The organism is Panacibacter microcysteis (genome assembly GCF_015831355.1).
GTDB lineage: Bacteria > Bacteroidota > Bacteroidia > Chitinophagales > Chitinophagaceae > Panacibacter > Panacibacter microcysteis.
Genome location: NZ_JADWYR010000001.1, coordinates 519,043 through 634,385, shown reverse-complemented (window position 1 = coordinate 634,385; position 115,343 = coordinate 519,043). Strand labels below are relative to the sequence as shown.

The window sequence follows — 115,343 nt, the reverse complement described above, 5'->3', positions numbered from 1 at the left end:
ACTCTTCATGCCTGTACCCTCCAGGTGCGGAAGTTTTGCGGCTTTTTCGGGGTCGTTGCCGGTAAGTACGCCGGCCAGCCCAAGTGTAATGGCAGAAAAGCAACCAGCCGTAACCACAGCAGACTGCGCTTTGGTAAGCGCCGCTATCTTTTCGCCTGCTTTGTCCTGTAGCTCGTCCAGCAGGCAGAATTGCCTGGAAGTGGCCTGTATGGCTTCCACCACTTCATCCTGCATAAGCGAGCCGGTCATAAAAGTGTAGGTACCTGCGGCATTAATAAAAGTGCGAACGCCCAGCTCTTTAAAAAGATCCCGTTTAGGTGCAGGCGGTGTAGCTGCAGCGGCTTCAGTGGATGATAAACCCAATGCAAGCCCGCTGCCTATCGGAATTAAAGAAAGGTTCTTCAATGCATCTCTTCTCTTCATCGTTAAGCAGTTAAAAGTTGGAGGAAATATGCTGACATATTATGGAGGCAGTACTGCTTACAGGTAAGCAATACAATCTATCTCTACCAAAGAATCCCCGGGAACACCGCCTTTGGCAACTGCTACCGTAGTACGTACCGGTGGTTTGGAACCAAACCTGCCTTTGTACACCTCGTTCATGTCTTTGTAATCTTTTATATCATCCAGGTACACATTTACTTTCAATACTTTCTCCATTGAGGTACCTGCTGCAATCAGTTCCTTTTCCAGTTCTTTCAACACATGGTCTGTATGGGCTTTTATGTCGCCGGGAAAATGTGCGCCTTTACCAGCTATGAATACAAGATTGCCCATGATGGTGTGGCCCGAGAATAAAGGAACATCCTGGTCATATGTAACGTTGCCTGCCTGTTTTTCATCACTGGTATTGGTGCTTACAGCGGCAGCTTTGGCTGCAACACCAAAACCTGCTGTAGCCAGGACAGAGCCGAATAATTTTTTGAGCACAGATCTGCGTTTTTCCTGCATGGTTAAAGATTTGGAGGATGAATAAATAAGAGCGTTCAAATTAGTTGATAATGTTGAAGCAACCAACGATTATGCAAGCGTTTGCATAGAAATGCAAATTATGAAGCAGTGCATGTTGATTTAGTTGTAATACCACTACTAGTGCACGTTGATTGTTTTCCCGGCCTTTTTCGTTTGCCGTTTTCTTTTGCTATATTCAGCATTCCAAAACTACCAATTATGAAACCTCTTCACAAGATTGCGCTGCCTGCAATGGCAATTGTATTTGCTGCCGTAGCCTGCAATGATTCCACGGAACAAAAAGCTGACGAAACTGCTGACAAGTCGATAAACTCTACCGTATTATTTGGTGGCTTTGAAAGCCAGGTTAAATGGGGCGAACACCTGGTGCAGATTGGCGGTTGTAATGATTGCCATACACCAAAAAAGATGGGGCCTAACGGTATGGAGCCTGATATGAGCCTGATGCTTTCGGGGCACCCGGCAAAAATGCCACCGCCGCCATTTGACCAGAAAGAAGCTGCCGCGAAAGGGCTTGCTGTATCCCAGACATTAACTGCCTGGGTAGGGCCATGGGGCATCTCTTACGCGGCCAATATTACGTCTGACTCTACGGGTATTGGCAACTGGAAAGAAGACCAGTTTATGAATGCGCTGAGAAAAGGCAAGTACAAAGGGTTAGATGCTGAAAGAGGATTATTGCCGCCGATGCCGTGGCAGTCTTCACAATTTATGAGTGATGATGAGATAAAAGCCATTTTTGCTTACCTGAAATCTACACCTGCCATCAACAATGTAGTGCCAATGGCTGTAATTGCGCCACCGCCAACTGCTTCAGCAGGCCGCTAACAATACAGATTTATGTAACAGTATTATTCGGTGAACTGCATTGCTACTATGAAGCTTTGGTTGTGTCACTCACTTGTACTGCAACAAAATATTTCGGCAGGTTGCGAGCCCGCCATGTTTTGTGGAACGTGTTGTATAAGATGTTTTGTTCAATGTTTTCTATATAATGCTTTGGTGCACTTTTGTGGTTATGAATATGTACTGCATGCATCGAACCTGAACGCTATAGTCGCCATGAAAACGGAACGGTGCAGTGAGTGACACAACAGGCGATGCCACAAAGAACAACTGCTGACAACATACTTAAAAAAGAGAAGGCGCCTGAAAAGGCGCCCTCGTTTTATTAAACTGCTACTTGCCTAAAAACCTTTGTTTTGTGTTAAGTTGGTATTGTTATCAATTTCTCTTTGAGGAATCGGGAACAATAACTGGTTTTCTGTAAATGTTTTACCCCACACGGTTGTATGGCCAATAAAATCATCAAAATTTTTGGTGATGTCGTTTCTCACTTTCCTGGTACGCAACATATCAAACCACATCTTGCCTTCGTAACATAGTTCGAGGTATCGCTGTGTCCATACTTCTTTTTCAAAATCATCGCGGCTCATGCTCATAATATCGGGTAACTGTGCCCTGCGCCTGATGGCATTTACATACGCAATGGCATCGCCGTTTGGTGCACCTTCTGCACGGTTGGATGCTTCGGCATACATAAGCATAACATCTGCCAGGCGATAGATGGTATAGTTAAGATCTGAATTGGCCGTGCTGTTTACGGCAACAGAATCGAACCATTTATAGATATAATAACCGCCAAGATTTACACTGTCTAAGCGCGGATCGCCTGCCGGAAAATTTTTCGGGTTACCGGGGTACCAGGTATAGAAGAACTGCCTTTCATCTGTGCGGTGGTCACCATCAGGATAGCTTTCTACAAACTGGCGTGTTGGAACAAGCCCGCCAAACTCATCTGAGTAAACAGAAACGCGTTTGTACAGTGCCAGTGTTTTGGCCGTAAGATCGTTATTGCTGATACCTGCTGCAAACTGTACCTGCCAGATGAATTCTACCTTGTTTTTATTGGCAGGGTCTGTCATGTCATGATAATCTGCGAACAGGCTGAAGCCGCCATTGTCGATTACTTCTTTAGAGCGTTTGGCAGATTCGGCATAGTACTGATCTCCACCGGATATGGGGTAGCCGGCGTAGGTAAGGTATACATCTGCCAGCAGTGATTTTACTGCACTCCTGGAAACACGCCCTGTATTATCCTGCCATGCGAGTGAAGACGCTTCTGCCTTTAACAGGTCGGGAATAATTACATCATCATAAATACTTTTTGCCGGGTCTCTTGCAGGCCTTGCATTGTTTAAATCGCTTACCACTTCTGTGATCTTTGGGACATCACCAAACATACGTACCAGGTAGAAATAGTATAATGCACGCAGCGTGTACACTTCTGCCAGCATGTTTGTTTTGGTGGTTTCATCAAGCGCAATTTCTTCGATCTTTTGTAAAGCGAGGTTGCAGTTGGAAATACCATAGTACATGCCCTGCCACCAGTCGCTGATGTAAAAAGATTGCGCATCGTAAGTAAGGTTATAAAAACGGAAGCCTTCTGTTTGAGCGTTGCCGTCTGCTTTTCCGGTCATAAACTCCATAAGTTCTGCGGTATTACCACCGTAGCCACCGGCGCCCCTGTCGAGCGTTGATAATTGTATGTAAGCAGAGTTGGCAAAAGCCCTGGCAATTTCGGCGCTTGTTACGTCTGAATCGGGTGTAAGCGAACCGGTAGGGTTTTCTTCCAGGAACTTGCTACAGGAAGCAATGCCTAAAACCAGCAACGCTAAAAATATTTTTGTTATGTTTTTCATTTTCGAATTCATTTAGGCAATTAGAAATTCAGGTTTAGACCAAGGTTTACCACACGTGGACGAGGATAAGGAAAGAAGTCCTGGTTTTGTGTGAGCTGACCATCAAATGTTAGCACTTCGGGGTCGTAACCTGTATAATCTGACACCAGGAACAGGTTTTGCGCACTTACATAAAAACGCAGGCGGTTGATGTTCCATTTGTCAACCAGCTTTGCAGGAAGAGAATAACCCAGTACAAAGTTCTGACCACGTATAAACGAGCCATCTTCTACCCACCAGCTATCAATATGTGTTTGGTAGAAAGAACCGTAGTAACGTATTTCAGCAATGTTGCTGTTCTGGTTTTCGGGGGTCCATGCACCAAGCACAGTTTTTAAACTGTTGGCAATAGCCTGCCTGTCTTCTGTAGAGTGCTTAAAGTTTGCAACGGTATTTACACCGCCTACAATCCTTATATCGAAAGTAAAGTCGAAATCTTTGTAGTTGAATGTGTTGCCAATGTTCAATGTGTATTTAGGGTAAGCCTGGCCCAGCCTTACATTGTCAGCATCATCTATTTTACCATCGTTGTTCTGGTCTTTCCATTTGATGTCGCCCGGTTTCAGGTTGTAAGCCGCTGCTTCCGCTGCTTCTTTTGTGCTCCATGTACCCAGTCTTTCATAACCCCAGAATGTGCCGATTGGCCAGCCCACGCGTAAGATATTTGTCTGGCCAAGGAACCACGGGCCAGGGTAGATATCGTCATTGCTGGAGCCAAGCTGCAGTATTTTGTTTTTGTTCAGCGCAAGGTTGATGTCTGAACTCCAGGTGAAATCGCGGCCTTTGATGTTTACGGTATTCAAAGCAAACTCAAAACCTGTATTTCTTACAGAGCCGATGTTTTCATAAACAGAAGACAAACCAGTACTCCATGGAATAGGTGCATTCAGCAACAGGTCTTTGGTTGTGCGGTTGTAATAATCTGCCACAAGGTTGATCCTGTTTTTCAGGAGGCTTAGTTCAAAGCCTACATCAAACTGGTTTACCTTTTCCCACCTGAGGTCGGGATTGCCAAAGCTGTTTCTTGTAATGGTGGGCTGGCGCTCGCCATTAAAGATGGTGGTGCCGGAACCCAGTAACTGTATTGAATTATAGGTACCTATTTCCTGGTTACCTGTTACACCGTAGCTGGCGCGTATCTTAAGATCGCTGATGAGGTTGCTGTTTTTAAGAAACTCTTCCTGCGAAACCCTCCATGCCAAACCTGCAGATGGGAAGAAGGCGTATTTATTATTTACCCCAAATTTTGATGACCCGTCATACCTGCCGGTTAATGTAAGGAGGTATTTGTTTTCGAGGCTGTAGGTAAAACGAGCAAAATAAGAGTTCATCGTCCACTGGTCGTCATTAGATGCCGGTGGGTTATAAATTGTTCCTGCACTCAGGTTGTGCCAGCCCCAGAAATCGTCTATAAAGCCGGTTGCTGTACTGCTGGAATATTCCTGGTAGTTCTTTTGCCATGACAAACCTACCAAGGCAGTAAGGTTATCATTTGACCGCAGCTTTTTATTGTAGGTAAGGTAGTTCTCACTCTGCCAGTAAGAACGCATCCAGTTGCTGATAGAGGCCACACCTTTCTGGTCAGCAGAAAGAGAGCTAAGTCCCCTGCCCGAGTAAAAATTATTTTTCTGGCTGTTGAGGTTGAAGCCAAAGTCAGATTTAAAATCAAGGCCATCTGCCAGGTGGAAAGTGGCATACGCATCACCTACGGTTTGCAATATGTTTACGAGTGTATAACGGTTTTTGGCAATGTTCACCGGGTTGCTGCCGCCTTCCATACCCGGAAAGTCTGAGTTGCCGCCCCATGTGCCATCGGGATATTTGATCGGGATAATCGGCAATGCTTCGATCACCATTCTCGATACGTTCAGCCCGCCGTTTGCATCAGATACCACACGCTGGTTACTTTTTACAAAAGACATACTACCACCTATTTTCAGCCATTTGTTTACCTGGTTATCAAGGGTAAACCTTGCAGAATAACGCTTAAACCAGGACTCGATCATGAGGCCATTCTGGTCAAAATAACCAAGCGATAAACTATACAGTGTTTTGTCATTACCACCCTGTACTGAAAGCTGGTGGTTATGGCTGAGTGATGGCTTGTACACTTCAGACTCCCAGTTGGTATTGTATAACGGATTACCATTTGCGTCGAACAGTTTGGGAAAGTCTGCAGGATTGTTTGGTATGTATTTACCCTGGGCAAAACCCAGTGAGTCGTATTTGGCTGCATTGGCATAAGCCAGGTTGTACACCTGCATAAACTCATTTGCATCAAGTGCTTCCAGGTGCCGTTGCAGGCTGTTGTGCGAGATGTATGCATCGTAAGACACACGCGGTGTACCTTTTACACCTCTTTTTGTCGTGATCAATATAACACCATTGGCGCCGCGTGCACCATAAATGGCTGTTGCACTCGCATCTTTCAGCACTTCCACAGATGCTATATCGTTAGGGTTTAAAAGATTGGCGTTTACCCCAATCACACCGTCCACTACATACAACGGATCGAGGCTCGAGTTGATAGAGCTGATACCTCTTATCCTCACTTTGGCCGCCTCACCAGGCGCACTGGTATTAATGCTTACATCAACACCCGGCACACGCCCCTGTAATGCCTGCGATACGTTTGCTACAGGCCGGTCAAGCAATTTTTCAGATTTTACAGTGGCAACAGAACCGGTAAGGTCAGATTTCCTGGCTGTACCATAACCGATCACCACTACTTCATTAAGGTTGCCTGCTACACCTTTTAACTGCACAGCAATCGTTGTTTGTTCACCTACCACTACCTCCTGCGTTTCCATACCGGTATAGCTAAAAACCAGTACAGATGCGGTAGACGGAACATTTAAAGAGAAATTTCCGGTGGCGTCTGTTACTGTACCACTACCACCGCCTTTTACCTGCACCGATACATTGCTCAGTGGTGCATTGGCAGTGTCAGTAACTTTTCCCGAAACAGTTTTGGATTGCGAAAAGGCAGCAATGCTGCTCATGAAAAGCATCAGCAACAGGAGCCAGCTTTTCCTTCGCGTAAGGTTGGTCGCTTCTTTCATAGACAAGTTTTTATAGTGATTAATAAAACACAAAAACTGCCTCCGTAAAGGAGGTTAGCAATCTTGCAAAAACCACCAAGGCACAGGCATAGCAATACCGTTAGCATAATTGCCTGGAACACTATAAGTGGTTTGTAAATGGTGTTTAAACGGGGTGGATGTTGTTAGCTGTTAACCGAAAACCATATGATGATTTTTTTTGATGGATTTTCCAGTTAGTCAATTGATAATCAATATTACAACCTGCGAACTTATTACAACCAGCACAGGCAATATTTTATGTAAACGTGCAAAGAATTTCCAGTTATAATTTTTTTGTCCATACGTTCACGCCTTTGTGCACCGCCTGTTGTGTCACTCACTTGTACGGCAACAATGCTATTCAGCAAAGTGCGAACCCGCTCACAGGTGGTAACATCAAAACTGCAGTTGGTGCATGCTATGTCACGTTTCATACACAATACCGCTATCGCCGCACAAAATCACTGCTACTTTGCAATGCCTTTTAAACAATACACTAAAACATAACGCTAACATGAAAAGAATGATCACAATGCTGTTTGCAGGTACGGCATCGCTTTCAATACTATTAACTGCCTGTGGAGAGCAACCCGCAGCGGCTGCCGGCGCAGAGGCACCGGAAACCGCGAAAGCACCTGCATACGGCGGTTTTGAAAACCAGGTAAAATGGGGAGAACACCTGGTGCTCATCAGCGGGTGTAATGACTGCCATACACCAAAGAAAATGGGGCCAAACGGCATGGAGCCGGATATGAGTTTAATGCTGTCCGGCCACCCGGCCAACATGCCGCCACCGCCGCTCGATCTTAAAGAGGCGGCGGCCAAAGGCCTGGCCGCTTCGCAAACGCTTACCGGCTGGGTAGGGCCATGGGGCATTTCTTACGCTGCCAATATTACTTCAGACTCTACCGGTATTGGTGCATGGACTGAAGCGCAGTTTATGAAAGCCGTAAAGGAAGGAAAGTATAGAGGACTCGACAATACCAGGCCATTGCTGCCACCAATGCCATGGCAGAATTTCGCCTTCTTCAGCGATGATGAAATTAAAGCAATGTTTGCCTATCTAAAGTCTACACCGCCCGTACATAATGTTGTACCCGAAGCAGTGCTGAACATGCCACCGGCTGCTGCAAAATAAATAGCAGGTATAATAACCTAAAAAAGAGGCAGCAATGCCTCTTTTTTATTGCCAACCTGTCAGACCCGGGCGCTTTGGTATTTTGTTTGTTTTGTGCTGTTGGCTTTTATAGCGGGGTTGCCATTGCTGCCATTTGTGCTTACAGTACAAGAGTGCGACGCAACAGGTGATGCCATAAAAAACAAAAGCCGGGTACATAAAAAACTTTTTACTATGCAAAAAGGACAGATAAGGGTACAAACGGAAAACATCTTCCCGATCATTAAGAAATTTCTTTACAGCGAACATGAAATTTTCCTGCGTGAGCTGATCTCCAACGCAACAGACGCCACACAAAAGCTGAAAACACTTTCTTCTATCGGAGAAGCCAAAGGTGATCTTGGCGAACTGCGTATAGACATTGCCATTGATGCTGCTGAAAAAACACTGACGATTACAGACCGCGGTGTAGGTATGACGTCAGAAGAGGTGGACAAATACATTAACCAGGTTGCATTCAGCGGTGCCGAGGAGTTTTTGAATAAATACAAAGACGCCAATATTATCGGCCACTTTGGTTTAGGTTTCTACAGTGCTTTTATGGTGAGTGAAAAAGTAGAAATTTTTACGAAAAGTTTTCGTGAAGATACCAAAGGTGTATACTGGAGTTGCGATGGCAGCCCTGAGTACGAACTGTATGAAATAGACAAGGATGACCGCGGTACAAAGATTGTATTGCATATAAATGAAGAAAGCAAAGAATTTTTGGAAGCAGACCGTGTACGCGGTATACTCGAACGCTTTTGCCGTTTCCAGGCTGTACCCATCTTTTTTGAAGATAAACAGATCAACAATACCAACCCGATCTGGGTTAGAAAACCATCTGAACTAACAACAGAAGATTACCAGAATTTTTATAAAGAACTTTACCCTTACGGCGAAACACCATTGTTCTGGATACACCTGAATGTTGATTATCCATTCAACTTAACAGGTGTGTTGTATTTCCCTAAGATCAAACAGAGCTACGAGATACAGAAAGATAAAATTCAATTGTACAGCAACCAGGTGTTTGTAACCGATGAGGTAAAAGATATTGTTCCGGAATTCCTGATGTTGCTGCACGGCGTTATAGACAGCCCGGATATTCCGCTGAATGTTAGCCGTAGCTACCTGCAGGGTGACCCGAATGTAAAAAAGATCAATGCGCACATTACCAAGAAAGTGGCAGATAAGCTGGATGAGATCTTCCGTAATAACAGGACAGAATTTGAAGAGAAGTGGGATAGCCTTGGTTTGTTTGTGAAGTACGGCATGATGACCGACGAAAAATTCCTGGATAAAGCCAATAAGTTCCTGGTAATGCAGGATGCCAGAGAGGGCAAGTTCTATACCCTTGAGGAATACAAAATGGCAACAGAAACGTTGCAGAAAAACAAAGATGGCAAACAGGTAATCATTTATACTACAGACCCTGTGCAGCAGGATGCTTATATACAGGCGTGCAATGCAAAAGGCTATATTGTTGTAAAGCTGGAAACCATTGTGGATGCGGCTTTCATCAACAATATGGAAATGAAATGGGAGGGTGTACATTTTGTGCGTGTAGACAGTGATATTGTTGACAACATCATAGACAAACAGGAAGGCAATGAAAGCGTGCTGAGCAAGGAAGAAACCGAGCAGTTGAAAACAATGTTTACCAAAGATGTACATAACCTGCATGTAACAGTTGAAGTAAAAGGTTTAAGTCCTGAAACCGCGCCTGTCATTGCAACGCGCCCTGAATTTATGCGCCGTATGAAAGACATGGGTGCTGTGGGTGGCGGTATGGCATCGTTCTATGCAACCATGCCAGATGAGGTAACGCTTACGGTGAATGGTAATCACCCGATCTATCAATCACTGTTGAAAGAAAGTGATAAGAGCAAGCAGGAGAAGCAGATCAATAACCTGGCAGATCTTGCATTGCTGTCACAGGGACTATTGAAAGGAAATGATCTTACGAATTTTATCAACAGGAGTGTAGAGTTGATGCAGGGAGAGAAGCAAAGTTTGATTGTGGAAGCGTAGATATAGTTTCATAAATAACAGAAAACCTCGTTTGTAAGGAACGGGGTTTTTTATTTATGTACTAAGCTGGAGAATATGAATTAGGCTGTTGTTGCGTCGCATGCTTGGCAGCAAAATATTGTCAAAACTAATACTCACTGCCTTCGGTAGCGATATCTTTACTTTGTCCGATCAAAGAAGCAATTATTCTTTGAGTATTTTCATTATTAAATATCAGCTTTAATCTTTCTATTAATTGATCCTCACTACCTATTTGCATAATTTGAGATTGAAAACTTATTTCGCATGGGTAATAGAAAATGTCATGACTAAGTGTAAATAATCTGTAAGTATAATTTTTAAGCAATGGAGCTATAATAATGAACCTGTAATAGATTCTGCCTTCTTTTGTATTGCCACCGCCAACTTCAGCACTCAAAAGATTTTTTGTCTTTTCAGCTAAGAAACTTGCTTGCTCAATTAAAATTGATCTTGGACTTGTAATTTTTGGGATGTTTTCAAAATCTGGCCACAAATTTTTGTTATCCATAATTAAAAAGTTAGTTTAAAAGTGATAGGTAAATGGTCTGAATATAGTTTCCTGTTGGGGACACCCCCTTTATTTAGTAATTTTTTTATTCCATCGTGTGTAACTATTTTCAATGAAGATTTATCAAGATTGTTGATAAGCAAGGGTCTTAATAAAACTTGATCAAATATATTCCATTGGTAATTTACAAGCTCAGCTCTTCTGTAATAATAACTGCCAGAAACTTCATTTTGTAAATCGCCAAATAGACTCCACATCGGATTATAAAAGTATTCATATGTCTTACTTTGTACTTGTCGGGATGTTTGCTTTGCTATTTTATGCGACATGACAGCATGCAAGCCATTAGCTTTAACCAAGCCTGTCTCAAATGGATTCATATTGAAATCGCCAATTATCATAGTGCGACTGTGTTTTTGTTTTTTTTCCACCGAGTTTATCAACGACCTCAGTTCCGATGCCATTTCAGATTGACTTTCGGAAGAGAAGTTTCCCTTGTCGCCAAAATGAAGTCCAATTAGATTTAAGTTGTTAAGTATCGGCAATTCTAAATTACGAACTGTTATTCTTGCGGATTCTTCGATAGGAGTAATGTAGTTATAATGGAATTTAGAATAGATTTTTATTTTTTCACAAAATGAAAAAGGGTGAGGAGGGAAAAATAGAGTAGTTACACTGTTCAATTTAAGTATAATATCGGAGGGGCTGGCGCTATTTTCAGCAAGTATTAATACATCAATATTATATTTATCTACCAAATTATATATTTCATCGATACATTTTTTACCTCCTGTATTCCAAAATAAGAATGATAATTCCATTATTCAATATAGGTATATTTAGTAAATTTTTCATCATGTTTAAACAACGCCCCAAACATTGTATCCGCTTTTTTATCATAACCAATCAGCACTTCTTTTTTTATTAACTGCAGCTTTGAATTGGCAAGAATAAAATCAACCACTTCTTCATTTTCTTTTGTGAAAACAGAACAGGTGATGTACAAAAAATAACCACCTTGTTTTACATGGGGTAAAACATTTTGTAGTATTTGCTTTTGCAGGTTGCTGTAGTAATCAATTTTTTCTGCTGTAAAGAAATGCAATTGTTCAGGTGTTCTGCCCCAGGTACCGCTACCGCTGCAGGGCACATCGCAGATAATAATGTCTGGTACAAGGAATTTGATATTAGCTGTTGATGAAGTTAAATCTGCAACAAATGAATGATACTTTGTTATTCCTGCTGCTGTAAAGCGTTGCTTTAAATTATGAATGATAGAAGAGCGAACATCAGAAACAGTTAGATCAATATTTCCTAAGACATCTTTTGCTAAAATAGATTTTCCGCCACTTGCTGCGCAACAATCCCATACGCTGATTTGAGATTTCGGATTTGAGATTTCGGATTTTATAGTTTGTAAAAATCCTGTAATGCGCTGCGAAGAATAATCCTGTACAACAGCTTCTTTATTCAATTCAATAACTGTATCAATCTTTGTGTTATTGGCAATGGCTATACAATCCTGCATTGGCTGAGTATATGAAATTCCTGCTGCATCTAATTTTTTTATGACCTGTTCTTTTTTGCCCGGCCGTATTCTTAGAAACAGGTCTGGCTGTATTAAGTGAGATTCCGCAAATGCAGTAGCGTCAATGCCTTCACTTATTTCATCCTGCCAGGGAAAAATATTTTGTATGGAAAAGGGATAACCGATCAATGCTAATTTTTCCGTTATAGAAGCTGTGATGTTTTCTTTCCATGCAGGCCTTAGTTCTGAAATAATTTCATGTGGATCATTTGAACAGAGAAATAATGCAAGCAGTATCCTTTCTGTGGTATCTAAACCCAATTCTGCAAAACCTAAACGGTAATAGCAATAGCAGAGATTGGTTATTTGCCTGCGGTCTCTCGATCCAAACTTTTTATGTAATGCAAAATATTTTTTCAGGAAATCATTGAGCGGTGTGGCACCATCATAGTGCTGTATTATAGTTGCCGCTGTTGCTACATAACCTGTATAAAGATGCGTTTTTGCCATGGCAGCCGTAAAGATAAACCGGTTCGGTTTCTAAAAACGTTTATCTGTACACTGATCGCCAAAGCTGCCATAAAAAAGGAACGCACAAGTGAGTGACACAACAGGCGATGCCACGAAGTACAAAAGCCTGTAACAAAAATTTTTTACCACATATCCATCGGGTTTTCGCAAATGCGGAAGCCTTCGTTAAAGCCATCTATTACAGCTATATCTTCTTTGGTAAGCGTAAAATCGAATATGTTGAAGTTCTCCTGTATGCGTGCAGGATTGGCAGATTTTGGTATGGTAGATACACCATGTTCAATGTTCCACCGGAGTATGATCTGTGCAGGTGTTTTATTGTACTTTTTGCAAAGGCTTTGCAAGCGCTCATCATCAAACTTTTTACCACGTGTAATGGGAGAATAAGACTGCAACTGAATGTTTTTGTCTTTACAAAAATCGAGGGCATCCTTTACAAACAACCATGGTGTAAATTCTATTTGGTTTACAACAGGCTGAATGTTTGCATAGGTTTCGAGTTCATACAGAAAAGGCACGAGGTAGTTTGCCACGCCAATGCATTTAACCCTTTTTTCTTTGTACAATGTTTCCAGTGCCTTCCAGGTTTCTTTGCGTTTGCCTTTTACCGGCCAGTGCACCAGGTAAAGGTCGATGTAACCGATGTTCAGTTTTTTCATGCTTGTATCAAAAGCACGCATGGTATTGTCGTAACCCTGGTCTGGGTTGGCCACTTTGGTTGTTACAAAAACCTCGTGCCTGGCAATACCGCTTTCTCTTATGGCGCTGCCTATTTCGGGTTCGTTATTGTAAGCAGCGGCAGTATCAATTAAACGGTAACCTGTTTCCAAAGCCTTTATAACCGCGGCTTTTGCTTCAGCTTCGTACATGTCGTACACGCCAAGGCCAAGCAATGGCATCTTAGTGCCGTTATTCAGTGTTGTATATGGTTGTTGTACTGCATTCATTGTATAAATATGATTGTTGAAGGAGCCATGAAAATACCAAAGAGCCTTTGTTTACACAAAATAAACAACAATGCAAAAACGCAAAGAACAAGTCTTTGCGTCTTGTACCTGTTTGCGTTTTTGCGTTGGCTGTTATGCACACAATTACTTTACCAGTTTTTCAATCCCAGTAATTTTTCGCCCAGTTCACTCAGCACGGCGGTGTCATATTTTGTCTGTTCCCAGTTGCGTGGGTCTCCCGGAAAAGCGTAGCCCTGCGGCGCAATGCGCTGCTTCCACGAGTTGATGCGCCATTCTTTCAATGCTTCATTGTCTTCTTCTGCAGGCATCATGGAAATATATTGTGCTATACGCACTTTATTGTCGCTCATGTTTGGTCTTATGCCATGTGGCTGCAGGCTGTTGAAGATCAGCAGATCGCCTGCTTCCATTTTTACTTTATCAAAAGTAAAACCGGTTGTGTCTGGTTGAAAATGGTTGCGGTCTTCCGGCTGCGTAAGCTTCCAGGTGTCGTAAGTTCTGAAGAGTTCAGGAATGCATTGAAAGCCGCCCATGTTTTCATCTGTCTGGTCTGCCAGTGCAAGCACGCCCTGCACGTTTACAGGTTTTGTTTCCGGGTCATAATCCCAGTGTATAAAACCTTTGTATTCAAAACCGGGGCGTATGGGAAAATTAAGGTTTGCACGGTCAATCGTTACCCACAGTTTTTCTGTGCCCCAGATGTCTACAAAAGCATCGTACACTTTTTGCATTTGCCGGTTGTTCCAGAGGTGCTGGTTATTGTACACTTCTACCATGCCGGTATTGGTAAGTTCTTTCATTTTCATTTCTGCACGCGGTGCCGTATACCAGGTAGACGGGTCGTTCGGGTCTTTCTCTTCAAACTCCCACAAAAAATCTGCTGTAGCTTTTGCCTGTTCCTTTGGCACGGCATTTTTCACCACGATGTATCCGTTGTTTATCCAGAATTGCCAGTCCGCTTCGCTTAACACACGTAATGGTTTGCCATTACTCCTGTCATTGAGTTTCGTGGTACTGCTTTTTGCGGTAGACGGGTTGCCGGGAATGTCTTTGTGCGCATTGTTTGGTATCATGGTGGGCGCCATCGTGGCTGCCATGGTTTGTTGTTCCATATAGCGTTTTTTTATTTGTTGATGGATAAATTGAGCAGCACACACGGCCTGTGGCTTTTGTTGCAAAACCCGGTTGTAGTGCGGTGCTTGCAAACCTTTACAGGGGTGGTTTTCTGCATCACTTCCGTATTGGTAAGTGCAGCATTTTTCTGTAACAGTTCGCGGAGGTTTGTGGAAAGCTTGTTCATACGGCTGTTGTTGGTTATTCAAAAGTACTGTTGTCAACGGGCTGTTTTCTACACTTGTAATGGCCTGTTTTTGTGCGCTATTGATATTTTACCCGTTTTTTCATTATGCTTATGTCATTTGTGTACAGTTTTTTCTTTTTTAGGTGCCCGGCAGTATTGCTGCTATGTGGCTTCCGTTGCGTCGCACACTTGTACGGTAAGATCGCTTTTCGGCATGGTGCGGCCGGGTGTTGGTTTCAACAGCCTGTACCGGTAGCGCAGGTAAAAAATGTCAGCCGCATGGCATTACACTGCTTTACCTGGCTGCATGTAACCATCACCGGAGCGGCGTGTATACAACACAGGCTGCATTAAACCTTTAAAACGCAATATCTTTGCGCCTTTTATGGCAGCACTAACGTTTACACTGGAACATACTGATAACAGCAGCAAAGCAAGAGCCGGCACCATTACCACCGATCACGGGCAGATAGCCACACCTATTTTTATGCCCGTAGGTACCATTGGCAGCGTAAAAGCCGTAACGCAACAACAGTTAAAAGATGAGATAGGCGCACAGATCATTCTTGGAAATACTTATCACTTATACCTGCGCCCCACCACTGCCGTTATTGAAGCAGCGGGTGGTTTGCACCGGTTCAATGGCTGGCATAAACCAATACTTACAGACAGTGGGGGGTACCAGGTTTTTTCCCTTGCCGAAAACCGTAAGCTTACAGAAGAAGGCGCATTGTTCCAGTCGCACATAGACGGCAGCAGGCACCTGTTTACACCCGAAAATGTAATGGATATACAGCGCAGTATTGGTGCAGATATCGTAATGGCATTTGATGAATGCCCTCCTTATCCCAGCGACTATACATATGCCAAAAAAAGCATGGACCTTACACACCGCTGGCTCGACAGGTGTTTCACGCGTTTTAACAGTACGGAAGATAAATATGGCTATACGCAAAATCTTTTCCCCATCGTGCAAGGCAGTACTTATGAAGACCTCCGGGTTGCCTCCTGCAAATACATTGCCTCGAAAGAGGCAGCAGGTAATGCCATTGGCGGCCTAAGCGTAGGAGAACCCGAAGCAATGATGTACGACCTTACACAACGCTGCACCGAAAACCTGCCTTACGATAAACCGCGTTACCTCATGGGCGTAGGCACACCCTGGAACATCCTGGAGTGCATTAGCCTGGGGGTAGATATGTTTGACTGTGTAATGCCCACACGCAACGGCAGAAATGGTATGTTGTTTACTACCAAAGGTGTCATCAACATCCGCAATAAAAAATGGGCTACAGATTTTTCAGTAATAGACGACGGGCTACAATGCGAAACCAGCAACTATTACAGCAAAGCCTACCTGCGCCACCTGTTTGTGGCCGATGAAATACTGGGGTTACAGATTGCCAGCATACACAACCTGGCATTCTACCTGTGGCTGGTGGGTGAAGCAAGAAAACACATTACAGCCGGAGATTTTCAGGCATGGAAAACTTCCACCATAGAAGTACTTAAACAGCGTTTATAACAACTTTGCAACACGTTTTCCTATACATTTGGCGGTAATTGCCATAAAGCAGGCAGCTTCATGAAAAAACTCGACTGGTACATACTCAAAAAGTTTTTTACTACTTTCTTTTTTTCCATCTTTCTCTTTACGGTAATCGCCGTGGCAGTAGACATCAGCGAGAAGACCGATGATTTTGTTGCCTCTAAGCTCGGTGCCACAGATATTATCATGAAGTATTACCTGGGCTTTGTACCATACATCATTGCATTGCTTTTTCCATTGTTTGTATTTATAGCCGTTATCTTTTTTACTTCCAAACTGGCGCTTAAAAGTGAGCTGATTGCCATATTGGCCAGCGGTACCAGCTTCAACAGAATGATGCGCCCTTATTGGGTTGGGGGCATTACGCTTGGCATTTTACTGGCAGTTGGCGCTAACTTTTACCTGCCTGTGGCCAATACCATCAGAACAACATTCGAGGCAAAATATGTAAACGTAAACTCCAGCTACGACCCGCTGGTGCGCAGCAGCCGCAGCATTTATTTCAGGATAGACTCTTTTACATACGCAGGCATCCGTAATTACGATACTGCTGCAAAAGCCGGCGGTCCATTCTTTATGCACCGCATAAAAAATGATGAACTGGTATATAACCTGCGTGCCGAAAATATAAAGTGGGATACGGCCATTAAAAACTGGCGCCTGCAAACGGTGATTGAGCGTAACATCAATGGCATGAAGGAAAAAGTGGCGTTTATGCAAAAGAAAGATATGCAGTTCAACTTTAAACCTTTCGATCTAAGCCGTGATGAATACGCCAAAGATAAACTGACCACACCCGAGCTAAAAGAGTTTATGGCACTGGAAAGGCTGCGTGGCTCAGAAGGGCTGAATGCACTGGAGATCGAACAATATAAGCGGCTTACCACGCCGCTTGCGGTAATCATTCTCACCATTATTGGTGCGGCTATTGCCAGCCGGAAAGTGCGTGGCGGCAGCGGTGCGCATATTGCGTTGGGCATTGTACTGGCTGTAACTTTTATATTAATGGACCGCTTTTCAACCATCTTTTCTACCAAGGGCAACCTGCCGCCTGTTATAGCAGCGTGGATACCTGATGTAACGTTTACATTTATTGCCGTTTATATTTACCGCAAAGCGCCTAAGTAATGGTTTTAACCAACAATTGCATAAATACTGCTGTTATTAGAATGCAGTTAGAAAGTAAATTTCAATGCTGCAATGCAGGCTGGTAAAGCCTTTGAGGCGTGTATGGCAGCTTTTGTTTTAGTGGTGTTGTACCGCATAAAATGCGGCTGTGTTTTTTTGATAACATTATTATATTTCTTTTGTAATTCAAAGGCAAGTTGTTTTACCTTTACCGCAATCGCACCGTGATGAGTAACGATCTGAAGTACAAGAGTGCGACGCAACAGGCGATGCCATAGAATGCCAAAGCCCGGTCCCAAAAATTATTTTTACCCGTATTAATTTCCCGGAATATATCACCAACTAAAATATATACACGGCAATGGATATTTTAAAGGAGCGTTTCAAAGCAAAAGCAGATGCAGCAGCAGCAGAGATCAAGGACTTGCTGAAAGAACATGGCAATAAAAAAGTAGGAGAGGTTACATTATCACAGGTTTACCAGGGCATGCGCGGCATTACCGGTCTTGTAACAGAGACCAGCCTTTTGGATGCGCAGGAAGGTATTCGTTTTCGCGGCTATTCCATTCCGGAACTGCAGGAGAAACTGCCAAAAGCAAAAGACGGCAGCGAACCTTTGCCCGAAGGCCTTTTCTTCCTGATGTTACTGGGAGAACTGCCTTCTGAAGAAGATACCAATAAAATAACTTCCATTTTACAGCGCCGCAGCCATGTGCCTGCACACGTGTTCGATGCTATTGATGCGCTGCCTATAACCACGCACCCGATGACGATGTATGTTGTGGGTGTAATGGCACTGCAGACAGAAAGTGTGTTTGCAAAAAAATATGCAGAAGGCCTTAATAAAAAGGACTACTGGGATGCTACTTTTGATGATGCACTTACATTGATTGCCCGCCTGCCACGCATTGCAGCATATATCTATCGCCGTAAGTATAAAAACAGTGAACATATACAGCCCAATGGCCTGCTCGACTGGTCTGGCAATCTTGCCCACATGATGGGTTTTAACGATGAGCGGTTTCATGAACTCATGCGTTTGTACATGACCATACATGCAGACCATGAAGGTGGCAACGTATCTGCACATACTACGCACCTGGTAGGTTCTGCATTAAGCGACAGCTATCTTTCTTATGCTGCCGGTATGAACGGGCTTGCCGGTCCGCTGCATGGCCTGGCCAACCAGGAAGTGATCAAATGGATATTCGAAATGCAGGCAGAAATTGGCTCGGACGACCCTACACCGGAGCAGATAGCCGACTATGTACAGCAAACACTAAAATCCGGCAAAGTAGTGCCCGGTTACGGCCACGCTGTATTGCGCAAAACAGATCCCCGCTTTACTGCGCAAATGGAGTTTGGTAAAAAACATATGCCCGATGATAAACTGGTAAAAACTGTTTGGAAAATATACGAAACAGTGCCGCCAATCTTACAGTCACTTGGCAAAATTAAAAACCCATGGCCAAATGTAGATGCCCACAGCGGTGCGCTGCTCGTGCATTTCGGCTTAAAAGAATACGAGTTTTATACTGTATTGTTTGCCGTTAGCCGTGCGTTGGGTGTATTGGCAAGTCTTATCTGGGACAGGGCCTTGGGTTTCCCGCTCGAAAGGCCAAAAAGCGTTACAACAAATGCCGTAAAAATGTGGCTCGAGGGCAAAGAAGAAATCTGGGATTAATCCATAAAAACATTTCGTTATACAAGCCTTGCAGCAATGCAGGGCTTTTTTTATTGGTGGCAGGCAGTAGTTTTCATGGCATCGGCGGTTGTGTCACTCACTTGTGCGTTCCGTTTGTATGGCGGCTGCAGCGCTCCGGGCCTGTCACCGCTATATTACAGGTGCATGTTAACTGTTGAAAAGCCGGTGACATCTTTCAATTGTTCCACCACGTTAAAAATAATCGGGCAGCGCTGGTAATGCATAAAAATGGCAAACAGCCTTTTGGTAAAGCCCGCATGGTGCAGGCCGGGAAATTCGCGGCACTCAGCAGGCCTTGCTTCGTACACAGTACATTTGTTATCTGCCAGAAAGTGGCAGGGAATGTTGTTCATAACGGCCAGCGTGCCCTGCGATGAGCGCTCTACATAACGTTCATAAAAATCGTCTGTGTGCATATGAAGGTGCCGGGCCAGGCGCTCTGCATCCTGCCCGTCTACATTGATCATAAGACTGCGGCAGCAGTTGCCACACGCCGTACAATCTATTTGTGGAGTAATTTCTTTATCAAGTGCAAAAACGGCTGCATCTATTGCAGCAACATCCTGTTCCTGTAAAAACTGTTTGAAAAGATCGTTTTCTGTTTCTTTTTCAGCCGCTGTAAGTGCAAGTACTGCAAGGTCTGTAACTGGCATGTGGCGTGCAAGGTAGTATAATATTTCAGGGAAAGTTGATCACCAGCCTTACATTGTCATTCATGTATGGCCCGCCGGGGTAGTGTGCCGTGTAGTCGAGGTTAAGCCAGTATTCACCATCATTTTCGTGGTAATAAATGCGGTTGATTTTATCGTACTCGAAAAACTGTATAATGGCGGCCTGGGCTATTTCGAAATCATTCTTATCACCGATATACATTTCCGGGTACATGTGGCCATCTACAATAACCAGCCTGCATGTGGCGCCAATGCTCATGAGGCAGGCGGCCATGAGTATACTGTGGTCGTCACAGTCTCCGCCAAGACCATTCAGGATTGTTTCCCGGGGTGTGGCGTAATATTCATCCCGCTGAAAGTCTGACACATATTTAAAACTAAGGTTAATGTATTTAAACAAGGAAAAATAACGGGTAAGTGCCCGGTATTTGTAATTGTATTCATCAAAATAATCGAGCGAATGAGTAACCGAAAAATTACGTACAAGAGAATCCTGGTATTGCACTTTTGCTTTAACCAGCCTGATCACTTTTTGCTCGCTGTTTTCAAATAAGTGAGGGTTAAAGCTTAATTCATCTACCTGTTTTTTTTCGCGTATGCTCCAGTTTTGGTTAACGAGGGTTTTGTAACCGCTGGCTATGTTTGTAAAAGTGTAATTACTGTTGAACTGGTTATAGACCAGTATGCCCAAAACTACCAGGAATGCAGGTATTACCAGTGGTTTTACCAGCCATTGCATTAGACGGATGATGATGATGGAAACTACCAGGGCAATAATCAGGTCTACATTCCAGTCGCCGATAAAAACCGGCGGAATAAACCTGCACAGAAACGGAGCCAGGGGTATAATACACAATATACCGGCAATGTTTATTAAAATTTGCTGTGTTGTTGTATAATGCTTTTTTACTGCTTCAGGACTCATTAGGCTTTTTACGATCTGTTTTCTTTTGACGTTATACTTTACAAATTTAAAACCAGCCGCCTGCGAACCGGTTTTTGTACGCATGTAAATACGTTAAAATTCACGTGTGTATTATGTTACAGCCGAAAAATGTTTTATCCACAGCCATGGCGGTTTTGTAGAAAAGTAAACCTGAAAAACTAACTTGTACGGCTAAATTTGCACGAAATAGCTGCCACGGTGCATTACCTGTACGGTGTTGGAAATATACCTCTGGCGTTTGCAGGCCTCCGGGTTTACCACTTTGCAGTTAAATGTGCTTCATTCAGTAAAGCGGGTTGCACCATGCTGCGTAATGTTTTTACAGTACAGGAGTGCGACGCAACGGCAGCTCAATAGTAGTAATACAGTTTGGTTCATACATAAAAATCAGGACTTACACATATGGCAGAATCGAAAGATACAAACCTGTTTGAATATACCGAAGACAGCATCAGGAGTCTTGACTGGCGTGAGCATATCAGGTTGCGGCCGGGTATGTATATTGGTAAACTTGGCGACGGCTCTGCGCCTGACGATGGTATTTACGTGCTGGTAAAAGAGGTGCTCGATAACTGTATTGATGAACACATGATGGGGTATGGTAAACAGATCGAAATTACCATTGAAGGAAAAGGTGTAACAGTGCGTGATTATGGCCGTGGCATACCGCTGGGCAAAGTGGTGGATGTGGTAAGTAAAATAAATACCGGCGCCAAGTACGACAGTAAGGCATTTCAGAAAAGCGTGGGTTTGAACGGGGTGGGTACCAAAGCCGTGAATGCGCTGAGCCATTATTTTAAAGTAGAAAGCTACCGCGATGGAAAAGCTAAAGCGGCAGAGTTTGAAAAAGGTGTGCTGGTAAAAGATCACAAGGAAGCAAAGACCGGTGAATCAAATGGCACCATGGTAACATTTATACCGGACGATACGGTATTTAAAAACTTTCATTTTATACACGAGTATCTCGATAACCTTTTATGGAACTACTGCTACCTTAATGCGGGGCTTACCATTTTGTTCAACGGTAAAAGATACGTGAGCCGAAATGGTTTGCTGGACCTGCTGAAACGCAAAACAAATGAAGACGAGATCCGCTACCCGATCATTCATTTAAAAGGCGAGGATATTGAAGTAGCCATAACACACAACAATGACTACGGCGAAGACATATTCTCTTTTGTAAACGGGCAGTATACCACGCAGGGTGGTACACACCAGCAGGCTTTCAGGGAGGCATTTGTAAAAACGGTAAGGGAATTTTTTAAGAAAGACTATGATGCAGCAGATATTCGCCAGAGTATTGTTGCTGCCATTGCTGTGCGTGTACAGGAGCCTGTATTTGAGAGCCAGACAAAAACAAAACTTGGCAGCTCTGTAGTATACGAGGGCGGGCCTACGATGAAGAATTTTGTAAGCGATTTTTTCTCCAGGGAACTGGATAATTACCTGCACAGAAATCCGGCAGTGGCAGAAGGTTTGAAAAAAAGGATAGAACAAAGTGAGAAAGAAAGAAAAGAACTGGCTGGTATAAAAAAGCTGGCCAACGAAAGAGCCAAAAAAGCCAACCTGCATAATAAAAAGCTGCGCGACTGCAAAGTGCATTATAACGAAGAGCCGCCCACAAAAGGGAAAGAAGCTTTTGTGGCATTGCAAAACAACTCTACCATTTTTATTACCGAAGGCGACAGCGCCAGCGGAAGCATTACCAAAAGCAGGCACGTAGAAACACAGGCTGTGTTTAGTTTGCGTGGTAAGCCGCTCAACTGTTTTGGACTAACCAAAAAGATTGTATACGAGAATGAAGAGTTTAACCTGCTGCAGCATGCTTTGAATATAGAAGACGGTTTGGAAGGTTTGCGCTATAATAACATTGTTATTGCAACAGATGCAGACGTAGATGGTATGCACATACGACTGTTGATAATGACCTTCTTTTTGCAGTTCTTTCCAGACCTGGTGAAGCAGAACCATGTACATATACTTGAAACACCGCTGTTCCGGGTGCGTAATAAACAGGAGACGATCTATTGTTACGATGAAGCAGAAAAAAAGGCCGCGATAAAAAAACTGGGTGGCAAGCCCGAGATAACCCGTTTTAAAGGGTTGGGCGAAATATCTCCGGAAGAGTTTGGAAGATTCATTGGTGAAGACATGCGTACACAACCCGTGATACTGGAGCAGGGAGATCATATTCAGAACCTGCTGGAATATTTTATGGGTAAAAACACGCCCGAAAGACAGGAGTTTATCATTGATAATCTACGGGTAGAATTAGACCTGGTAGAGGAAACCGACAAGCATTAACAATGTACATTCACCGCCAGGAATTGAATAAAAGAAAACAACGTCATCGTTGAAAAGTCATTTCTATTTGGCGGAAGAATTGTTGCATTATTTCTTCAACTGAAAGAAAGGTAGCACAAGCGCTTTAGGCATTTTACAGGAATCAGGTTTACTGGATGAATAACCTGCAGCATCTGTCAACATTGATTGCGAAAAGTTATTGATAGTCTTACTGCAATTCTTCGTTCTTCGTAATCATGCGTTATTAATTTTTAATTATTAAGTATACATGTTACACATCGTTTTCCAGGAAGCAGATATAGCCGTTTTACAAAAGGCCATTGAGTTAGATGAAACAATGGCTGGTGAGGTCTGGATCATTAAAGATGATTTTGCTGTTGGCCCTGTCAGCAACATATACGATACTGATGGTTACCAGGCGCGCAGAGACTGGTGGAAGGCATTGTTGGAATCTTCTCCCTACACTGAACAGATCGATCTGGTAGACGATAAAATGACCGTACATAACCTGCTAAAGAAAATGGACGAAGAACCTGCCGCCGACCTGTGGATATGGATGGGCCAGAACCAGCATGATGTGTGCGGCTACTACTGGTTAATGAGCCAGCTAAAAAATTACCAGGGCAGGGTGCACGTGTTGTACATGAATAACCTGCCATTCATCAATGAGAAGGGCGGTATATTTTACCCTGTGGCCTTGCATGAAATTCAGCCAAAAGAATTCCTGAAAGCTAAAAAACTTGCCAGGCCAATAACGCTCAGCGAGTTTGAAGTGGACCCTGATGAGTGGAAAAAACTGTGTACCGAAAATGGCGTGGTGCGCATACTTGATGGTGGTAAGAAGATCGTAAGTAAAACAGCAGACTACTATGATAAAGACATACTAAGCGCTGTAACTGCAGAACCGCAGAAGCTTGCCAGAATACTTACCACCATATTGGGCAAAATGAAAGTAAGAACAGGTGATGTGTTTCTTGTGTGGCGCATAAAAGAACTGGTTGCCGCAGGAAAACTTGAGGCAACAGGAGACTGGGCCAAAGGCTGGAAAGAAATGACCATTCGGCTGGCCGGCGCGCCGGTAAGCGAACCAGCTACGGCGCCATAATATGGCTGCATGGTACTGTGTAGCCACAGGCTGCAACATGTGGCGGCAGCACAACTGCACAAGACCGGGTAATAAGCAAATGATACACATCAAATATATACATCATGTGGCCATACTTACCGACAATTATTTGTTGAGTAAGCAGTTTTATACCGATATTCTCGGTTTCGAAATCATTGCCGAAACATACCGGGCAGAAAGAGATTCATATAAACTCGATCTTGCCATAAACGGCTTGTACCAGGTAGAGCTTTTTTCTTTTCCCGATTACAGGGAGCGCGGCTCTTACCCCGAAGCAAAAGGCCTGCGCCACCTGGCATTCGCGGTAGAAAATGTTGAAAGTGCCGCCGCATATTTAAAGAGCAGAAGTGTTGCAGTGCAGGATGTGCGTATTGATGAATTAACAGGAAAAAAGTTTGTGTTCTTCCTGGACCCAAACGGTCAGCCGCTGGAGCTGTATGAAATATAAGGTAGCAGGCAGCAGTACATATGGCATCTGCTGTTGTGTCACTCACTTGTACGTTCTGTTTTCATGGCAGCTGCGGCGTTCCTCAATGCGGCATTGCAGGGGGTATAAGCTTCTTTACGGCTGGGAAAAAGATTATTAGAATAGTGTATCATTATTGCGAAGATGGCACCTGGAACTGTTGCATAATGAGATGCTGTACAAGTGTGCGACGCAACAGGCGATGCCACAAAATGCAAAAGCCCGGCCCATAATTTTCTGAATAGTATACATTTGAATTTTGATAGATACAACATGGCGAAAGAAAGAAAAGAAATAGACCTCTCTAACGAAAATGGCGTACAGGGCCAGTATAAAAACTGGTTTCTCGATTATGCCTCTTATGTAATACTCGAACGTGCCGTGCCTGCTGTAGAAGACGGCCTGAAGCCCGTGCAGCGCCGCATTCTCCACGCCATGAAAGAAATGGACGATGGCCGTTTTAATAAAGTGGCCAACATTATTGGCCAGTCTATGCAATACCACCCGCATGGCGATGCCAGCATTGGAGAAGCGCTGGTAAATATGGGGCAAAAAGACCTGCTGATAGAAACACAGGGAAACTGGGGCGATGTAAGAACAGGCGATGACGCTGCTGCGCCAAGGTATATCGAGGCACGGCTTTCGAAGTTTGCGCTGGAAGTGGCATTCAATGCCAAGACCACCGAATGGCAGTTGAGTTATGATGGCCGTAAGCTGGAGCCTGTTGTGCTGCCTATGAAGTTTCCGCTGGTGCTGGCACAGGGTGCAGATGGTATTGCGGTAGGGTTGTCTACCAAAATATTACCACATAATTTCCTGGAGCTGTGCGAGGCTTCAATCAAATACCTGCGCGGCAGGAAGTTTGAACTTTACCCCGATTTTCTTACCGGCGGTATGATGGATGCCACCAACTACAACGAAGGTAAACGCGGCGGTAAAGTACGTGTAAGAGCCATTGTGGAAGAGGTGGATAAAAAAACACTGGTGATCAAAAGCGTGCCGTATGGGGTAACCACTTCCTCATTGATGGATTCTATTGTAAAAGCCAATGACCAGGGTAAACTAAAAATTAAAAAGGTAACAGATGCCACCGCTAAAGATGTGGAGATACAAATAGAACTGGCTGCCGGTATTTCCCCGGATATAACCATTGATGCGTTGTATGCGTTTACAGATTGTGAGGTAAGTATTTCGCCCAACTGCTGCGTTATTGTAGACCAGAAACCGCGTTTTGTTGGCGTGCATGAGTTGCTGAAAATTTCTGCTGATAATACCCGCAACCTGCTGCAGAAAGAACTGGAAATTAAACTGGCAGAGCTCGAAGACAAATGGCATTATACTTCGCTGGAGAAAATATTCTTTGAAGAAAAAATATACAAAGAGCTGGAGCAAAAGCATGAAACCTGGGATAAAGTGATTGCTGCGATCGACAAAGCTTTTGGGCTTTATAAAAAGAAGCTGAAGAGAGAGATAAAAAGAGAAGATATTATAAAGCTTACTGAAAAACCGGTGAGAAGAATTTATCGCCTCGATATTAATGAACTGAATGAACAGATCAAAGGAATTGAAGCCGAGATAAAACAGGTACAATTCGACCTCGACCATCTTACAGATTATGCCGTAGCATATTTTGAAAACCTCATCAAAAAATATGGTAAAGGCAGGGAACGTAAAACCGAGATAAGGCCGTTTGATACCATTACGGCAAAACAGGTGGCCATTGCCAATACCAGGATATATGTAAACCGCGCAGAAGGCTTTATAGGTACGGGTTTGAAGAAAGATGAGCTGCTTACCGAATGTTCAGATCTTGATGACATCATCGTGTTTACAAAACGCGGTATCATGAAGATCGTGAAAGTGGCGGATAAAGTTTTTATTGGTAAAGACATCATACATGCGGCAGTGTTTCTTAAAAATGATGAACGCACCACGTATAACATGATCTATACAGACCACAACTCAGGAACCAGTTATGCCAAGCGCTTCAACGTTACCGGTATTACCCGCGATAAAGAATATGATCTTACCAAAGGTGAAAAAAGCAAAGTGCAATATTTTACCGCCAACCCCAATGGCGAGGCAGAAGTGGTAAAGATTACACTCAGCCCCAACTGCACCGCCCGCAATAAAGAGTTCGATTTTTATTTTGAAGAGCTCGAAATAAAAGGCCGCAGCAGCATCGGCAACCAGGTTACAAAATATCCGGTGCGCACGGTTAAACTAAAAGAAAAAGGCAGGTCAACACTCGAAGGCCGCAAGCTTTGGTTCGATGATGTGTATGGCAGGCTGAATAACGAAGAAAAAGGAACATACCTCGGCACGTTCGAAGACGAAAAAATTCTTGTGGTATACAGCGATGGCAATTACGAGTTAACCGACACTGAACTTACCCAGCGCTTTGATGCAGACAAGATCGTGCTCATAGAAAAGTTCAACCCTGGTAAAGTTATCACCGCTGTTTACCTGGAAAACGAAAAGCAGCAGTACAACGTAAAAAGATTCAGGATTGAGACCACCACTTTGCATAGCAAATTCTTCTTCATCAAAGAAGGTGACGGCAACCGTATTGAAGCCGTAACAACACTTGACGAACCGATACTCGTAGTGCAAACAGGGCGGGGCCAGCAGGTACGCAAAGCAAAGTTCAAGATAAGCAAGATGGTAGAAGTAATGGGCTGGAAAGCAATTGGCGCAAAACTTATGGATTATAGCAAGTCTGTGGAAATGGAATGGGAAAAGCGCGAAGAAGAAAGCAATAAACAGCAGGCAGAATTATTCTAAACTGCATAGCGGTATTGGCATGGTTTTGTTTGGTTGCCCGGCAGTTGAATATGCATGAGGCTTCCGTTGCGTCGCACACTTGTACGGTAGTTTTTTATGGCAGCAGCTCCGGGTGCAACAGCGCAACAGTTGCCCGTAATACTTAATGTGTTTGCGCATCTTTCATGTAAGTTAACAGGCGTAGTATAAATTTTTTCACCGTCATAATCAGATACAAATGAACAGGCAGTTGATAATATTGGCAGCAGCATTGGTTACGTTATTAACGGTAAGCTGCGTTAGCAAGAAGAAATACCTTGAATCACAGGTGGCCATACGTTACCTCCGGTACGATAGTACACAACTTGCCAATAAAGTAAGCAGCCTTACCACCACTGTAGCTGATCTGCAGCTGCAGGTGGCAGACCAGAAAAAACTGATTGATGAATTGCAAAAGAAAAATGCAGACCTGCAGGCGTCTGCTTCGTTCACGCAGACTGAATTATCGCAGCGGCAAAAAGAATTGGCAGAGCAGCAGCAGAAACTTAATCAACTGCAAAGTTTGCTGGATCAGCAAAAGCAAAAATCTGAAGCGCTGCGCAAGAAAATGACCGATGCGCTCAGCGGCTTTGCAGCAAGTGATCTTACTGTTGCTCAAAAGAACGGCAAGGTGTATGTAAGCCTTAGTGAGAACCTGCTGTTTCCATCAGGCAGTGCTGTTGTAAATGTACAGGGCAAAGAAGCGCTTGGTAAACTGGCCGGCGTGTTAAATGCCAATCCTGATATCAGTATAAACATTGAGGGCCATACAGACTCTATTCCTATCCGCAGAACATATGAAGATAACTGGGCATTGAGCCTTGCACGCTCTGCCTCCATTGTAAGAATACTTACCAAAGATTACAGTGTAGATCCTGTAAGAATCGTTGCATCAGGCCACAGTGAGTATGACCCTGTAGAAAGTAATGCCACCAATGAAGGCCGCGCAAGAAACAGGCGTACAGAAATTATCTTATCTCCCAAACTGGATGAATTGTATAAACTGCTGGAACAATAAAAAGACTTTCTGAACGTGATAGCGATAATAACAATCGCGTGATGAAGAAAATACGAATCATAATTTTATACACCTTGCTATTTTGCACAGGTGTTTTTTTATGCCTCATTTTTATTCCACGTACTTACGATGTGCCAAAAGCAAACACAAATAAAAACGTAAGCTTTTGGCAAATGCATAGTGGTTCTGCTATAGCATATACAAAGCTTAATGCAAAGGGTACACAAAAACCTTATCCTGTAATATACCTGCATGGAGGTCCGGGCGGACATTATTCAAACGATAATATTGCTACGCTTCAGGTTTTGGCAGACAGTGGTTATACGGTGTACCTATACGACCAGGTTGGCGGTGGAAACTCTTCGAGGCTTGAACATATTCGGGATTATACTGTGCAAAGGCATATTGCAGAACTGGAAGAAGTAATTGAAAAAACAGGAGCAGAAAAAGTTATTCTTATAGGTCAATCATGGGGTGCTATTTTGGGAACTCTATATTTGGTTGACCATAGTGATAAAGTTGATAAAATAATTCTCACCTGTCCCGGCCCCATTTATCCTTATAACGATAGAGCCGTAAAGGAAAAAATACCTGACAGCCTGCATTTCAAAACGCCTCATTATTCCAATAAAGATGGCAATATACTGGCAGCTAACCTGAGAACAGATGCAATGGCATTTATGGCAACAAATTTTGGTAAAAAGCTTGCCGGTGATGCAGAAGCTGATGCTTTTGCTGCTTATAGCAATGCGCTTGTAAACAGATCTTGTGTTTGTGATACGGCGAACATCAGTAAACTGAATCGAGAAGCGGGAAACGGTTATTATGCGCAATTAATGACATACCTGAACCTGACAAAAATTACTGATAAACGCAATATTTTTAGAAACACCGGTACTAAGATGCTTGTTATGAAAGGAGCATGCGATAACCAGCCGTGGGATGCAACAAATGAGTACCTGGCACTCTTTAAAAATAGCCGGCTGATGTTTATTCCTGGTGCGGGGCATTTTATTTTTATTGAACAACCACAACTGTATACATCTTACATACTCGGTTTTCTGAACGAATAAATGATTTGTTCTGCAATTAAAAGTCATGTGCATTTTTCTATTAAACTAAACTCATATCACTCCGCGCATTACTTCTTTACCTCTGTGGTTGAAAAAAATAAGACGAACACAGTGTACTCAGCAACCTGCCGCCATGAGAAACTACCGTACAAGTGTGCGACGCAACAGGCGATGCCACAAAGTGCTGATGCCGGGTTCATACATTAACTGGCGTTAGTTTAAACGTAAAATTGTTTGCAGCTTGTAAATCGCTAAACATTTACATTTGCAGTCCGTTTAACCAACCAAAAAAAATCGAACGAGCATGAGTCAAAAAATTAAAGTTGCCAATCCCGTTGTTGAACTGGACGGAGATGAGATGACACGCATCATCTGGAAATTTATCAAAGAGAAACTGATCCTTCCCTATATAGACGTTGATATAAAGTACTATGACCTTGGTATGGAATATCGCGATGAAACAAACGACCAGGTTACGGTTGATGCAGCCAATGCAATAAGGCAATATGGTGTAGGTATTAAATGCGCCACCATTACGCCCGATGAGGCACGCGTGGAAGAGTTTAAGCTGAAACAAATGTGGAAGAGCCCTAACGGCACCATTCGTAACATACTTGATGGTACAGTATTTCGTGAGCCGATCGTTTGTAAAAACGTACCACGCCTGGTGCCTAACTGGACAGCACCGATTTGTATTGGCCGCCACGCTTTTGGAGACCAGTACCGTGCTACAGATTTTGTGACCAAAGGCAAGGGTAAGCTTACCATAAAGTTTGAAGGCGAAGATGGCACAACACAGGAGTTTGAAGTATTCAACTTTAAAGGTGATGGTGTTGCGCTTGCTATGTACAACACAGATGAAAGCATTAAAGGTTTTGCGAGAAGCTGCTTTAACACTGCATTACAGAAGAAATGGCCTTTGTATCTTTCAACAAAGAATACCATTCTTAAGAAATACGATGGTCGCTTTAAAGATATTTTTGAAGACATTTACCAGAATGAATTCAAAAAAGATTTTGATGCTGCAGGCATTACGTATGAGCACCGTTTGATTGATGACATGGTTGCTTCTGCATTGAAATGGAATGGCAATTTTGTATGGGCCTGTAAGAACTACGATGGCGATGTGCAGAGCGATACGGTGGCACAGGGTTTTGGATCATTGGGTTTAATGACTTCTACACTTGTAACGCCTGATGGTAAAGTGATGGAAGCTGAAGCTGCGCACGGTACCGTTACACGCCACTACCGCGAGCACCAGAAAGGTAAGCCAACCTCTACCAACCCGATTGCTTCCATCTTTGCATGGACAAGAGGTTTGGAGTTTCGTGGTAAGCTGGATAACAACCAGGAGCTTATCGATTTTTGTCATGCACTGGAAGCTGTTTGTATTGAAACAGTGGAAAGCGGGAAAATGACTAAAGACCTTGCGGTATGTATATACGGCAACAAGGTTAACCACGGCGAACATTATCTGTATACAGAAGAGTTCCTGGATGCACTTGATACCAACCTGAAAGCTAAGTTGGTAAAGTAATGCAGCCAATCGATATTTTATAAAGCCGGTACACTCGTGCCGGCTTTTTTTTGAGCCAGGCGGCGGCGGAAGGTGAATGGGCAATGGTGAGGGGTGAAGGGTGAAGGGTGAATGGTGAGTAGTAGATTTGAGGTGTGAAACGAAGACTGAAGCGGAGGGAATTTTATTGAAGGAAATTAGCTTTAAGCGTTTTACGTTTCCCGCCTCACGTTTCACGTCTCACGTCTCATGATTCAAACAAAATCCTTACCGTCTGGTAAAGCAGCCTGTTTTGCATGTTGGAAGCATTGGCATAGCGCTGCAGGCCGAATAAACCCGCCACGTTGCCTTTGTTGATGGCAATTTCAAGGTAACCTCCAGCATTGAAAAAGGCCAGGTTTTCGCCGGGTTGTACGGCAGCATAATTATCGCTGATCCTTGTAATGAATTCACTGTTGCGCATCAGTACAATCCGGAAACTTCTGCCCGCCCGTATTTCTTCAAATTCACTTTTGGTAACGTTCAATACCACATTCTCAAAGTTGTCAATAAAGATGATCTGGCTGTCAATCCAATCTGTACCCACGGCAGAGCGCATGGGATATTTTTCTTCAATGTCTTTGACTTCTGTAGTGTCTGGTTTTTTACCCGTGATCATTTGCTTTATACAATCTGCAATCAGCTTTGTGGCATCAAGCAGGCTTTTGGCAGTGGCCGGTATAGGTATTGCTTTTATATCAACCGGTTTCGATTGAGTGATCATGGTAAGGATGCCATTGTCCGGGCAAATAATGTACTGGCTGTTGTATTCAGCCAGCAGCATGCGTTTCGGGTGTTGGTCAAAGAAGTTTACGATGATAATATGAAAGGTGTCGCCGGGAAAATAGCCGAAAGCATTGCCACAGATGTAAGCAGCCTGCTGGTAGTCAAACGCTGTTAACTGGTGAGAGATGTCTGCAATAGCGCAGTCAGGCATAGCAGTTAGAAGCTGGCCTTTTATTGCGCCAACCAGGTAATCATTCAGGCCGATATCGCTTGAGAGAGTTATTACAGGCATGCAGATAGTACAAATGTGAACCGGTTATTTAACCAACTCACCGTTTTTAAAAAAGAATTTATGAACGAGTTTATCAGTTAAAGAGGGAATCAGTTTGTTCAATAAAACGGTACGTTTATCATCTGACGAAAAGATGAGTGTGCGTTTTTTCTTTTGTATGGCATCCAGTATTTGTGTGGCGCAGTCTTCGGCACTCATCAGGATGCCCTCTTCCAGCGGAGAGGCGCCCTGTGGTGTACCGTCTTTGGTAAGTGCGGCATTGCGGATGTTGGAAGCGGTAAAGCCAGGTGATACCCACATCACATGCACTCCGGTTTCAAGCAGCTCTGTGCGCAAGGCCTCCATAAAACCGTTCATGGCAAATTTAGAAGCCGAATAGCCTGCGCGGCCGGGCAAACCACGGAAACCGGCTATAGAAGAAACCGCTACAATGGTACCCTGTTGTTTGGTAATATATGGCAGGGCATACTTGCTGAAATATACAGTACCCCAAAAATTGATGTCCATCACTTTTCTCATGGTATCTATGGCAACGTCTTTAAACATGGCACGCATGGAAATGCCAGCATTGTTAATGAGTATATCGATAGCCCCATATGTTTTGATCACATCATCAATAAAAAGTTTGCATTCATTTTCATTACTTACATCCATGGCAGATGTAAACAATGATTTGCCCGCATGCATTTTTCCAAGCTGGTACAGCTTATCAAAATTGCGGGCACATGTAGCCACCCTGGCACCTTGCTGCAGCAATGATTCTACCAATGCTTTTCCTATACCGTCTGAGCCTCCCGTTACAATGACTACCTTATTGCTGAAATAAGACATATACTTTGTTTAATGATGGCAAAAGTAAATGTTAATCCCATGACTGAAATGGTTTTAAGACTTTCAATTTATGCAGTGTGTTGTATGTTTAGTGAGAGATAAAGTTGCAGCAAAGAAAATAGCCGGGTGAACAAAAATGAAATGCGTGTGTTACTATACGCGACGATGGGATTTTTTTAGCAGGCCAGAAAAAAAATGAGTAAAAGTTTGGGGGAATAGTGTTTTGGCCTATTTTTGCACTCCCAAAACAAAGGGGTACTGCAAAGTACAAGGAGATTCCGTAGCTCAGTTGGTAGAGCAATACACTTTTAATGTATGGGTCTTGGGTTCGAGTCCCAACGGGATCACAAAAAGTAAAGCCGCTGCAAAGCGGCTTTTTCTTTTTTCTTATCGATTACTAATCTTATCCATTATTCTCCACACTTTTCTTTTTGTCCGTCGTTGAAACTCATTGCACTAACAAAAGGCAGAGTATTTGTAACCTTAATCAATGATAACTTTTGTTGCGTAGTGTGATATGGTTCTTTGAGTGAACACAAGCGGGATTCACTATGCTGCAATGCTTGTTGCAGTACAAGTGAGTGACACAACAAAAGCTTCATAGCAGCAATGCAGCCGGTATCAAAATCTTACAAAAATTATTCAACAGATACTCATGGAAAAGAAACTTAACGGGCAGGTAGCTATTATTACAGGCAGCAGCAGGGGTATTGGTGCAGCGTGCGCAAAAGAGATGGCAAAGGCAGGCGCAACAGTGATCATCAATTACCCTTCAGCGAAAAGTAAGGAGACGGCAGATAAAGTGGTAAGTGACATACACAAAGAAAGTGGGAAGGCTTCAGGCATTCAATGCGATGTAAGCAAAGAAGCAGAAGTGATTGAGATGTTCCGCAAAGTGGTTGAGCAATATGGAACGGTAGATATACTCGTTAATAATGCCGGACTGCAGCGTGATGCAAGCTTTACAGACATGACGCTGGAAGACTGGAACTTTGTGATAGGCGTAAACCTTACCGGGCAGTTTCTGTGTGCCCGTGAAGCGATAAAAGAATTTTTGCGCCGGGGCAAAACAGATTTGTCTAAGGCTATCGGCAAGATCATTTGCATGAGCAGCGTACATGAAGTGATACCATGGGCGGGCCATGTAAATTATGCCGCCAGTAAAGGTGGTGTTATGCTGATGATGAAAAGTCTTGCGCAGGAGTTTGCGCCAAAAAAGATCCGAATCAACAGTATTGCACCGGGTGCTATCAAGACATCAATTAATGAAGATGCATGGGATACGAAAGAAGATGTGCAGAAACTGCTGAAGCTTATACCGCAAAAACGTATTGGCGTAGTGGAAGACGTTGCCAAAGCTGCTGTATGGCTGGCGAGTGATGATGCTGACTATGTAAATGGTACTACGTTGTTTGTTGACGGTGGCATGACGTTATACCCGGGCTTTGAAGACAACGGTTAACGACAGCAACAATTGCAATCATAAATGTTTATAGAGCCATTCCGCAGTTTCTTTCACAAGCATAGTCATCGTGTCTTGTTTACCTGCTTTGAATGAATGATCGGCACCTTCCAGTTTAATAAGTGTTGCGTTTTTCAAATCATTGCACACTTCTTCAATGAGATGCAATGTGGCGAGTGTATCTTTTGTGCCCTGTAAAAACAACATGGGCTGTTGTACGTCTTTTAAATGCGTGGCACGCTCTGTGGAGGGTTTGCCTGCAGGATGCAATGGAAAGCCATAAAAAATTATTCCTTTTACGTTTGGTGCTTTATGTAGCGCCAGGTATTGTGAACCCATCCTGCCACCAAAAGATTTACCGGCAATAAACAATGGCAACGCAGGAAACAGTGTACAAGCTTTACCAATGGCAGCGGCTATTGTTGCATGTGCCACTTCCGGCTTGTCTGGTCGGCCCTTTTTGTTTTCCATGAACGGAAAATTGAAACGCAGTGTACCGATCTTCTTTTCCGCTAAGGCAGCAGCCAGTGTTTCCATAAAACTGTGGTGCATGTCAGCACCTGCACCATGTGCCAGCACGATCATGCAAATACAATCTTCCGGTAAAAAATATGTTGCAGAAACATTGCCCGTTTCCGGTGAAATTTTTATGGTGAGCGCTTTCTTTTTCATACTGCATTTTATACAATAAAAGTACAACTGCAACTGCATAACCGCGGTGAAAAATAGCTGTTCAAACACGTACTTGTACGCTTGCAAAGCAAATGTTTGTGGTTTTATTTTGTACCCGTTAACGCAGCCCTGCTGTGTTTTACCAACTTTTATAAAATAACAACCAAATGAAAACATCATCAACCGAATGCTGCCCTGTTGTTGACAGAAAGCAGTTGTGCGAAACAATGCATTTCAACTACCGCCTCAACTATCGCCCTGAAAGCCCTGAATTCAATGAAAAATTTGCCAACCTTCCTGTTGGGGTAGAGGTAAAATTCAACTTCGTGTATAAGCGCTGCCCCGGAGATCTTGTACAGGGAGACCTTGTATATACCAACACCTTACTGCCTGACGAAAAAGTAAAACTCTTTACGTCTGACAGGCGTTCGAAATTTACTTACGATACCGCCAGCGCTTCTGCCAACCGCAATGTGCAGTCGAGCGAAGAAAGCATGCAGGCACAGCAAATGAGCGATACCATGTTTGATTTCAGCAGCAGGGATGCGGCCAACTCCAGTTACCAGAACAGCTCGCATGTAGATGGCCATGCTGATGCAGGGATAGATATACTTGGTTTTGGCGGAGATGCCAATATGAGCGGAAACTTCAATGCCAAAGGCAGCTCATCATTTGCCAGGGAACTTACCCAGCATGCAGTATCAAAACACAACGAGAGTGTAATGAGTACCCGCAAAGCAAACAGTATATCAATCGGCGAGTCAATTTCCAGAACACATGCAGAAGGCAGTTCAGAAGAGCAATACGAATCTTCTTCCCGCGAATTCAAAAACCCGAATTACTGCCATGCCGTTACATTTTTGTTTTACCAGCTCGATAAAGTTTACCATATAGATTTTGAACTGGAAAGTATCAGTATCCGTGTTTACAACCGCCAGTCTGACAATACAAGAATTGCTTCCACACCTTACAGCCGCAGTAACGGTATAGGCTTGCTGTCTACACAGGTGCTGGCTACAAAAGCAGAGTTTAAACCTGTAAGCAATGTGGCAGTATCTCCGTTGTTGTTCAACACGGCCGCTTTTGCATTCAATCCCGGTATAACCGATACAACACTGAATGCCGGTGCAATAGAAGTGGTGGAAGCCATGGTGAAAAAAGAACTGGTGCATGAAGGCCTGCTCAACGACGATGGCAGTGTGTCAGAAAAAGCAAAGATTGAATACGGCTTTCATACCAGCATGGCATTGCCTACACCCGGTGTAATGGTAAAGGGTTGCATGGATGATTGCGGTATTTGCGAACCCGAAGTACAGCGCGAAAGGGAACTTGATCTGCAGCACAAACACCTGCAGAATGAGTTACTCAAAAAACAAATTGAGCTCTTAGAGCAATCGCAGGAATACCGTTGCTGCCCTGCACCGGTTACAGAAGAATAATTCACCAGCCCTCTTATTATAGCTGCCATTCGCGTTATTGCTGTGGCAGCTTTTTTGTTTGCTGGTGGCTTCGTTAGTAAGATGGAAATATGTTTTTACAGGCAGCGGTATTTTATGGCATCGTCCCTTGTGTCACTCACTTGTACGGTAGTTTTTTATGGCATCTGTTCGCAGCGGTCTGTGGTGCTTCATTGCCGGATGCAGACAGGTGGTAAACGGCATACAACATGATTCTGGAAGCAAGTTCGAATATAAGCCGCGTAATGATATGTTGATTTACCCAAAAGCATTGCCTGTAAAAACAAAGCAATGCAGCAGTTGCTGCATATTGTTTTGAAAGTACAGGAGTGCGACGCAACAGCAGCTACATAGTAGCAATGCTGCCGGGTTCATCATGCTTTCGTTTATCGTTTTAGCGGGTGATGCACCATGTTGGTATAAATGCTATATTGAACACACTAAAACAACTGCGATATGTTTGCCCCGGGTATGATATTACTAAAAGATGGCCGTTCTGTTGACATGCGTTTGTTGCATGAGCACGATGCACCTGCATTATTACAATATCTCAACGCTTTATCTGCAGCAAGTAAATCAAGGTTTGGCCCGCATGCGTTTGACGAAGCTACGGTAAATGATATTTGTAATCATTTACCTGGTGATGATACAGCGCGGTACGTGGCGTGGCTGGGTAATGACATTAAAGCGTACATGCTTGTAAAGCGCGGTATGATAGCGTTTGATGCAGAGCGGTATGCGCAACTGCACATGCATTTTGATGCAGCTACCACAGTAACCTATGCGCCGTCTGTAGCAGATGACTTTCAAAATACAGGGCTTGGTTCTGCTATGTTTACAATAATTGTGGATGCGTTGAAAGAACAGGGTTGTACAAGTATAATATTATGGGGTGGGGTGCAGGCAACAAACAGCCGGGCAGTGCATTTTTACGGGAAGTTTGGCTTTACGCCTGTTGCCCATTTCTGGCACGATGACAAAGACAATATTGATATGGTGCTTACCTTGTAACGCCTGCTCAGAAAGCCAGTGAGATACCTGTTCGTATCCAGCCTTTGGCACCAAAACCCAGTTCGGTAAAACCGGCAAATGTGCTGCCATAACGTATGCCACCACCAACGATTTGGTAAGCAAATTGTGTAATGGCAGTTTTATCAGTTTCACCGGTATAGCTATTAAACCTCAGGCCCGCTTCGAAACCGGAATAAACACTGAAATTTCTTCTCATCACATAGTTGTAATGCAAACCTGTAAGAACGGTGTTCATGTTTCTTTTATAGGTGCTTTCCTGCTCTCCGCTATAGTCGGTTATTTTCAAACGCTCAAAAACATAAGCGCCGGTAACCTGGAAATGCGGGTTATTTAAAGAGATCAGGAGGTCCTGCGCAAAAGAACCATAATCTGTAAGCCGGTAGTTTTTAGTGTCTTTGCTAAACAGCGACCCAAAAAAAGAATACGTGCTTTTATCAAGCGCGGTGTAGATGTGTGCATCTGACAAATAGCCAACAGAACTTCTCAATTCAATTTTCTTTGTTTGTGCAAAGGCACTTACTGAAAACAGCAGGCCTGCAACCAGCCATATTTTTTTCATATGGTACCAGACAATGCCGTTCACTTTCCCGTTGCATTACCGGTAAAAAATCTGTATGGTCATTAAAAAGTGATCGTTCTTTTGTTACCCCTGAAATCTGTAATGATGATGTTCGAAATTGATTCGTCTACGCTGATTACCCTGGAACTTTGCGATAGAAAAGTGGAGCCATAATAGAACTCGGTATATCTTTTCCTGCCATCCTTATACGTGATGGTGGCGGCAAACTCCTGCGGCTTAACAGCAATGTTATTTATGGCAGTATGTTGTGTACCGGAGAAGGTAAGTAAACTATCCTGGTTTTGAGATGCAACATACAAGTTTGTATGATTGGCGCCGGCAACTTTGGCCAGTCCTTTACCATCTCCTTTTACCACAAACCCCGATGCGGAAAGAGAAAGTGGATTAAAGTTTCCTTTGCCGTCGCCTTTGAGGCATAAGCCCATAAATGCATCATGCCTGCCGCTATACGGTTCCATACCATAATCGTTGCCCGTTAAAAGTATGTCGAGGTTGCCGTCATGGTCAACGTCTTCTGCCAGCATGCCGTAAACAGGCGCTGTCTGCGCTTCTGTTGGCAGAGTAGTTATTGTAAAGTGGCCACCGCCTTTATTTTCAATGTATGCACTGCTCATGTAATTGGCTTCCAGCATAAGCGCGCCTGCAAGATCATTTTTGGTAAGCAGGTCGTCTATCGTTGCAGCACCATAAGATTTATAGGTAGGGAATCTTTTGCGTATGGCTATTAACTGGCTCGTCATGTCATCTTTTGTTGACATAGGGAAGAGCTTCATGCTGCCATCTTCTGCTTTCATATAACAAAATACCATAGCATCCATTGAGCCATTGGCATCCATATCTTTTGCATAAATCGTGAGTGGCTGTGCGGCAGTAGCATTGTAATTGGTATTAAGACCAAGATTGCCGGCTATGTAGTCTATATCGCCGTCGTTGTCAAAATCACCGGCTGTTAAACTGTTCCACCAGCCAATGTTATTTTCAATGCCGGTGGCGGCTTTGGTAAAGGTTTTGCCGTTGTTTTTGAAAAAGGTAAGCGGCATCCATTCACCGGCCAATATAAGATCAGGTTTGCCATCGTTGTCAAAATCGCTCCACAGCGCATCTGTGATCATGCCGATATTTTTTAGTTGCGGACAAACTGTTGCGGTTACATCTGTAAATACACCCTTGTCGTTTTTAAGCAGCATGCTTTGTGGCGGGTTGGGGTAAGAGCCGGATATTACACGTCCGCCGATAAAAAGATCAAGATCGCCGTCGCCATCAAAATCTGCAGCTCTTACGCACGAGCCATTGCTGGAGTCTTTTGGCAGCGCATTCTTTGATTTTGCAAAACGTCCTTTGCCGTCGTTTATAAACAGGCGGTCGCTGCTGATGGTGTGGTTAGGCGGAATTTCATAACTGCCGCTTACAATGTACATGTCAGGATCGTTGTCGTTGTCTGCATCGAAAAAGATGGCACCCATATCTTCATACAACGGATCGTCTTTCTGTATAAACCTGGTGGAATCTGCTTTAAATTTCCCCGATGCATCCTGCATAAAAAATATGCCTGCATTGCCTGATGAACCACCAATGTACAGGTCATCAAAGCCGTTTTTGTCAATGTCTCCCACTGCAATTCCCGGTCCGTATTGGCTAAGCTTATGTGGTAAGGTGGCCTGTATGTTGTAGTCCACAAAATCACGCTCTTTGGGTTTGTAATGAATACCGGTTAGTGCCGATGCATCTTTTAACCAGGCAGAGGGCCCGCCATAGGCACTACCGGAAGCATTTGTTGCATCTTTATAGGCAAGCGTTATTTCGCGACCGGCAGGTATGTTATGTAGCTGCTGTGTTTTGCCATCGGGCCATGTAATGTCGATTGCTATGGCGGAAGCATTTGCGCCAAGACCAACATGGGCTCTTACATCGTCGGTAGATAAATAACCGCGGGTTGGGTATTGCTCGTAGTATATTTTCTTTTCGCCGTTATGCACAACCACTTTTGCACCTATACCTGTTTTATTTTGCGGTGGCCCTTCAAATTGAATCCTTAACCAGTGATCGTTTTTTTGCAATGTATTTTCATACACACTTGCTTCATCATTTATATTATTGATGAGTACATCAAGATCGCCATCATTATCAAGGTCAGCATAAGCGGCCCCGTTTGAAAAGAGTGCTAATGTAAAGCCCCAGTCTTTCGATACATCTTTAAACTGCAGCCCATTGGTGTTTTTAAAAGCATAGTTGGCCAGTTTTACAACGGGAAGAGAATCTGTCATGGCCAATGTATAATTACCGCCTTTGCCACCCTGCCCGTTATTGTATGCTATGTAATCAAGGTCGGTCACATCTCTTGGCAAACCATTGGAAATAATGATGTCGCGCAGGCCATCGTTGTCAAAATCTGCTACCAGCGGGCACCAGCTCCAGTCTGTCTGGTACACGCCTGCCAGGTAACCAACATCACTGAATACAGGGTGGCTGTTTTTTATGTAACCGCTGTTTAGTTGTAATACATTGCGTACATACTGGTGTTCATAGCCATACTTAGCACTGTTTGTGTAGTTATAATATTCGTTGCCGCTAAGCATGCGTTTTTTGCGCATGTTTGTTTCCGGCAACATTTCAAGCGAGATAATGTCAACAAAGCCATCGTTGTTAATGTCCACTGCATCTGTACCCATTGCGTTCCATGCGGTATGTTTAAAATATTCGCCGGGGCGGTTGGTAAATGTTCCGTCATGATTGTTGATGTACAATAAATCGTTCGATACAAAATCATTGGCCACATACACATCCGGCCAGCCATCCATATTAAAGTCTGTGATGCACGCTGCATGGCCCCAACCCTCCATCAGTATACCCGCCTGCCTGGAAACGTTTGTAAAGGTGCCGTCGCCATTGTTACGGTACAACCGGTCGGTATTTAATGCGCTGCCGTCTTTTACTTTTGGCCTGAAGCGTATGGGTGTTTTGCTGTCATAAAGTTCATTGGTAACCTGGTACATATCAAGATCGCCATCTTTGTCATAATCGAAAAAATACGCCTGCGTACTAAAACCTTCATCCGCAAGTCCGTAAGCGTTAGCAGATTCTTTAAATACCGGGATGCCTTCCTGGTTTAAACCCTGGTTAATGTACAACAGGTTGGTACGAAGCAGCGGGCTCGATTTTCTGAATGATGCCGATACATAAATATCCAGCCAGCCATCTGCATTAATATCAATTACAGCAACGCCGGTACACCAATGCCCGCTGCCGCCAACGGATGCTATAGCTGTAATGTCAGTAAACCGGAGATTGCCTTTATTGAGGTAGAGTTTGTTGCTTACCATGTTGCCTGCAAAATATACATCAGGTAAACCATCGTTATTAAAGTCTCCTATGCCCACACCACCGCCATTATAAATATTGGCCTGGTTAAGTATGTTCAGGCTGTCGCTTTCTGTAAGCCTGTTATTGAAAGTGATGCCGGTTTGCCGGCCGGGTAATAACCTGAAAAGTGTGGCAGTATTTTGAGCAGAACTTTGTAATGTGGCAAACAGGGCAATCAATGGCAGCAGGCGCAAAAGCACGGTAAACATAAGTGTCGTTATTTCAATGAGGGAAAATTAGTATTAATTGCGGCTTTCAGGTTTTAAGCACAAAGATTGAGACGTTTTTGATAATTTTTGAGACAAATGTGCAAACCGGGTTGCGGGAATATCTTTTTCTTCAACGGCCGACATGGCGAAGTAGTGTTGGTGGCCGGCAACAGTACATGTGGCATCGCCTGTTGTGTCACTCACTTGTACGTTCGGTGCTGCGCTCATCTTTGCGAAGCTTTTTATACGGGCTGCGTTTAACCAAACCGTCGCAGGCGCATTGTTTCGGTTCATGCGTTTGTTACAGATGGTGCAGCATACAAAACGAAAGAAGCCTTTGCTATGTTGAAAAGTGCTGCTGCCGTACAAGAGTGCGACGCAACGGAAGCCCAATAGTAGTAATACTGCCGGGCTCATCATTATTAGACTAAGTTTACAGCGTGTAACAGATAGAGCTATATGAAACGTGCATGTTTATTTTTGTTTTGCATTATTACCTTCTTCAATGCCCGGGCATTAGATTACGTAAGCGATACCGCAGCCGTACCAGGTGCTGCTACACTACACCGTACCATGAAAAAAGTGACGGATGTTATTGTGCACGATATTTATTCGCCGCCTGTTGCCAGCCGCATATATGCATATGTAAGTATTGCGGGGTATGAAGCGGCAATAAGCGGCAATAACCAGTACCGATCTTTTGCCGGCCGGTTACACGGATTGAGCAGCCTGCCCAAACCCACTGCAGGATTGGCTTACAGCAACGAACTGGCCGCAGTGCATGCCATGTTGCTTGTTGCAAAAGCATTGGTAATTTCTGAACAACAGGTACAGGATTTTCACAACGCGTTGCTGCAAACGTACAGCAGCAATATGCGCAAAGATGTTTATGAGCATGCTTTAACGTATGGCCGCCAGGTTGCAGATGCTGTGCTTGCCTGGGCGGCTAAGGATAACTATAAAGAAACGCGGTCGTATGCAAAATATGCTGTAATGGAAGATGACGGATCGTGGAAGCCAACGCCACCGGCATACATCAAAGCAATAGAGCCGCACTGGGGAAAGATGCGCACATTCCTGGTTGATTCTGCGCAACAGTTTAAACCCCTGCCGGCATTGCCTTTTTCGGCAGACAGTACCAGCGCGTTTTATAAAGAAGCAAGAGCGGTTTATACAGCAGGTGTGCAACTGGATGAAGAACAAAAAGCAATTGCCAGTTTCTGGGATTGTAATCCTTTTAAGATGAATGTAAACGGGCATGTAATGTATGCAACAAAGAAGATCTCGCCGGGTGGCCACTGGATAAACATAACCGCGGTAGCTTGTAACAAAGTAGGTTATAGTTTTGTGCAGTCTGCAGAAGCCTATGCCTGCGTGGCTATAACGCTTGCTGATGCCTTTATCAGTTGCTGGGATGAGAAATACAGGAGCCGTGTAATAAGACCTGAAACATACATCAACCAGTATATTGATGAGGCCTGGATGCCTTTGCTGCAAACACCGCCCTTCCCGGAATATACAAGCGGGCACAGCGTTGTATCGGCTGCGTGTGCCGTTGTATTGACCAATATGTTTGGCGACAACTTTGCTTATACAGACTCAACTGAAACTGAATTTGACCTGGCGCCACGCAGTTTTACTTCGTTTAAACAGGCGGCGAAAGAAGCGGCTATCAGCCGGTTTTATGGTGGCATACATTATATGCCCGCCATTAACAACGGTTATGATGAAGGAGAAAAAATCGGGCACTTCATCATTGCTGCCATCAGAACAGGAAAGTAACAGGTTTATCTGTTAGTTCTGCCTGCTGCCTTTGAGGTTTACATAGTCTGATGGTGTAACGCCGAATTGCTTTAAAAAACTTCTTGCAAAATTTGTCTGCGAGTTAAAGCCTACCATGTCTGCCACTTCATATATTTTGTAACCGCCGGTAAGCAGTAAAGCTGCGGCTTTTTTCAATCTTGTAATATTGATGAGATCGTTGGGTGTAAGGTCTGACACTGCTTTGATCTTCCTGTAAAAAGTTGGCCTGCTCATGTTCATCATTTTTGCCAGTTGCTCAACATCAAGCTCGGCATTTTCAAGATTGCTTACAATGGCATTGTTCAGGTCTTCCAGGAATTTTTCATCGGCCCTGGTGTATGCAATGCTGTTGATGTGCACCAGCGGCGAGTTGGCAAAATGCTCTTTTAGTTTGTTCCTGTTGCTAAGCAGGCTTGTTATCTGCGCATGCAGGTGCCCCGGCGAGAATGGCTTTTCAATGTATGCATCTGCACCTGTTTCAAGCCCTTCAATCTTAGACTGCAGGGTGTTTTTGGCGGTGAGGAGAATTACCGGTATATGGCTGATGTTGAAATTTGTTTTAATGGCCTTACACAATTCAAACCCATCCATTACCGGCATCATTACATCGCTGATCACCAGCTGAACGCTTTCTTTCTCCAGTATATTCAGGGCCTCTCTGCCATTTGCAGCGGTGTAAATGCTGTATTTGTCTTCCAGATCACTGCTGAGAAATTGCAGTATATCTTCATGGTCGTCTACTAATAAAATACCTGGTTTCATATGGTGTATGTTTATCTTAGGTCAAACTCTATGGCCTGGTGTACAGGCAGTATTAATACAAATGTGTTAATGGTTGTGGCAGACTTATCTACATACAGTGCACCTTTGTGCAGCTCTGCCAGGGACCGCGCCAGGGCAAGACCGATGCCTGTTCCTTTCTGGTTTTCTATCTGCTGCACCTGGTAAAACGGCTCAAATATTTTTTCGCCCAGGTGTGCCGGTATCATATTGCCATCGCTCTTCACTTTAATTACAAAACGTCTTTTTTCATTGTTGTAATAAGCAAGCTCCAGTATAGCTGTGTGTTTTGCAAACTTGATGGCATTGCTGATAAGGTTACTCAGTATCTTTTTCAATGCTTCTTCATCAACATAAGCATGTATATTTTCGCCAGGCAAATCCATGTGGCAGCTTAGCTGTTTCTGTTCTGCTGCGGCTGCAAAATGAGAGCAGGTTTCTTTTACCAGTTCGTTAATGTCTGTGTGTACAAAATTCAGGCTAAAGCCTTTTGTTTCCGTTTTCCTGAAGTCGAGTAACTGGCTGGTAAGGTCTACCAGCCTGTTGGTATTTTTTTCCATCAGCCGCAGGTTGGGTACAATATCTGCACGGGCATCTGTTTGCTTAAGCACTTTTTCCAGCGGGGCCTTTATAAGTGTAAGCGGTGTGCGTATCTCATGCGCCACGTTGGTAAAGAATTCGATTTTTGCCTCGTAAATCTCTTTTTCCTTTTCGTGTTGAAACAACTCCATCTTGCGTTGGTTTCTTGCAATAAGGCGCTGGTTATAGCTGCGGATGATATAAAAGATCAACAGCAAGGCAGCGGTAATGTACAACGCGTAGGCCCACGTGCCTGCCCATATGGGCGGAAGTATTTCAATATTCAGCACTGCGGGCTGGCTGCTCCAGTTGCCGCTGCCCGTTTTGGCTTTTACTTTAAACGTGTAGTTGCCGGGTGGCACGTCTGTAAAATAAACTTTGCGGTTAGATTTAAGATAGGTCCATTCATTATCCAGCCCTTCCATGATGTAGGCATACTCAACCATCTCCGGTGACGTGTATGCCAGCGCCGCAAAGCCGATGCTTACATAAGACTGGTTGTAAGCAAGCGTTATTTTCTTTGTATAAGCAATCGATTTTTCCAACACTGTTCCTGCATGCACGGTAAGCGGTTCATTGTTTATTTCTAGCCCTGTAATGTATATGGGCGACGTGTAATTATTTGGTGCAAATGAGCTGGGGTTAAAGCTTATCATGCCCCGTACACTTCCAAAATAAATTGTACCATCTTCATCTTTGAAACCAGAACTGTAATTAAACTGGTCATTCAACAGACCGTTAGATTTTGTATACGTAATAATTGCATCTGTTGCGGGGTCGAGTTTTGTAAGACCACGGGTGGTTGTTATCCACATCATGTGCTGGTCATCTTCGAGTATGCGCAATGCAGTAGTTGAGGGAAACCCGTTTTTAGCATTGTATCTTTTAAAAGTTTTGGTAAGCGGGTTGTACCTGCACAGGCCACCACCTTCTGTTCCAATCCAGATGGTGCCGCGGCTGTCTTCGTATACATCAATTACAAAATTGGTAGAGAGACTGTTTTTGTTTTTGGGGTCATATTTAAGTTCGCCTTTTGTATTCGTTTTGGTATTGAAATAATATACACCATTATCGGTGGTGCCGGCCCATACTGTTCCGTTGTGATCTTCGCATAAAGTATATATAAAATTGGGAGGCACCTGTGGCACACGTTCAAACATATCTGTGGCAGCATTGTATTTTTGCAGGCCGTTCCGTGTGCCCACATATATGGTATTGTCCGTTGTTTTAATGATGGAGATAATAAAATTACTTACCAGCCCGCCCTTTGCGTCTGCACCGTAATGCTTTACCACTTTACCGCTTTTAATATCCAGTATGTCGAGGCCATGTTCAAAAGTGCCTACCCACAGTTCATGATCGTTTGCCAGCAAAGCGTGTATGTTGTAATAAGTAATATCCGTTTTGTTGCCTGTCGGTTTAAACGCGGTAAAGGTTTGTGTATGCTTATCAAACTTATTTAAACCTGCATCTTCTGTTCCAATCCAGAAATTGCCGTACCTGTCCCGGCATATTTCGCGTACAGCGTTTCCGCTGAGGGCATTAAAGCTGTTATCCGGGAAAAACTTTTGAAACGAGGTGTATGGCCTGGGGTAATAATTAATGCCACCAAAAAATGTACCTGCCCAAATGCCGCCTTCTTTGTCTTTGCACAATGTGTAAACGGCATTGTCTGAAAGCGAGTAAGGATTGTTGTATTGCTTTTTCAGGTTTACAAAACTGCTGTCTGTTGTATTGTAAATAAATATGCCCGATTCAGTTGCTATCCAGTATTCGTCACTTTTTGTTTGTATAAAGTCTCTGGCAAAAATGCCCGTTTTGTCTGTATTGTTTGTTATAATGTTATACCATTTGCCGGTAGCAAGCTCATATACTTTTACCCCGTGGGTAGATGTGCCAATAAAAATTTTATTGGCAGCGCTGTAATAGATTTTTTCAATCCACCTGTTTGCGGCGCCGTCTGGAAATACTTTAACAGATGTAAAGTTGTTTTTTGCAGGATTGTAATGCTCAATAGTGCCGTTTGACGTAGATACCCACACCTCTTTGCCTGCGGTAATACAAACAGAAGTGGCATCAAAATAATCGCCCTGCATAAAATCAAACGTCTTACCTGTTGCAAGGTTGTACTTTACCAGCCGGCCGCCAATAATAAACCACAGGTTGTTAAGGCCATCTCTTTTAATGTCTCTTACTTCACCACCTGTTCTTATTGTTGTAAAGTTTTCGGCGATGTCGTTGTACCTGTACAAACCATTAATGGTGCCGGCATAGATTACACCTTCTTCATCTTCGTAAAGGCTGCGCAGGAAATTACTGCCAATACTGGTCGTGTCATCTTCATCGTGCCTGAATACTTTGAATGTATAACCATCAAAGCGGTTGAGGCCACCTTTGGTACCCATCCATATAAAACCTTTTTTGTCCTGTATACAACAATGCACGGTGCTGTTGGCAAGCCCGTCTTCTACCTGGTAATGCCTGAAATAATAAGTCTGGCTTAGTGCAGTTACACCAAGTTGCAGCAGTATGAGCAATACTATCGGGGTCTTGTAGTTCAAGCTATGGCAATCGTTTTTTATTTATGGGCCGGGCATTTGAGCGCTGCGCATCGTTCCTTGCGTCGCACTCTTGTACTGTATATCTATATTCAGCTTAATCTGCCGCGTTGCTGTGTACGTTTGCGTTTTGCAGGCTGACTGTAACCGCAGCATGCTGCGCAATGTTACTGCCGCACAAGTGTGCGACGCAACAGGTGATGCTACCTGCACTGCAGCACGGCTCATCATGTTTTTCTTTCTTTATAGCTAACACGCAGTCAAAAAAACTTTGAGACATTTTGATAAAATAATGAGACAAAATAAAACGATCATCTTTGATAATTGATTTTTCTTCACGTTATCATTCCAACCGGATGATTGCTTATGCCGGACTGTACTTGCCATTATGATGTGTACACCGCTAAGCTATTTGCTTATGTACACTACCAGACACCATAACACTCAAATCAAAAAATCATTATGACTGCATCTAAACAAACAAGCAACAACTCGAGCTGATTTTTTTGGCTTTTTGTGTAAACGATTGCACAAATATAAAAATTTAGAAATTCCAAAATAAACTGTTATGAATTATTGCTTGTTTACAATGAAAAAAACGAAAGCCACATGGCTGCCCGGCAGGAGCAGCTTTTCACTTTTCAGCACACTGCTGAGTTTACTCTTACTTATTTCATCTGCTGTTACAGCACAGGATAATTCCGTTATTTCGGGCGTTGTGCTTGGCTCAGACAAAGCACCTGTAGAAGGTGTAAGTATAGCTACTGATCAAAGCAAAGCCAATACACTTTCAGATGCAAAAGGCGCCTTTACCATAACGGTAACGGCGGCTGACAAGTTCCTCGTCTTTACTTATGTGGGTATGAAGGAGCAGCGCGTAGGTATAACCGGGCAGAAAAATATTACGGTAACGCTCGAGGGTTCAGCATCAGACCTCGGCGAAGTAGTGGTAATTGGGTATGGTACGCAGCGCAAAGGGTCTGTTACAGGTTCTATTGCAACCGTTACCAGTAAAGACATAGACCGTGTGCATGGCGGCGCCACTGTAAGTACCACGCTGGCTGGCAAACTGCCCGGTGTTACATTCAGGATGGCCGATGGCAGGCCCGGTGCATCTGCAGGCATACAGATACGCAACATGGGCAACCCTTTGTATGTAATTGATGGTATACAGCAGGATGCAGGCCAGTTCAACAACCTGGCGCCAAACGACATTGAAAGCATTACTGTATTGAAAGATGGTTCTGCTGCCATTTATGGTGTGCGCGCCGCAAACGGTGTGGTGGTGGTAACTACCAAACGCGGTGCAACCGGCAAAAACGCTATTAATGTAGATGCGTATGCAGGCTGGCAGCAATGGTTTCGTTTTCCTGAAGTCGTTAATAACTCTTACGATTATATGTACTACCGTGCCGAGGCTGAAATAAACAGCTTTGGCAACACGAACATTACACAGGAAGAACTGGAAAAATACAAACAGGGCGAAAGCGCAGGCCCGCAGTACCGCAGCTTCGACTGGAGAAAATTTATTACGAGTAATAACAATGCCCCGCAGAATTCGGTAAACGTAAACATCAACGGTGGTTCAGATAAAGTAAATTATTATGTATCGGCCACCAACTTTTTTCAGAATTCTGTAATGGGTTCTGAGTACAAGTTTAACAGGACAAACATACAGTCTAACATTACTGCTAAATTAACCAGTGGCCTTAAAGTGGGTGTGGACATTAACGGCAGGATAGAAAGCCGTGAAAACCCCGGTGTACCTGGCCTGGACGACTACTGGCTGGCGCGTTATGCCGTATTAAGAAATACGCCCATAGAAAGACCGTATGCCAATGACAATCCTGCCTACCTGAATGATATCGGGCACATTGAAACAAACTATGCATACCTCAATAAAACCATTGCAGGGCTTTACCGCGGAGACTGGCGTGTGCTGCAAACAAACTTTCATGCAGACTACCAGGTACCGGGCATAAAAGGTTTAACGGTGCGTGGTCTGTTCTCTTACTATATAGCAGATTACCTGCTCAATAACCATGAATACACTTATAACGGTTACAGGTATGATGAAGCCAACGATACTTACATACCGTCCGGAGGCAGCACTAACCCATGGCGCGAAAGAGAGCAGATTAAACAGATCAATACAACCTTACAGGGACAGATCAATTACAACAACACCTTCGGTGATCATACCATTGGAGCAACAGTTGTGGCAGAAAGGCTAAAGACCACACGTTTAAGAAACTGGATACATGCATCACCAGTTTCCAATAACCTGCCGCTGATCTACTTTCCTACAGCAGACCGTTATGATGACAGTGATGACAGGACTTCAAGGGTGGGCTATATTGGCCGCGTAACTTATAACTACGCTAACAGGTATTTCCTGGAAGCGTCTGTAAGAAGAGATGCATCATACCTGTTTGCTCCCGGTTATCGTGTTGGTTATTTCCCCGGCGGTTCAATCGGCTGGCGCATTACCAATGAACCATTTTTTAAGAGCCTTTTGGGTGATAACGACTATATCTTAAGTGATCTGAAATTCAGGGCGTCTTATGGTGTACTCGGTGATGATACAAATCCGTATGACAACAGCAATCCTATTGTTGCGCCGTATGCATACCTGCAGGGTTATAACTACAACCAGGGTATTGCCATTCTCGATGGTAACAGTATTACCGTTTCGAGAGATAAAGGTGTGCCTACTACCAACATTACATGGTTAAAAAGTAAGATAATGGATATCGGTATGGATTTCTCGCTATTCAGGGGAAAGATAACCGGTACAGTGGATTACTTCTACCGGAAACGTACAGGATTGCTGGGTGCAAAGAACGATGTGCTTACGCCTATTGAGATCGGTTACCAGTTGCCAAGGGAAAACATCAACAGCGATGCGCAGTATGGTGCTGAGTTTTCACTGGGTTATAACGGAAAGATCAGCCAGTTGAATTTTAATGTTACCGGTAACTTTTCTATCACCCGCGGTAAATCGCTTAACTCTTATAACCCGCTGTTCTTTAATTCATTTGATCAGTACCGCAATTCTTCTGAAGACAGGTTTAACAACATAAGCTGGGGCTACAATGTGTTAGGCCAGTTCAGCTCGCAGGAGCAGATCAATAATTACCCTGTAAATATTGACGGGCAGGGTAACAGGACATTACTGCCCGGAGACCTCATCTACGAAGATGTAAACAAAGACGGAAAGATCGACGGGCTTGATGAAAGACCTATCGGTTATGGTTATGGCCAGCAGCCGAATATCAACTTCGGTTTATCGATAGCACTCAATTACAGGAATTTCGATTTCCACGCAGACTTCTCAGGTGCTGCAGGCTATACATGGTTTCAAAACTGGGAAATGCGCTGGGCGTTCCAGGGTAATGGCAACCTGAATGAAATCTTTACAGACAGGTGGCACAAAGCAGATCCGTTTGACCCCAACAGCGAGTGGATCCCAGGTAAATACCCTGCCAACCGTTACAACCCGGGTACCGGTCATAGTAATTACAATAAGAATTCCACCTTCTGGGCACACAACGTTAAACAGATCAGGGCCAGGACGATTGAGCTGGGCTACAGGCTGCCACAGGACTGGCTGAAAAGAGTGCGGATACAGAATACAAGAATTTACCTGAACGTGTACAACCTGTTCTCTATTGACAATCTTAGCCAGTACGGTATAGACCCTGAAGTAATTGACGACAATGGTTTACAGTTTCCTCAAAACAGGGTATTTAACGTAGGTATCAATCTATCGCTCTAACGCTTCTAACGATTAAAAAATTAACGATGAAAAAACTTTTGATTATACTGCCGGTTGCCTGTCTTGTTGTATTGGCAGGATGCCGGAAAGACGATGAATTTTTAAACATCCCGCCCACGCAGGTAATACCGGAAGAAACGGCATTCTCTGATCCTGCACTGGTACTTTCTATATTGGGAGACCTGTATAACAGGATGATTGATTTCTCTGCGCTTGACGGAACACCGTCAGACCCGGGATGGAGATCTTTTGCAGATTTTAGCGAAAGCTTCCCTTCTGAAAATGGCAGCTACTATATTGTGCAGAGAACCGGTTGGGGCTTCGACTCCTGGGGTTTAAACTGGTACGATAGTTATGCTTACATAAGAGACCTTAATCTTTTTATAGCACGTGACAGCGCCTCTACAGAATTGAGTGCAGCAGATAAAGCACGCTTTATGGCAGAGGGCAGGTTCATCCGCGCCAGCTTCTATTTCGAACTGGTAAAAAGATATGGCGGCGTACCATTGATTTTACAGCAATTGATTTACGACCTGAAAGGTGATCCTACTTACCTGCAAACGCCCCGTGCAAAAGAGTCAGATATTTACGACTTTATTATCAGCGAGGCAGAAGCAATCAAGAACGATCTTCCTGCAGATGCCAATACAAAATCAAGGGCATCAAAAGGCGCTGCATTGGCCATGGAAGCAAGGGCTGCATTGTATGCTGCATCTATTGCAAAGTATGGAAACATCAGAACGCCGCAGGTTACCCTGCCAGGTAATGAAGTAGGTATTCCTGCAGAAAAAGCAACTGAATACTATACAAAAGCGCTTACTGCTGCGCAGGAAATTATCAACGGGCAGGCCGGTGCTTACAAACTTTACCAGGTATTGCCAAACCTGTCAGACAATTTTGCCGCATTGTTCCTGGACAAAACAAGCGTAAACCAGGAATCTATGTTTATAGAAGACTTTAGGGTAAATGGTGGTAAAACACACGCTTTCACCACCAATGATCAGCCTTTCTCTTTGTCTGATGAAGGAGACGATGCAGGTCGTTTGAATCCATCACTAAACCTGGTGGAAGCTTTCGAAAACCTTGATAATACATACGCGCCGCTTGCTACAACAGATGGCTCAGGCAACCCTGTTTTCTACGATGACATACAGGGCATATTTGCGGGCCGCGATGCACGTCTTGCAGGCACCGTACTACTGCCAAACGCTGTATTCAAATCCGGTGTTACAGATATATGGGCGGGCTACCAGCTGGCCGACGGCTCAATACTCACAAGCGACAACGCCGTAAACACCAAGCCGCTGCCCGGCACAGAAACACCGGTGCCTGTAGTTGGTAAAGACGGGCCTATCAGTGGTTTGCAATACAGAACACAAACCGGGTTTTACATCAGGAAATGGTTAGACCCGCAGGTTGGTTCTGGCAGAAGAGGCCGCGGCAGTGATGTTGCGTATATCCGTTACCGTTATGCAGAAGTATTGTTAAATGCTGCAGAAGCAGCATTCGAACTTGGTCAAACACAGCTTGCAGCAGATTATATGAACCAGGTTCGCGCAAGGGCCGGCCTTACCACCGCTTTAACTGCAGGAGAAATAACTTTTGACCGCGTAGTGCATGAGCGCCGCGTAGAGCTTGCTTTTGAAGGGCATATCTTATACGACATGAAACGCTGGAGACTTGCACACATTGTATGGGATGGTTCTCCGCTTACAAAAACAGAACTCGTAAGCAATATTGGCCAGGCTACAAAAACAAGTACGCAGCCATGGGGTTTGTGGCCTTACAAATACTATAACCCTGCCAGCCCCGATAATGGCAAGTGGTTGTTTAAAGAAGTATTGCCCGGCCCTGTTACAGGAAACAACCTGTTCCAGTTGGGTAATTACTACTCCCTTATTGGCGATGATGTGATTTCTGCCAATCCAAAAATTGTAAAGCAACCTAACCAATAACAACTTTAAATTATTCAGACATGAAGATCCTTTCTTATATAGTTGCAGGTTGTGTTTTAACAGGTGCTTTGTATTCCTGTAAAAAAGATAACTATGCACCGCCATCATCTCAGATTACAGGCGGGCTGTTGTATAACGGTGATACCATTTATGTAGAGTACGAACGTGTGCCATTTCAGTTGTATCAATCCGGTTTTGGTAAAGTTGGTGCCATTAATGGTGTATTCACACAAGATGGACAGATGAATGCCTTGCTGTTTGACGGTGATTATAAATTCATTGTTCCAACAGGCCAGGGCCCTTTCATGTGGCCTAAAACAGCAGCAGGCACACCAGACTCACTGGCTATATCAGTTGCCGGCAGCAAAACGGTTGATATAGAAGTAACGCCATATTACATGATACGCAACGCAAACATCAGCGTTAGCGGTACCACGGTTAATGCAACTTTTAAGGCAGAAAAAATTATAACCGATGCCAATGCAAAAGACATTGAAAGTGTAACGTTGTTTGTAAACAACACGGTGTATGTATCAGGTACAAACAATGTAGCACGGGCTGATAAAGCAGGTGCCGACATTACAGATCCTGATAACATCAGCCTGTCTGTTGCTTTGCCAACGCTTAGCCAGGACTATGTTTTTGCAAGGGTAGGTATTAAGATTGCAGGTGTGGAAGACATGATCTTTTCACAGCTTGTAAAGCTTACCTTTTAATGAATATTACCGGGCTGTGTGTAACGGCCTGGTAATACAATGTGTAGTTGTTTGAAATATTGTTATGTGCCGGGCAGCAGTATAAGCATTGGGCTTTTGTTGCGTCGCACTCTTGTACGGCAGCAGCATTATTGAGCAATGCGAAGACCGAAGCGGATTTTTAAAACCCCGGTCTGTTGAAATGTTGCGCTTCCTCCGGCGCCAATCGGTGGCTGTTCTGCTGTCGCCCAAAGTTCCTGCAGTACAAGTGAGTGACACAACAGGAGATGCCATGAGTACTGCAGCCGGCAAACAATGATAAAAGCTTTCATTAACTGAACGTGCAATGCATAAGCGCATGAAGATTTTTTTGGTTTCATATTTAGTGGTTTTATTTATGGCAGTGGTTAACACGGTAATGGCGCAGGATGTTACACACACGGCACCTGCGCCGCTCTACCGTGATCCTGTTACAGATGGGGCCGCCGACCCTGTAATGGTATGGAACCGTGCAGCACAAAAATGGTGGATGTTGTACACACAGCGCCGTGCAAATACGGAAGCGCCGGGTGTATCCTTCTGCTATGGTAATGATATTGCGGTGGCCTGTGGGGAAGACAGTGGCCGCACATGGGTTTACCGCGGCACGCTGAATCTTGCATTTGAAGAAGGGCGTAATACCTACTGGGCTCCTGAGGTTGTTTATCATGAAGGTGTTTACCACATGTTTGTGGTGTATATACAAGGTGTAAGAAGTGAGTGGGGTGGTAAGGCACGCATGGCACATTATACAAGCAATGAACTATGGCAGTGGAAGTTTATTGGGTTTGTAACGCTTTCGTCAGAGCAAGTCATAGACGCGTCGCTTATGCAAATGCCCGATGGTACCTGGCGTATGTGGTATAAAGATGATGCACGCAACGCCGCAATTATGATGGCAGAAAGCAAAGATCTTTTTACGTGGACATACAATAACGAGCCCGTACTTGGCAACACCGCCCAGGAAGGTCCGAAAGTGTTTGCATATAACCATTATTACTGGATGCTGACAGATGAATGGCGCGGCATGCGTGTATACAGATCGGCCGACGCTATACATTGGGAAAAACAGGGGCTTATATTAGACAGCGCGTCGGCAAGAAAAGATGATCAACCAGGCGGTGCACATGGAGATGTGGTTGTGGTAAATGATAAGGCATGGGTGTTTTACTTTACACACCCCGGCAGGATAAAACATGGCGAAGCACACATGGATGCGAATGGTATTTATCCTTTCAGCGAAAGAAGATCATCGATACAGGTAGCGCCATTGCAATTTGCAAACGGAACGCTTGTAAGCGACAGGAGCAGGCCCTTTGTATTTTCTTTGCCTGCATTGAAGAATAAGTGACGATACAGTATTGTTGAACGTGGTTTTTTTATTACTTTTTATCGCCGGTAAAAAAGTGAACGTATAAAGCATGAAGAGAAAATATTTCAGTCTGAAACAGATCAGTACAATAAGTGCCGGTATTGTTGCGGCCCTGCTTTTTATAAACTGGAATATGCCTGCTTCAGATAGCGTAACAGTTGTTAAGCGCATTACAGCAACAACTTCCAGCAAATATTATGTGTCCAATAAGGCACCACTTGTTCCATCGCAGTTTATTAAGCTGCCGGCGGGCAGTATAAAGCCACAGGGTTGGGTGCTGAAATATCTCGAACTGCAGCGGGATGGTTTAACGGGCAATCTTGGCGAAATAAGTGCCTGGCTCGATAAGCACAACAATGCCTGGTATAGTGGTACAGGCCAGGGCGATCATGGATGGGAAGAGGTTCCATACTGGCTGAAAGGGTATGGTGATATCGGCTACATATTGCATGATGAAAAAATGATTGCCGAAACAAAAAGGTGGCTGGAGAAAGTTTTTGAAAGCCAGCGTGCAGACGGTTACTTTGGCCCAACCATCAAAGAAGGTGAGTATACAGATCTCTGGTCAAATATGATCATGTTGTGGACCATGCAATCATATTACGAATACAGTAAGGATGCACGTGTTATTCCCTTCATGACAAAATATTTCAAATGGCAGTCTGCAGTACCAGACAATAAATTATTGCAAACCTATTGGGAGAACAGCCGCGGCGGAGATAATCTTTACAGCATTTACTGGTTGTATAACCGCACCGGCGAGTCCTGGTTGCTGGAGCTTGCCCATAAAATTCACAACAATACGGCAGACTGGACGCAGGCCAATAACCTGCCCAACTGGCACAATGTAAACGTTGCCCAATGCTTTCGTGAGCCGGCCACTTATTACCTGCAGACAAAAGATTCTGCGCATTTAAAAGCTACTTACAACAACTTCAGTCTTATACGCAACATCTATGGCCAGGTGCCCGGTGGTATGTTTGGCGCAGATGAAAATGCCCGTAAAGGTTACGACGATCCCAGGCAGGCCGTTGAAACATGCGGAATGGTGGAGCAGATGGCATCTGATGAATTGCTTATTGGTATTACCGGCGACCCAATGTGGGCAGACAATTGCGAAGACGTAGCCTTCAACACATACCCTGCGGCTGTAATGCCCGATTTTAAAGGTTTGCGTTACCTCACTGCTCCGAATATGGTGATCAGTGACAGTAAAAATCATTCACCCGGTTTACAAAACGAAGGGCCTTTTCTCAGCATGAACCCGTTTAGCAGCAGGTGCTGTCAACACAATCATGCCCAGGGCTGGCCTTATTATGCAGAACATTTATGGATGGCCACGCCTGATAATGGTATTGCCGCCATGTTATACAGCAGCAGCGAGGTAACTGCGAAGGTTGGTAACGGCAAAGAAGTAACACTGAAGCAGACGACCAATTACCCGTTTGATGAAAAAATTATGATCGAAGTAAACGGTAGCGGTGAGTTCCCTTTATACATGCGTATCCCGGGCTGGTGCACACGTTCCGCTTTAAGTATCAACGGGAAGCCTGTTACAGGCAATTTCGAAGCAGGTTCATATGCACGCATTGAAAGAAAGTGGAGTAACGGGGACAAGATTGAACTAACTTTTCCGATGCAGCTTGCATTGCGTACATGGAACAAAAACAAGAACAGTGTAAGCCTGAATTATGGGCCACTCACTTACTCCTTAAAGATCGAAGAAAATTATACGAAGGTAGATGCTACCAAAGCAGCCGTGTGGGATGCAAAATGGCAGGCCAATGCAGACCAGAGTAAGTGGCCGGCCTACGATATTTATCCTTTGTCAATGTGGAACTATGGCCTGCTTATAAACAGTAAACCATTGGCTCAACAATTTGAAGTAGTAAAAAAAGAATGGCCTGCAAGCAATTTTCCTTTTACACTAAATGATGTACCGGTTCTGATAAAGGCTAAAGGCAAAATGATACCACAGTGGACAATTGACAAATACGGTTTGTGTGATACGCTGCCGCAGAGCCCTGTAAACGTGAATACAAAAGAGACAGAGATTACATTGATACCGATGGGAGCTGCAAGATTAAGGATCTCGGCTTTCCCGGTAGTAGAATAAAAGAAATTACTATCAGCCTTGCTTACCGCGGTTACATGTTTTGCTGCAGTCATGTTCCCTGTTAGCAGGTTTAAAGGTTTTTAAAATTTCTCAGCAGCAGTTAGTTATGGGAGGGAAGAATACAGCAATCCATTAGTTCTTAGTCTTATTAACTAATTTTCTTCCCTCATTTTTTTAAAAGACCGATTTGAATATAAACTGAAAATTATCATGAAGAAACTGACCTCCTTATTTGCTGTGTTGTTATGCCTGGTGGCAGCAAATGCAAATGCACAAAGCGAAAGAGCTGTATGGACAAAAGAGCAAGCCAATGAATGGTACAGTAAACAGGGCTGGATACGCGGCAGCAATTTTACACCGGGCAGCGCCATCAACCAGTTGGAGATGTGGCAGAAAGAAACGTTTGACCCGGCAACAATCGATAAGGAGCTTGGTTTTGCAGAAGGCATTGGTTTTAATACCATGCGTGTGTTCCTTCATCATGTGGCATGGGAAGTTGACCCCGAAGGTTTTAAAAAAAGAGTGAATGAATACCTTGCTATTGCAGACAAACACCACATCAAAACAATGTTTGTTTTCTTTGATGATGTATGGGATGAAAACTATGCAGCAGGAAAACAACGCGAACCAAAACCAGGGGTACACAATTCAGGCTGGATAAGAGACCCGGGAAAGCTTTTCTACGAAACAAATCCCGCAGTGGTGGCCACGCTGGAGAAGTATGTAAAAGACATACTTACAACATTTAAAAATGATCATCGCATATTGATGTGGGATGTATATAATGAACCCGGTAACAGCGGTTATAAAGGTAAAAGTCTTTACCTGTTATCACTGGTGTTCAGGTGGGGCAGGCAGATAAATCCCGTGCAGCCACTGTCTGCAGGCGTTTGGGCCAAAGACCTAACAGAGCTGAATACATTTCAGCTTGCCAACTCAGATATCATTACATACCACAATTACGATGATGAAAAAGTGCATGCAGAAGTAATAGACTCTTTACAGAAATACGGCCGTCCGCTCATCTGTACCGAATACATGGCACGTACAAGGGGCAGCAAGTTTCAGAATATCATGCCGATGATGAAACAAAAAAATGTAGGCGCCATCAACTGGGGTTTCGTGGCCGGCAAAACAAATACCATTTATGCGTGGGATACACCAATACCCGATGGCTCAGAACCAAAAGTGTGGTTTCACGATATATTCAGGAAAGACGGCTCACCGTATAGCAAAGAAGAAGTCGACCTGATCAAATCGCTCACTGGTAAAAAATAGACATTCACCGTTGACGATTTTCCATTCACTATTGACCATTCACCTCAAAAAAAGCAAATGAATTTTAAAGGTTTAATAAAAGCAGTAACCTGTTTATTTTTTTCGCAGCAGTTAAGCGCCCAGGTTAATAAGGCGCCGGCATACCCGTTGATTACACATGATCCATACCTCAGTGTATGGTCATTCACAGATCAGCTGAACGCATCTCCTACAAAACACTGGACAGGCTCCGAACAGTCGTTGATCGGTTTAATAAAGGTAGATGGTAAAATTTATCGGTTACTTGGTAAAGAGTCTTTGCCGCTTAAACCTATTGTGCCTGTTGGCGATGAAACCGCCTACACGGTAAAGTATGTTACAGCAGCACCGGCAGAAGGCTGGATGAAAGAAAATTTTGATGATGGTAAATGGAAAACAACACAGGCACCTTTTGGCGATAATGAACGTGCCAAAACAAGATGGACAGAAGGTGACCTGTGGGTGCGCAGGTCTTTTGATCTTGCAAATACAGACATCAATGAGCTTTATCTCAGAATGCAGCATGATGATAATGTGCAGGTGTACCTGAACGGTGAAGAGATTTACAATTGCAACTGCTGGAATGGCAAAATAGAAAATTATAAAATGGATGACGCTGTAAAAAGCAGGCTAAAAAAAGGAAAGAATGTTTTGGCCATCCATATTGCCAATACCGCAGGCGGTTCATGGCTCGATGCCGGTTTTGCTGACAAGCCTAAACCAAAGCCCGACCCGCAGGCAGTAGAAGATGCAGTGCAGCAATCTGTAAACGTTACAGCTACGCAAACAAAATATGCATTCACATGTGGCGCTGTAGATGTTGACCTGTCTTTTGTAAGCCCGCTGGTTATTTCTGATATTGACTTACTTGCCAGGCCCGTTTCTTATGTAACGTTTAAAGTAAAACCAAATGATGGCAAGGCGCACGATGCACAGGTTTACTTTGGTACATCTACTGATCTTGCCGTAAACGTAAGGGCACAGGAAGTAAAAGCAGGCAGCTACACATCCGGCGGTTTAAACATTTTAAAAGCAGGCACCACAGAGCAGCCGGTACTGCAAAAGAAAGGTGACGACCTGCGTATAGACTGGGGTTACCTTTATGTGGCCATACCAGAATCTTCCAACGCTATACAAACGATCAGCCAGGCTACATCTGCGCTTACCGCATTTGCACCAAATAAAATAAATCTTACTACAGGCAAAGGCTTATGGTTAAATACCATTATTCCTTTTGGTAAGATAACGGGTGCCAGCGAGCAAACGGTAATGCTCGGCTACGATGATCTGTATGCGGTTCAATATTTTCAGCAGAACCTTAAAGCATGGTGGAAAAAAGGCAATGCAACCATAGAAGGCGAACTGGCTGCTGCAGCAAAAGATTATACTACTGTGCTTGCCAAATGCGAAGCAACAGATCAAATGATCTTCGAAGATGCAAAGAGAGCCGGCGGAGAAAATTATGCAAAGCTTTGTGTAATGGCTTACAGGCAATCAATAGCGGCGCACAAAGTGTTGAAAAGTCCCCAGGGCGAAACTTTGTTTCTGTCAAAAGAAAATTACAGTAATGGTTCTATAAATACTGTAGATGTTACTTACCCGTCAGCACCGCTTTTTCTTGCTTATAACACAGAACTGATGAAAGGAATGCTGAATGGTATTTTCTACTACAGCGAAAGCGGTAAATGGACCAAGCCTTTTCCTGCACACGATATCGGTACTTACCCGCTTGCAAACGGGCAAACATATGGTGAAGATATGCCCGTGGAAGAGTGTGGAAACATGATGTGTCTTGCAGGTGCCATCAGTAAGGCAGATGGGAATATTGCATATGCAAAACAACATTGGGAAACATTGACAAAATGGGTAGCGTTTCTTGTAAAGGAAGGCCTCGATCCTGCCAACCAATTGTGTACCGATGATTTTGCCGGCCACCTTGCACGCAACGCAAACCTTGCTGTCAAAGCTATTTGCGGCGTTGGCGCCTATGCCATGATGGCCGATATGATGGGCGACAAAGCTACCGCAGATAAATACAACGCCATTGCAAAAGATATGGCCACAAAGTGGATGTCTCTTGCAGATGCAGGCGATCATTATGCGCTTACCTATAACGATAAAAATACCTGGAGCCAGAAGTACAATATGATCTGGGATAAACTGCTTGGTCTTAATCTTTTTCCCGACGAAGTGTATAAGAAAGAGATTGCTTATTACTTGACAAAGCAGCAAACTTTTGGTCTCCCGCTAGATAGTCGTAAAACATATACAAAGTCTGACTGGATCTTGTGGACGGCAGTGCTTACAAACAATGAAAACGACTTTACAACTTTTGTAGATCCTGTCTATAAATATGCAACGGAAACACCCACACGTGTTCCACTCAGCGACTGGCACGAAACAACAGACGGTAAACAGGTTGGCTTCCAGGCACGCAGTGTGGTGGGTGGTTATTTTATAAAAGTACTCGCAGATAAGTGGAAGCAATAATTGTTGGGGCCGGGCAGTAGTACATGCATGAGGCTTTTGTTGCGTCGCACTCTTGTACGCCAGTAGGTATTGCGGCACAGCGAAGGCAACAACGTGTGTTTTTACCCTGGTGTTGCATGCGCTGCCTGCAACGCCGGCTGTATGGCTGTTACAATATTTGCCAATGTACCGTGCAGGTGAAAGCGCTTCGCAGTGGTGAACAGCGGACAGAACGTACAAGTGAGTGACACAACAGGCGATGATAGTAGTAATGCAGCTTGTCAACAAACATAAAATAACATTGCTTCAATAAACCAATGATTGTATGATGAAAAAAATCTTAGCCGCAGCAGGCTTTACCTGTGTATGCGCCTGTGCAGTTGCGCAGGATGGTTGGAAAATGGTGGAAGGTAAAATTGCAACGCCATGGGCAGCGAAAGTAGATCCGTCAATGCCATTGCCGGAATATCCGAGACCGCAAATGGTGCGTGGCGACTGGAAGAACCTGAACGGTTTATGGAACTATGCAGTGCTGCCAAAAAGTGAAGCAAAACCATCAGCCTACCAGGGAAAGATACTGGTGCCTTTCGCCATTGAATCTGCATTGTCGGGCGTTGGCAAAACAGTGGGTAAAGACAGTTTATTGTGGTACGCAACATCTTTCGATTTGCCAAAGAAAAAGAATGCAACATACTTGTTGCATTTTGGTGCTGTTGACTGGCGTACAGAAGTATTTGTCAACGGCAGATCAGTTGGTATACATGAAGGTGGTTACGATCCTTTCAGCTTTGATATTACCGGCTTTATTACAAAAGGTAAGCAGCAGCTCGAAGTAAAAGTATGGGACCCTACTGATGATGGCCCGCAGCCAAGAGGTAAACAGGTAAACAGGCCGCATGGTATCTGGTACACACCTGTTACCGGCATCTGGCAAACGGTTTGGGTTGAAGCTGTACCGCAGACTTACATTGCTGCAACCATACAAACGCCGGATGTAGATAACAAACGCTTAAGCGTTACAACAGATGTTAAGAACCTGCAGCCGGGCGATAGTATCAAGATCAGCGCATGGGATGGCTCCTCAGTAATAGCCGAAACAACTGCTGCAGGCGCTGCTGAAGCAAAGCTTGCGATCGGTAACCCGAAATTGTGGTCAGTTAAAAGTCCTTTCCTGTATGATCTTAAAATAGCGGTTGTAAGAAAAGGAAAAGTAGTTGATGAAGTGAAGAGTTATTTCGCGATGCGCAAATCTTCTGTTAAAGCAGATCAGCATGGGGTATTGCGCATGATGCTGAATGATGAATTTGTTTTTCAACTGGGCCCGCTCGACCAGGGTTGGTGGCCTGATGGTTTATATACCGCGCCAACAGATGAAGCACTGCTGTTTGATATTGTAAAGACAAAGGAGATGGGCTTTAACCTTATTCGTAAACATGTAAAAACAGAACCGGCACGCTGGTACCGCTATTGCGATTCCGTAGGCATGCTTGTATGGCAGGATATGCCAAGCGGAGATCTTGGTGCACGCTGGAACTCACGCCCCGGTTATGAAGGCGGTAATGAAATGGATCGTACACCGGAATCGGAAAAAATCTACCGTACAGAATGGAACGCTATTATGGAGAGCCTGCACAACTTTCCCAGCATAGTGGTATGGACGCCCTTTAATGAAGCATGGGGCCAGTTCAAGACCATTGAGATAACTGAATGGACAAAGCAAAAAGATCCTTCAAGGCTTGTAAACAGCGCAAGCGGTGGTAATTTTTATGTCACAGGCGATATCATGGATTTGCACAATTACCCGGCACCGGCAATGCCAAAGGTTGATCTTTTTGGTGCAAAGCAGGCACTTGTATTAGGAGAATTTGGCGGACTTGGATTACCACTTGAAGGGCATACATGGCAGGGTAAAAACAACTGGGGCTACCAGAGTTTTAAAGATGCTGATACCATGTACATGAAGTATGCGGAATTTATAGAAGCCCTGCAACCATTGATCCGGAAAGGCTTGTCTGCAGCAGTGTACACGCAAACAACAGATGTAGAGGTAGAAACGAACGGTTTAATGACATACGACCGGAAAGTAATAAAGATGCCGGCTGAAAAGCTGAACGCCATACACAGCAAGCTATACAGCAAAAAAATTGGCGTGGTGAAAGAGTAATTTGTCCAGTAGTCCTAAAAAAAATGCAATGAGTTTTACCGGCAAGGTTTATAAACGATTTAAAGAGTTGTACAATGACGAACCTGTTATTGTACGTTCACCGGGCAGGGTGAACCTGATTGGTGAGCATACGGATTATAATAGCGGTTTTGTACTGCCTGCTGCAGTAAACAAGGCCGTTTACGCAGGCATATCTAAAAGAGAAGATGATAAAATCTTGTTGTATGCGGCAGAATTTGATCAGCATTTTACTACAGATATACATACACTGGCACCCAATAAAGAACGATGGCCCGACTATATTTTGGGCGTGGCAGACCAGTTTCAGAAACAGGGTTTAACCATCAGTGGTTTTAATATGGTATTGGATGGTAATGTGCCGATCGGTGCAGGAATGTCTTCTTCTGCAGCCGTAGAATGCGCCACTGCAAAAGCATTGAGTGAACTGTTTGCACCTGGCCTCTCAAAGCTCGATATGGTAAAAATGGCACAGGCCGCAGAACATGAATTTGCCGGTGTTAAGTGCGGTATCATGGACATGTTTGCCAGTGTGTTTGGCAAAAAAGATCATGTAATAAAACTCGACTGCCGCTCGCTGGAGTATGCATATGTGCCTTTTGATTTTGATGATATTGCCATCGTATTGTTCGACACGGGCATAAAACATTCGCTGGCATCTACGGAATATAATGTACGCCGGCAGCAATGCGAAGCCGGTGTGGCAATGATACAAAAGCATTATACCGGTGTGCATAGCCTGCGCGATGCAACGATGGAGATGCTCGATGCCTGTGTAAAGCATGATGCTGTGGTGTATAACCGCTGCAGCTTTATTGTGGCAGAGATCCAGCGCCTGCAGGATGCCTGTAATGATCTGCAGCATAATGACATCAGTGCTTTTGGTAAGCGTATGTTTGAAACGCATGCAGGCCTTAGCCGGTTGTATGAAGTAAGCTGCCCGGAACTTGATGTGCTGGTGGAATCGGTTAAAAATAATCATGCTGTAATGGGTGCACGTATGATGGGCGGGGGGTTTGGCGGTTGCACCATCAACCTGGTAAAAAAAGATATGATCCATACGCTGGTGCATGAAACCACGGCAAAATACAAAGGAGCAACCGGCCGGGACCTGCAGGTGTATATTGCTTCAATTGAAAATGGTACGGAAGTAATGCATGGATTGATCAATGCCTGACATTTTTAAAAACCGTACCGGCCATTCTTTGCTTAACCTGGAAAAACAACAAATGAATTACAGCAACAATACATTTATCCGGCTTTTGTTATGTGCAGCGGTGGGCCTGTTATTCTTCTTTCCTGTTGCAGGGCAGCAAAAAGAGGAATATGCCAGGCGCATCAATCTACTGCAAAAGAATATTGACGCACATTTTTACGATGCTGCCAAAGGCCTTTACTACGAGCATTATCCTAAAAAGGCAAACGATAAACTGCACTCTTATATGTGGCCGCTCTGTGCTTTGGTACAGGCCGCCAACGAACAGGAAGCGATCATGCAGGACAATGATGCTATGGAACCGGTAGTAAGAGCCATTGAACAATACTACAACACAGATGCTCCTGCAAATGGTTACCAGGCTTACGTTACCGCAGAAGAACATGACAGCCGGTTTTACGACGACAACCAGTGGATTGCAATTGCCTGCCTCGATGCCTATAACAGAACCCGCAAGGATTACTACCTGGATAAACCGAAAGAGATTTACCGTTTTATGATGACGGGTTTCGACACCATCTCGGGTGGTGGGTTGTATTGGAAAGAAGATGAGAAAACTACCAAGAACACGTGCTCCAACGGGCCGGGTATACTTATTGCCTTGCAGTTATACAGCATAACAGGGCAAAAAAATTACCTTGATACAGCCATGTTGCTTTATAAGTGGGTCAATCAGCATCTGCAGTCTGCAGATGGCCTTTATTACGATCACATCAAAATACCATCGCTGAAAATTGATTCAGCAAAATATACATACAACACCGGCACCATGCTGCAGGCAAATGTGTTGTTGTACAGGATTACAAAAGATCAGCAATACCTCTCAGAAGCGCAGCGTATTGCCGCCGCAGCCCGGCAATATTTTTACAGGCACAATAAACTACCCGGCAATTACTGGTTCAATGCCGTATTGTTAAGAGGGCTGCAGGACCTGTACAGGGAAGACCACAACCGGGCGCACATAGAATGGTTTGCAAAAGATGCAGAGAGAATATGGGCCCGGAAGCGCAACGCAGACAACCTCGTGGGTACGCAGAAAAACTATGCTATGATAGACCAGGCAGCCATGATTGAAATCTATGCAAGACTGCTGGGAATGCTTTGATTAAGCCGCTCTTTTTTAAAACACATTTTATATGACCATTCAAAAAATAACCGTCTTTGCTTTTGCTGTAGCTGCAATAATGGCCTGCAACAACACAGCAAACAACGAAACAGAAACTGCAACCGCTAAAAAAACAGCTATGGTTGATAAAAAAAATTTTGAAGCAACAATAGATGGCAGGCAAACCGCACTCTATGTGTTAAAGAACGGCAACCTGCAGGCAGCTTTTACCAATTATGGCGGCCGGCTGGTAAGTCTTATAGTGCCGGGCAAAGACAATAACCCTGTTGATGTAATTGTTGGGTTTGACAATGTGATGGGTTTTAAAAATTCCACTGAACCATATTTTGGTGCAACCATCGGCCGCTACGGAAACCGCATTGCCAAAGGAAAATTTACACTTGATGGTAAACAGTACAGCATCTTTACCAACAACGGTGCAAACGCTCTGCACGGTGGTAAAAAGGGTTACCAGGATGTAGTGTGGGATGCGCAAATGCAGGGTGATACAGCCGTTGTTTTTACTTATCTAAGCAAAGATGGTGAGGAGGGTTTCCCCGGAAACCTGGCTGTAAAAGTTACGTATGCATTAACTGCGCAAGACGGCCTTGCTATACATTACGAAGCCACTACTGATAAAAAAACAGTGGTTAACCTTACCAATCATGCATTCTTTAACCTGAACGGTTACGGCAGTGGTACCATCAACGATCATTTGCTTACCATTTATGCAGACAACTATACACCGGTAGATACTACCCTTATACCGCTGGGCATACACGCACCGGTAGAAAACACACCATTCGATTTTAGAACCGCAACAAAAATTGGTGAGCGTGTAAATACCGACGATCCCCAACTGAAGAATGGCGGCGGATACGATCATAATTTTGTATTAAACGACAGCACTGCTGATATGCATAAAGCCGCAAGCGTTATAGCAGATAAAACCGGTATCAGGATGGATGTGTTTACGCAGGAACCGGGCCTGCAGTTTTATGGCGGCAATTTTATGCAAAGCAAAAACAATATGAAGGGTGGAACAAAAGATGCATACCGCACCGCGTTTTGCCTGGAAACCCAGCATTTTCCCGACAGTCCCAACCAGCCGCAGTTTCCATCAACTGTGCTGGAGCCGGGTAAAGTATATAAAACAAGTTCTTTGTACAGTTTTTCTGTAAAACAATAATGATGTAGCCGGCTAGGGAATGCTATTGGGCTTTTGTTGTGTCACTCACTTGTACGGCAGAACTTTTTTTGGGCTGCAGGCTGCGGGTGTAACAGCACTATCAACCACAAACAGGTGTTGGGTGGGTGTGGTATATATGTTGTGATGAACAATGCCTTTTTGTGAAAGAGCTAAAGAAAGACATATAGCGCGGCCACATACCGGAACGCTGCAGCCGCCATAATAACCGAACGCACAAGGGAGTGACACAACAGGCGATGCCACAGGGCTCCAAAGCTGCATCAATAGCAAAATACAATGGCCAAAAAAGCAATTTTTATGAAAAAAATATTACGGCTTTTGCTGCTTGCCCTCTGCATAAGTTTTGGTGCGCAGGCACAAGAAACATTTACAAATCCTTTACTGTCATCCGGGCCAGACCCGTGGTGCATATATAAAGATGGTTATTACTACTACATGCATACAACCGGTCGCGATCTGAGGTTGTGGCGCACAAAGAATATTGCCAACATTGCAGCGGCCGCGCATAAAATTGTGTGGACACCACCGGCAACGGGCCCGTACTCCAAAGAAATATGGGCGCCTGAAATACATTATTTTCAAAACAAGTGGTACATCTACTTTTCTGCTGACAGTGGCAACAACAACGATCACAGGATATGGGTGCTTGAAAACAGTGCAGCCAACCCATTGGAAGGTGAATGGATGATGAAAGGAAAGTTTACCACGCCGGAAGATAAGTGGAGCATTGATGGCTCTGTAATGGAGTATAAAGGCAGGATGTATGCAATATGGTCTGGCTGGGAAGGTGATAAAAATGGTGAGCAGGATATTTATATAGCTGCTATGAAAAACCCGTGGACGATAGAAGGGGAGCGGGTAAAAATTTCGAAGCCGGAATACGCGTGGGAAAAACAGGGCGATCTTAAACCGACGGACAACCCGGCGCACATTAATGTAAATGAAGGTCCGCAGTTCCTGGTGCATGGCGATAAAGTATTTGTTATATACTCTGCCAGCGCATGCTGGACGGATACTTACGCACTCGGCATGCTTACCGCAGATGCCGGTGCTGATTTATTAAACGCTTCCTCGTGGAAGAAGTCTGCCGAGCCTGTTTTTAAGCAATCGCTGAAGAACAAAGTTTATGCAACAGGTCATAACAGTTTTTTTGTATCGCCCAACGGCAAAGAAAACTGGATATTATACCATGCCAACAGCAACCCTGGTGACGGATGCGGCAACAAGCGCAGCCCACGTGCACAGCCATTTACCTGGAATACAGATGGTACACCCGATTTTGGCGAGCCTGTAGCAGAGGGCGTGGCATTGCCCATACCGGCTGAACAGGCACCATAAAGAATGTTAACCAAATGTGTGTTATGATGCAAAGAAGAAAGTTTCTTAAAATGACCGGTTTAGGCAGTACCTCACTTGCACTGGCCGGGAATGCGGCTGCAGCTTTTGTAAAGCAAAACGACGCAATCATTGAAATAGTGCCCACACCGTTGTTTGAGCTAAGCAAACATTTGTATATGCAGTTTATGGAGCCGCTGGGTACAACAGACAGTTCTGTAGAAGCCGCATGGGATCATGGAAAGAACGACTGGAAAGAGACCGTAATAAAAGCCACAAAGGAGCTTGCACCTGGTATGATGCGCTGGGGAGGTAACCTTAGTGCATACTATAAATGGCAGGAGGGTGTAGGGCCAAGACATAAAAGAGTGCCCCTGTTTAATACAGACTGGGGCGGCATAGAAACAAGCCAGGTTGGTACTGCAGAGTTTGTAGACTTTTGCAGGCGCGTAGGCAATGCAGATCCGTTGATGTGTGTAAACTTTGAGTCTGATGGTTTGCCAAGGTATGCTGTAAACCCTAGAGGAGAAAAACGCTCCGGCAATGCCGCAGAAGCGGCCGCCTGGGTAGATTACTGCAATAACCCATCAAACAGGTTAAGGCTATCTCACGGCCATAAAGACCCTTTAACCATCAGGTACTGGCAATTGGGCAATGAAACATCTTATCGCCCGGGTAAAGGTTTCGATAACCTTACCGCTGCAAAAAAAACTGTTGAATTTGCCAAAGCCATGCGTGCGGTAGACCCATCATTAAAACTGATAGGCTGGGGAGATGATGGATGGAATAAAATACTTTTTGAAGAAGCCGGTGACCAGATCGATTACATAGCCTTTCATCATATGTTCGATCCGGGGCAGGGGTTGAGCAATTCACCCGTACGCAATAATGAATACAGGAAAGATATTGCTGCCACCTGGGATGTTTTAATGCGCGGTTATACAATACACGAGCAAAAGATCAATAAACTACGCACAGAGACGGCAGCTTATAAACTGCCACTTGCATTAACCGAATGTCATTACAGCATAGAAGGCCGCAACAGGTGCGAAGTACTCTCTTCGTGGGCTGCCGGTGTTTCGTATGCAAGAATCATGAACCTGCACGAAAGAAATGGCGATGTGCTGAAAATAGCAACCATGGCAGACTTTTGTGGTACACGCTGGCAGGTAAATGCATTAATGATTCCGGTACCCGGCGGTGAAGCATTTCTGATGCCTGCCGCAAAAGTTATGCAGCTATATAAACAGCATACCGGCAAAGAATTTATTAAAACCACTAAAACCCCGCCTGCGCTGGATGTTACGGCAAGTAAAACAGGTAATACCTGCTATTTGCATGTGGTAAATACAGATCGTATAAATGCTGTTACCGCAGCGCTAAGCATTGCCGGCGCAACATTTACAAAAGGTATTGCCTATGAGATTGCGGCTGACCCAACGTTCGAAATCATGTCTTACCAAAACGATATTTTAAAGCCTGTTAAAAAGGAAATACAACCAGGTGAAGCATATAAGTTCTTGCCGGCATCTGTAACCGCAATAGAATTAACCATGTAACTTTTTTGTAGCCCGGCTACAGTACTACTATGTAGCTTTACTTGCGTCGCACTCTTGTACTGTGGAAGCATGATTGAGCAAACGCGGCGATGAACGCAAGGGCAGGCAGGGCAGTATTCAAATCGAAAAAATGCTTTTAATAAACAAAACGGATGCACATGCATCCGTTTTGTTTGTGTATCTGTAATGATGTTTAAGCGGCTTCCTTTTTAGGGTTGCCGGCATTGGGCGAGGTTACAAAGTTTGGAATCTGCAGGTAGAATGCGGTGCCTTCACCGTGCGTGGAGTGTACAGAGATTTCGCCGCCTATACGTGTAAGCGCCTCTTTCACAATATACAAACCAATACCCAGGCCGTTTACCGTGTTGTTGCTGCGGAAGAACATTTTAAAAATATTATTCAGGTGATTATCGAGAATGCCTACACCATTGTCTTCTATTTTTATGGTAGCCTTTCTGTCATCAGATTTTACTGTTACTTCTACCTTCGGGTTTGGCTCTGTAGGTTTCTGGTATTTAACCGCGTTTGAAATAAGGTTATCGATGATCACAGACATGCGGAAAGCATCATTCATAAACACACCGTCCTGGTCTACATTGAGGTTGTAGGTAATATCCGGGCGCTGCATTTTAAACAGTTGTATGCTCTCATCGAGCAATACATTGAAGTCGATCCTTGTATGCTCCTGCTCTACCCGTATGCTTTTATAATATTCAATGATCTTCTGGATGAAGGTATCCATTTTGTTTACGCATGTTTCTATCATGCCGAGGTAGCCATTGGGGTCCTGCACAGAGTTTTCCATCTTGGCAAGGTTGAGAATACCCATTACCGAAGCCAGTGGTGAGCGAAGATCGTGCGAGGTGCTGTATACAAAACGGTTGAGCTCATCGTTCGTTTTTTCCAGTTCACTTATTTTGCGGTTCAGTTTTTCGCGTGTTACATAAATTTCATAAGCGTTCTGAATAGCATTCTGCAGTTCAAATTCATCCCATGGTTTTTTGATGTACCGGTAAATTTCTCCTTTGTTGATGGCATCGATAATTGCTTCCGCATCTGTGTAGCCCGTTAGTAAAATCCTTATGGGGTCAGGATGTGCTTTTCTTACAATCTGGAAAAATTCAACACCTGTAGTTTGCGGCATACGCTGGTCTGCAATAATTACCTGTACCTGTTCTTTGCTAAGTATACCCATTCCTTCCGCAGGAGAATTTGCCAGGAATATTTTGTACTTGCGCCTGAAGCTTGCCTGGAAGGATAAAAGGTTATTACTTTCATCATCTATGAACAATACTGATATTTTCTCGTCCTGTCTCATGATAAAGTGCCGTAATTGTTTAAGTAACGGGATGAATGTGTGGTAAAGTTAGAATAAATTCAGCTCCTTTTCCGGGTTCTGACTCCACTTCGATCTTGCCACGATGTTCTTCTATGATTTTAAATACGATGGCCATTCCAAGACCGGTTCCAACGCCAACAGATTTTGTGGTAAAGAAAGGTTCGAATATTTTATGTTTCACCTGCTCCGTCATGCCGGTGCCACTATCTTTAATTCTTATCTCTATTTTATCGCCGGGAACATCCAATGTAGAGATAATTATTGATTCTGTTTCGTCTTTTTCCGGTTTTTCTTCAATAGCCTGTATGGAGTTGTTGATGATGTTCATAAACACCTGGTTTAGTTTACCGGGGAAACATTCAATATCTCCTTTCGATTGAAAGTGCTTAATGATGCGCAGGTAAGGCGGCATACTGTTGCGCAGCAGCACAAGTGTGGAATCAAGCCCGTCATGTACACTGGCGGTTTTCAGTTCGCCTTCATCAAGCCTGCTGAATGTTCTTAAGCCACGTACAATTACAGCAGTGCGGTCTGCGCCGTCTTCAATACCTTTTATCAGCAGCCGTATCTCATTCTTTACAAAATCAAGATCGATCTCTTCCTGTTTTTGCGTAATCTTTTTCAGCCATGGTTTATAGTCGTCGCCGTTTATGTTGTGCAACTGGTTATACATGTCAACTACTTCAAAAAGATCATTGATGTCAAGGTTAAGCGGTTTAATGTTCGACTTTACAAAGTTGATCGGGTTGTTGATTTCATGTGCTATACCGGCTGTTAGCTGACCAAGCGATGCCATCTTTTCTGCCTCTACCAGTTGTAACTGAGCGTCTTTAAGGTCAGTAAGGGTTTTACTAAGCTGGTTATTGGTTATTACCAGTTCGTTGGTGCGTTCGTTTACCCTTTCTTCCAATACAATGTTCTGTTCTTTGATCAGTTTTTCATTTTCGAGAGAAACACGCAAAGCTGCAGCCTGCGATATTTCTTTCTCTTTTTTATAGGTATTAATGCGGTCTGCCAGGGCTATGGAAAGTAAAATAGCCTGCAGTGCAGAACCTACATAAAGCAGGTACGAGGTAAGCTTGTTGTAGGGCAGTACATTAAAGTTGCGCAATGAAAATGCCACGGCAAAGATGATGAGCACCATCCACGAAATAAGAAACAAAATAGCGGGCCGGCTTCCTTTGCGGGCTATGGCCACAGCAATAATGATCCCAAAGTTTGCCAGTATAAACACGCCCACATCAATAATGCGGTAGCTGGCGTAGAAATTATCGAGGAACACGAGCAGCACGGCAATAATGTACATTAAGCCAAATGCATTGAACACAATTCTCGTACGTGGGTAATACTTCTTCGTTTCAAGAAAGATCTCTACAAACTTAAGCGATGATATGCCCGCAATGGCCGGGAAGAGAATAATAGCATACCGGGTAAGTTCCGGGTACTCAGGCCACAGAAACTTCGACGTATAGCCGCTCAACGTTACCTGCGTTAAGCCCATAAAGAAAATATAGATTACATAGTAGATGTAACTAACGTCTCTTACTGTAAAATATATAAAAATATTATACAGGAACAATGCAAGTATTATCCCTACATACATCGCCACCAGCGCACCATCGCCCGAAAGATCGAGCATTACATTCTCGTAAGTGCCGATCTTCATGGGCAGGAACAAAGGCGCATCACTGTTTATTTTCAGGTAAAAGTCAAGCGTATCTCCCTGTGCCATGCTCAGGTTAAACAATATACCCTGGCTTTCCAGCGCACGGCCGGATATTTTGGTAAGTAAACCATTTTCCGCAGAATCCATCACGCGGTTATTTTTAACCGTGTAGCAGGTTACCTTGTTCAGGATAGGATAATCGATGTTTAAGAACAACCTGTTGCGGTTAGATGTATTATGCACTTTTATGTGAAACCAGAATGTCCTGTTGCGCGTATCATAAAAACTTGGTATAGCCGCTTTGCTAACCTTAAATTTCTTTAGCGCCAGTACATCTTGAATGGTAAGGCTGGATGAGGTATCCCGGTAAAAGGCCACGCTTTGCTCAGGTATGTTTATTTTTTCCCGGTCCAGTTTAACCAGGTGCTGTGCAGATGAGCCTGCAGTGCAAAATGCAAGTATTACTACAATGAAAAAACTGCGGATATTGAACCTCATGGAAACTTCTTTAAAAGCCTGCGCTCTAAAAACGGTATTTGATGAATGTATATTATCCATTCCATTAAAATACAGGAATTTAAAAATATTGTTACCGCTGAATATTTCGGTTTGTTTTCTCTTGTTACAAGCTGCTGTATTTCATGGCATCGCCTGTTGTGTCACTCACTTGTACTGCCGGGGCAAATGATCGGCAGCGCCGGGCAAAACAGGTTTGTAACAACGCAATCGTGTTTTGGTAACAACATTGGTGCTGCTGCGCAGCCGGTAATACGCTGCGCTGCAGCCGCCATAAAAGTGGAACCATGAACCGAGCGTGGCAACAGGCGATGCCATATGTACCAATGCCCGGCTCATAAACTGCTTTATCAAACTGTTGGTTAAACTACGTGCAAAATATCTTCCAGCTTAAGGCGCAAAGAACGTTTTTCAACATCTGCCGCCTTAAATATCCTGAAGAGAAAAACCTCGCCGCGTTCATTACTGCCGGGGAAGATCTGCAAAAACTGTTGTCTTAAAATCTGCAGTTCATCTATCATGTATGGCGGCAAATCTTCTCCGTTACCAAAAATAATACGAGGAAAAAGATAGAGCGGTGCAATAAGTGGCTGAAAAGCTATATTCATTTCTGTAGACTGCAGCCAGAGTCTTTGCGCAATTCTGCCACCAATTACAAAATCTGCCGGTGTATAAGAAGGCATGCTGAGCAGGCCAATGGCAGAAGATGTGGCTGCATGTGGCAGCGAAGCACTGCGCAGCGCCTGTGCGCCATCAATTTCCCGCACCGTCTTAATCACTTCAGGATCTTTCATAATGTTAAGTGCAATGAGTGCTTCGGGCGGCAGTTCGAGGGTATGCACATCCATACCGTTTCTTTTTTCCATGGCTTCTTTGTCAGACCACCGCATTTCGCGGTGAAAGAAATCGTAGTGGCCATGTGGGTGCATAAGCCGCATCCTGTCTACCGCAGAAATGATTTTACCAACCTGTGTAAGTTGGTGTACATCGGTAACCCATTGCAGGTTTGCACCGGAGAACCAGGGCACCATTTTAGACAGTTTATCAAGATCGGGCAGGGAAATGGCCTGCCGTTGCGTGACCTTCCTGTTGGTGCAACGTTTGTCTAAATAATCTGCAAGACCGGTAAATTCATTGCTCTCCACGTCTTTGTGGTTTGCATCGGCAAACGTAAGGCTGGCAATCAGTTGCTGGTTGTCTTTTAGCGGAAAGAGCGTGGTTGAAACGCCCAGCCCCGATTGCTGTGCACTGAGTACAAAATTTTCTATGGCAGAGCCCAGTGAGGTATAGGCAGCCATGTTCCTGTAATCGCCAAAAGAATAAGACCGGCTGATATCGTGAAAAAGCAGCACCCTGCCATCTTTGTATAAAAACCGCCATGGCTGGTCATTGCCCGAAGAGGGCGCCAGGCCCGCATCGGTTACAATCTTTTTAAGCGTTTCAAAAGAAGGTTGTACCGCATCACCTGCGTCGGCAGGCACTGCAGCAGCAATGCTCAGCATGTCATCAAGCCGCAATGGCTCAAACGTTTTGGGCCTGTACAAATGATCAACCGGCTGTTCATCTGCAATCATCGCATCAAGATCTATATGAAACCTGCCGGATATATGCAACTGGTTAAGTAAAATTCTGCGGGCAACATCAGTAGCTACCGCGCCACCCAGCACAACCGAAGAAGCAAGTTGTGGAAAATTGCCGATGCTGCTGCCAAGTTCAATCAGCGAAACCCTTGATCTTTTAGACGCAGTGTTTACGCTGATCAGTTGCAGCAGGAACGGTATCTTCTGCTTTGTATCAAGGTTCTTCAGCCCGTTGTAATCTATATTTTTAAGTAACCCGTGAAAAATGGGGTAGTCGGGCGTAAGATCGTAGCGTTCTATATCTACCATGCCCCTGTCGTTGGTATCCATTATTACGGGTACCTGGTGTGCTTTGGCCCTTTGCCGGCTGAGTACTTTAATATCGAGGCTGTCGCATTCTTCTATCAGCAAATCGAGTTTGCCGTTTTCGGTAAGAAAGCTATCTATATTGTCTTCTGTAATGCCCGATGTATAACAAACCACTTTTAAAAAGGGGTCTATTTCTGCAATTTCCCTTGCTGCAATCACAATCTTGGGTAAACCCAGGTTGTGCAGGCCTGTTCTTATCCTGTTTACATTCGTTAATTCCAGTGTATCAAAATCTGCTATTCTCAACTCGCCGCATATTCTTTCCATGGCTACTGTAAGTGCCACAGACTGGCCTACAGATAAACCAATAATGCCGATCTTCTTTTTAAGCAGTGTTTGCAGTTCGGGCGTTGTAATTTTTTGTTTGTTGCGGCTGGTACGTATTTCTATAAACTCGTCTTCATCAGTAAGGTGAACCAGTTTTTTACTCCAGGGGTAATATACCCAAACACCATAATCTTCGGCCGGAGTACCATTTAATATATCGCTTACGGCTTTCTGCATGTTTTCCGGTGTGGGAACAAATGCCGGGAACCTGCATTTAACCAGTTCCTGTAATTGCTGTTCCAGCGTGTCGTAAATGACTAGCGAAGGCTCACTGCCGATCAGATGTAATAATGCCTGTTTTTCGTCTTTGTCTGAGGCCCTGAAAAAAAGTGGTTTGTAATGCTGGTTGGCCTTTAATGAAATAGTGGTTTTTGACTTTATCATCTTAGATAAGTCATTCGAGGAATCGTCCATGATAAGGGATTTTTAAAATTATATAGCTGTATATACTTTTTCTTCTGCTTCAGCATGTTTGTGCTGTACAAATTCCAGGGGGTTTGCATTGCCCAGTTGAAGATTGTAATGTACGTCGAGTAAAAGGTTTTTGAAAGGGGATTTTTCCTGTCCTACAAGGTTCGGGTTTTCGCGCAGTAATTTTATCTTACTTTTTTCCCTTGGCTGGGCACCTGGCAAGTTCAGTGAGTCTTCCAGCACCACTGCCGTGGCTATAAGATCCAGTTTGGGATAATAGAAAGAACCATTGTTGCCAACTTCAGCTATTACGCGGCTGCCGATCCATTCATTGAAGCGCAGTGTAGCAGGGGAACATAGAAAAAATAATGATCTCAGCCCTATCTGGTTTGTAATGGATGTTGCTGCTCTTATAGGAAAGATGCTACCAATACCATAGCCTGCTACTTCTTTAGAGTTCCATAACCCACACAATTCACCTGCACCATATTGTGCATAGTTTTGTACTACATCATGAATTTTAGGGTCTAATTTGCCGGTGGCAGTTTGTATGGGCAATGGGCCCGACGTGCTGCTCGACACATGAATTCTTACACCACCATAAAGTTTTTCACCATCCAGTGTTTCCACTACCACTACAAACACTGAGTCGCTTTGCATCCACTCATTATTGGATGAGGTAACTTTTGTTATCCCATGGTTCTCCAAAACCTTTTTATGTCCTTCATAAAATTTGACGCACGATTCAAAGTCCTCAGTTGCTCTGAAAGCCCTAATTCTCAAATTTGTTTGCATGAGACAAATGATGTAATAAAATGAAATTATGGCAATTATACACAAAATACAGAGAATTTACGTTTATTAAAGGGATTAAGTGATCGTGTTATTCTAAATTGCATAATTTGTTAAACAAATTCATAATTCGGTACAATGATTAATGTGCTATATATAGATGATGAGCCCCATAACCTTCTTTCTTTTAAAGCCTCGTTCAGGCGGGAGTTTAATGTGTTTACAGCAGAATCTGCAGAAGAGGGCAGAAAGATATTGGAGCAGCATGAAGTGCATGTGATATTAAGCGATCAGCGTATGCCCGTTATGTCTGGTATAGAATTTTTTGAATCTATTCTCGAACCTTTTCCCGATCCCATCCGCATACTTATTACAGGTTATACAGATATCAACGCCGTAATAGATGCCATCAACCGCGGCCAGGTTTATAAATACCTTACCAAGCCCTGGAACGAATCTGATATTAAGATTTTTGTTGATAAAGCGTATGAAGTGTACAGACTTAGAAAAGAGAATAAAGAACTTACCCATCGCCTGCTCGATGCCAATGATAAACTCGAGTTTCTTGCCCGGCAAAACCTGTTATCCTGAAATGTTTGATGACCCGTTGTCAGTTTTGTTGTACTGGTTCGTCAATAATTTCAAACTATTACCTCATAGCAAATACCAATCTGACAAAAGCACAACTTGTTTAAAATTGGTTTTAAATTTGTTCCAGAGGTATCATTCATAACATAAAACAAAAATACCATGGCTTTAGAATTTACAGATGCAAACTTCCAGACAGATGTGCTGGATAGCGATAAATTGACGGTGATTGATTTTTGGGCTGAGTGGTGTGGTCCGTGCCGTGCAATTGGTCCCGTAATTGAAGAACTTTCCAAAGAATACAGCGGTAAGGTAAATATTGGCAAACTAAATGTTGACCATAATCCTTCTGTCAGTGTTAATTACGGTATCACTTCCATACCAGCTATTCTTTTTATAAAAGGTGGCAAAGTGGTTGACAAGCAAATTGGCGCTGTGCCAAAATCAATGCTCGAAAAGAAGATACAGGCACATTTATAATAGTGTACGTACAATGTTTGAAAAGCAGGCTTAAAGCCTGCTTTTTTTGTGCATGTACCCGGCAGGTGTACATGCATCGGGCTATTGTTGCGTCGCACACTTGTACAGCAAAAGCTTTATGCAGCAGCTCCTGGTACGGTCAGCGCCTGTCTTCTTCCAACACTGTTATACTGTGCTGCGTAGCGTACACTGTGTTTTATGACAAACCTGCCGGGTGCTCCTTCACAGTTGACAGTGCCCGCTAACCTTTTGGCATAAGCGAAACGCTGCAGCCGCCATAAAAACAGAACCCTGAAGTGAGTGACACAACAGCCGCTGCCATGAAAACCAAATGCCGGCTACCAAAATCTCACAGAAAAGTAAAAAATATGCACCCCGTTAATTAAACGTTTGTTTAATTTAAACATTTGTTTAATTTTGTGTTTGTAATTGCAACATCAATGAACGATAAAAAAGAGCATATCATCAACACAGCCGTAGAGCTTTTCGCAGAAAAAGGGTTCGAAGGCACATCTATACGTGAGCTTGCAGCCAAAGCAGAAGTAAATGTGGCCATGGTAAACTATTACTTCGGATCGAAAGAAAAATTATTCGAAGCCATGGTAGCTTATAAGTCGGCTTACACAAAAGGTATTATAGAGGAACTGGTAAAAGACAGTACGCTTTCTGAAATACAAAAGCTGGAGAAAGTGGTGGACGTATATGTAAACAAGATCTTTCACAACAGGTTGTTTCATCGCGTTATTCACCAGGAGCTGATGCTGCACCAGCGCGAAGGTCTGCAGAATACGATCATTGATATTATTTCACCCAATTCTATCGCCGTCAGGGGCATTATAGAAAGCGGCATTAAAAAAGGTGTATTCAGAAAAGTAGATGCACCACTGGTAATGGCATCTGTATTCGGCACATTTAACCAGGTATTACTGTCAAGAAAAATGTGCAACAAGCTTATTGATAAAGACCCCGATTATGTGCCTTACGAAGATCCGAAATTCAAGAAGAGATTGATAGATCATCTGCAGGATCTGCTACGCTCACACTTACTAAAAAACTAACAATATAACATTCAGAATAACAAACGTTATGGAACAGCAGGAATTACAACCAAAGAAAAAAAGATCTCCTTTAAGAATCATTATTCTCTCAGCCGTATTAATAGCAGGTGGTATAATAGGCTATACCAAAATCTCCTACGCGCTTGCTCACGAAACAACAGATAACGCACAGGTAGAAACACAGATAGCTGCCGTATTGCCGCGTGTATCCGGTTATGTAAAAGATATCGTTGTGCAGGATTACGACTCTGTAAGTTCGGGACAACTGGTTGCAACAATTGACGATGATGAACTGCAGGTGCAACTGCTGCAGATGGAAGCTGATTATAAAGCAGCTGAAGCAGACATACTCAATGCAAAAGCCTCACTCAACAACGCATCCGTTTCGTTAAAAGGCAACAGGGGCGATATTTCTTTAAATGAAGTAAAGCTGCAACAGGCAAAAGAAAACTACGAGCGTAACCAAAAACTTTTTGCAGACCAGGCAATCACAAAAAAACAATTAGACGACAGCCGCTATGCAATGGAGGTAGCCATACAGGAAGTAAGCAACAGCAACAGTAATCTTACAACTGCAGACAGCAGGTTATCTGTATTGCGGGCATCTATACAAAAAGCACAAGCCGCCCTGGAAATAAAGCAGGCAGCCATAGAGCAGCAAAAGCTGAAGATATCTTATTCAAAGATCTATGCACCGCAGCCCGGTAAATTAGGCAAGAAAAATATTACTGCCGGTCAGTATGTACAGGCGGGTACACCTTTGTTCTCTATTGTAAACGACAGTACATACTGGATCGTTGCCAACTTCAAAGAAACGCAGATCAAAAAATTTCATCCCGGAATGCCCGTTGAGATTGAACTGGACGCATACCCGGATATGAAACTTTCCGGTAAAATAGAAAGCCTGAGCGATGCAACGGGTGCAAAATTCTCACTCATTCCGCCGGATAATGCAAGCGGCAATTTTGTTAAAGTTACCCAGCGCGTTCCTGTAAAAATTTCTATTGATGATCTTAATAAACACAAAGACATACTCAGGGCCGGTTTAAGTGCAGAGATTTCCATAGCTACAAATTAATAAGATCATGGCCGCAAAAGGAATAGCAAAATTTATTATCGTTATTACAACTGTTTCTGCCGCCGTTATGGAGCTCATTGATACCTCCATTGTAAACGTGGCATTAACAGATATGAGTGGCAGCCTGGGCGTAAGCATAGAAGACATCAGCTGGGTTATTACCTCTTATGCCATTGCCAACGTCATCATCATTCCCCTCACAGGCTTCCTGGCAGAGTACTTCGGCAGAAAGAATTACTACATTGTCTCCATGATCATCTTCACCCTGGCGTCTTATATGTGCGCAGAATCAACAGGGCTGGTAGAGATCATTGTATGGCGTTTTTTCCAGGGTGTTGGTGGGGGTGCATTATTATCAACATCCCAGGCTATCCTGTTCGATGCATTTGAAGAAAAAGACAGGCCGTTTGCGTCAGGGTTGTTCGGTATGGGTCTTGTGTTAGGTCCTACACTGGGGCCCACGTTGGGTGGTTACATCATCGAACATTTTAGCTGGCCGCTGATCTTTATGATCAACATACCCATTGGTATTATCGCAACATTGCTCTCTTACACATTTATAGAAAAGAAACCCGGCGAAGGCAAACAGAAAAGCGCTATAAGCATCGACTATATTGGTATTGCGCTGCTCATGGCGGGTATTGGTTGCCTGCAGTTCGTGCTGGAGCGCGGCGAGTCTGAAGACTGGTTTGCCAGCAATGCCATACGCATATGTTCCGTCATTGCATTCATTGGTTTGGCCGGTTTTATTTATTACGAGCTTAGTATAGAAAAGCCAGCGGTAAACTTAAGGGTGTTAAACAACAGGAACCTCGCATTCACCACCATTTTCACTTTCGTTATCGGGTTTGGGTTGTTTACATCAGTGTTTGTATACCCCGTACTGGCGCAGCGTGTACTAGGCTTCTCTGCATACGAAACGGGATTGTCTTTACTCGCTCCCACACTAATCGCCGTTGTCATGATGCCCATTATTGGTAAAACAATGTCAAAGGGCGTTTCCGCCATACCGTTCGTGGTGGTCGGTTTCTCCTTGTTTGCAGCTTATGCATGGACCAGCGCGCAGGTTAGTCCCGATGTTGGCAAAGCAGATTTTTTCATACCGCTGGCTATGCGTGCATTTGGTATATCCATGGTGCAGCTGCCGCTGATCAACCAGGCGGTTGCCGGGTTGCAGCCAAAAGATTATGCATCGGGTATTGCATTGAATAATATGATCAGGCAGTTAGGTGGTGCTTTCGGTATTGCCATGGCCAATAATTACGTGGCGCAAAACTATGCGCAGCACCGGTCAGACATTGTGTCGAATCTTACACCAACTAACCCGTTGTTCCAGGAGCGCATCAACAGTATGGCACAAGGGCTTGCTGCCAAAACCGGCGATGTGGCAACAGCTACCACAAAAGCTTATGCAGCCATGAGTGCCGCGGTAGACAGGCAGGCATATTACCTTGCTTACCTGGATACATTCCGGCTCATCGCCATATTTTTTATAGCGGTAATACCACTGGTTGTTTTCCTCAAAGCCAAAAAGAAAACACCGCAGGAAGAAGCTGCTGCAAAAATGGCATTGTCAGAAGCGCATTAGGAAAGTAATGTAGCCGGCAACAGCTTTTCATGGCATCGCCGGTTGTGTCACTCACTTGTGCGTTCAGGGCATTGTTCAGCTGTCCGCACCACGGTTTGCAACATTGTAGTGTGTACAGGCATGGCGCAGTAAGTGCGAAGACGTTAAAAGAACAAAATGATCAACAATAAGCATAACGCAACACAAAAATGAAAAAGATACTATTGATAAGTTCATTGGCATTGGCTGCTTTCGCAGCCAATGCGCAAACCACCACAAATGGAGAACTTAAAACGCTCATTAAACAATCCTTCACCTATTTTCCCAAAATAAAAGAAGCGGAAAACACGGTAAGTACGGCACAGGAAAGGCTCGAGATAGCTTCCACCAACAACCCTGTTGTAGAAGGTGTGGCCAGCTACAATTTTGTGCAGCCAAAAATCACACTGCCTTTCCCCATAGATGGTGAAGTAAAAGATTTTCAGTTTGCTCCGGTACACAATGTAAATGCCAATGTAGGGGCAAACTATATGCTTTTCGATTTCGGCAGAATAAAGGCCAATGTGGAAAAAGCCAAAACCGATCTTAAATATGCGCAACACAGCGTAGATTATTCAAAAGCACAATTGGCCAACCAGGTAGCCATTATTTATTACAACATTATTTACTTCAACAAGGCCATTCAGATAGAAGACAGTGTGCTGGCATTCTTAAATGAAAACAGGCGCATTATAGATAGCAAGCTGCGCAACGGCGATGCCATCAAAATAGACTTGCTGAATGTACAGGCAAGTATAGATGCCGAAGAAAACAGGAAAGTAGATCTGCAGAATAACCTGCAAAAACAACTCAACCTGTTGTCTTATACAACCGGCAGCATAGTATCTGCAGGCACTTCGTTCGATTTTGATGTGCCGTTAAAAGATGCTTTGTCTGCACTTACCGAAGCCCAGGCCAATAATCTCGAGTATGTATTGGCAAAAGATAAGGTGCAGCAGGCGCAGTCAGAACTTGCGGTAATAAGATCCAACGACAAACCTTCTGTAAGTCTTGGTGCAAACGCAGGCTTTAAGAACGGTTATGTACCCAATGTGAACGAAGTACGATTTAATTACGCTGCCGGGGCCACTTTCAGAGTACCTATTTACGATGGCGGAAAAACACGCAGGCAAACAAAGCTGGCGCAAACCGTAGTAAAGCAAAATGAACTGGCTGTACTAACGCTCGATAATAATTACAAAAAAGATATAGAACAGGCGCTTACTGATATCAACAGTAACATGGAAAGAATTAAAAACACCACCGGCCAGATTGAAGAGGCAAAAGCTGCTGAAGATCTTGCTGCAAGCCGTTACCAGAATGGGGTAGGCACCAATCTCGAAATTACCAATGCCAGTACCAACAGGCAAAGGGCCGAGTTTACCAGGTTGCAGTACGAGTACCAGTTGTGCCTCGCAAAGGTTGAACTGGCAAGAATACTGGGGTACAATTACTGGTAGTTAAATTTTTTGGTTGTTTTTTATGGTTGATGATCCGGCCCCGTTGAGAATAAGACGGGGATTTTTTTAGTGCGTATCAAACCATACTTTGGTTTGATCAGTAGGGTCTGCATTATAGTTGATGTATAATTCTTCTCCTTTCTTTATTTTTTTTACTGTGCGTATGCTTACAATCAGGTTGTCAAAATCCATTTCGTATGCACAGTTTGCATCGTAAGAGTGGTTGTACATAGATACATAACCCAGGGCAACACATGCCTGGCGCCTCGTATCACCCCATTCAAAAACGTAGTGGAACAGTTTTGTTTTTTCTATGTCTTTGCGTTCTTTACTGGTTAGTACTATTACCGGTGATATTTCTATCACTGTATCAGCAGGAATACTTTTGGTTGTAAATACACCACGGCCCCTGTCTTCAGATGGCGCTATAACTAAATGAGGTGCGATCATATTTTGAATGATGATAATGCTTTGCTAACTGCAATGAATGATGTTATGGATACAAGGCTGCAAAATATGGTATTGGTGCTTTTTCGCAAGCAGAATACGGGTAATTATTATTTTGATGGCTGCCACTGCTGAAAATGCATACAGGCATTTTCAGGCCTGCGTTAGGACTTCGCTGCGGTCTTCGCTTTGCCCCATCATTGTACTGCAGTTGAAGAGTGCGACGCAAGTAAAGCCCAACAGGCATTCAGGCGCCGGGTACATAAAAAATAATATAACAGGAAATATCTTTCCCTCATCATTCCCTAATTTGCACGCATGAGTTTTGAAATGGAAGAACTGCCTTTAGCGGAACAATTTGAGCAACTTATACAAGGTGGCGACAAATTGGCCATTGCTGATTTTCTGAACGACCAGAACATCAGCGATGTGGCAGACATCATTTACGAAAACCCTGATTATGAATCGCAGATAATAGCCAACATGGCCATACACCGTGCTGCGAGTGTATTTAAAATACTGGACATTACCGAGCAGCGCCGTATTGTAAAAGAGCTGCCCCCGTTTAAAACAGCAGAATTACTGAATGAACTGCCGGCAGATGACCGTACAGACTTTCTCGAAGAACTGCCGAAAGAAGTGATCCGTGACCTTATTAAATTGCTGGACCCCGAAGAAAGAAAAATTACACTTTCGCTGCTTGGCTACCCTGAAGACAGTGTTGGCCGTTTGATGACCCCTGATTATGTGTATGTGTACGAGCATAACACCATAGATGATGCGTTGGGCGTAATACGCAAAGTGGCAAAGAGCAGTGAAACTGTTGATGTGATTTATATCATTAACGAAAAAGGAGAACTGATAGATGATGTTAAATTAAGAGACATCATTATCTCTGCCCCGGATAAAGAAATTGGTGAACTCATCGACGGACGCGTGGTATCACTAAACGTGAATGATGACCAGGAACATGCCAGCCAGGTATTTAAAATGAATAACCGTGTGGCACTGCCTGTAACAGACGATAACAATATTTTGCTGGGCATTGTAACCATAGACGATATTCTTTGGGTGGCCAACGAAGAGTTTAGCGAAGACATGCAGAAAATGGGTGGTACAGAGGCATTGGAAGAACCTTATCTTGAAACCCCGTTTTTCAAGCTGATCAAAAAACGCGTGGGCTGGCTGATTGTACTTTTTATTGGCGAAATGCTTACTGCAACAGCGATGTCTTTTTTTAGTGACGAAATAGAAAAAGCTGTAGTGCTTTCGATTTTTGTGCCGCTGATCATCAGTAGCGGGGGCAACAGCGGTTCGCAGGCCTCCACACTTATTATACAGGCTATGGCTGTTGGCGAAGTAACGCTTGCAGATTGGTGGCGGGTGATGCGCAGAGAAGTACTAAGCGGCCTGATGCTCGGGAGCATACTTGGCGCAATAGGGTTGCTGCGCATTTTTATCTGGCACATACTTATGCAAAACGGTATTATAGAAGATCTCTATGGGCCACACTGGCTGCTGATAGGTTTTACGGTAGGTATTACATTGATCGGTGTGGTGTTATGGGGCACACTCAGCGGTTCTATGCTGCCCATTATACTTAAAAAACTTGGTGCAGACCCTGCCACTTCTTCTGCGCCTTTTGTAGCCACACTGGTGGATGTAACCGGGCTCATCATTTACTTCAGCGTGGCGTACCTCTTCCTGCGCGGTATTATGTTATAGCAAAAATTGATTGGCGGCTTTCACCTTCTTATGAATGCGAAAGGCGCTCTGCTACGGTATTGGTATAGCTACATAAATATGTGGTCGTTACAGATTGTTGCCATCTGCGTTGTATGTTAGCTTTTTATACAAACACAGATAAGTTATCGTTGCTGCAAACCATGTTAACATATGTCTTATTGGTATAATGAAAACACTTTTAGAATTAAAATGAATGTCTATAGTTTTTACCTTACATAAACTTTTGAACCTTTTAAACTTGATGTGAATGAAAAAAATCTACGTTCCGATTTTGCTTGCTTTGTTATCAACAGAATTACCGGCCCAGACCTTTACGCACAAAACGATTGGCATGTCAAAGCTGCCGGCAGCAAGAACCGCTAACGATGCACCTTACACCGTAATCCGTACAAGTGATGCAGGATTGATGTTTGCTTACCCATACAACAGGAATGGTAATAAGAATGCTGTTGTAAAGTTTACCAATGCATATGCCGTGCAATGGTCGCGCGGTACATATATCGAAGACACCGTAAAAAACTATCCGTCTGCTGTTGTTGAAGCACTTGATGGAGGATTTATCGTAGCGGGTACTTACAGTTATAGTTATAACAGCGACTCAACAGGTGGCTTCGTGTATAAGTACAATACCTCAGGCACTGTTGTATGGCAAAAGTTTTTCAAAGCTGCAAAGTTCACCGGTTTTTCTTCTGTGGCACAGGACCAGCTTGGCAACGTCTTTATTGCCGGTACATCAAACACCGGTACGTCTGCCGGTTTTGCAGTGGTAATTCTCAACCGGAAAGGAGATATACTTTTCAACGGCGACTACAGTGGTGGCGCAAACGTGCTCGAGACAAAGATCATCAACACGCGGGATAAAGGTTTTGCCGTTCTTGCGCGTACAGCTACCGGCATGGAAGTAGTGAAAGCAGACAGAACCGGGCTGGTAACCTGGTCAAAATCTGTTACCGGCTCTTTTCAGCCATATAACATGGATATTGTAGAAGGCAGTACAAAAGCCATCACTGTAGTTGCATCGCAGGCAGATGGCTCTGCACTGGCCCTGCAGCTTGATAAAAGAGGCGCTGCGGTATGGGGTAAAAAGCTTACCAATACTGCCGCTGTTGCTGTTAACGATGCGGTTATTTTACCGGGCAATAATGTTGTGGTGGCAGCAACAGTGGGTGGCGCGGCAAATGTATTCAAACAAAGCGCTGCTGATGGTGCTGTACTTGGCGCTAAAGATATTTATACCACTACAGGCAATGTGTCAAACACTATCAGCAGGGTATCTGCCAATGAGTACATGATCGCCGGTTTTGATGCAGCAGCTTCCACCAATTACATAAGCACCGCCAATTTCGATACATCACTGAATAATTGTAATGATATTGCCAGCAGTTACACTGTTGCAGACAACCCTGTAACCACCGCAGATGTAACCTTTACCACGGGCGCAGTTACAGAAGTTACGCAGGTACCCACAGCCGAGCCTTACAGCCTCTCATCGCAGGTAACAACTGTATGCGAAAATGTTTTGCCGCTGAACCTGGTACGTTTTGCTTATACAAAAAATGGTAACAGCATCCTGCTTTCCTGGTCAACCACTGCAGAAGTAAATACGTCTTATTTTGATGTGGAAAGAAGTGCGGATGCCAGGAACTTTGCACCAATCGGGAAAGTGACTGCCCGGAATACACCCAACCAGAATGATTACCAGTACGCGGATGCCCGTCCGTTAAGCGGCGTAAATTATTACAGGCTGAAAATGGTGGATGCAGATGGAAAATACAAGTACAGTCCTTACATATCTACGGCAAACAACAAGAATGTAGACTATGTAATATTCCCGAATCCTGTGCAGAACAACATCTTCCTGACCATCAACAGTAAGATACAAACAGCGATGACCGTAACTGTTGCAGATATGCAGGGTCGTGCTGTACTGAGAACAGTATTTAATGTAAACGAGGGCGTCACAACAAAAGACATACCTGCAGCTTCCCTTGCGAAAGGAACTTACCTGGTGAAGCTCGAATCAGCAGAAGGAACACAGGTTATCAAGATCGTTAAATAGTATATTGAAGAACCGCATATAACACCCAGGGGTCGCCGCAGGCGACCCTTTTTTTTACAATGCACTCCAAACCTGCCCGGCAAATGCTTCGAGCGATGGGTCTCTTGCACCCATTAGCAGCAACACGCAATCACCGTTAAGGTGGCCGCGGATGGCAGCAACCAGGTTATCACGGTCTTCCACAAAGAAAGCCTGCTTACCTTTTTGCTCCAGGTCATTGATAAGGTCGCCGGCAGAAATATCTTTGGTGGCGGTGCCACCCGCATAAAATATTTCGCTCATCCATATTTCATCCTGTGGCCTTAAAGCCGCAGCAATCTCTTCCACGAAATCATTGCGTAAAAACCTGGTAGGTGCGTAGCCGTGCGGCTGAAACCATGCTATTACTTTTGGTGCAATGTATTGGCAGGCTTTTATGGAGGCGGCACATTTTGCCGGGTTGTGTGCATAATCATCAATAAGCCATACGCCGTTTTTATGACCAATTACCTGGTGGCGGCGGTAAATACCTTCATAGTCTTTAAGCGCAGTTGCGCAAACATCAAGTGGCACGCCAATCTGCGCAGCAACAGCGGTAGCGGCCAAGGCATTCTCCATGTTGTGCTGCCCAACCTGGTTAAGTTCAAAGGCTACACCATTTATGGTAAATGAGATCGTCAGGCCATGTTGAATAAAATCTTTTGCCACAAAACCCGCTGGTATGTGCTCAGCTGCAGAAAAATCATGGGTCACATTTTTCGACAACTGTTTTGCCAGCACATGAGACTGGTTAACGATGAACAGTTCTTTTGTATTGGTCCTGAAAGTGTCGAAGACTTTCAGCAGCTCATCAATTTCTTTATGGTCTTTGTCAATATTGAGGAGCAAACCAACTTCAGGCGTGTATTGCACAATCGAGCCATCGCTTTCATCTGCTTCAATTACCAGCCATTCGCCTTTGCCTGTTTTTGCATTGCCGATTCTGCCCGTCTTTATAAAGCTTACAAGCCCGGCACCGCTTATGATTGATGGCTCAAGACCCGCTGTTTCCAGTACCTGGAACAGCATACCCGTAGTGGTGCTTTTGCCCGATGTGCCACCCACCGCAATGGTCTTTTTACTTTTTGCAATCAGTGCCAGTAATTCAGATCTTCTTATAACCGGAATATTGAGTTGTTTTGCTTTTTGTATTTCAAAAACAGTGTCTTCAATGGCTGTAGAGGCCACTACCAGTTCTGTTTCAGCCGTTATGCCGGAGCCATCCTGCAAAAAGCACCTGATGCCTTCTGCTTCCAGTTTTTCTTTGGTTTCGTTGTACGCTCCCGGTTTAAAATAGCGGTCGCTGCCGCTTACATGGTACCCTGCGCCTGCAAGGTATTGTGCTATGGCACTCATGCCCGTGCCAGCCACACCAATAAAAAATACATGCTTAAAATCGTGCACCGAATTGATCATGCTGCGAATATATTCATAAGCTGCGTGTCTCTGTAATCTTTGCACCCGCTGGTTATGCTACTTTTTTTATTTTGGTAGCCGGCAGCATTGCTACTATTCAGCTACTGTTGCGTCGCACACTTGTGCGGCAGCAGCAATACTCAACAAGGTGCAGTCTGCGCAGTGCCGTTTGAAACCTGTAGCAGGCCAAAGTGAGGAGGCTGCAGCCGACCACTGCATTACAGTACAAGTGTGCGACGCAAGGGACGATGCCACATGCACTTTGCCGGGCTCATCATAATACCATAAAATAATAACGGGTAACATACACTGCTACCCGTTATGATGAATGCAACAATCAATGGCTTAATAATCTGTCCAGATATTGTTGCCCTTATTGATGTCAGGATAATTTTTATCGGGGTCAATTACCACCTTTGTTATTTTGGCTGTAGTATTCACTTTGAATTTCCACACAGGGCCATGCTGCCATATCTCTACCGGCAGCGTTTTGCGCATGGTTTTGCCGGCAGCATCTGTAATATCTATCACTACAGGCATTGGCAATTGTTCGTTATTGGCAATGGTAATAACTGCTCCCTGTGCAGGATCTCTATCCCTGCTTACATAAGATACATCGGTTACGGCCTGGTCTATCTTCCACTGGTTCATAAACCAGCCGCGCCAGAACCAATCCAGCGATTCACCCGCATAGTTCTCTATGCAGTGAAAGAAATCGTATGGTGTAGGATGTTTGAATGCCCATTTGTGCACGTAGTAGCTGAATGCACTGTCGAAACGTGCTTTGCCTAAAATATTTTCGCGCAGTAATGTGAGCCCCATGCCTGGTTTGAAGTAAGCCACCATGCCAAGGTTGCGTGGTTGTGTTACATCAGGCACGGTAAACAGGTTTTCTGAACTGTCGTTGAATATCCTGTTGGCAAAGTTCCACCTGTTCATTGGCTGCTCCTTATACTCGCCTTTGTTAAAGGCTGTATCTGCAAGCGTGTTGATGAAAGTATTGAAACCTTCATCCATCCAAGGGAATTTTCTTTCATTGCTGCCTACGATCATCGGGAACCAGTTATGGCCAAACTCGTGCGATGTAACACCCCAAAGGTCACCCTTCTTTGCCCTTGAACCGCAGAATACGATACCCGGGTATTCCATACCGCCCACAATACCGGCCACATTGGTTGCAACAGGATACGTGTACTCGTATAAATACCTGGAGTAAAATTCAATTGCGCCTTTTACATATTCTGTGCTGCGGCTCCATGCGCTGTCTGTGGCCACTTCTACAGGGTAAGCAGATGCTGCGATGGCTTTCCTGCCGGATGGCAGGTTGATCCGTGCCGCATCCCAAACAAAAGCTGCCGAAGAAGCCCATGCAACATCTCTTGTATTGGTGCAGCGAAACTTCCAGGTAAGATGCTCTTTTGATGGTCTTGATGCTGCATCAGTAACTTCTGCAGCGGCGCGAATGGCAACTGTTGTATCGCTGTTCTTTGCCGCCTCCCATCTTTTCAGTTGCTCAGCGGTAAGTACATCTTTTGGGTTTAGCAACTCGCCCGAACCAACGATGATCTGGCTGGCTGGTGCGGTAATGCTGTAATCAATATTGCCGTACTCGAGGTAAAACTCACCCTGGCCAAGATATGGCAGGGTGTTCCAGCCGTTAACGTTATCATATACACACATACGTGGGTACCATTGTGCCACTTCATTGATCCAGCCATTTTTTGTATTCAAACGGCCAAGCCTGTCGGTACCATATTCCGGAATGGTAAAACGAAAAGCAATTTTCAACTGTATTGTTCCGCCGCCGGCTTTTACTGCATTGGCCGGTTTTACCTGCATGCGGCTGTCAGTAATATTGTAATTACCGTCTAACGTTTTACCGTTGTCTGTAACCTGTACAGATTCGATGGTATAACCGCCATCAAACTGGTTACGGTTTGCCCAGCGGCCACCGCTTATTGCAGTTGTTGCTACGCCGCGTGACTGTAAATTGTAAATATTCTGGTCCAGCTGCAACCACAAAAACGGCAGCGATTGAGGGCTGTTGTTGGTGTACGTAATAGTTACAACACCTTTTACATTTTGTAAAGAATCATCCAGTGTAGCCTGTATGTTATAATCGGCGCGGTTTTGCCAGTAGTCTGGCCCCGGCGTACCGTCCGCAGCTCTTACCTTATCGCCATATGCAGGATAAAACATCGGGGCAAACGCTTCATGCTGGTCATAATTTGTTTTTTGCGCAAAACTGTTTGCACAAGCAAACAATGCCGCGAACAACAAACACTTTTTTGCTGATCTCATAATGTCATCATAATTGAGTTAAAAATGTGCATGCAGGAAAGCCGCAAATGTAACACATCATGCTGTTAAAGGGTGAATAAAAATGATGGTAATGCGCATGGTAAATCATCTGCAGGTTTACAAAGCACCCGTTGATTGACATCGGATATTTTGATTGTACCGGCTGCAGTAACCTGTGGCATCGCCTGTTGTGTCACTCACTTGTACTGCTGGTTTTTTATGGCGGCTGTCCGCACTTTTTACATTACCTCCGTAGCATGCGGCCACGGCGGCAACTGTTTCCAGACACGGTAAATGTGTACATGGTTGTTGCTGTAGTAAGTTGTTTTATCAATATGCATCCCGTTTTTCACCGCCACTTTCTGCGATGCAATATTGTTTACTGCAATGATGGATACCAGCGAATCGCGCAGGTTGTGTAAGAACGCAAAGTTTTTGCAGGCTATGGCGGCTTCTGCGGCATAGCCTTTGTTGCGGTGGCGGGGCATAACGGAATAGCCGATTTCCAGTTCCTCAATATTGTCTATGGTTTGCACCAGCAGGCCACACATTCCGATGATCTCCCCGTTTGTTTTATCAACAAGAATATTCATGCCACCGGTATTGCAGGCGTAACGCTGGAATGTTTTTTCAAACATGCGTGTGCAGTTGAGGTAAGGGTCGTTTACTTCAGAGATCCACTGCGCAGATGAGGAAGGATCCTGGTAAAATTGGAGTATGGTGTCAAAGTCTGATGGTGCCAGCCTGCGAAACAGCAAGCGTTCAGATGTTGTGCCGGCTGGTAAGTACTGCATGCCTATACTGTATGTTTGGGTAGCAATGCTGCGATATTGGATTTGAAAGAAGCCAGCCTGTCCCAGATAAAACGGTTACTATCTCTGCCAGATTCACCAATATCAATTATTTCACAATGGCCGATTACTTTATCTGCAAGTGTATCTATAAAACCAAAAGGCGATAAAGCCTTTACCGCAGCAGCAAAGCTTTCCGCATATACATGGCCCCATATTTCTACGGCAATTGAGTGGTCTGATACATCAAACTCTTTTCCGTTCTGTTCTTTAAACGAAGCTTTCATAGCCGTTACCAGTTCGTCGGTTGCTGCTTCTGTCTGTTGTGCGAGTAAAGCTGCAAGCGCCGCATCATTTACCAGTTTAATCTTGTGTTGCGTCATGGCAACTTTTATATTTCTGCCTGATACCTGTAGTTCCTTTTCCATAAGGGTGTTTACCAATGAATTTCTGATGGTGAATATATACAGGTAAAGTTAATCAATACGCTGTGTTGGTTTTGGGTAGCCCGGCTTAAAACTGTTGTGCGTTTGTACAATGATCCTGCTGCCGGTTCCTGCGATTACCTGTTCTATACTTGCATGGATGATGTTTGAAAGAACAGCGGGGTCTGTTTCCACCCTGGCATTAATCATTACTTCAAGATGTTTACATGCCACATTTGTCAACCCGGCTTTAAGATTGTGTTCACGCGTGGTGTAACTCACTTTTGCCGACCAGCCGGCTTCATTGTGCAGAAAAAATTTAAGGTGGCCGATTGCATAATGTTGTGCTTTTATGTTTTCGGCAATCGTATCCATCAACAGTCGGGCAACAGCAACTGCTACAGGCTGCATAGTATGTATGCTCAACAGGCAGTCGCTCCAGGCCAGTAATGCTTCCCCGCTGGCATACCTGTCGTAATCAATTGCCAGCGAGGGTTGATCAGTCAGGGCAGGATACTCCTGCAAAACCCTGAGCCAGGCTGCTACATCTGCCATGCTTGCAGAGTTTTGGTACAATATTTTTTTATGTGCTAAGTTGCTTTGTATGAACAGCCCGAGATCATTTTTTTCTGAAGCCGAAAGGGTGTCCCATTTGTTCATAATGAGCAGGTCGGCTTCTTCGATTTGTTTCCCGTAAATATACCGTACATCTTCGCTTACAAACGAAGCCTCGTTATAAACGATTGCTTTCAGCAGCCCTGCATCTACAAATACCGAAAGCACTATACGAAAGTCAGGATAATGCCTTATCATCGGCTTTACAACTGTTGCGATAAGATCGGTACAGGAGCCCACAGACTCGGCAAAAACAACCTGGACGTTTTCATTTGTTTGCATATGCAGCAATGCGCCTGTAAGATTGTTGTAATTGCAGCAAAAACAGCCATTTGGCACATCCGCGTTTTCAATATGCAAACTATTCATAAGTGCTTTGTCAACCAGGTGATTTCCCTGGTCGTTTGTTACCACGCCCGTTTTAATGTGTTGACTTTGCAATTGTAAGGCTGCGGCGGCTATAGCAGTTGTTTTGCCGCTGCCAAGAAAACCACCCACCAGGTAAATTTGTAGTGTGCCCATTGCAATGATATAGGTTGGTTAAAAAGGTAAATTACAGATTCGGGCACAACAGCTGTGCTGTAAGCGCATGAAAAAATAATTTATGCTGCGCTGTGATATTCGTTTCGTTTGTGCGAATAATACTTACAGATAAACCAGGCAACCTATATGCACGCCACTGAACAGTCTACATTGTTTCTCGAAGTGCTGGAAAAACACAAAGGCATCATTTTCAAGATTGCCAATGCTTACTGTATACGCGAACAGGACAGGCAGGACCTTATACAGGAAATTACGATACAGTTGTGGAAATCATTTTCGCGCTACAACGATGCATACAAATATTCCACCTGGATCTATCGCATAGCGCTTAATACAGCTATCTCTTCTTTCAGGAAAAATAAAAAGCAAAAAAGTGTAGCCGGTAACATGCCGGAAGCGATCATTCACCTGGCGGAAAGTAATACTGCGACAGAACAGGAACATCAACTGGAGTTATTACAGCAATGTATTGCTGAATTGAAAGAACTTGATAAGGCCATCATGATCCTTTACCTCGAAGAAAAAAGTCATAAGGAGATCGCTGCAATTACCGGTACTTCCGAAACAAATGTGGCTACCAAAATCGGCAGGCTTAAACTACTCATTAAACAAAAATTTTTACAGAAAAACGTATAACATCATGCAGGAAATGGAACTGATACATCTTTGGAAAGCTTACGATAAAAAGCTTGATGAAAGCTTACAGCTAAACAGGCAAAATGCAACAGAAATAACTACAATGAAGGTGCAAACACTACTTCACTCAATGAAGCCAGCTAAGCTGTTTGCGGTGATCATTGGTATTTGCTGGGTGGCAGGCCTGGGGTTGTTACTTGTTAAATTGTTTTTGAACGACTATGAAACGACCAGTCTTTTTTTCCTGTATTCTTTATCGCTACAGGTGTTGATAACGGCCGTTGCTATTGTTGTGTACATTTACCAGCTTAGTCTTTTGCACAATATTAATTTGGATGAACCGGTAGTGTTAACCCAGCAGAAACTTGCCAAAATAAAAGCTTCGACACTTTGGGTTACCCGCATTTTATTTTTACAGGCACCCTTATGGACAACATTCTATTTGTCAGGAAGGTTTTTTGACAACATTCCGGCAGGCTGGCTGATCTTTCAGTGTACCATTACGTTATTGTTTACTGTGCTGGCATTGTGGTTGTTTTTTAATATCAGAGCGGAGAACGCAAATAAAAAATGGTTCAGGTTACTATTTTCCGGTAATGAATGGCAGCCGTTGATGAAGGCTGCTGACCTGCTAACGCAGGTAAAAGATTATGAGATATAAACAGTTTTAGACTGAATAATATGCTGTCAGACGGAGGACCGTCAGACCGGGAACGCTGCAGCCGCCATTTCAACGGAACGCACAAGTGAGTGACACAACAGGCGATGCCATGAAAAATAAAAGCTGGCTTCCCAAAAAGAAACCAGCTTTCTTATAGCTTACTACTTAAAACTTATTACGTAAAAATTACCATTCCTCACGCTTCTTCTTCTGCATAGCTGCTAACAGGCTCGCAGGTGCAAATGAGGTTTCTGTCACCATGCGTATTGTTTACCCTTGCTACCGATGGCCAGAATTTATTGAGCGTTACATAATACAGCGGGAAGGCAGCCTGCTCTCTCGTGTAAGAATGGTTCCATTCATTTGCGCAGATAACAGCCTGTGTGTGTGGTGCGTTTTTCAATGCGTTGTCTTTTTTATCCGCGCCTTCTTCTATTGCTTTTATCTCGTTGCGTATGCTGATGAGTGCATCGCAAAAGCGATCCAGCTCGGCCTTGTCCTCGCTCTCTGTTGGCTCGATCATAATTGTACCGGGTACAGGGAAACTCATGGTTGGCGCATGAAAACCATAATCCATCAAACGCTTTGCAACGTCTTCTGCTTCTACTTCTGCAGTTTTCTTGAATGGGCGCAGGTCTACGATAAACTCATGTGCGCATTCGCCGTTGTGGTTGGTATAAAGTATGTCGTAGTGTGCTTCCAGCCTTGCACGCATATAATTTGCATTGAGTATGGCATATTCTGTAGCAGCCTTTACACCTGTGGCGCCAAGCATACGTATATAACCATAAGAAATGAGTAAGATAGAGGCAGAGCCATATGGTGCAGCACTTACTGCATTGGATGACTGCTCGCTTACATGCCCGGGTAAAAATGGCGCAAGATGTTTTGCACAACAGATTGGGCCCATACCAGGCCCGCCGCCACCATGTGGAATAGCAAATGTTTTGTGGAGGTTGAGGTGACAAACATCGGCGCCGATTAAACCAGGTGCAGTGAGGCCCACCTGTGCGTTCATATTGGCGCCGTCCATATATACCTGCCCGCCATACTCGTGTACAATTCGTGTAATGTCTTTTACGGTTTCTTCATATACACCATATGTACTTGGGTAGGTGATCATAATGCCTGCCAGGTTGGTAGCATGCAATGCAGCTTTTGCCTTCAGGTCTTCTACGTCTATATAACCATTTTCCAAAGCTTTTACCACTACTACCTTCATGCCCACCATTACTGCGCTTGCGGGGTTGGTGCCATGTGCAGAGATTGGAATAAGCATTACGTTGCGGTGATGATCCCCACGGCTTTCATGGTATGCTTTAATGGTAAGCAAACCGGCATACTCGCCCTGTGCACCACTGTTGGGTTGCAGGCTGCATGCATCAAATGCAGTGATCTCGCAGAGGTAGTCGCCCAGTTCTTTGATCATCTGCTGGTAACCCAGTGTTTGCTCTGCCGGCGCAAAAGGGTGCATTTTTGCCCAATGGCTCCAGCTTAATGGTATCATTTCACTGGCTGCATTCAGCTTCATGGTGCACGAGCCCAGCGAGATCATGGAAGTATTCAGCGAAAGGTCTTTGTTTTCCAGTTGTTTGATGTAGCGCATTACCTGGCTTTCACTTCTGTGAATATTGAAAACAGGGTGCGTTAAATAAGCAGACTGCCGGGCAAGTACCATTGGTATATGGCGCGGCTCATCATCTTCTTCTATATCGAATGCCACAGGGTCAACATCGTTCTCAAAACAGTTGATGAGGTCGTAAAGATCATCTACTGTTGTGGTCTCGTCTATTGAAATACCCACCTGGTTGTTACTGATATAACGCAGGTTGATCTGCTGGCGGGTTGCTTTTTCCTTAATGGCATTTGCATCATCCACCTTTACCGTAATCGTATCAAAATAGTTATCGCTGAAAAGTTCAAAACCTCTTTCTTCAATTGATTCTGCAACGGTTTGTGTAAGCATGGCAATACGTTCTGCCATATCTTTTAAACCCTGCGGGCCATGAAACACTGCATACATAGCTGCCATGTTTGCCAGTAATGCCTGTGCCGTACAAATATTAGATGTAGCCTTTTCCCGTTTAATGTGCTGTTCCCTTGTTTGCAGCGCCATACGCAATGCGCGGTTACCCTGCGCATCTATGCTTACGCCTATAATACGGCCGGGCATATTGCGCTTAAATTCGTCTTTGGTGGAGAAGAATGCCGCATGCGGACCACCAAAACCCAGTGGTACACCAAAACGCTGTGCAGAGCCGATGGCTACGTCGGCACCTAATTCGCCGGGAGGGGTAAGGAGTGTCAGCGCCAGCAGGTCAGTAGCCATCACTACATGGCCGCCGGCATCATGTACTTTGTTTATAAAAGAACGATAATCTTCTATTGAACCTTTATCGTTCGGGTATTGCACAATGGCACCGCAATAGCTGGTGTCAATAAGCGCGGTGGCATAATCGCCATATACCAGTTCAACACCTATGGGTGTGCCGCGTGTAAGCAATACATCTTTTGTTTGCGGGAACACATGTTCATCCACGAAGAACTTCGGCCTGTCGATTCTATCGGTTTTGTTTACATGGTGAAAGATCATGGCCATTGCTTCTGCTGCGGCCGTTGCTTCATCCAGCAAAGAGGCGTTGGCTATCGGTAACCCTGTAAGGTCACTTACCATTGTCTGGAAGTTCAGCAAACTTTCCAGGCGCCCCTGCGATATCTCTGCCTGGTATGGTGTGTATTGCGTGTACCATCCCGGGTTTTCAAAAATGTTACGCAAAATAACAGACGGGGTAATGGTATCGTAATAACCCTGCCCGATATAATTTTTAAAAGTCTTATTCTTTAAACTCATTTCCTTAATGAGTTTCAGGTATTCATGCTCACTAATGGCTTCAGGTAATTGTAGCGCATGCTGCATGCGTATGGCCTGCGGAACTGTTTTATTGATCAGTTCTTCCAGGCTTGCAACGCCAATGGTTTCCAGCATTGCTTTAGTATCTGCTGCGCCCGGCCCTATATGGCGCTGCTTAAACTCCGCCGCTTGTTTTTTGAATAAACTCATAAATTAATTGGTTGACCACTTAAAAAGATTTGCAAAGTTAACGGTTGTAAGGCTGATAAAAAGCGTTCTGTTGAAGTTGGGGATACGCTGTGGAAGGTTTGGGATTACATTAAGAAATACAAAGAAATATTATGTAACCGGCAACAGTATGTTATGGCATCGCCTGTTGTGTCACTCACTTGTGCGTTCCGTTGTTATGGCGGCTGTGGCGTTCCGGTTTTTACCACGTTACCGGTCTTACGCTTTTGAAGCATAAGACCGGTAACATATCTCATAAAAGATCTGTGATCCGCTAATGCGGTGTTATGTCTACAGCCTTGGCTTTACCGATCTTACCTGCAGCAGGAGTGTGCCTGTACCTGAAAACCACCGGGAATATGATGCCCAGCACCAGTGCATACGCGGCAAAGCTCAGCCAGATGCTTTGCCAGTCTTTTGCGCCGTTTACCGTAAAATAATCAACGATCCAGCCGCTGATAACGCCACCGAGGTAGGCGCCAATGCCGTTCGTCATAACCATAAATAAACCCTGTGCGCTGGCCCGTATTTTAATACTGGTTTCTTTCTCTACGAACAATGAACCGGAAATATTGAAGAAGTCGAAAGCCATACCATAAACAATCATCGAGAGAATGAGCAGGGGCAGGCCTGTGCCGGGGTCTCCCAAAGCAAATAATCCAAAACGGAGTACCCATGCAACTATGCTCATGAGCATTACTTTCTTTATACCAAAACGCTGCAGGAAAAACGGTATAGCCAGTATAAACAGCGTTTCAGAAATCTGGGAAATAGAGATGAGTATACTGGGGTGCTGTACCGCAAATGAATTGGCATACTGCGGCTGGCTGCCAAAGTCTGTAAGAAATGCGCCTCCAAAAGTATTCGTAATCTGCAACGCTGCACCAAGGAACATGGCGAACACAAAAAACACGAGCATCTTCTGCTGCCTGAACAACACAAATGCATCGAGGCCGAGCATAGATACAATGGTGCGTTTTTCTTTCGATTGTTTGGGTGTGCATTTTGGCATAGTGAAAGCATATACGCCCAGTAACAAAGATGCGCCGGCACTGATGTACAACTGCAATGCGCTGTTGGTGAGCCCCAGCAGGTCAACCATCCACATAGCAATGATGAAACCCACAGTACCCCATACACGTATGGGCGGAAAATCTTTTACAGCCGTTAACTGTTTTTGCTCCAGCACTTCGTAAGACACGGTATTATTGAGGGCAATCGTGGGCATGTAAAACATCGTGTTCAGCAACATATACAGGTAAACGCTTTCGTAGTCTGTAACCGTTGTAGCCTTATACAGCAAAAAGCCGCTGATGATGTGACAGATGCCAAACACCCGCTCTGTATTGATCCATTTATCTGCAATAATGCCCATAATGGCGGGCATAAACAATGAAGCAATGCCCATGGTTGCGTAAATGCTTCCTATTTGTCCGCCGGTGAAGTGTAATGATTTATCGAGGTAAACATTGAGGGAGATTAACCAGGAACCCCAAATGAAGAATTGCAAAAAATTCATGAGGGTGAGGCGAAACTTAATACTCATTACTTCGCAGATTTTGTGAAAGACAATGATAGCGAAGTTATTTTGAATTTGGTATGGCAGTAAGGCTAATTTGCCTGTAACCGTACTTAAAATACGGGTGTGTAAAGCGGCACATAAATGTGTTTGTGTTTATAGCGCAAGGCAGCCATTGCTGCATAAAGGGCAGAACGTACAAGTGAGTGACACAACAGCAGCCACATAGTAGCACTGCAGCCTGTCTCAAAAAAAAATTAGTTCAGTTTAACCTCGAAGGTGGCCGGCCATTTTTTACCTGTTATGTACAGGCTGTTCTTTACAGAATCGTACGCAATGCCATTGAGTACATTGTCTGTTGTATTGTCGTACAACGCAGGATTGTAGGCAATACCGCTTTTGGCCAGCAGCCCGGTAAGGTCCATTTTGCCCAGCACCCTGCCGCTCTCCGGATCTATCTTATAGATGTATTGTGTTTGCCAGATGTTTGCATAAAGTACATTGTTTACCAGTTCCAGTTCATTAATGCTGCCAACAGGGCCGTAATTATCTGTAACGCCGATCATTTTTACAATCTTAAAATCGTCAGGGTTTACAAAATAAATATTGCTGCTGCCGGTGCTGATGAGCAGGTGTGTGCCATCGGTTGTCATGCCCCAGCCTTCGTGCGGCCACTGCATTTCTTTGATCTTCTGAAATGTTTTAAGATCGTACACCAGCACTTTGTTTTCGCGATAGGTAAGCTGGTAAATTTTATTATTCAGTATAGCAATGCCTTCACCAAAAAAATCATCAGGCAGTTTTACACTTTTGGTTGTTTTTCCGGTAGCAAGGTCATTTTTAAACAACCTGCTTTCTTTGTAATTGCCTGCACTTTCATACATTTCATTGTTGTACCAAACGAGGCCTTCGGTATACGAACTGGTATCGTGCGGATACACTTTTACAATATTGTAGGCAATGGCAGGTGGTGCAGGATTGTTATTGTCTTCAACCGTTTCGTTGCCGGCATTTTGATCATTATTGCCACAGGCGGCAAGTGTGAGTATGAGTATTGCAGGAAAAACGTATTTGTACATTTTGATCATGATGGCAGCAAAAGTAAAAAGGTAATCACTAAAAAAATGGTAAGATGAAAAAGCTTTTTGCCTTTTCTTTAACCGCCACATTAAACACTGCCCGCTAATTTTGATCTCACACAGCATCAAACTCAACACAATGAAAAAACTATGGCTTCTTTTATTCAGTGCGGCAATTACCTTTTCATCGCAGGCGCAGCTTGGCGGCCTGCTTAAAAAAGTTACCGGCAATGAGAACAAAGGCAATAACAGCAACCTCTCCACAGATGAAATTGCCAATGGTCTGAAAGAAGCGCTGAATAAAGGCGTAAGTGAAGGCACCACCAAATTGTCTGCTGCAGATGGTTTTTTTAAAGACGCGGCCATAAAAATACTGATGCCTGCAGATGCGCAGAAGGTAGAAAAAACATTGCGCAATGTTGGCCTGGGCCAGCAGGTTGATGATGCTATTCTTACCATGAACCGTGCTGCGGAAGATGCTGCCAAAAGTGCATCACCCATTTTTGTAAGTGCCATTAAGCAAATGAGTATCGAAGATGCCTGGAGCATTTTAAAAGGTGGCGACAGTGCTGCAACCAGGTACCTGCGCACCAAAACAACGGGCGAACTTACCACCGCATTCAAACCGGTTATTGAAAAATCGCTGGAGAAAACAGGTGCCACCAAATACTGGAATACTGTATTCAGCAACTACAATAAATTTTCGCTTACAAAAGTAAATCCCGATCTCAGCAGTTACGTAACAGAAAAAGCACTGTCTGGCATTTTTTACCAGATTGCACTCGAAGAAATGAAGATCAGGAAAGACCCTGTGGCCAGAACTACAGACTTATTGAAAAAAGTGTTCGGTAATTAAAAACTTTGTGTACCCGGCAGCAGTAAGCGTGGCATCGTCCCTTGCGTCGCACCCTTGTACAGCAGTACATCCTGCAACAGTTGCGGATCTGTCGGCAACCCGTTATACATAATCGCTTACATACAGCTAACATATTTTTTAAGCAGCATTTACAAATGCTGCTTTTTTTTAATATTTTATAAATGGCAATGTTTTTGACATCATAGCCTGTAACAATACTTTTGAAAAAAATCATGATGAAAAAAATACTATACCTGTTTTTCTTTCTTCCCGCACTCAGCAGTTGCGATGTTGCACAGCAGGTGCTAAACCAGTCTGGCATGACAACAGGCCCGCTAACCAATGCAGACATTGTAATGGGCCTTAAAGAAGCACTTACCATCGGTACCCAAAACGGCACGAATAAATTATCTGCAGTAGATGGCTTTTTTAAAGATGCTGCCCTCAAAATACTCATGCCGCCCGAGGCGCAAAAGGTAGAAAGCACTTTGCGTAGCCTTGGTTTTGGCAGCGTGGTAGACCAGGCCATTCTATCTATGAACCGTGGTGCAGAAGAGGCTGCCAAATCTGCCACGCCCATCTTTGTTGGCGCCATTAAGCAAATGACCATTACAGATGCGCTGGGTATTTTAAGAGGCGGCGACAATTCCGCCACCAATTATTTTAAAGAAAAAACAACGGCAGCGTTGGTTACTGCCTTCAGGCCTGTTATAGACAATGCATTAAAGAAAACAGACGCTACCAAATACTGGAATGATGTTTTCAGCGTGTACAACCGGTTCTCACAGAAAAAAGTGAACACAGACCTTGGTGCTTATGTAACCGGTAAAGCAGTAGATGGCATCTTTTACCAGGTGGCCCTGGAAGAAGCAAAAATCAGGAAAGACCCGGCGGCAAGGGTTACAGACATTTTAAAGAAAGTATTTGGCAGCAGAGAAGCGCAGGGGTTATAAGCCACAAAACCAAAAAAAGTGATTATAAAAAAGTTGCAGGTACAATACCTGCAACTTTTTTTGTTTACTGCTAGGCTGATACATGCAGGAGATATTTTTCTTTAAAATACTCCTCTTTAAAAATTTCCTCTATGGCAACCATACGTGGCCGTAGCCTGCTTTCCGATATTTCTTTTGCAAGGTCGCCGCCTTTTAAACAGATCAATCCATTTGGCAACTCCTGCTCACGGCCTTTTTTTATCAGCGGCTTGCCCCATTGCCACAGATCTTTGATGGGCGCCACTGCACGCGACACTACAAAATCGAACTTCCGGTTTTTAATGTCTTCTGCACGGGTATGCTGTGTGGTTACATTCGTAAGTCCAACGCCGGCTGCAATACCTTCTACCACTTTTAGTTTTTTGGCAATACTGTCCACGAGGTGAAACTCCACTTCCGGAAAAAATATAGCCAGCGGAATGCCGGGAAAACCGCCACCGGTACCAATATCTATAATTTGTGTACCAGCTTTAAATTCAATAACCGCAGCTATTGCCAGCGAATGCAATACATGTTTTTCGTATAAACTATCAATGTCTTTCCTTGAAATTACATTGATCTTGCTGTTCCAGTCTTTGTACAACGCCTCCAGTGCCGCAAACTGCTGCACCTGCTTATCAGTAAACTCCGAAAAATATTTGATAATAATATCCATGCAAACAAAAAGCTTTACTAACTCCAGTTTTTTGCCGGCCTTTTAAACAATGCCGGTGTAAACAACACATAATAAAAAAACATCCAGATATCAAAGAAAAGAAAATACGGAAAAAGATCTGCTTCGTTTAAACGTTTCATGGTTTTGTTCCATACATACGCCTGTACCAGCAGGCGTATGCAATAAACCGCAAGCCCGATCCACCAGGTATAAAACAGTATGGCGGCCACAAAAAGCGGGTAAACCAATACCTGGGAAAAAGAATATAATCCAAGCAGGAATTTATGGAGCGGTTTATAATATCTGGCCGTGGTGTAGTGCCTTGTTTTTTGTCGTTGCCAGTCAGAAAAGGTGGTTTTGGGCTCGCTCAGCGTGTGTGCTTCGGGCTCAATCATAATGGCAGTATTGTCTTTTGTTGCCACCATGTTTATAAACAGGTCATCGTCTCCGCCCGGTATATGATTAATGGCCGAAAACCCTTTATTGTTAAAGAACAATGCTTTTTTGTAAGACAGGTTGCGGCCCACGCCCATATAAGGTTTGCCGGCCAGCGCATACGAAAGATACTGCAATGCACTGTGAAACGTTTCGAACCTGATGAGTTTATTCAACAGCCCGGGCCTTTTATGATAGGCGCCATAGCCAAGCACAATCTGCTTGTCATCATAATAAGCTTCCTGCATTTTCTGGATCCAGTTTTCACTGGCCGGCACACAGTCCGCGTCGGTAAGCAATACCACCTCATATTTCGCCGCTTTAATACCCATCGACAAGGGAAATTTTTTGCCGGGTATCATTTTAGCTTCCTGGATAAGCGCTACAGGGTTAAGGTTTTTAAACGATTTGCGAAACTCATCAAGCAGGAATTTTGTTTCATCGGTACTGTTGTCATTTACCACAATTACTTCATGCGTGGTTCTGTATTGCTGTACCAAAATACCCGGCAGGTTTTTTACAATGTTTTCCGCTTCATCTCTTGCGCACACAATAACAGAAACAGGGTATTCCTGCGATGCGGATTTTAATGGCGGTTTGTATTGTGCCAGCCGGTTAAAGAAAAAAAGGTAGTAAAAAAGCTGTATGGCAATAACGGCACAAAAACAGCTGAATATAATGATTTGCAGAAAGCCCGGTATCTCAATTAAATGCATGACTGCAAAAATAATTAACTACCCATCATTTGGCATTTAGGTTATCCACATTAAACGGGGAATTTTTATGAGCCTGGCAGCAGCACGCTGTGGCATCGTCCCTTGCGTCGCACACTTGTACTGCAGGAAGCAGAGCGGCAGGAAGTGATAAGTAGGAAGTAGGAAGTGATAAGTAGGAAGTAGGAAGTGATAAGTAGTAAGTGATAAGTAGTATGTTATAAGTTGTATGTAAAAGCAATGACTCTTTGCTTCTTTACCTTGTAGCCTCAGTGCATTGTTGTCTCAATGCCTCTTTGCCTCTTCACCTTACTACCCCAGCCACACCACTTTTTGTTCCGGTGTATGTTCGCGGCCGATAATGTCCCTGTACAGGTCCGGTCGCCTGGCTTTAATATACCTCGTGCCACCTGCCAGGTTGATCTTTTCAGGTGTTACAGTTGCAATCACAAAGCTGTCATCAAAACTTTTACACTCTGCCAGTATATCACCAAAAGGATCAATGATCATCGAGCAGCCGTTTTTTAGCTGGTCATCATCCATGCCAATGGCATTGGAAAAAACAGCGTACACGGCATTGTCATATGCCCTCGATGGCAGCCATTTCATCAGCCATTCGCGGCCTTTCATACCTTCAAATTCAAGCCGCAGAGAAGTAGGGTCGTTTTCGCGGTTTTGCCATAATGCAGCATCCACAAAACCGGCACCCGGCCTGGTAGACGGTGTGCACATGGTTACATGCGGCATAAAGATAATGTCCGCACCCAGCAGCTTTGTGGCCCGCACGTTTTCTGCAATGTTATTGTCGTAGCAAATGAGTATACCACATTTCCAGCCATACAGGTCAAATACACAATAGCTGTCGCCCGGCGTCAGGTAAGGGTTGATAAACGGATGCAGTTTTCTGAACTTTGCTATAACGCCATCTCCGGTAACACATACATACGCTTTATACAGTTTACCGGCATCATCTTTTTCAAACAGTCCTGCGCAAATGGCAATGTCATGGGCGCCGGCAATAGCAGCCAGCCGCTGTATACTGGCTCCGCCGGGCACAGGCTCTGCAAGCCCGAGCATTGCTTCACGGGAAAGCTTACGGGCAAAGGTGTAGCCTGTTACAGAGCATTCATGAAATGCAATTACATTGGCACCTTCTGCCGCCGCTTTTCCGGCCAGTTGTTCAATTACAGCAAGGTTGTACGCTTTGTCGCCACTCCTGTGTTCAAATTGGGCAGACGCTATTTTTAGTTTATTCATGCATGGAAGTTTTCAGTGGCAAAAGCATCAGTACACCGCGGCTATAAATTGTATAAAACCGACATGCGCCTGTTTTTACATGGTGGCATTACGCTCCATAAAGTATAACATCTAAATTAATGCATTGATTATACAAAAGATGCAGCAATGTATAAATGGCGGCGTTTATAAACGGATCGCAAAAGCTGCTATAAAAGAGGAACGATGAACCGAGCGTGGCAACAGGCGCTTAATAGTATTGATTGGCTGGCTTCATAAAAACTTTCTCTTTTCCAATTAGTATTATCTTTATTTTTTATTTTTCCTGTATGGCAGAGAACGAAAACGGAGCAACGGTAAAACGACGACAAAGCCGCTACCGGCTGGTGGTAATGAATGACGACACATATGAAGAAGTGATCACTTTCAGGCTTTCAAGGTTAAGTGTTTATGTTGGTTTCAGCACTGTTTTTATTTTGCTGGTAGGCTTAACTGTTGCACTGCTGGTGCTTACACCGCTAAAGTTCTACATACCGGGTTATGGCAACAATACCAACCGCGCAGAATTGCAGGCGCTCAAAATACGGACAGACTCGCTGGAGCAGGCCATCAGTTATAAAGATCAATACCTCGACGGACTAAAAAAGACCCTGAGCGGCGATGCACCCACCAAACTCGATACCTCGGTTTTAAACGTGCCAAAGGCAGAGCGTATAAATGACTAGAAAACCGATGAAAGCACCCAAAAGCAACAAAGCGCTCCTGTTGAGTTATCTTGGCTTCGCATTCCAGTTAATGGCATCACTGGGGCTGGCCACCTACATTGGCTGGTGGCTTGATAAGTGGATAAAATCGGGTATGTATTTGTTTATCTGGTTGCTACCTTTGGTGGTGGTAGTTGGTTTGATTGTAAAGGCCGTAAAGGACACTTCAAAAAAATAACATGGATAAAACAGAAGAAAGCAAAGCAATTGTTCCCGTATTTACGTTTTTTATAGCGGTCTCTGGTTTTTGTACGTTGTTTAAAACATGGCTGGCAGAAAAAAATATTGACCCGCTGGTTGTAGGGTTTGGAAACCTGCTTTTGTTTATTCTTTCACTGGCTGTTTTTTCACTGCATAAAAAAGCGTTACAAAACGCCAATCCGCAGGTTGGTGTAAGATCAGTTATGCTGGGCTCGTTTATTAAACTGATGGTTATTGCGGTTGCCGTAGTAGTCTACCTGCTTGCAGCCGGCGAAAAAAGGAGTGTATACGGCATTTTCGGGTTTATGTTTTTGTATATTATTTATACCGTGCTCGATGCACGGATAGCCTCTAAACTGAAACGTACAAATGGCGGCAGTTAAGGAACATCCTATGCATGCACTGGCAGCCTTCCTGCCGGAAAAAAGTTTTGATAAAGTGGTGTATTACCTGCACCATTACAAAGTGCACCTTACTGTTACACGCGAAAGAAAATCTGTACTGGGCGATTACCGCAATGCCGTACAGGGCAAAAATCATCGTATTACCGTCAACATCAATCTTAATAAATACGCCTTTCTTATTACGCTGCTGCACGAACTGGCACACCTGTTAACGTACGAAAAGTACGGGCATCGGGTAGCTGCTCATGGCAAAGAATGGAAGAGCATTTATGGTAACCTCCTGGCAGATTTTGTAGGTAAACAAATCTTTCCGGCAGATATTGAAGAGGAGCTGAAGCAATCGCTTATAAACCCGGCTGCAAGCAGTTGCGCAGAAGAATCTCTGATGCGTGTATTACGCCGTTACGATGATAAAAAAGAGCATGTGGTACTCGTTGAAGAAATAAAACTCAACGAACTCTTTGCAACAAAAGATGGCCGCATTTTCAGGAAAGGAGAAAAGCTGCGCAAGCGCTTTCGCTGCACCGAAGTAAAGACAGGACTGGTATATTTATTCAGTGCTATTTATGAAGTATTGCCGGTGGGGGTAAGGAAATAAGGCAAGGAGGCAAAGAGCTCTCTGTGAAACTCCGTGTTATAACTCCTCTTACGCTGTGGTTTAACAACCCAAATCTTAACCACAGAGGATACAGTGTCATTACACAGAGTTGCCCCTAAACATTCGCTCTTTCTTATAACTTACTACTTACAACTTATAACTGATTGCACCCCTTCTTCCTGCAGTACAGGAGTGCGACGCAACCGGCGATGCCACCTGCACAACAGTCGGGTTCACCATTATATTCTTCTTAAACCTTTCACCAGTGGCAAAAACCCACTTCGTATCGGCATAATTGTTGGTTAACTGAGGCCATGTAAGCACGAAGGTCATTAAACTTTACGTTGCACATATTTTAGTTTTCGTAATTTTCAGGCAATATCAAATACACATGCAAACAGGAGAAGATATAAGGCTGCTCAACCAAAAAATTGAACAGGCTTCTGCATTTATAGACAGGCTTAGATCAGAACTTTCTAAAGTGGTAATCGGTCAGTTGCACATGGTTGACAGCCTGCTTACCGGCTTGTTGTGCAATGGTCACGTGTTACTGGAAGGCGTACCGGGACTTGCGAAAACGCTTACCATCAAATCACTGGCAGAAGGGGTGCATGCAAAATTCAGCCGTATACAGTTTACGCCAGACCTGCTGCCCGCAGATGTTGTAGGCACCATGATCTATAACCAGCAGCGCAATGAATTTATCGTGCGTAAAGGCCCCATCTTTGCAAACTTTATATTGGCAGATGAAATAAACCGGGCGCCTGCAAAAGTGCAGAGCGCATTGCTGGAGGCTATGCAGGAAAAACAGGTAACCATTGGCGAGGCAACCTATAAGCTGGAAGAGCCTTTCCTGGTACTGGCCACACAAAACCCGCTGGAGCAGGAAGGTACTTACCCCCTGCCCGAGGCGCAGGTAGACCGCTTTATGCTAAAGATCATCGTCGGGTACCCCAATAAAAAAGAAGAACAGTTTATTATTCGCCAGCAGGTTCAAAACGAGTTGCTGCCCAAAATAAACAGCGTGGCCAGCATTACAGAAATCATGCACGCAAGAGATCTTGTAAAGCAGGTGTATATGGACGAAAAGATTGAACAATACATTGTAGATATTGTTTTCGCCACACGTTATCCCGAGCAATACAATCTTGGCAAGCACAAGGCACTTATCGGCTATGGCGCCTCGCCACGTGGCAGTATCAACCTTGCCATGGCAGCAAAAGCGCATGCGTTTATGCAAAAACGCGGCTTTGTAATTCCGGATGACGTAAAAGCAATTTGTAAAGATGTAATGCGCCACCGTATCGGTCTTACATACGAGGCAGAAGCAGAGAACATAACAACAGAAAAGATCATTGAAGATATATTGAAAGTGGTGCTGGTGCCATAAGATTTTTGTGGGCCCGGCATATGTGCATGTGGCATCGTCCCTTGCGTCGCACTCTTGTACTGTATAACAATTTTGAGCAAAGCGAGACCAATCTTAGTCAATGAAATTATTCAGGCGCAATAAAGAAAATCAGCAAATCAATCATGCCCCGCCGGTAGGCGATGGCATTACTTCTTTGCTCAAAAAAGTACGGGAGCTCGAAATAAAAAGCAAGCGTCTTACCAACCATCTTTTCACCGGAGAATACCATACAGCTTTCAAAGGCCGCGGTATGGCTTTTAAAGAAGTAAGAGAGTACCAGCCCGGAGACGATATCAGGTTTATAGAATGGAACGTGTCAGCACGCATGGGCCATACCTACAGCAAACTGTTTGAAGAAGAAAGAGAGCTGAGCGTACACCTGCTGGTAGATGTAAGTGCCAGCAGTTTGTTTGGTACAAACAAACAAACAAAAAGAGATCTTATTGCAGAAATGTGTGCAGTGCTTGCTTTCTCTGCCATCAGCAACAACGATAAAGCAGGTCTTATTTTATTCAGTGATAAGGTAGAAAAATATATACCGGCAAGAAAGGGAAAAGATCACGTGTTGTATATGATCAGGGAGCTTTTAAATCATCAGCCACACTCGGCGCAGACAGATATACAAAAAGCGTTGCAGTTTTTAAACAGAACAACAAAGCATAAAAGCATTGTTTTTATACTGAGCGATTTTGCAGATGCCGGCTACCACGATGCGCTGCGCGTTGCTGCAAAAAGACATGATGTTATAGGCGTGCAAACCTACGACGCAAGAGATGAACAGTTGCCCAAAGTAGGTTTACTGCAGGTGTACGACGCAGAAACAGGCAATACTGCATGGCTCAATACCAGCGACCCGTACACAAGGCAGCGCTACAATAACCAATTTCATAAAATAATGGAAGACGCAAAGATTACATTCCGTACAGCCGGTGCAGATCTTATGCAGGTAGCAACAGGAGAAGATTACGTAAAAAAATTGCAGGAATTTTTTATCAGGAGAGCTTAATCAAAGAAACAGTGCAACTTACGGTTTGAAAGATCTGGCCACTATATACTTCAGCAAAACAACCAGGCAATGGTGCCTGTCTTTTTTATGCGCATTGTTTTTTTATGCGGGCAATGCACAGCGCCTGTCTGTTACCGCAGACCGCACAAAGATCTTATTGGGCGAGCAGGTAGTGCTGCAGCTAAAAGCAGAAGACATTAATACCAGTGTAAACACCCTGCAGAACTGGTTTGCAATTGCAGACACAGGCAATCACATCAGTGTGGTAAAAAGAGACGTAATTGATACGGTGTCTGTTAATGCACTTACCAGTTACATCCAGAAGATTACCATTACCTCTTTCGATTCGGGCAGGTGGCAACTGGCGCCGCTGTCGCTGTTTATAAAAGATAATGTAACCGGCAGGCAAACAAAGCTTGTATCAGATTCTTTGTTTATAGACGTGTTGCCGGTAGATGTGAGCGCCATGCCGGATTATCACCCCATTAAAGACATCATCGAAGTTGAAGCCAAACCAAAATACGGCTTGTATGCAGCAATAGCACTGGCCGTGATTGCCGTTGGCATTACAACCTGGTGGCTCATCAGGCGGCTCAGGCAAAAGAAAACTGCACCCGTAAAACAGGCGTACGAAGGCACTGCCCTCGAACAGGCATTGAAACAAATAAAAAAATTACAGCAGGATGATTTGCCCGCAAAGGGGCAGGTTAAACTGTTTTATGCAACACTTGCCGATATATGCCGCAAATATGTTTCGGCACAACTCGGTGTAAATGCCATGCTTTATACGTCAGACGAATTAATGGTGTTACTGGTGGTCTATTTACAGGATGAGCAAAAGCGTATTCCTTTCTTCCAGTTGCTGCGCTTAATAGACGTCGTGAAGTTTGCAAAATATACACCGTCTGCAGATCAGCATGAAGCAGCGATGGCCAATGCCACCGCTTCTTTACAGCATATTGATAAAATAATAAAACAAACACGGCAGCATGATAGCTGATTGGCTGCAACATATCGAATTTGCTTACCCGTGGGTACTGGGGCTCCTTATACTGGTGCCGGTATTGATCTATGAGTATGCACGCAGCAACCGTAAACGGCAGGCGCCAATGCTGGTGACCACCACACACTTTCTGCAGGGTGTAAAAGACATCAAAGCATCATTGCTTCACCTGCCATTTGTATTACGTTGTATCGGCATTGTTATGCTTATTGTGGCCATGGCTCTGCCGCGGCTCAAATACACAGAGCAGCTGACAGAAGGAGAAGGTATTGATATTGTATTGTGCTTCGATATCAGTGGCAGTATGCTGGCAAAAGATTTTCAGCCAAACAGGCTGGAGGCCGCAAAAACAGTAGCCAAAGAATTTGTACAACAACGCCCCGGCGACAGGATTGGCGTGGTCATTTTCAGCAGTGCGAGTTTTACTTTGTGCCCCGTAACACCCGATCACAATGCCGTGCTGCTGCAGATCAGCAATATAGAAAGTGGTTACCTGCAGGAAGAAGGTACAGCCATCGGGTCAGGGCTTGCCGCCAGTGTAGACAGGCTGCGCAAAGGAAAATCGAAAAGTAAAGTAGTGATACTGCTTACAGACGGTGTTGATGTTGGTGGCAGCGTGCCGCCTGATCTTGCAAAGCAAATGGCCAGGCAGTATAACATTAAAGTGTACACGATTGGTATTGGCAGTGAAAAGGAGATCGATGAAACAACCACTTCGGCACTCGGTACGGTTACACAAAAACGCAAGCTGGAATTTAATGAAGACCTTTTGAAAGATATTGCGCAAACCACTGGTGGGCAATATTTCCAGGCCACTGATAATGCAGCTTTACAAAAGATTTATGCCAGTATCAACCAACTCGAAAAAACAAAAATTGAAGTCACTACTTACGACCACTACACAAATAAATTTTTTCCTTTCCTGCTCATTGGTATAGTTGCTTTATTTGCAGAAATGTTGTTGCGCTATACCGTATTCAGAAAGTTCCCGTAATTGATTTGTATTTCACCAGCTTTCAGCATCGTGCATACAAAAACCAGGTATATTGTTGGGTCAGCAGTAGTATTTCATGGCGTCGCCTGTTGCCACGCTCGGTTCATCGTTCCATTTACATGGCAACTGTAGCGTTCCGGGTTTTACACCACACACATATCCACTTCCTTTCAATAGCTGTTGTTTTACGACATCAATGTTATATACCTCGTTACTGTGTAGCTACGGAGATGGTGGTTTGTTGCTGCATACAGCTTTACAGTACAAGAGTGCGACGCAAGGAACGATGCCACCTGCACCAAAGCTGACTTACAAAAAATCTAACGTATAAGTGTTACGGTGCCTTTGATAATAACTGTTTCGTGCTCCACTATTCCTTTGATAACATAAACATAGCTGCCGGGCGAAAGCAACTGACTTTTATACGTTCCGTTCCAGCCGGTGTACTTGTCTTTTGTAAGAAAAATGCGGTTGCCCCACCTGTCAAAAACCGCAAACTCGTGCAACTCTATGCTTGCATCTTTTGGTATGCGGAAAAGATCATTCCTGCCATCATTATTAGGTGTAAAAGCCGAAGGAATATTTACACGGTGCAGCACTTTAATGAAAATTTCTTTTGAGGCGGTACAGCCATTTACATCGGTAATACTGATCGAAAGCGTTGTGTCATTTCTCAGCGGAATGGTGGTTGCATTAAGCGCGGTGGCTGGCACAACAACACCATCGGGCTTCCACAATACACTTGCCGGCTGCGTTGTAATGGTTGCATTGATGGTTGCTGCTGTTCCAAAAGGTATTTCGGGTGCAGGTGTTGTAAAACTTATTTCAGGACCAGGTTTTATTGTAACCGTTTCGGTGGCAGACTTCACCGTTTCATTATGCGAACATCCCGGGATGTTGGTGGTTAAACTGCAATACACGCGGTCGCCGTTTGCAAACTTGTCTGATGTAAAATTTGGCGAGTTCTGCCCCGCGTAATAATCATTCACCATCCATTGGTAGTATGTATAGTCACCCTCGTATTGCGGCTGCGCATTAAATGTAACGGGTCTGCCTGCACAAACAGTCGTTTCCGGAGAGGTAACAAACACGGCAGGATGAATAAAATCTCTTACGCGCATACCAACTTTGTTGGAGGGTGCGCTTGTAGTAGTCTTGCACCTCGAATCCTGGTCTATGGTAATGATGCAGCTTACAGAATCGCCGTCTTTGAGCTTGCTGGTAATCAGCGCTGCACCGGTATCACCTGTTGCAGTATCGTTGATCATCCAGGTGAAAGTTGGGAATGCGCCGCCGTTGGCAGTTGCGGTAAAGGTTACTTCTTCACCAACACATATATTAGTGGCAGTGGGTGTTATTTTAATGGCGGGGTGAATCATCGGGTACACATAAATATTCATTTTGGAAAGGGAGTACAACGTATCTGCACAGGATGGAATGATCACCTGCATCAGGCATTTTACTTCTGCGCCGTTTGTGAGGCTATCTGTGGTATAAGTCGTTTTATTGCCAACGGGCACACCGTTTACCGTCCAGTTATAGATTGGGGTTCCATATTTATAATCTACGGCAGATGTAAAGAGCGTTTGTTCTCCCTCGCAGATCAACGGGTCATTATTGGCAATGGTTATTACGGGCTCAAAGTCGTTCAGCACTGTTACGATAAACGGGGCGGTTGTTACCACCGTATCGTAACCGCAGGCTGTAGTGCAGGCATAGGTGCACGTTATTATGTCTTCATCGTGCAGGTCGCTGGCAGCAAAGGATGCGTTGTTGGTGCCCACGGCGGTATTGTTTTTCTTCCAGGAAAAAACGGCGTTGGTGCCTGGGTTTGTTACGCTGGCTTTAATGGTAACCATCGCCCCGAGGCAACTGCTATTATTGCCGGTAAGGGTTAATGCCGGAATACAGTTACTGTTTTGCGCAAAGACAACAAGCGGGATCAGAAGCAGTATGGTGATAAAAACCTTTGGCATAAAAGGTATAATGTACGGGAGGAGTTTACTGAAAAATGAACACTAATGTAACCAAACGCTTTTTAGCGTATGCTTAATCTTATGAAAGAGACGCCGATTTTGCCTGAATCGTTGCCTGAGGGTCATTTTTTTATTGAAAGCCGCTATAATGCCGGGTGGGTGCTTTTACGTTAGGAGCGAAGATTTTTCATTGCCTGGAAAAAATGCGCTGCTGATGGTTAAGAATGCAGGCAAGTACCGGGTATGCCGGGCTTTTTACTGCAGTACAAGTGTGCGACGCAACCAATGCTACATAGTAGCAATGCAGCTGGCTACAAAATATTATTAGCGTGTAAAAAGAATCTACGCAGGGTCTACCCAGGCTTCGTTTTCTTTTAGCAGGTTAATGAGTTCATCTACAGCAATGGCGCTGTCAACATTGCGTTTTACCACTTCTTTGCCCTTGTATAACGTGATCTTGCCAACCCCGCTGCCAACATACCCAAAATCGGCATCGGCCATTTCGCCGGGGCCGTTTACAATGCAACCCATGATAGCAATCTTTACACCTTTCAGGTGGTTGGTGCGGGAACGGATCATGGAAGTGGTTTCCTGCAGGTCGAAAAGCGTTCTGCCGCAGGAAGGGCAGGAGATGTATTCTGTTTTGGAGATGCGTGTACGTGTGGCCTGCAGAATACTAAAGGCGGTGTTGTTGATAAACTGCTCGGTAGTGCTGTTGTTCAGGTAGTTTCTGCCACTGGCATTTGTAACGCTTTCTGACTGACGTTGATAGCTTGAGGCGGTCATGCCAAGGCAAATGCCATCTCCAAAGCCGTCTAACAACAATGCGCCACACTCTGTGGCATAATGAATAAGGTGTTCATCTGCTGTTTGCCAGTTGCTGTCGCAGATAAGGATTACCGGGTTTTTGATGTTGCGGTTTTGAAGTTCCATAAACATACGGCGCACAGATGGCATTGCGTGTTTATTCGTACTGCTTAGACAAAAGGCTACTGAATTATTGTTGGCAATTTCATCAAGAAAGGTGTAATCATTCAGTTTGGTCTGGTCATTATAACAGTCGAGCATCACAAAATTCAGTGTGTCACTTTTCCATTTGCCGTTTACAAATCCGGCACCATCAAAAATGGGGAAGTATTTTGACTTGTCTTTTGCAAGGTTCCATGTTGCGGGGTAAACAATAACTTTTAATGTGCCGGGCAGATCAAAACCGAGCAGGTTATGCCCTGTAAAAATGTAATCTGCAGCCGCATCGCTGATGTTCCATTTATCAGTGGCGGCATCGTAGGTATAACCGATGCTTTCAAGGTGCTTTGGTGTAACGTTTTCAGTTTTGCTGAAATCTGCAATTACCACCGGTACATGATGATCGCCAATATTATCTACGGCAAAAGTTGGTCTTCTCCTGTATTCAAAGGGCGAGTAGGGAACTTTTTCAATGTCGGGAATATTGCCATCGTTTGCGGCGGTTGTTGCATAACGCTTTACGAGGTCTTTACATACCGGTATTTCAAACTCAGGGTCTTCAGTCAGGGATACACGAATGGTATCACCAATACCGTCTTCCAGCAAAGTGCCGATACCCGCGGCGCTTTTTACGCGGCCATCCTCACCATCACCTGCTTCCGTCACGCCAAGGTG

89 protein-coding genes and 1 tRNA gene (2 of these 90 only partly in view) are annotated in these 115,343 nt (G+C 44.1%); 52 read left to right on the top strand and 38 right to left on the bottom strand.

Features of this window, described 5'->3' with window-relative positions:
• Both I5907_RS02570 and I5907_RS02565 read right to left on the bottom strand, forming a co-directional pair.
• A protein-coding gene (locus I5907_RS02570; RefSeq protein WP_196989167.1) for an aminotransferase class V-fold PLP-dependent enzyme crosses the window boundary here: on the bottom strand, positions 1 to 423 show its start. Its footprint begins 798 nt before the window's first position; only the first 423 of its 1,221 coding nucleotides appear in the window; its start codon is at positions 421 to 423; its stop codon lies beyond the left edge, outside the window.
• Positions 424 to 480: 57 nt separating this feature from the next.
• Complete coding sequence (locus tag I5907_RS02565) at positions 481 to 990, bottom strand: RidA family protein (RefSeq protein WP_231401942.1); 510 nt, start codon at positions 988 to 990, stop codon at positions 481 to 483.
• 180 nt (positions 991 to 1,170) lie between these two features.
• Here I5907_RS02565 and I5907_RS02560 point away from each other — a divergent pair, with 180 nt between their 5' ends.
• On the top strand, positions 1,171 to 1,800 hold the full coding sequence (locus I5907_RS02560; RefSeq protein ID WP_196989166.1) for a diheme cytochrome c-553: 630 nt from the start codon (positions 1,171 to 1,173) through the stop codon (positions 1,798 to 1,800).
• A gap of 359 nt (positions 1,801 to 2,159) precedes the next feature.
• Here I5907_RS02560 and I5907_RS02555 read toward each other — a convergent pair whose 3' ends face one another.
• Together I5907_RS02555 and I5907_RS02550 are read right to left on the bottom strand one after the other, a co-directional pair.
• A complete protein-coding gene (locus tag I5907_RS02555) occupies positions 2,160 to 3,674 on the bottom strand; it encodes a RagB/SusD family nutrient uptake outer membrane protein (protein WP_196989165.1) in 1,515 nt (504 codons plus the stop codon).
• Between the two features lie 20 nt (positions 3,675 to 3,694).
• Positions 3,695 to 6,775: a SusC/RagA family TonB-linked outer membrane protein gene (locus I5907_RS02550; RefSeq protein ID WP_196989164.1), complete on the bottom strand. Its 3,081-nt coding sequence runs from the start codon at positions 6,773 to 6,775 to the stop codon at positions 3,695 to 3,697.
• A gap of 535 nt (positions 6,776 to 7,310) precedes the next feature.
• Between I5907_RS02550 and I5907_RS02545 the strand changes: the two genes are divergently transcribed.
• Together I5907_RS02545 and htpG are read left to right on the top strand one after the other, a co-directional pair.
• Positions 7,311 to 7,934, top strand: a complete 624-nt coding sequence (locus tag I5907_RS02545; RefSeq protein WP_196989163.1) for a diheme cytochrome c-553 — start codon at positions 7,311 to 7,313, stop codon at positions 7,932 to 7,934.
• Positions 7,935 to 8,147: 213 nt separating this feature from the next.
• Positions 8,148 to 9,986, top strand: a complete 1,839-nt coding sequence (gene htpG / locus I5907_RS02540) for a molecular chaperone HtpG (RefSeq protein WP_196989162.1) — start codon at positions 8,148 to 8,150, stop codon at positions 9,984 to 9,986.
• Positions 9,987 to 10,113: 127 nt separating this feature from the next.
• Here htpG and I5907_RS02535 read toward each other — a convergent pair whose 3' ends face one another.
• The 6 genes from I5907_RS02535 to I5907_RS02510 all read right to left on the bottom strand — a co-directional run bounded on the left by I5907_RS02535 (position 10,114) and on the right by I5907_RS02510 (position 14,842).
• Positions 10,114 to 10,515 (bottom strand): hypothetical protein, encoded by a 402-nt coding sequence (locus I5907_RS02535; RefSeq protein WP_196989161.1) that lies wholly within the window; start codon positions 10,513 to 10,515, stop codon positions 10,114 to 10,116.
• A gap of 2 nt (positions 10,516 to 10,517) precedes the next feature.
• Positions 10,518 to 11,336, bottom strand: coding sequence for an endonuclease/exonuclease/phosphatase family protein (locus I5907_RS02530; protein WP_196989160.1), 819 nt, complete (start codon positions 11,334 to 11,336; stop codon positions 10,518 to 10,520).
• The gene (locus tag I5907_RS02525; RefSeq protein WP_196989159.1) at positions 11,336 to 12,553 is read right to left on the bottom strand and encodes an RsmB/NOP family class I SAM-dependent RNA methyltransferase; all 1,218 of its coding nucleotides are present in this window, start codon (positions 12,551 to 12,553) and stop codon (positions 11,336 to 11,338) included. Before I5907_RS02525 ends, I5907_RS02530 begins: the two co-directional genes overlap by 1 nt.
• A gap of 143 nt (positions 12,554 to 12,696) precedes the next feature.
• Positions 12,697 to 13,521, bottom strand: coding sequence for an aldo/keto reductase (locus I5907_RS02520; protein WP_196989158.1), 825 nt, complete (start codon positions 13,519 to 13,521; stop codon positions 12,697 to 12,699).
• 149 nt (positions 13,522 to 13,670) lie between these two features.
• The gene (locus I5907_RS02515; RefSeq protein ID WP_231401941.1) at positions 13,671 to 14,654 is read right to left on the bottom strand and encodes a phytanoyl-CoA dioxygenase family protein; all 984 of its coding nucleotides are present in this window, start codon (positions 14,652 to 14,654) and stop codon (positions 13,671 to 13,673) included.
• An 11-nt stretch (positions 14,655 to 14,665) separates the two neighbouring features.
• Positions 14,666 to 14,842: a hypothetical protein gene (locus I5907_RS02510; RefSeq protein WP_196989157.1), complete on the bottom strand. Its 177-nt coding sequence runs from the start codon at positions 14,840 to 14,842 to the stop codon at positions 14,666 to 14,668.
• Positions 14,843 to 15,227: 385 nt separating this feature from the next.
• Here I5907_RS02510 and tgt point away from each other — a divergent pair, with 385 nt between their 5' ends.
• The 3 genes from tgt (at position 15,228) to I5907_RS02495 (ending at position 19,203) form a co-directional block, all read left to right on the top strand.
• Positions 15,228 to 16,367, top strand: coding sequence for a tRNA guanosine(34) transglycosylase Tgt (gene tgt / locus I5907_RS02505; RefSeq protein WP_196989156.1), 1,140 nt, complete (start codon positions 15,228 to 15,230; stop codon positions 16,365 to 16,367).
• Between the two features lie 60 nt (positions 16,368 to 16,427).
• On the top strand, positions 16,428 to 17,519 hold the full coding sequence (locus tag I5907_RS02500) for an LptF/LptG family permease (RefSeq protein ID WP_196989155.1): 1,092 nt from the start codon (positions 16,428 to 16,430) through the stop codon (positions 17,517 to 17,519).
• Positions 17,520 to 17,880: 361 nt separating this feature from the next.
• Positions 17,881 to 19,203: a citrate (Si)-synthase, eukaryotic gene (locus tag I5907_RS02495; protein ID WP_196989154.1), complete on the top strand. Its 1,323-nt coding sequence runs from the start codon at positions 17,881 to 17,883 to the stop codon at positions 19,201 to 19,203.
• A gap of 155 nt (positions 19,204 to 19,358) precedes the next feature.
• Here the strand turns inward: I5907_RS02495 and I5907_RS02490 are convergent, their stop codons facing one another.
• Complete coding sequence (locus I5907_RS02490) at positions 19,359 to 19,877, bottom strand: YkgJ family cysteine cluster protein (RefSeq protein ID WP_196989153.1); 519 nt, start codon at positions 19,875 to 19,877, stop codon at positions 19,359 to 19,361.
• Between the two features lie 25 nt (positions 19,878 to 19,902).
• Positions 19,903 to 20,904 carry a transglutaminase-like domain-containing protein gene (locus I5907_RS02485; RefSeq protein ID WP_231401940.1) on the bottom strand — a complete coding sequence of 334 codons (1,002 nt, stop codon included), beginning with the start codon at positions 20,902 to 20,904 and terminating at the stop codon, positions 19,903 to 19,905.
• 339 nt (positions 20,905 to 21,243) lie between these two features.
• Between I5907_RS02485 and I5907_RS02480 the strand changes: the two genes are divergently transcribed.
• The 7 genes from I5907_RS02480 (at position 21,244) to I5907_RS02450 (ending at position 31,167) form a co-directional block, all read left to right on the top strand.
• Entirely contained in the window at positions 21,244 to 23,145 is a 1,902-nt protein-coding gene (locus I5907_RS02480; protein WP_196989152.1) for a DNA topoisomerase IV subunit B, read from the top strand.
• 268 nt (positions 23,146 to 23,413) lie between these two features.
• Positions 23,414 to 24,250: a DUF1835 domain-containing protein gene (locus I5907_RS02475; RefSeq protein WP_196989151.1), complete on the top strand. Its 837-nt coding sequence runs from the start codon at positions 23,414 to 23,416 to the stop codon at positions 24,248 to 24,250.
• Between the two features lie 79 nt (positions 24,251 to 24,329).
• Positions 24,330 to 24,719: an SMU1112c/YaeR family gloxylase I-like metalloprotein gene (gene gloA2, locus I5907_RS02470; protein WP_196989150.1), complete on the top strand. Its 390-nt coding sequence runs from the start codon at positions 24,330 to 24,332 to the stop codon at positions 24,717 to 24,719.
• Between the two features lie 270 nt (positions 24,720 to 24,989).
• On the top strand, positions 24,990 to 27,521 hold the full coding sequence (locus I5907_RS02465; protein WP_231401939.1) for a DNA gyrase/topoisomerase IV subunit A: 2,532 nt from the start codon (positions 24,990 to 24,992) through the stop codon (positions 27,519 to 27,521).
• A gap of 217 nt (positions 27,522 to 27,738) precedes the next feature.
• Complete coding sequence (locus I5907_RS02460) at positions 27,739 to 28,557, top strand: OmpA family protein (RefSeq protein WP_196989149.1); 819 nt, start codon at positions 27,739 to 27,741, stop codon at positions 28,555 to 28,557.
• Positions 28,558 to 28,730: 173 nt separating this feature from the next.
• Positions 28,731 to 29,630: an alpha/beta fold hydrolase gene (locus tag I5907_RS02455; RefSeq protein ID WP_196989148.1), complete on the top strand. Its 900-nt coding sequence runs from the start codon at positions 28,731 to 28,733 to the stop codon at positions 29,628 to 29,630.
• A gap of 304 nt (positions 29,631 to 29,934) precedes the next feature.
• Positions 29,935 to 31,167, top strand: a complete 1,233-nt coding sequence (locus I5907_RS02450; RefSeq protein ID WP_196989147.1) for an NADP-dependent isocitrate dehydrogenase — start codon at positions 29,935 to 29,937, stop codon at positions 31,165 to 31,167.
• Between the two features lie 226 nt (positions 31,168 to 31,393).
• Here the strand turns inward: I5907_RS02450 and I5907_RS02445 are convergent, their stop codons facing one another.
• Both I5907_RS02445 and I5907_RS02440 read right to left on the bottom strand, forming a co-directional pair.
• Positions 31,394 to 32,203, bottom strand: a complete 810-nt coding sequence (locus I5907_RS02445; protein WP_196989146.1) for an SAM hydrolase/SAM-dependent halogenase family protein — start codon at positions 32,201 to 32,203, stop codon at positions 31,394 to 31,396.
• A gap of 24 nt (positions 32,204 to 32,227) precedes the next feature.
• Positions 32,228 to 33,034, bottom strand: coding sequence for an SDR family oxidoreductase (locus I5907_RS02440; RefSeq protein WP_196989145.1), 807 nt, complete (start codon positions 33,032 to 33,034; stop codon positions 32,228 to 32,230).
• A 274-nt stretch (positions 33,035 to 33,308) separates the two neighbouring features.
• On the opposite strand from I5907_RS02440, the gene I5907_RS02435 reads away from it, so the two are divergent.
• Both I5907_RS02435 and I5907_RS02430 read left to right on the top strand, forming a co-directional pair.
• Positions 33,309 to 33,381 (top strand) — tRNA-Lys (locus I5907_RS02435).
• Positions 33,382 to 33,689: 308 nt separating this feature from the next.
• On the top strand, positions 33,690 to 34,496 hold the full coding sequence (locus I5907_RS02430) for an SDR family oxidoreductase (RefSeq protein WP_196989144.1): 807 nt from the start codon (positions 33,690 to 33,692) through the stop codon (positions 34,494 to 34,496).
• A gap of 18 nt (positions 34,497 to 34,514) precedes the next feature.
• On the opposite strand, the gene I5907_RS02425 is transcribed toward I5907_RS02430, so the two are convergent.
• Positions 34,515 to 35,168: an alpha/beta hydrolase family protein gene (locus I5907_RS02425; RefSeq protein ID WP_196989143.1), complete on the bottom strand. Its 654-nt coding sequence runs from the start codon at positions 35,166 to 35,168 to the stop codon at positions 34,515 to 34,517.
• A 167-nt stretch (positions 35,169 to 35,335) separates the two neighbouring features.
• Here I5907_RS02425 and I5907_RS02420 point away from each other — a divergent pair, with 167 nt between their 5' ends.
• Positions 35,336 to 36,607, top strand: coding sequence for a hypothetical protein (locus tag I5907_RS02420; protein WP_196989142.1), 1,272 nt, complete (start codon positions 35,336 to 35,338; stop codon positions 36,605 to 36,607).
• 474 nt (positions 36,608 to 37,081) lie between these two features.
• The gene (locus I5907_RS02415) at positions 37,082 to 37,636 is read left to right on the top strand and encodes a GNAT family N-acetyltransferase (RefSeq protein ID WP_196989141.1); all 555 of its coding nucleotides are present in this window, start codon (positions 37,082 to 37,084) and stop codon (positions 37,634 to 37,636) included.
• A gap of 7 nt (positions 37,637 to 37,643) precedes the next feature.
• On the opposite strand, the gene I5907_RS02410 is transcribed toward I5907_RS02415, so the two are convergent.
• Positions 37,644 to 38,216, bottom strand: a complete 573-nt coding sequence (locus I5907_RS02410) for a hypothetical protein (RefSeq protein ID WP_196989140.1) — start codon at positions 38,214 to 38,216, stop codon at positions 37,644 to 37,646.
• Positions 38,217 to 38,278: 62 nt separating this feature from the next.
• Positions 38,279 to 41,806 carry a VCBS repeat-containing protein gene (locus I5907_RS02405; RefSeq protein WP_196989139.1) on the bottom strand — a complete coding sequence of 1,176 codons (3,528 nt, stop codon included), beginning with the start codon at positions 41,804 to 41,806 and terminating at the stop codon, positions 38,279 to 38,281.
• A gap of 459 nt (positions 41,807 to 42,265) precedes the next feature.
• Here I5907_RS02405 and I5907_RS02400 point away from each other — a divergent pair, with 459 nt between their 5' ends.
• The gene (locus I5907_RS02400) at positions 42,266 to 43,588 is read left to right on the top strand and encodes a vanadium-dependent haloperoxidase (RefSeq protein ID WP_196989138.1); all 1,323 of its coding nucleotides are present in this window, start codon (positions 42,266 to 42,268) and stop codon (positions 43,586 to 43,588) included.
• Positions 43,589 to 43,600: 12 nt separating this feature from the next.
• On the opposite strand, the gene I5907_RS02395 is transcribed toward I5907_RS02400, so the two are convergent.
• Positions 43,601 to 44,371, bottom strand: a complete 771-nt coding sequence (locus I5907_RS02395) for a response regulator transcription factor (protein ID WP_196989137.1) — start codon at positions 44,369 to 44,371, stop codon at positions 43,601 to 43,603.
• Between the two features lie 11 nt (positions 44,372 to 44,382).
• Positions 44,383 to 47,529, bottom strand: coding sequence for a ligand-binding sensor domain-containing protein (locus I5907_RS02390; protein ID WP_196989136.1), 3,147 nt, complete (start codon positions 47,527 to 47,529; stop codon positions 44,383 to 44,385).
• A 586-nt stretch (positions 47,530 to 48,115) separates the two neighbouring features.
• On the opposite strand from I5907_RS02390, the gene I5907_RS02385 reads away from it, so the two are divergent.
• The 3 genes from I5907_RS02385 to I5907_RS02375 are packed head-to-tail and all read left to right on the top strand — an operon-like array spanning position 48,116 to position 53,975.
• Positions 48,116 to 51,304 carry a SusC/RagA family TonB-linked outer membrane protein gene (locus I5907_RS02385; RefSeq protein ID WP_196989135.1) on the top strand — a complete coding sequence of 1,063 codons (3,189 nt, stop codon included), beginning with the start codon at positions 48,116 to 48,118 and terminating at the stop codon, positions 51,302 to 51,304.
• A gap of 26 nt (positions 51,305 to 51,330) precedes the next feature.
• Complete coding sequence (locus I5907_RS02380) at positions 51,331 to 53,259, top strand: RagB/SusD family nutrient uptake outer membrane protein (protein WP_196989134.1); 1,929 nt, start codon at positions 51,331 to 51,333, stop codon at positions 53,257 to 53,259.
• A 20-nt stretch (positions 53,260 to 53,279) separates the two neighbouring features.
• Positions 53,280 to 53,975 (top strand): DUF3823 domain-containing protein, encoded by a 696-nt coding sequence (locus tag I5907_RS02375; protein ID WP_196989133.1) that lies wholly within the window; start codon positions 53,280 to 53,282, stop codon positions 53,973 to 53,975.
• 128 nt (positions 53,976 to 54,103) lie between these two features.
• Here the strand turns inward: I5907_RS02375 and I5907_RS02370 are convergent, their stop codons facing one another.
• The gene (locus I5907_RS02370; RefSeq protein ID WP_196991069.1) at positions 54,104 to 54,334 is read right to left on the bottom strand and encodes a hypothetical protein; all 231 of its coding nucleotides are present in this window, start codon (positions 54,332 to 54,334) and stop codon (positions 54,104 to 54,106) included.
• A 17-nt stretch (positions 54,335 to 54,351) separates the two neighbouring features.
• On the opposite strand from I5907_RS02370, the gene I5907_RS02365 reads away from it, so the two are divergent.
• The 10 genes from I5907_RS02365 (at position 54,352) to I5907_RS02320 (ending at position 69,853) form a co-directional block, all read left to right on the top strand.
• Positions 54,352 to 55,344, top strand: coding sequence for a family 43 glycosylhydrolase (locus tag I5907_RS02365; protein WP_231401938.1), 993 nt, complete (start codon positions 54,352 to 54,354; stop codon positions 55,342 to 55,344).
• A 70-nt stretch (positions 55,345 to 55,414) separates the two neighbouring features.
• On the top strand, positions 55,415 to 57,481 hold the full coding sequence (locus tag I5907_RS02360; RefSeq protein WP_231401937.1) for a beta-L-arabinofuranosidase domain-containing protein: 2,067 nt from the start codon (positions 55,415 to 55,417) through the stop codon (positions 57,479 to 57,481).
• Positions 57,482 to 57,691: 210 nt separating this feature from the next.
• Positions 57,692 to 58,759 (top strand): glycoside hydrolase family 2 TIM barrel-domain containing protein, encoded by a 1,068-nt coding sequence (locus tag I5907_RS02355; protein WP_196989131.1) that lies wholly within the window; start codon positions 57,692 to 57,694, stop codon positions 58,757 to 58,759.
• Between the two features lie 57 nt (positions 58,760 to 58,816).
• Positions 58,817 to 61,267 carry a glutaminase family protein gene (locus tag I5907_RS02350; RefSeq protein WP_196989130.1) on the top strand — a complete coding sequence of 817 codons (2,451 nt, stop codon included), beginning with the start codon at positions 58,817 to 58,819 and terminating at the stop codon, positions 61,265 to 61,267.
• A gap of 304 nt (positions 61,268 to 61,571) precedes the next feature.
• Positions 61,572 to 63,410: a glycoside hydrolase family 2 protein gene (locus tag I5907_RS02345; protein ID WP_231401936.1), complete on the top strand. Its 1,839-nt coding sequence runs from the start codon at positions 61,572 to 61,574 to the stop codon at positions 63,408 to 63,410.
• A 28-nt stretch (positions 63,411 to 63,438) separates the two neighbouring features.
• On the top strand, positions 63,439 to 64,605 hold the full coding sequence (gene galK, locus I5907_RS02340; protein WP_196989129.1) for a galactokinase: 1,167 nt from the start codon (positions 63,439 to 63,441) through the stop codon (positions 64,603 to 64,605).
• A complete protein-coding gene (locus I5907_RS02335; protein ID WP_196989128.1) occupies positions 64,598 to 65,749 on the top strand; it encodes a glycoside hydrolase family 76 protein in 1,152 nt (383 codons plus the stop codon). The genes galK and I5907_RS02335 overlap by 8 nt, the downstream gene beginning before the upstream one ends.
• Positions 65,750 to 65,780: 31 nt before the next feature.
• The gene (locus tag I5907_RS02330) at positions 65,781 to 66,938 is read left to right on the top strand and encodes an aldose epimerase family protein (RefSeq protein WP_196989127.1); all 1,158 of its coding nucleotides are present in this window, start codon (positions 65,781 to 65,783) and stop codon (positions 66,936 to 66,938) included.
• Between the two features lie 318 nt (positions 66,939 to 67,256).
• Entirely contained in the window at positions 67,257 to 68,297 is a 1,041-nt protein-coding gene (locus I5907_RS02325) for a glycoside hydrolase family 43 protein (protein WP_196989126.1), read from the top strand.
• A 23-nt stretch (positions 68,298 to 68,320) separates the two neighbouring features.
• Positions 68,321 to 69,853, top strand: a complete 1,533-nt coding sequence (locus I5907_RS02320; protein WP_196989125.1) for an alpha-L-arabinofuranosidase C-terminal domain-containing protein — start codon at positions 68,321 to 68,323, stop codon at positions 69,851 to 69,853.
• Positions 69,854 to 70,046: 193 nt separating this feature from the next.
• Here I5907_RS02320 and I5907_RS02315 read toward each other — a convergent pair whose 3' ends face one another.
• Positions 70,047 to 71,171 (bottom strand): sensor histidine kinase, encoded by a 1,125-nt coding sequence (locus tag I5907_RS02315; RefSeq protein ID WP_231401935.1) that lies wholly within the window; start codon positions 71,169 to 71,171, stop codon positions 70,047 to 70,049.
• 19 nt (positions 71,172 to 71,190) lie between these two features.
• Positions 71,191 to 73,416 carry a sensor histidine kinase gene (locus tag I5907_RS02310; RefSeq protein WP_196989124.1) on the bottom strand — a complete coding sequence of 742 codons (2,226 nt, stop codon included), beginning with the start codon at positions 73,414 to 73,416 and terminating at the stop codon, positions 71,191 to 71,193.
• Here I5907_RS02310 and I5907_RS02305 point away from each other — a divergent pair.
• Complete coding sequence (locus tag I5907_RS02305) at positions 73,402 to 73,665, top strand: hypothetical protein (protein ID WP_196989123.1); 264 nt, start codon at positions 73,402 to 73,404, stop codon at positions 73,663 to 73,665. The genes I5907_RS02310 and I5907_RS02305 overlap by 15 nt on opposite strands.
• A gap of 71 nt (positions 73,666 to 73,736) precedes the next feature.
• On the opposite strand, the gene I5907_RS02300 is transcribed toward I5907_RS02305, so the two are convergent.
• Together I5907_RS02300 and I5907_RS02295 are read right to left on the bottom strand one after the other, a co-directional pair.
• Complete coding sequence (locus I5907_RS02300) at positions 73,737 to 76,064, bottom strand: Rv1355c family protein (protein WP_196989122.1); 2,328 nt, start codon at positions 76,062 to 76,064, stop codon at positions 73,737 to 73,739.
• Positions 76,065 to 76,082: 18 nt separating this feature from the next.
• Positions 76,083 to 76,769 carry a hypothetical protein gene (locus I5907_RS02295; protein ID WP_196989121.1) on the bottom strand — a complete coding sequence of 229 codons (687 nt, stop codon included), beginning with the start codon at positions 76,767 to 76,769 and terminating at the stop codon, positions 76,083 to 76,085.
• Positions 76,770 to 76,991: 222 nt separating this feature from the next.
• Here I5907_RS02295 and I5907_RS02290 point away from each other — a divergent pair, with 222 nt between their 5' ends.
• The 6 genes from I5907_RS02290 (at position 76,992) to I5907_RS02265 (ending at position 83,123) form a co-directional block, all read left to right on the top strand.
• Positions 76,992 to 77,444, top strand: a complete 453-nt coding sequence (locus I5907_RS02290; RefSeq protein WP_196989120.1) for a response regulator — start codon at positions 76,992 to 76,994, stop codon at positions 77,442 to 77,444.
• 159 nt (positions 77,445 to 77,603) lie between these two features.
• The gene (gene trxA / locus I5907_RS02285) at positions 77,604 to 77,921 is read left to right on the top strand and encodes a thioredoxin (RefSeq protein WP_196989119.1); all 318 of its coding nucleotides are present in this window, start codon (positions 77,604 to 77,606) and stop codon (positions 77,919 to 77,921) included.
• 440 nt (positions 77,922 to 78,361) lie between these two features.
• Positions 78,362 to 78,979 carry a TetR/AcrR family transcriptional regulator gene (locus tag I5907_RS02280; protein ID WP_196989118.1) on the top strand — a complete coding sequence of 206 codons (618 nt, stop codon included), beginning with the start codon at positions 78,362 to 78,364 and terminating at the stop codon, positions 78,977 to 78,979.
• Positions 78,980 to 79,007: 28 nt separating this feature from the next.
• Complete coding sequence (locus I5907_RS02275; RefSeq protein ID WP_196989117.1) at positions 79,008 to 80,057, top strand: HlyD family secretion protein; 1,050 nt, start codon at positions 79,008 to 79,010, stop codon at positions 80,055 to 80,057.
• A 7-nt stretch (positions 80,058 to 80,064) separates the two neighbouring features.
• Entirely contained in the window at positions 80,065 to 81,645 is a 1,581-nt protein-coding gene (locus I5907_RS02270; RefSeq protein WP_196989116.1) for a DHA2 family efflux MFS transporter permease subunit, read from the top strand.
• 188 nt (positions 81,646 to 81,833) lie between these two features.
• Positions 81,834 to 83,123 carry a TolC family protein gene (locus I5907_RS02265; protein ID WP_196989115.1) on the top strand — a complete coding sequence of 430 codons (1,290 nt, stop codon included), beginning with the start codon at positions 81,834 to 81,836 and terminating at the stop codon, positions 83,121 to 83,123.
• Between the two features lie 66 nt (positions 83,124 to 83,189).
• Here the strand turns inward: I5907_RS02265 and I5907_RS02260 are convergent, their stop codons facing one another.
• Entirely contained in the window at positions 83,190 to 83,573 is a 384-nt protein-coding gene (locus tag I5907_RS02260) for an SET domain-containing protein (RefSeq protein ID WP_196989114.1), read from the bottom strand.
• A 315-nt stretch (positions 83,574 to 83,888) separates the two neighbouring features.
• Here I5907_RS02260 and mgtE point away from each other — a divergent pair, with 315 nt between their 5' ends.
• Together mgtE and I5907_RS02250 are read left to right on the top strand one after the other, a co-directional pair.
• The gene (gene mgtE, locus I5907_RS02255; RefSeq protein WP_196989113.1) at positions 83,889 to 85,295 is read left to right on the top strand and encodes a magnesium transporter; all 1,407 of its coding nucleotides are present in this window, start codon (positions 83,889 to 83,891) and stop codon (positions 85,293 to 85,295) included.
• A 268-nt stretch (positions 85,296 to 85,563) separates the two neighbouring features.
• Complete coding sequence (locus I5907_RS02250) at positions 85,564 to 87,375, top strand: T9SS type A sorting domain-containing protein (RefSeq protein WP_196989112.1); 1,812 nt, start codon at positions 85,564 to 85,566, stop codon at positions 87,373 to 87,375.
• A 54-nt stretch (positions 87,376 to 87,429) separates the two neighbouring features.
• Here I5907_RS02250 and I5907_RS02245 read toward each other — a convergent pair whose 3' ends face one another.
• The 5 genes from I5907_RS02245 to I5907_RS02225 all read right to left on the bottom strand — a co-directional run bounded on the left by I5907_RS02245 (position 87,430) and on the right by I5907_RS02225 (position 93,463).
• On the bottom strand, positions 87,430 to 88,809 hold the full coding sequence (locus I5907_RS02245) for a UDP-N-acetylmuramate--L-alanine ligase (protein WP_196989111.1): 1,380 nt from the start codon (positions 88,807 to 88,809) through the stop codon (positions 87,430 to 87,432).
• Between the two features lie 345 nt (positions 88,810 to 89,154).
• Complete coding sequence (locus tag I5907_RS02240; RefSeq protein WP_196989110.1) at positions 89,155 to 91,110, bottom strand: M1 family metallopeptidase; 1,956 nt, start codon at positions 91,108 to 91,110, stop codon at positions 89,155 to 89,157.
• 239 nt (positions 91,111 to 91,349) lie between these two features.
• Complete coding sequence (locus I5907_RS02235) at positions 91,350 to 91,904, bottom strand: GNAT family N-acetyltransferase (RefSeq protein ID WP_196989109.1); 555 nt, start codon at positions 91,902 to 91,904, stop codon at positions 91,350 to 91,352.
• Positions 91,905 to 91,906: 2 nt separating this feature from the next.
• Complete coding sequence (locus I5907_RS02230) at positions 91,907 to 92,329, bottom strand: hypothetical protein (protein ID WP_196989108.1); 423 nt, start codon at positions 92,327 to 92,329, stop codon at positions 91,907 to 91,909.
• Between the two features lie 48 nt (positions 92,330 to 92,377).
• Positions 92,378 to 93,463 carry a GTP-binding protein gene (locus tag I5907_RS02225; RefSeq protein WP_196989107.1) on the bottom strand — a complete coding sequence of 362 codons (1,086 nt, stop codon included), beginning with the start codon at positions 93,461 to 93,463 and terminating at the stop codon, positions 92,378 to 92,380.
• A 147-nt stretch (positions 93,464 to 93,610) separates the two neighbouring features.
• Here I5907_RS02225 and I5907_RS02220 point away from each other — a divergent pair, with 147 nt between their 5' ends.
• Both I5907_RS02220 and I5907_RS02215 read left to right on the top strand, forming a co-directional pair.
• Positions 93,611 to 94,120: an RNA polymerase sigma factor gene (locus I5907_RS02220; protein WP_196989106.1), complete on the top strand. Its 510-nt coding sequence runs from the start codon at positions 93,611 to 93,613 to the stop codon at positions 94,118 to 94,120.
• Positions 94,121 to 94,124: 4 nt separating this feature from the next.
• Positions 94,125 to 94,781, top strand: a complete 657-nt coding sequence (locus I5907_RS02215) for a hypothetical protein (RefSeq protein WP_196989105.1) — start codon at positions 94,125 to 94,127, stop codon at positions 94,779 to 94,781.
• 196 nt (positions 94,782 to 94,977) lie between these two features.
• On the opposite strand, the gene gcvP is transcribed toward I5907_RS02215, so the two are convergent.
• From gcvP to I5907_RS02200, 3 genes are all read right to left on the bottom strand, one after another.
• Complete coding sequence (gene gcvP, locus I5907_RS02210) at positions 94,978 to 97,842, bottom strand: aminomethyl-transferring glycine dehydrogenase (protein WP_196989104.1); 2,865 nt, start codon at positions 97,840 to 97,842, stop codon at positions 94,978 to 94,980.
• A 292-nt stretch (positions 97,843 to 98,134) separates the two neighbouring features.
• A complete protein-coding gene (locus I5907_RS02205; protein WP_196989103.1) occupies positions 98,135 to 99,406 on the bottom strand; it encodes a nucleoside permease in 1,272 nt (423 codons plus the stop codon).
• A 230-nt stretch (positions 99,407 to 99,636) separates the two neighbouring features.
• Entirely contained in the window at positions 99,637 to 100,548 is a 912-nt protein-coding gene (locus I5907_RS02200) for a glutaminyl-peptide cyclotransferase (RefSeq protein ID WP_196989102.1), read from the bottom strand.
• A gap of 49 nt (positions 100,549 to 100,597) precedes the next feature.
• Here I5907_RS02200 and I5907_RS02195 point away from each other — a divergent pair, with 49 nt between their 5' ends.
• Positions 100,598 to 101,314 carry a DUF4197 domain-containing protein gene (locus I5907_RS02195; protein ID WP_196989101.1) on the top strand — a complete coding sequence of 239 codons (717 nt, stop codon included), beginning with the start codon at positions 100,598 to 100,600 and terminating at the stop codon, positions 101,312 to 101,314.
• A gap of 236 nt (positions 101,315 to 101,550) precedes the next feature.
• Positions 101,551 to 102,267 carry a DUF4197 domain-containing protein gene (locus tag I5907_RS02190; RefSeq protein WP_196989100.1) on the top strand — a complete coding sequence of 239 codons (717 nt, stop codon included), beginning with the start codon at positions 101,551 to 101,553 and terminating at the stop codon, positions 102,265 to 102,267.
• A 70-nt stretch (positions 102,268 to 102,337) separates the two neighbouring features.
• Here the strand turns inward: I5907_RS02190 and rsmG are convergent, their stop codons facing one another.
• From rsmG to I5907_RS02175, 3 genes are all read right to left on the bottom strand, one after another.
• Positions 102,338 to 102,961 (bottom strand): 16S rRNA (guanine(527)-N(7))-methyltransferase RsmG, encoded by a 624-nt coding sequence (rsmG, locus tag I5907_RS02185; RefSeq protein WP_196989099.1) that lies wholly within the window; start codon positions 102,959 to 102,961, stop codon positions 102,338 to 102,340.
• A gap of 17 nt (positions 102,962 to 102,978) precedes the next feature.
• Positions 102,979 to 104,112: a glycosyltransferase gene (locus I5907_RS02180; protein ID WP_196989098.1), complete on the bottom strand. Its 1,134-nt coding sequence runs from the start codon at positions 104,110 to 104,112 to the stop codon at positions 102,979 to 102,981.
• A gap of 309 nt (positions 104,113 to 104,421) precedes the next feature.
• Positions 104,422 to 105,366, bottom strand: a complete 945-nt coding sequence (locus I5907_RS02175) for a nitrilase family protein (protein WP_196989097.1) — start codon at positions 105,364 to 105,366, stop codon at positions 104,422 to 104,424.
• A 308-nt stretch (positions 105,367 to 105,674) separates the two neighbouring features.
• Here I5907_RS02175 and I5907_RS02170 point away from each other — a divergent pair, with 308 nt between their 5' ends.
• From I5907_RS02170 to I5907_RS02135, 8 genes are all read left to right on the top strand, one after another.
• Positions 105,675 to 106,070 carry a hypothetical protein gene (locus tag I5907_RS02170; protein WP_196989096.1) on the top strand — a complete coding sequence of 132 codons (396 nt, stop codon included), beginning with the start codon at positions 105,675 to 105,677 and terminating at the stop codon, positions 106,068 to 106,070.
• A 7-nt stretch (positions 106,071 to 106,077) separates the two neighbouring features.
• Positions 106,078 to 106,287 (top strand): AtpZ/AtpI family protein, encoded by a 210-nt coding sequence (locus I5907_RS02165; RefSeq protein WP_196989095.1) that lies wholly within the window; start codon positions 106,078 to 106,080, stop codon positions 106,285 to 106,287.
• A 1-nt stretch (position 106,288) separates the two neighbouring features.
• Positions 106,289 to 106,693 carry a hypothetical protein gene (locus tag I5907_RS02160; RefSeq protein ID WP_196989094.1) on the top strand — a complete coding sequence of 135 codons (405 nt, stop codon included), beginning with the start codon at positions 106,289 to 106,291 and terminating at the stop codon, positions 106,691 to 106,693.
• Positions 106,680 to 107,312, top strand: coding sequence for a SprT-like domain-containing protein (locus I5907_RS02155; protein ID WP_196989093.1), 633 nt, complete (start codon positions 106,680 to 106,682; stop codon positions 107,310 to 107,312). The genes I5907_RS02160 and I5907_RS02155 overlap by 14 nt, the downstream gene beginning before the upstream one ends.
• Before the next feature lie 391 nt (positions 107,313 to 107,703).
• On the top strand, positions 107,704 to 108,702 hold the full coding sequence (locus tag I5907_RS02150) for an AAA family ATPase (RefSeq protein WP_196989092.1): 999 nt from the start codon (positions 107,704 to 107,706) through the stop codon (positions 108,700 to 108,702).
• 100 nt (positions 108,703 to 108,802) lie between these two features.
• Positions 108,803 to 109,729, top strand: coding sequence for a DUF58 domain-containing protein (locus I5907_RS02145; RefSeq protein WP_196989091.1), 927 nt, complete (start codon positions 108,803 to 108,805; stop codon positions 109,727 to 109,729).
• Between the two features lie 25 nt (positions 109,730 to 109,754).
• Entirely contained in the window at positions 109,755 to 110,729 is a 975-nt protein-coding gene (locus I5907_RS02140; RefSeq protein ID WP_196989090.1) for a hypothetical protein, read from the top strand.
• A complete protein-coding gene (locus tag I5907_RS02135) occupies positions 110,719 to 111,726 on the top strand; it encodes a vWA domain-containing protein (protein ID WP_196989089.1) in 1,008 nt (335 codons plus the stop codon). Before I5907_RS02140 ends, I5907_RS02135 begins: the two co-directional genes overlap by 11 nt.
• A 320-nt stretch (positions 111,727 to 112,046) precedes the next feature.
• Here the strand turns inward: I5907_RS02135 and I5907_RS02130 are convergent, their stop codons facing one another.
• Positions 112,047 to 113,702 carry a T9SS type B sorting domain-containing protein gene (locus I5907_RS02130; RefSeq protein ID WP_196989088.1) on the bottom strand — a complete coding sequence of 552 codons (1,656 nt, stop codon included), beginning with the start codon at positions 113,700 to 113,702 and terminating at the stop codon, positions 112,047 to 112,049.
• Positions 113,703 to 114,044: 342 nt separating this feature from the next.
• Positions 114,045 to 115,343: the 3' portion of a (E)-4-hydroxy-3-methylbut-2-enyl-diphosphate synthase gene (gene ispG / locus I5907_RS02125; protein ID WP_196989087.1), read on the bottom strand. It continues 711 nt past the right edge of the window; only the last 1,299 of its 2,010 coding nucleotides appear in the window; its start codon lies off the right edge, out of view — the gene reads right to left on this strand; its stop codon occupies positions 114,045 to 114,047.

Bases quoted from the DNA above. Each gene is read 5' to 3' on its own strand.
- I5907_RS02130 (WP_196989088.1), bottom strand. From the start codon at position 113,702: ATGCCAAAGGTTTTTATCACCATACTGCTTCTGATCCCGCTTGTTGTC.
- I5907_RS02380 (WP_196989134.1), top strand. From the start codon at position 51,331: ATGAAAAAACTTTTGATTATACTGCCGGTTGCCTGTCTTGTTGTATTG.
- I5907_RS02415 (WP_196989141.1), top strand. From the start codon at position 37,082: ATGTTTGCCCCGGGTATGATATTACTAAAAGATGGCCGTTCTGTTGAC.
- I5907_RS02355 (WP_196989131.1), top strand. From the start codon at position 57,692: ATGAAGAAACTGACCTCCTTATTTGCTGTGTTGTTATGCCTGGTGGCA.
- I5907_RS02385 (WP_196989135.1), top strand. From the start codon at position 48,116: ATGAAAAAAACGAAAGCCACATGGCTGCCCGGCAGGAGCAGCTTTTCA.
- gcvP (WP_196989104.1), bottom strand. From the start codon at position 97,842: ATGAGTTTATTCAAAAAACAAGCGGCGGAGTTTAAGCAGCGCCATATA.
- I5907_RS02325 (WP_196989126.1), top strand. From the start codon at position 67,257: ATGAAAAAAATATTACGGCTTTTGCTGCTTGCCCTCTGCATAAGTTTT.
- I5907_RS02395 (WP_196989137.1), bottom strand. From the start codon at position 44,371: ATGAAACCAGGTATTTTATTAGTAGACGACCATGAAGATATACTGCAA.
- I5907_RS02535 (WP_196989161.1), bottom strand. From the start codon at position 10,515: ATGGATAACAAAAATTTGTGGCCAGATTTTGAAAACATCCCAAAAATT.
- I5907_RS02520 (WP_196989158.1), bottom strand. From the start codon at position 13,521: ATGAATGCAGTACAACAACCATATACAACACTGAATAACGGCACTAAG.
- I5907_RS02510 (WP_196989157.1), bottom strand. From the start codon at position 14,842: ATGAACAAGCTTTCCACAAACCTCCGCGAACTGTTACAGAAAAATGCT.
- I5907_RS02490 (WP_196989153.1), bottom strand. From the start codon at position 19,877: ATGCCAGTTACAGACCTTGCAGTACTTGCACTTACAGCGGCTGAAAAA.
- I5907_RS02500 (WP_196989155.1), top strand. From the start codon at position 16,428: ATGAAAAAACTCGACTGGTACATACTCAAAAAGTTTTTTACTACTTTC.
- I5907_RS02145 (WP_196989091.1), top strand. From the start codon at position 108,803: ATGAAATTATTCAGGCGCAATAAAGAAAATCAGCAAATCAATCATGCC.
- mgtE (WP_196989113.1), top strand. From the start codon at position 83,889: ATGAGTTTTGAAATGGAAGAACTGCCTTTAGCGGAACAATTTGAGCAA.
- I5907_RS02180 (WP_196989098.1), bottom strand. From the start codon at position 104,112: ATGCATTTAATTGAGATACCGGGCTTTCTGCAAATCATTATATTCAGC.
- I5907_RS02550 (WP_196989164.1), bottom strand. From the start codon at position 6,775: ATGAAAGAAGCGACCAACCTTACGCGAAGGAAAAGCTGGCTCCTGTTG.
- I5907_RS02245 (WP_196989111.1), bottom strand. From the start codon at position 88,809: ATGATCAATTCGGTGCACGATTTTAAGCATGTATTTTTTATTGGTGTG.
- rsmG (WP_196989099.1), bottom strand. From the start codon at position 102,961: ATGGATATTATTATCAAATATTTTTCGGAGTTTACTGATAAGCAGGTG.
- I5907_RS02330 (WP_196989127.1), top strand. From the start codon at position 65,781: ATGACCATTCAAAAAATAACCGTCTTTGCTTTTGCTGTAGCTGCAATA.
- I5907_RS02370 (WP_196991069.1), bottom strand. From the start codon at position 54,334: ATGAAACCAAAAAAATCTTCATGCGCTTATGCATTGCACGTTCAGTTA.
- gloA2 (WP_196989150.1), top strand. From the start codon at position 24,330: ATGATACACATCAAATATATACATCATGTGGCCATACTTACCGACAAT.
- galK (WP_196989129.1), top strand. From the start codon at position 63,439: ATGAGTTTTACCGGCAAGGTTTATAAACGATTTAAAGAGTTGTACAAT.
- I5907_RS02150 (WP_196989092.1), top strand. From the start codon at position 107,704: ATGCAAACAGGAGAAGATATAAGGCTGCTCAACCAAAAAATTGAACAG.
- I5907_RS02515 (WP_231401941.1), bottom strand. From the start codon at position 14,654: ATGGAACAACAAACCATGGCAGCCACGATGGCGCCCACCATGATACCA.
- I5907_RS02365 (WP_231401938.1), top strand. From the start codon at position 54,352: ATGGCAGTGGTTAACACGGTAATGGCGCAGGATGTTACACACACGGCA.
- I5907_RS02215 (WP_196989105.1), top strand. From the start codon at position 94,125: ATGCAGGAAATGGAACTGATACATCTTTGGAAAGCTTACGATAAAAAG.
- I5907_RS02310 (WP_196989124.1), bottom strand. From the start codon at position 73,416: ATGGATAATATACATTCATCAAATACCGTTTTTAGAGCGCAGGCTTTT.
- htpG (WP_196989162.1), top strand. From the start codon at position 8,148: ATGCAAAAAGGACAGATAAGGGTACAAACGGAAAACATCTTCCCGATC.
- I5907_RS02270 (WP_196989116.1), top strand. From the start codon at position 80,065: ATGGCCGCAAAAGGAATAGCAAAATTTATTATCGTTATTACAACTGTT.
- I5907_RS02425 (WP_196989143.1), bottom strand. From the start codon at position 35,168: ATGAAAAAGAAAGCGCTCACCATAAAAATTTCACCGGAAACGGGCAAT.
- I5907_RS02290 (WP_196989120.1), top strand. From the start codon at position 76,992: ATGATTAATGTGCTATATATAGATGATGAGCCCCATAACCTTCTTTCT.
- I5907_RS02300 (WP_196989122.1), bottom strand. From the start codon at position 76,064: ATGGACGATTCCTCGAATGACTTATCTAAGATGATAAAGTCAAAAACC.
- I5907_RS02480 (WP_196989152.1), top strand. From the start codon at position 21,244: ATGGCAGAATCGAAAGATACAAACCTGTTTGAATATACCGAAGACAGC.
- I5907_RS02400 (WP_196989138.1), top strand. From the start codon at position 42,266: ATGAAACGTGCATGTTTATTTTTGTTTTGCATTATTACCTTCTTCAAT.
- I5907_RS02345 (WP_231401936.1), top strand. From the start codon at position 61,572: ATGATGAAAAAAATCTTAGCCGCAGCAGGCTTTACCTGTGTATGCGCC.
- I5907_RS02545 (WP_196989163.1), top strand. From the start codon at position 7,311: ATGAAAAGAATGATCACAATGCTGTTTGCAGGTACGGCATCGCTTTCA.
- I5907_RS02225 (WP_196989107.1), bottom strand. From the start codon at position 93,463: ATGGGCACACTACAAATTTACCTGGTGGGTGGTTTTCTTGGCAGCGGC.
- I5907_RS02280 (WP_196989118.1), top strand. From the start codon at position 78,362: ATGAACGATAAAAAAGAGCATATCATCAACACAGCCGTAGAGCTTTTC.
- I5907_RS02360 (WP_231401937.1), top strand. From the start codon at position 55,415: ATGAAGAGAAAATATTTCAGTCTGAAACAGATCAGTACAATAAGTGCC.
- I5907_RS02135 (WP_196989089.1), top strand. From the start codon at position 110,719: ATGATAGCTGATTGGCTGCAACATATCGAATTTGCTTACCCGTGGGTA.
- I5907_RS02450 (WP_196989147.1), top strand. From the start codon at position 29,935: ATGAGTCAAAAAATTAAAGTTGCCAATCCCGTTGTTGAACTGGACGGA.
- I5907_RS02320 (WP_196989125.1), top strand. From the start codon at position 68,321: ATGATGCAAAGAAGAAAGTTTCTTAAAATGACCGGTTTAGGCAGTACC.
- I5907_RS02350 (WP_196989130.1), top strand. From the start codon at position 58,817: ATGAATTTTAAAGGTTTAATAAAAGCAGTAACCTGTTTATTTTTTTCG.
- I5907_RS02165 (WP_196989095.1), top strand. From the start codon at position 106,078: ATGAAAGCACCCAAAAGCAACAAAGCGCTCCTGTTGAGTTATCTTGGC.
- I5907_RS02200 (WP_196989102.1), bottom strand. From the start codon at position 100,548: ATGTGGCGGTTAAAGAAAAGGCAAAAAGCTTTTTCATCTTACCATTTT.
- I5907_RS02315 (WP_231401935.1), bottom strand. From the start codon at position 71,171: ATGAGACAGGACGAGAAAATATCAGTATTGTTCATAGATGATGAAAGT.
- I5907_RS02420 (WP_196989142.1), top strand. From the start codon at position 35,336: ATGAAAACATCATCAACCGAATGCTGCCCTGTTGTTGACAGAAAGCAG.
- I5907_RS02475 (WP_196989151.1), top strand. From the start codon at position 23,414: ATGTTACACATCGTTTTCCAGGAAGCAGATATAGCCGTTTTACAAAAG.
- I5907_RS02455 (WP_196989148.1), top strand. From the start codon at position 28,731: ATGCATAGTGGTTCTGCTATAGCATATACAAAGCTTAATGCAAAGGGT.
- I5907_RS02410 (WP_196989140.1), bottom strand. From the start codon at position 38,216: ATGAAAAAAATATGGCTGGTTGCAGGCCTGCTGTTTTCAGTAAGTGCC.
- I5907_RS02170 (WP_196989096.1), top strand. From the start codon at position 105,675: ATGGCAGAGAACGAAAACGGAGCAACGGTAAAACGACGACAAAGCCGC.
- trxA (WP_196989119.1), top strand. From the start codon at position 77,604: ATGGCTTTAGAATTTACAGATGCAAACTTCCAGACAGATGTGCTGGAT.
- I5907_RS02375 (WP_196989133.1), top strand. From the start codon at position 53,280: ATGAAGATCCTTTCTTATATAGTTGCAGGTTGTGTTTTAACAGGTGCT.
- I5907_RS02335 (WP_196989128.1), top strand. From the start codon at position 64,598: ATGCCTGACATTTTTAAAAACCGTACCGGCCATTCTTTGCTTAACCTG.
- I5907_RS02235 (WP_196989109.1), bottom strand. From the start codon at position 91,904: ATGCAGTACTTACCAGCCGGCACAACATCTGAACGCTTGCTGTTTCGC.
- I5907_RS02230 (WP_196989108.1), bottom strand. From the start codon at position 92,329: ATGGAAAAGGAACTACAGGTATCAGGCAGAAATATAAAAGTTGCCATG.
- I5907_RS02560 (WP_196989166.1), top strand. From the start codon at position 1,171: ATGAAACCTCTTCACAAGATTGCGCTGCCTGCAATGGCAATTGTATTT.
- I5907_RS02485 (WP_231401940.1), bottom strand. From the start codon at position 20,904: ATGCGTACAAAAACCGGTTCGCAGGCGGCTGGTTTTAAATTTGTAAAG.
- I5907_RS02430 (WP_196989144.1), top strand. From the start codon at position 33,690: ATGGAAAAGAAACTTAACGGGCAGGTAGCTATTATTACAGGCAGCAGC.
- I5907_RS02275 (WP_196989117.1), top strand. From the start codon at position 79,008: ATGGAACAGCAGGAATTACAACCAAAGAAAAAAAGATCTCCTTTAAGA.
- I5907_RS02220 (WP_196989106.1), top strand. From the start codon at position 93,611: ATGCACGCCACTGAACAGTCTACATTGTTTCTCGAAGTGCTGGAAAAA.
- I5907_RS02175 (WP_196989097.1), bottom strand. From the start codon at position 105,366: ATGAATAAACTAAAAATAGCGTCTGCCCAATTTGAACACAGGAGTGGC.
- I5907_RS02305 (WP_196989123.1), top strand. From the start codon at position 73,402: ATGTATATTATCCATTCCATTAAAATACAGGAATTTAAAAATATTGTT.
- I5907_RS02460 (WP_196989149.1), top strand. From the start codon at position 27,739: ATGAACAGGCAGTTGATAATATTGGCAGCAGCATTGGTTACGTTATTA.
- I5907_RS02240 (WP_196989110.1), bottom strand. From the start codon at position 91,110: ATGAGATCAGCAAAAAAGTGTTTGTTGTTCGCGGCATTGTTTGCTTGT.
- I5907_RS02195 (WP_196989101.1), top strand. From the start codon at position 100,598: ATGAAAAAACTATGGCTTCTTTTATTCAGTGCGGCAATTACCTTTTCA.
- I5907_RS02260 (WP_196989114.1), bottom strand. From the start codon at position 83,573: ATGATCGCACCTCATTTAGTTATAGCGCCATCTGAAGACAGGGGCCGT.
- I5907_RS02205 (WP_196989103.1), bottom strand. From the start codon at position 99,406: ATGAGTATTAAGTTTCGCCTCACCCTCATGAATTTTTTGCAATTCTTC.
- I5907_RS02495 (WP_196989154.1), top strand. From the start codon at position 17,881: ATGGATATTTTAAAGGAGCGTTTCAAAGCAAAAGCAGATGCAGCAGCA.
- I5907_RS02555 (WP_196989165.1), bottom strand. From the start codon at position 3,674: ATGAAAAACATAACAAAAATATTTTTAGCGTTGCTGGTTTTAGGCATT.
- I5907_RS02445 (WP_196989146.1), bottom strand. From the start codon at position 32,203: ATGCCTGTAATAACTCTCTCAAGCGATATCGGCCTGAATGATTACCTG.
- tgt (WP_196989156.1), top strand. From the start codon at position 15,228: ATGGCAGCACTAACGTTTACACTGGAACATACTGATAACAGCAGCAAA.
- I5907_RS02265 (WP_196989115.1), top strand. From the start codon at position 81,834: ATGAAAAAGATACTATTGATAAGTTCATTGGCATTGGCTGCTTTCGCA.
- I5907_RS02160 (WP_196989094.1), top strand. From the start codon at position 106,289: ATGGATAAAACAGAAGAAAGCAAAGCAATTGTTCCCGTATTTACGTTT.
- I5907_RS02190 (WP_196989100.1), top strand. From the start codon at position 101,551: ATGAAAAAAATACTATACCTGTTTTTCTTTCTTCCCGCACTCAGCAGT.
- I5907_RS02250 (WP_196989112.1), top strand. From the start codon at position 85,564: ATGAAAAAAATCTACGTTCCGATTTTGCTTGCTTTGTTATCAACAGAA.
- I5907_RS02440 (WP_196989145.1), bottom strand. From the start codon at position 33,034: ATGTCTTATTTCAGCAATAAGGTAGTCATTGTAACGGGAGGCTCAGAC.
- I5907_RS02405 (WP_196989139.1), bottom strand. From the start codon at position 41,806: ATGTTTACCGTGCTTTTGCGCCTGCTGCCATTGATTGCCCTGTTTGCC.
- I5907_RS02155 (WP_196989093.1), top strand. From the start codon at position 106,680: ATGGCGGCAGTTAAGGAACATCCTATGCATGCACTGGCAGCCTTCCTG.
- I5907_RS02530 (WP_196989160.1), bottom strand. From the start codon at position 11,336: ATGGAATTATCATTCTTATTTTGGAATACAGGAGGTAAAAAATGTATC.
- I5907_RS02525 (WP_196989159.1), bottom strand. From the start codon at position 12,553: ATGGCAAAAACGCATCTTTATACAGGTTATGTAGCAACAGCGGCAACT.